Source organism: Microvirga sp. VF16 (assembly GCF_016864375.1).
Classification (GTDB): Bacteria; Pseudomonadota; Alphaproteobacteria; order Rhizobiales; family Beijerinckiaceae; genus Microvirga.
In genome coordinates this window covers 512,676-620,497 of sequence record NZ_CP069357.1, presented here as the reverse complement: position 1 = coordinate 620,497, position 107,822 = coordinate 512,676, and the positions used below count along the sequence as shown (strand labels likewise).

Genomic DNA, 107,822 nt, shown 5'->3' with positions numbered 1-107,822 from the left:
GTGGTTGCGCAACCAGCCTGACAGTGCACTGGCGGCTTGGTTCCGCAGCCGTGTGGGGTCGGCCACTGGGCGGGTCAGACGCATTGCAATTGTGGCGCTCGCCCGCAAGCTGCTGATCCTGTTGTGGCGCTATGTCGAAACAGGCGCCCTGCCAGCCGATGTGGCCGTGAAGCCCTGAACCCGCTTGCGCGCTGGCGCGGGAGTGTCAGCGCGTGATGTCTGAGGGGAGTGCGACCGCGTTGTCCCCCCTGGCTGGAACAATGCCGCGAAAAAGAATGGTCGCGCTCACCCCGGAGCCCGTTCCCGACGCATGCGGGATTATGGTCAGGGCTTGGGCCCAACCGGATATAAGGTGATGCGGACGAGCGGTTCGCATGAGCGCCATCGGGCTCAGCCTCGGACGTCACCGCAAACTGTCGAATCCCGACCGTGATTTGACGGACAGTGTCGGAGCGAGTTGCCCTCGGGCAGTCTCCATGATGGCTTGGACCTTCGGCCGGCCCTCAAGCCCTGCGCCTGCGGCGCACCGCGAAGCGGCTGCGGGACTTGACCGCCCGCCTCGCCCAAGCTGAGAGCCGCCATGCCAGAATGGCAGGCTTTGAACTCGGCTTCCTTTGGTTCGACCCTCTCGGCCAGGTCAAATTCTGACTTCGATCCGGCACACCGCCTGCCAGCGCTTGACGTATTGGCCCATATAAGGGGGAATTACCCGACGTCTGAAGGCGGGCTGGCACAGGGGCGATCGGCTGCTGTGCCTCGACTGGACGCTGCTGCGGCTGTTCCCGCCCCTGCGCGCGACTTGGGCGCTCAAGGGTACCCAGGCGGTGGTGCCGATCACCGGCCGCAATGCCAAGCGGGTGCTGTTTGGGGCGATCGACCTGCGCACCGCTCGCCGCGTGGTGCTGATCCGCACCCGCGCCGGTCAGGCCGACGCGCAGGCGTTCCTGCGCACGTTGCGGCGCCGCTATCACGGCGCCGGCTGGCTCTGGCTGCTGAGTGATCGGGCGAGCGCCCATACCGCCCCGCAAACCCTGGCGCTGGCAGCCCGGTTGCGCATTCGCTTCGTGTGGCTGCCCCGGCAGGCACCCGAACTAAGCCCGATGGATCAGCTCTGGCGCGAACTCAAGCGGCTGATTGCGGCCAACCGACAGGCCGCGTCCATCGAGGCTCTCGCCGCTGATGCCGCGGCCTGGGTTCTGATGCTGACGCCGCAACAGGCGCGTCGCAAGGCTGGCCTGGCATCCAAACACTTCTGGCTCAGAAAGCTGTTGCAGAACTTTTGGCGACCTACTTAGCCTTACGCGGCCTCTTTCATCTCCGTCTGGACGGCCTCGCCCGGAGCGTTCTCACGCGGCGTGCTCAGGCCGATGATGCGGAAGACATCACCCTCGGAGCGATCTTCCGTGGCCGGCATCTTCTCGAAGACACCGAAGACGCGGATCGGCTGGCCTTCCTTGAGCTGCTCGCGGATCGATTCCAGCGATTTGCCCGACGCGGTGTGCAGCATCGTCGAGGGCTTGCTGGCGCCGCGGCGGGTGTACTCGCCGACGAAGCTGACAAACGGCGTACCGTTCTTGTTTGAGCCTTCCTTGATCGCCTTCGGCGTGACCATGCGCGGGTAGGTGCGCTGCTTCTGGGCGTTGTCGTTGGCGACGGTGGCGACGGTGGCGACGGTGGCGACGGCGGAGGTGTTGGCAGCGTTTGCCATCGAACTTTCCTTTCAGGGGATTTGACAAAGAACTCTTGCGCTCTCACCAGAGAGCAACTGATGTCTTTTCCTGCGTGGCGTAAGACACCTGGTGATGTGATCGATCGATGCGTTCAACCCGCCCGATCCGCCCATGAAAAAAGCCGCCCGAAGGCGGCTCTTTCTTGCTTGTGACCGCAGGCCTTACGCCGCCTGCTGCATCTCTTCGGCACCCTGCTCACGCGGCACGCTGCGGCCAATTATCCGGAAAACTTGTTTGGCGCGACGCTCGGCGTCCGCCGGCATCTCGTCGAACACTCCGAAGACACGGATGGATTGGCCTTCTTTCAACTCGTCTCGAATTGCCTGGAGGGCTGCACCGCTCGCGGTGTGGAACATCGTGTAGGTCTTCTCGGAGCCGCGGCGACGGTACTCACCGATGAAGCTGACGAACTCGGTGCCGTTTTTGTTCTTGCCCTCCTTGATGGCCTTGGGCGTCACGACGCGCGGGTAGGTGCGCTGCTGCTGACCGTTATCGTTAGCGGCGACGGTGGCGGCGGAGGTGGCAACGGCTGCGTTTGTCATCGAACTCATCCTATTTTTCGGGGATTTTGACGAAACTCTTCCCGCTTCTTTGAAGCGAAACCTGATCTTTGCTTTCGGGGATTTTCTGAATTTCCCTTAGCGCTCGATTGAGTGAGAACGAGCCAATATCCGAGCAATAAAAAACCCGGCGCCGGGCCGGGTTTTTCGATCATCGTGTGTATCTGCAATAATCTAAGCAGGATGATCCATGCTCAGTCTGAATTCCTTGATTACCACATCGCCGTTATTTTTAAGTGTTCCTGTGACGAAGGCCGGTACGGTCATTGAGCCTTCGACCTCAAAGCCATCAGGATATTTCACCGGAACGTCAACCAGGAGCTGGGCGCGTGTGCTGAACTTCCCGCCTGACTCGATTTCGACCGAGTCGGGCGAGCATTCCGTTACAAACAGGCTCGCCTTGGGGTGATCCTTCTTCACCGCGTTCCACGACGGATGTTTCTGGACATCGAAATCGCGAACGAAGGCAGCCACATGGACAGAGTCCGGTTCCGTCGGCACGGGATTGATCACTTGCTCGCCTCCGTAGAACTGCGCAGGGGTTGCCTTGCCGCCGACAGCCCATGATGCACCTAGCGGCCGCTTCGTGCGAGGCGCAACTTCCAAAGTGACTTCCTTTTTCGGGCGAAGGGTAGCTCTAGCATGGACCTCTACGAAGCCGCCCTTGATCTCTTCAATTGTCCGGAACCCGCCTCCGGCTTTGCCCTCAGAGGCACCTGCGAAGCCCTTCAATGCCTTTTCCGCTCGTTTCTTCATGCCCTGCGATCCAGCGGAACTCCGCTTCTTGACCCCTGTTCCGGCATCTCGAGACTGCATTTTCGACATTTGAGACCTCGCTACAGACGCGTACGATACTTCCAAGAGAGCGTGGCGCATAGCCCATCGAGATCAACCATTAGGCGTCCGCGGTTGACCCCAAAAGCATCAAGTGCCTGCCTGAAAAATGGTTTCTCAGCCCCGGGAATTTCAAGGGTATGATACCTTAGAGCGCGGCCGGGCGTCCACTTGGCCGTTGGGTCAGGGTGTAGGGAGAACAGGCCCTGCTGGGCCGTGATCCGCCCCACGCGCGGCGGGACCTGGACCAGGGCCACGTCCGACAACCGTGGATCGAAGGGTAGAACATCATCCCTTCTGTCCAGCGAGGGCACGTTGATCATGTGGACGAGGCCGTCGTCCGTGTCTTCTTCCTTCTCACAAGCAAACCAGGCCGCAACCAGCGGGTTGGTGGACCAGTCCAGAAGGCGGGTAGGAAGGCCGTGGTGCTGGGCCAAGGCGAGCCATTCGAGTTCGCTGAAGCCGCTTTCGACGTACCGTTTAGCTTCCCGAATGAAGTCCTTGAGAAGGTTGTATTCGTCGGCGCGTCGGTAGCCTGCGCTTCCGACGCACTTGTCGCGTCCGGCCGATGGGCTGAGAGGCCATTTCTTAGCGGCCTGCCCCCGGAAAAGCCAGGTTCCGTTGGTTCGGGTGGAAACGGTCCGAAGGAAGGTATCCCATGTGGGAGTGGGCAGGAGCGTCATGGCACCGGAGCATGTTACTTTGTTGGCGGCAAGCTATCGGATCGGCACGCAATAGCCAAGCTGATTGACGAAGGCGCGGGCTAAGCCGCCGCCTTCATCTGTTTCACCTCCGGGTGCCACTGGAGGTAATAGGGAGCCTTCACCCAGTTGGTTCCGGCGTTGTGGACGAACAGTACCACTGCGTCGTCCACCGGCAGTGCCGAGAGCAGCGAGCGGATCCGACGCTCCTGCTCCGCGTAAGCGCGGTTGGGGCGGTCGGCCATGTCGTAGGTCCAATCCATGGTCCGGATCAGGCCAGCGAGCTCACCGTTCTGAGCCGTCAGGACCTCCGGGTCCTGGCCCTCGGTCCGGGCGAAGGCGTCAGCCTTCCGCTCGATTTTCTCGATCTGGGCGTCATAGGCGTCGAACCTGACGTCGAAGGCGCGCAGATGCTCCATTTTGGCATCCTTGCGCTCAATGACGGACCTTGCGTAGTCCGCCAGCCGAGCGAAAGCCGGGTGCGCGAGGGCAGGGCCCGACACCGGAAGCAGGATCTTCCCGAAGTAGCCGGATTTCACGTCGGCGTGGAACACGCCATCGGTCCATACCTTCCGCTTCTGAGGGTGGTTGGAATAGACCATCCAGTCCGGCCAGAAGGTGGAGTCACGGAACGAGAACTCGTTCACCTCTCCCAGAAATTCATCGCGGGCGACATCCCAGGCGGCGAGCCCGGCGAGGCTCGGGCAGATGTCGATGAGGGTGAAGCGGGTGCGGGCACCGTTGACGATCCCGCCCTCAGGACCGTCGAGGTCGATCAGGAGATAGCGGTTGCCCTCGGCAGCCAAGAACGCGTGCGTGAGGTGCCGCAGGCCCGCGGGAAGGTTCTGGAAGAGGGCACGGATATCGGCCTGAACGGTCTTCCGGGCGTCGCAACGGTCTTTGGACAGGTTGTACTGCGCGGTCTCGATCTCCGAGATAGCAATGCGCTGACCACGAATTTCATTGTAGATGCGAGACATTGGCGAGCCCTTTTCCTTTTGGGGATTTCGAAATCACCCTGGTTCGATCTTCTGGATCGAGAAAAGTGCTTGGGACGAAGTCTTGGGAGTGGTGCAGCCTCCTAAATTGAGGCTTGCTGGAGACCGGCTCTGCGGATCCACTCGCCGATGGCTGCTTCGACGGCGGCTTGGGCGGCCTCTCGCGTCAGTTCCTTGCCCGTGTTGGGGGTGACGAACTCGCTGAAGTAGGTGTCGATGTCCCAGTCCCAGACGCCAAAACCAAGCAGTACGGAGCCGACGTGGAACTCGCCCAGAGAGGCCACATAGCATTCCTCATCTGGATAGTGCTTGGTGTCTCGCTCCCATTGAAGGTTCATGCTGCTTGTCGGCTTAGGCCGGCTCTCCATCGAACGTCGATCTGGGCTTTGTCGCAGCCCACACCCACACTAATCTGCGAGGTGGCTGGGTGAAAGAGTTATAGGTCCATTCCAAATCATGGGCCAAACGGTTGGAGGTCGCCATGGGCAGGCTAAAGGAGATCGTGATTGATGCTGATCGCCCGGCAAAGCTTGCCAGGTTCTGGATCGAGGCGCTCGACGAGTATGATTTGATGCCATACGACGATGCGGAGATCGCCCGTCTCGCAGCATTAGGTTTGTCTCCTGAGACTGATCCAAGCGTCATGGCCGTAGGACCTGGACCAAGACTGTGCTTTCAGTTCCGCAAAGGAGAGCGGCCGCTAAGGAACAGGCTTCATTTCGACATTGCGGCGGCGGACCTGGCTGTTGAGGTCTCCCGATTGGTGGCACTTGGCGCGACCGTCGTCCGGGAGACGGATGGCTATACCGTCCTCAATGATCCTGAAGGCAACAACTTTTGTGTCGTGCAGGAAGCCCCCTAGGCGGGCATCGAACGACGCCAAGGAGATGGATCAGCGGAGGCCGTCTGGGTCGATGAAGTCGACCTCTGACAGGTCGCCGAGGAGCGCGACGGCAGCGATGTTCTGAACTGTCGGCGCGATCTCCTCCCAGTGAGCGTCGAAAGGGGAGCGTGTCTTGAGATGAACGGTCTCCTCATCGTCTCCGACAGTGACCGTCAACGCTCCTGGCCGTCGGCCGTATTCCACCGTCAGCTTTTCGCTGACGGATAGCATCGAGACACGGCCTTCCCAGCGGCTGGGCTGGCTGGGATTGGTTTGCTCAACCCCTTCGAATCGGACGGACTTTCCAAGCACCTCCATCGGATCAGATGCTCTTGCTGAGGGCATAACCCACGGCAGCCAGCGGGAATACGACCCCCAGTGCAAAGCGCATCAACTGTGCAACCATGTTGACCCCCATTCACTCACACCAGCGAGACGGTCCTCGCAGCGCACATGAAAAAAGCCGCCCGAGGGGGCGGCTTCTGATTCCGGCATCGGGTGCCGTTAGGCTGCGGGCAGCGGCTCATCATCGGAGCCGTCCTCTTCAATCTGGTAGTGTCGATCGGCGCGGTGATCGAGATCGTGCGACCGGTCGAGATAGGTCGATGCCTTGCCGGGATCTTTGGTCGAGGCTGCAAGCCAAAGGTAGAACTTTGCCAGGAGATATTTCACCAGAACCTACCTGTCTGGAGCGGAGGTGGCAGGGCCGGCACGTCGCTCGCGCCGTGGCAGGCTAGCGCCTGCGCCGACCCCAGGTGGCGGCAGCCGATTACGCGGCTTCTTCCATCTCGGTCTGGGCGGCTGCCTCCTGCGCCGTCTCACGCGGCGTGCTCAGGCCGATGATGCGGAAGACATCACCCTCGGAGCGATCTTCCGTGGCCGGCATCTTCTCGAAGACACCGAAGACGCGGATCGGCTGGCCTTCCTTGAGCTGCTCGCGGATCGATTCCAGCGATTTGCCCGACGCGGTGTGCAGCATCGTCGAGGGCTTGCTGGCGCCGCGGCGGGTGTACTCGCCGACGAAGCTGACAAACGGCGTACCGTTCTTGTTTGAGCCTTCCTTGATCGCCTTCGGCGTGACCATGCGCGGGTAGGTGCGCTGCTTCTGGGCGTTGTCGTTGGCGACGGTGGCGACGGTGGCGACGGCGGAGGTGTTGGCAGCGTTTGTCATCGAACTCATCCTTTGTTTTGGGGATTGAAACGAGCCTTGCTCATTTTTCATCAGAGGAAATCTGATTTCCCTTTCGGGGATTGAACCTTTTCCTCTTCGCTGATCCTTTCTGAATTCAAAAACGTCCAGATACCCGCTGCGTTAAAGATTTGCTCCGCTGACTGAGTAGAGGTTGACCGGCGTGGTTCTTGGGGTTTGGCTCAACGAACACAAAAGAAGCCGCGAGATTGGTAGGGCCCATGTGGCACTCTCGCGGCTTCTTTCGTTAGGTGATCTTTAAGTTGGAGGTCGGTCCACTCTCGTCCCGCTGGAGATCGGGAGCCCGTCAGTGGTTCTCAATACTACCCAGTGTTTTAGATCCGGGGGTCATGGATCCGCGTCAGCGATGATCAGAGGCTGAGGCAACGGTCGGGTTACATGTCCGCCGTGTACCTGGCCAAAAGGCTACTTTGGTCAAAGAGTTCCTGCAGGACGGCCAATGGGCCAACAGATGAGGCAGGTATATTGTCGACTATCAATGTCGGAAGCAGCTAGCGTATCTAACGTTCCATCTTAACCTCCTCTCAGGTCGATTTTGCGGGGATTTCAACTTCCCCTTCTTCACATTCTCAAATGAATTAAAAATCTGATTGGCAGTGATCCTGGGGTGCCAGCCCACCTTCGACGCCCGAGAGGTAGCGAGCCCTTAAGCGGTTCCTATACTATCCCGTGTTTTAGACCCGTGGATCTTGGGTCCGCGTCAGCGATGATCAGAGGCTGAGGTCCCGTAGCGAGCACCTGGCCAAAAAGGATACTTGTTTTGAAGCCCTGCAGAACGGTCAAAGGGACCAACGGATGAGGCAGGTATATGTCAGAAAGCCACTTTGGGCTGGGACATTGAATTGATCTAAAGCTTCATTGTTGCCTCCTCTCGAAGCGTTTTCTTCTTTTGGGGATTTCAGCTTCCCCTTCTGCGCATTCTCAACTGGAGAAAAGTCTTCACTTCCTATGCTGCGGAAGCCGTGACTTCGCTTTCGTCAATTTGATGGAGGACCTGAAAGAGAGAGCGATGAAACGAATGATAAACCTTCGCCGCTCTCGCCTCTCCGACGAAAGGTGTGATCATCTGTGAAGGGACATAGGCTCCAACGTGGGCTTCCTGTGGCCCAAGATTGGCTCCGACGAGCACACCTGCAAGGCGTCCTTCGTTGTCGACGACTGGGCCGCCCAAGTCGCTCTTCGTCGGATAATCGAAACAGGCGTGCCCTGCGATGGTCCGTTTGCCCGAGAATTCAGGATCTCCACCGTGGCGGAAGTAGGTCAGACAGGGATGAGTGCTGATCCATCCTGCCTTCACAACCTGCGGCGGCTCCGTGCCTAAGGAGTTCAGTTCGAGGCGGTGATCTGCGAATTGGCCGTCCGCATAGCCGATCCGCCAAAGATGATTTTTGCCGTGCATGGCCGCTATTGTCGCGATTTCCGGATCGGGCCAGCGCTCAATGCCTTCGCCACGAACCTGAAGAACAGCAACGGGCATGATCGGAGTTTCGTAAACCCAGTCGACCCAGAACATCGCCCCAGAACCGTCGAGCAGGTGAATTCGAAGGTCGTGATAGGGGCCAGCTCCCTTCCACTCTGTCCAAGGCAGCTTGATTTTGCCGTCTGTGACCGTCGCGAACGCTCCGCCACCGAAGTGGGTGGCAAATCCGACGAATGAGCGTTCGCCATTGTAGGGGTGTCTGCAGATTGCAGCGATGCTCCCTTTCAGGGAAGCGAGGCCTTGTTCGGTGAATACGCCAGGGTTCTTGGGCAACGGAGCCTCCAGGGGCTGAAATAGGCTGGGACGAGACGGACCCGACCATGGATCGGGTCCAAGGGTGCGGTGCCGCTACTGAATGAGCGAAACCTGCCGCGCCTGGGCGGTGAAGTGATGGGCGATCACCGCCTGCGGGATCTCGATGGGGTCGGACAGAAGGAAGTGATGCTCTTCGGCCACCCGCCGCCAAGGTGAGTTCGGACCATGTGCAAGCAGGCTCAGGCTGGCTTCGGGCAGGCCTGCGTGGCGCTCGTCCACCCACTCGATCAGTTCATGGGTGATCGTGTCCTCATCCGGCACGGCTGGGCACCCTTTGACCTGAACCGGCTCCGTGATCGGAGCATCCCCGTAGGATGACAACCGAGCGAACAGGCGGCCGAAGATTGGACCTTCGCTCCAAACCTCCGGGGCTTCGGTAAGGAGCGGCTTTCCCAGGATCGGGATCGACCAGCCATACAGGAGATAGCAGAGCGTCTGGATCCGCTTGTGAGTGATACCGCCAGAAGCGGCGTGGCGAGCGATCAGCGTGTTTGCGACTGCAATCGGGGGGTATGCCATGGTCCGAGATCTCCGTTGAAGGGAAGGCAAACGAAAGCGGCGCGGGAAGACGGATCTCCCCGCGCTGGTGGTCGGCCTGGCCGACGCTAGATCGTGGCTGTGGGGCTAGCTCTTAACCGTCGTCGCGACGGTTCCACTCGGCGTTGATCGCCTCGTGCATAGCGGCACACATGCTGTCCTGAAGATCGTCCTGATTGTCCTTCAACCAGGCCCGGATATCTTCATCAGTGGGAGCCGGATCAATGTCGTCGCTGATCAGGGCGTCCACGTCGTCGACGTCATAGGCTGCCACAGCCCAGCCCCGGCGACGCATTTCCTCGAGGGCGAGGCATAGATCGTGATTGCTGAGTTCCTTCGGGTCGAACGCGACCGGCAGGAGAGCGAGGCGATCGGGTGTGGAGAGCCGCTCGGCCTCCTCTTTGGACGAGTGGGTTACGGCCCGGCCGAGGTAGACGGCGACCCACTGAGGGGCGACAGCGGTTTCAGTCGACATGTTTCAGGCTCTCCGTTGTGGCCATGACCTCAGATTGGAGGTCGTTCCAATCGTCGCGGTGGGCGGACGGGCGTTCGTCCCCGATCCATCACCAGAAGGATCGGACATGTCGCTGTCCTGCTTGGCGGCAAACTTGCGAAGATGGAGGAGAGCGGTCGAGGCGATCCCGTCCGATTGCCTGAGCCTGTCGAGGAGTTCTTGAACTCCGTCCTGGTCGAGGGAGATATCCTCTTTGAGGCCCTCAGCCTCTCCAGAGGCCAGCAGGTGGACTTCGTTGGATCGTTTGAAGGGCTCTCCCAGGCCGTCCTCGTGATAGTGGAGAAGAGCAGCCAGAACCGTGTTCTTCGCCTGGGTGCTGAGCGGATAGAGCGGCAGATCGACAGTCGATCCCTGTGCCTGCGCAGTGAGCCGGCGGATTTCGTGACTGCGGAGGTTTTGAAGCCCGAACTCCTCGGGTGTCTCCTGCGGGGTGTAGATGCCGATGTCTACGCCCCATTGGAGGAGGTCGCCTGCTTCGTTCAGGCCGAGAATTTCACCCTCCTCGAGGGCCTTTACGTCGAGCAACTCTCCCGTCGCGGGGAGGTGAAGCATCAGCTTGGGCAGGTTCATGTCGTAGTTCCTTACAGAAGGCAAGGGCGCAAAGATCGAAAGCCGTATGGCAAGCAATCTCGCGTGCAACGGCCTCGGTCCATTCCGGATCGGTTTTCAGGGTCTTGATCCGCGCTGGCAGCAGCTCTTCTTTGTGCTTTCGAGCAGCCATCAGGGCGTCGTAAGCGACGAGAAGGGTTTCACGGGGGTCTGCCATGATTGCGGAATCCTGCGGCTGTAAGGCTGAAGAGGCTGTGCCCCCCTGAACAGGGGGCTTTGGCCAGTTCTCCAGCCTCCAGGGTAGCAGAGGCGGGTAAACCAATCCCGACACGGTCAGTGGTTCTGATATCGGCCGAGCTCGCTGGGCCGAACCCGCATGAACGACGTGGCCGTGTTGCCGTTTCCATCAAGGATGTCGGCGCCATCGTCGTGGAGCCGAACCCCGAAGTACCCGCGCGTTGCCTTCGGGTTCAGGGAATAGAACAGCCGCAGGAACCCAGGTTTCGTGGAGGCCGTCGACTTGGCAAGCTGGCGAGACTCGATCCGGCGGCTGCCCTCTCGATCAATGACGCGGTAATGATCCGGCATCGTGTTTCCTTTCCGTGAAATGCGACTAAGCGCACAGGAGCCGCTCGGCGGTGGCCGACGCGGAGGCGTAGGAGGTGTGGGGGAGGGAGAAGAAGTCGCCCTGAGCCGTCTCGACTTGGACAACGAAGCCATTTCCGTCCGCGAGGACGGTCGCGTCCTTCACGTCAGAGCCGAAGGCCTGGATGTTGGCAGCTTCCTGAGACGAAAAACGATCGTAACCGGACATCGTGGCTCTCCTTGATTTTGGGGATTTTCAAATCATCCCTTTCATCTCGGACTGAGCCTGGAATTCAGATCCTGGGAGTTGGCACTCCGCTACCCGCGCAACAGAGCGATTGCTGTCTCCGCATCGGTCCATGTGAGCCCGATGCTAGGGTCAACCTGAATGTGGAAATGCTTCTGGTGCGGCAGCATGCCTGGATCATCATCAATGATGACATATCGGGCGGGCTGGTGGCGCTGCAGATGACGATCGATCTCGGAGCCTCGGATTGGAACGTCGGCAATCTCTTCCTCCGGGAGAAGATCCGGCGTGCGCCAATCTATGAAATAGCGATCCTGACCGATCCCAGCCTTAGCGAGCTTATCCCGGCAGTCGGCATCGCGGCGCCAGGTGCTTGCGACAACCAGACGCGCACCTGTTTGGTCGAGGATATCGACAACCATAGCGGCGGATCCAGGCGGTATGTAGTCGGCCCTGAATAATGCGGCTGCACGAGGCGGGCGCTGGATTTCACGCGACCTGAGAAGGATCCGATTGCGCGGATGAACTGATCAGGGCTGCCATGAGCCAGGCGACAAAAAGCCTGAGCCAGTTCAGGATCAGTCTGAGATTGTGCCCGGCCGCCACGAGGAGCGCATTCATCGCATCCCCGGCCGCTCCGAGCAGGTGACTGCGTCCCAGTCGCCCGTCCGCCTTCATGTGCCCGATCATCGGCTCGATCGCGGATCGGCGTCGCAGTTCCCGCTTGATCGTCGGGGTGAGCCCTCGCCGCTGCCGGGTGATGAACACCCGATCCGTCTTGGCATAATCATGCCCACGATAGCCGCTGTCGACGTAAACGCGTGCGGGCTCCACGTCAGTCATGGCCACGACCTGATCGATTGTCGTGGTGAGCGTATGGCCGTCATACGGATTGCCCTCCAATGCCTTGGAGGCGAGCACGAACCCTTCGCGGTTGGTCACCGCCAGTGCGACCTTGCTGCCGAACTCATACGGCCGATGCGCCTTGCCTTTGGCGATGCACACCACCTCGGGCGCATGCAGGCTGTAGAGTTTGTTCTTGCTCGTGCGCTCCTGCATCAGAAGACGCTCCGTCAGGCCAAGCAGAGGAGCAAACCGACGTGAGAGAACCTCATCCCCGGCGACTTTGCGGGCGATATCGCGGTAGACGCGCCCGAGATAGGTCTTCAGCCGCTTCAGTTCGCGGCGCATGCGCCGCATCTGACGGGCATGGGCATAGCGCCCGACCTGCACGGCCGCGCGTTTGGCCAAACGCGTGTGGGCCTGCCGCAGCTTGAGACCGCACTTCTTGGCCTGCCGCACCAGAGCCAGTACTGCCTTCAGGTACAGCTTCGCGTCGGTCGGATGGGTGATCGCCTTCGGCTGCACCGTGGTGTCGACGCTGATCCGTTCCAAACTGGAGGGCCGCACCGCGCCGCTCTCCAGCCCGGCCTGGATCGTTTCAGCCAGCAGCTTCTCCAGTCCGTCGGGTCCGAGCCGCTTGCGCCAGCGGGTGAGCGAGCTGGGATCACAGGGCAGCTCATGCTGGAAGTACTCGCAGCCACAGAACCATTGCCAGTAAGGGTTTTCGATCCAGCGCTGCACCACCGCCTCATCGGAGAGGTTGAAGGTGTGCTGGAGATACGACAGCCCGACCATCAGGCGCGTCGGCTTCGCGGGCCGTCCGAGCGGGCGATAGAAGCGGCCAAACTCGTGATCGAAGCGGTGCCAGTCGATCAGACCGGCGAGCCGGAACAACTCATGGCGGGGATCGAGGATCTGATCGAGACGGCTGCGGTAGAGATCGCCGGAGCTCGGCAGCGTCGGCTTGGGTCCCATGGCAAAACACCAAGTTTAAGCGGGTCAGTCCCCAGATGCTGGCATTCTACAATGCTTCGCGAAGACGAAGAATCCTTCAACCTCAATCAGTTGTGGGTTGTTCAGGGCCGACTAGGTAGCCGGCGCCGCCGAGTTTCGTCGACCGATCTGTGACGATGACGCCATCGATATCGAGATATATGAGCGGGGTCGCGGCCATCTTTATCCTCGGGGATTTCGTCCTTGGGTGTCCGGTTCCTGCTGAGGGGGAGAAACCAAGGAGCTTTGAAATGGTTCGGTGGTTTACAAATTCGTGCAAAAGAAAAGCCACCTTAACCAAGGTGGCTTTTCTCAAGCTGGCCGAGATCCGGGGGCTATGGATCAGGCCGCTGCTTGCTCCTTCGGCGGCAGCGCCTCGCTGATCACGCGGAAGACGTTGCGCTCGAAAGTGCCGTAGAGGGCGACCGGGCCCTCCTGAAAGAGGTGCTGCGTGCTGTCGAAGGCCTTGCCGAAAGCCATCGTCGTGACGGTCACTTCGCGGTTGTCCTTGCGGCGGGTGAAGGTCAGCTTGGCCTTCGCATAGGGCTTGTCGTTCTTGTCCTTAGAGACCTCGACTGCCGACAGGTGGCCGCGCACCGGAAATGCGGGGGAGCGATCCTGAGAAACCTGAGTGCCAGAGACGTTGTTCGAAACCTGGTTGTCGTTCACTGCCGTGTCCATGATTGGCTTTCTCTCTCGTTGTGCCAAAGGCTGGTGATGATGTGGCCCCTGTTCTCAGGTGACCGGTCGATGTCGTCCGGGCGGTTGAGCTCCGCCTCTTTTCGTTTTGGGGATTTTGAAGTCTTCCCTTCCGACCTAGCTGTTCCGATGAAGCTGATCTTTCTGGGGTTTTAATCCTTCTTCCCTCGCCCTACCGTTATGCCTGCAATAGGAAAAGTGATTTAACTTTGTAAAGAGAGAGTTCCGACAAGTTGCTCATTATGAGCAACTTCGAGTGCTCTATGCCGAAAGAATTTAAGCCGCTTTATTACTGAAAGAAACTGTGAGAGTATTTAGCAACTGCTAAAGAGGTCCCTGTGGAACCAAGCATAGGAGCGATGCCATGGTGTATTTGGTTCCTGCTGACTGGAATAAGGCCAAGGTTGAGGCCTCCATCCAGACCCTCTGGCAAGGCGGTATTCAGGAATTCGCGGCTTTCGATCCGACCTGGAGACGCTTTCTAAGGGGCGTCGATCGGCCGCCGGGAAACAAGATAAAGCTGAAGATCGAGTCCCATAGCGGCTATGTAAAATCGAAGGTCGAGGATATCGAAAGCCTTGAGGCTGAAATTCGCAAAGGCCTCCTTCGGCCATGGAGAGTTTCGGATATCGAAACCTACAAGAAGAAGCGGATTTCCCTCGGTGAAGCAGAAGCTAAATCATTGTCACTCGCAATTGTTGAACGATGCTTCAGAGACCCGTTCGAACCTCATCACGAGTGTGTCTGGGATATAACAGACAGTAAGAGTCCAGCGCGGGTCAAAGTCCTACATGCCGGTGGGGAAATGCCGTGGCGGTCGGTCCGGCGTCTTGGGCCTGAGCAAGGCGCGATTATCCGTCTACGATCCGCAGACGGCCTTTATTCGGTTCTCAGAAATCTGCATCATCCCGACTACTTTACGGCATACACAGCCATCGGCGGGATGACAGGGGCGAAATGGGACGCACCCCGCTTCGACTCTCAGCTTCATATCGAGCTCGGACGGAAAAGCACAGATCTCTCAGATTTCGTCCTTGATGAGGAAACAGCGTCGACGTTGTCATCGGCGATAGTCTGGAAGGCGTTTGCCTGCGGAGAGATGTTGGCCCTTGAGACAGGCGAGAGCCCAATTACCGAGAAGGGCGACTATTCAGACGTAAGAGTCATCGATGGTGAAGCGGAATTTCCGTGGCTCGATGTTGGGCTCATTACCCAAGACGAAATGCGCTCGCTCATGAGAGCCTTAGTCAATCGAGTCTACACGATCCTACGAGGACTGCCGAATAGGGAAACGGTGGAGCGCTATAAGGAGTTTGGGTTCAGCCTCCAGCGGGCTTATGGCGCCCCCTTTGCTCTGCGGCATCTCGACGAGTGAATGCGGCATTGCCAATCTATAAGGACTGACCCGCAACGGGTCAGATGTCGCTTCCATTAATGGTGTGAGGGCGAATGCCCTCAGACCTAAAAATGACTGCCGCTTGCCAAACCCTTTTTGCGGCGACGCCTACTCGTCGCCATCAATAAGACGATGGATCTCTTCGAAAATCCTGTGCCGCTCAGGGAACGTCTCATAGGAGAGAGTCTCCTGAAGGAACCCTTCGAGGGCCATTACCGCATGCTCAACCTCGTACCACTTGGCGATTGTGAGCGTGAAAGAGCCCTCCTTGCCGTGGAACATATCGAAGAGCGCGGTGAATGCCTCCTTCTTTGCCTCATCGTCCATGACGTGACGCAAGCAATCAGCCAGGAGGGTGCAATGCTTGTCGGTAAGGGTAACCGTACGGGTTTCAACCTCAAAATCGACGCGCGTCAAATCTTTCATTGGGGATTTCCTGAACCGTGATCTCCTCCTTGTTTCAGGAGATGATCCAAGATCTCCAGGTAGCGAGCGTAATCTTCAGGGCTCGCCTGGTCCTCATACTGTCGTGCGAATTCTTGAGCCGTTCGCGATGGCTCGGATTCGTCGTCACCCAGAGCTTCGAGGTGACCGTCTCGAGCAATGTCTCCATCGTACAGGGTGAGATACCGGCGCGCGGCATCCTCGGGCGAAAGAATGACCATCGAAGTGTCCTTTCAGGAGGAGGAATAAGGCTTTCTGCTTCCAGAATGGCTGACCCGTTTCGGGTCAGACTATCTCCAAGCTATTGGCAGGTGAGGGCGGAACGCCCTCAGGCCAGAATTTGGCGGCCGAAGGCCGAACATCACTGCATGGGATAGCGGGGATAATTCGTTAACCAGAATTGACGGTAGGGAAATCGGGTGTGATCCAGAGCGAGAACAAATAAGGAACATACACCCATGAGCGGGGTATTTAGTCTGGTCCAGAAGCCGGAATTTCATCTCGGACGAACCGCAGCGATAGACCTGGAGTCGTCACCCCGTTCCAGGAAGGGAGGCTCTGCCTCACCTCCCTGCAAGCCGCCGCTTTGTCCTCCGGGATGCAGCAAGTCGGTCGCACCATCGCCTGCGGCTCCGGAGCAACCGCGTTGCGCACCCATCGGCACGCCTCGGACTTCGTCTCGGGCTCTGCACCGGGACTTGCACCCACCCTCCGCTCCTCGCCGGAGAGGCAGGGTTGCAGGAAGGGCCTGCAACCTGCCCCCCACTGAAGAAGAGGAATTCAAAATGAGCGTAGTTTCTGGAGCAATGAACGTCCTGGCCGATGTGAAGGCTGGCTTTGTCTCTCGGACGGATGTCGCCGAGGCGCGGGAGCAACTGACGGCGGCTCTGCTGGCCGACGAGAGCCTGCCGCTGGAAGTCCGGCTCCTCCTGGAGCTACGCGAGGTCGAGGCCGGGTTCGTAGATAACAAGCGGATCGGCCGGCTGATCGGCGAGGCTGGGAAGCGGCACTAATTGAACCGCGATAATCTCGGGGCCAAGGGGTCGGCGTGAACCAGGATCGCCGGCCCTTTCTCTTTTGGGCAATTATTGATCGTCGCCGAGGGCGCTCTTGATCAGAGGCAGAAGGTCGGCAAGGTCCAAGTGCCCTTCAACATATGCTTCGAATATGTGGTCGACTCTTGGATCGTGTTTTGCACCCGCCATTAGATTGTTGTGGGTGGCGAGTTCGACAGCCGACTGGCGGCGGGCCCGTTCCTCAGGAGAGATCGGCGGCTTGGTCTGAGTAGAGGGCGTATGATCAATCATTCGACAGGAAGCCCTAGTGCTTTCTTGATCATCGGTACCATGTCCGACAATTCGATTTCCCCGCGTACGAAGGCGTCAAAGATAGGATCCGTTCGAGGGTCGCGCTTCGCGCCTGCCATGAGGCTGCTATGGGCAGCGGCCTCGACTACCCGGCGACGTTTTTCCATTTCTTCGGAGGTGATGCCTGGGGAAGGGCCCGCTAAAGGAATATCGGTCAAGGGGTTACCCTATGCAGGAGGTTTGCTGGAGAGCAGCTTACCCAAAATGCTCGAGAATTGCACTGACCAGTGCAGGGGCCTTGGCAGCGTAGAGTCCAACCTGGCCCAGCCGCATCGGATTGAGCTCGACGATCCCGACCTCTCCATTGATCATAGCGACATCCAGAACGAAGCTGCCGCCTCCAAGCTTGTCGACTGCCTCTGATGCGAAGGCGAGATATTGGTCGAGCCGGAGGTTGGACATTGCCGGTCCACCCAATTTGGTATCCCCGCGATGTTCAATCATCGCTGGGTCATAAAGAGCGGTGTTGTCGAGAGGGGTCTTCCAAGGCACGCATCCGGCGCCCGTCACGACCTGCCCGCCGACTACAAAGAGGCGGTATTCATAGGTCATCTCGACGTATTCCTGCACTAGCAGGCAGGCGTCCTCGTCTATGAAGGAATAGACCATGGCGTCTAAGGCTTGCCAGAGCGAGGTGCCGACTGGGACGTGCTTGGTGAAATACTTGTCCCGGGCAGCCTTCACGAAGGCATCCTTTCCCTCCAAGTGGAGTCGCTGGACCTCGGCGTCGGCCTGATCGAGGTCGCAGAGTTTGATGGACCGGCCGGCGAGTTCGAGAAAGCCCGGCAATGTCCAATAGGGCAGGGTCTTTTCATTCGGGCCCGGGTACTTCAGACCGTCCCGGAAAAGATCGCTGCGATGGCCGGCCCGTCCAAAGATATGGGTAACGGCCTCCGGGACCTTGCTCACATCGTCATAGGCCTTGATCTGCGATCCGGCGCGATCCTTGAGAGCCTTCCAGAGGATCGCGTTCTCAAGCCGCTCCTCCGGATCCATGCCGCGATCCAGGACGAAGGCATAGGGAGGGACTGGCTCAAGGGTGGCGGCAAGAACCGCCATCCCGATCGAGGCGAGCCGCGGCTTCACGAGCATTTCAGCGAGATCGTCCATTCCCTATTCCTTTCGGGGATTCCTGCGAATTGAATTCCGCCGGTCCTCAGATCCTGGCTTCAATCGGCTCTTGCGGAAAACCGATCCAGGGCGGTGATCCGGCGCACGGGAGGATCGACTGGGCGCAGATAGATTTGCGACTGCAGGAAGGTGATTTCCTCCTGGAGCTTCTCTTCGGGAACGTCGATCCACCACGCTTTCTGTGAGCCGTCCGATCCATCCGACCAGCGGTAGGACCGAGCTTTGAGAAGGTCCTTTCGCTCATAGGGTGTGTTGGGCGCTTTGACGCGGCAGGTTATCGCTCTGGAGGCCTGCAGCAGGTAGGAGATCGGGGAGCGTCCAGACTTCGGGAGAGGCAGCTTGAGGATCTGGAGGGCGGCGAGGCAATCTTGCGCGGCCCGATGTGCCTTGAAGAAGAACCCGCTTTTCATGCCGATGTAGCTGAGGGTCGCGCTCTCAAAGCCTTCCTCTTTCCAAGGGACCTCATAGAGGGAACAGGCCCACGGTTTCGTGGTGAAGATCGGCGACAGCTTTTCCAGCCAGCGGCGATCGAAGGAGGCCTTGTGAGCCACACAGATTTCGGTGGCCGAGACGAGGCCAACGACGGCATCAAGGTCGATGATTTTCCCCTGGACCATGCTGTCGTCGATGCCGGTCAGGTCAGTGATTGCGGCTGGGATGGGCTGGGACGGTTGCTGCAGCTGCTGGAACGGCTGGAAGATCTCAATGATCTCTCCGTCATCCATGAAGGTAAACGGAACCATGGCGAGCTCGATGATGTCTCCGCTCCTGGGATCGAGCGAGGTGGTCTCCGTATCCACATAGAGGCCAAAGTGCTGTCCGACCGGGAGGTCTTTCGGATCGGGAGCGGGGCGGAATGCCTCTGCATCGGTGACCAGTTGGCGCAGGACGCGATAGCGGCCTGAGGCTTCAAGGGCGGCTGCCATATCCTCAAGATGCATGAATCGAACTTTCTGTAGACGGTTAGCTGCTGATGGCGACCGGCTCGGGATTGAGGCCGCACTCTTTGACCTGGTCCCAGAGGAGCGAGGTGGCCCGCGGCTCGCCGTCAGGCGTGCGGCCCTGGGTGTAGTCGCCAACCTTAAGGAGACGGCAGTATCCAAAGCGTTGTTCGGGCCGGTCTTTCCGCCCTTTCCAGTACGGACAGCACTGGGTTTTCAGGGATGGCGCTCCGTCTACCCCTGTGGCGACGCTGGTGATGCGGTAGCAGTAATCCCCGTGTGGGATGACTGTTTCAGCACGGCTGATCCGACGGTCGTGGCGAGACTGACGGCGAAGAGCGGCAGAGGCTTGGACGGGCATCAGCTGTCGGCTCCTTATTGCACGTAAATCGTGACGTCGATCGGGGAGGCTCTGAAGACCTCATCGATAATGGCCCTGATCGTCGGCCAATCGCCGCCGGAAAGTCCGGCACCAATCCGGGGGAGGGCGAGTGACGTCGGGTGGATGACCTCATCAGGACGACGTGAATCCAGGATGATGCCTGCCAGCATCTGATCCCGGGACGAGGTGAGCGAGGAGCGCACGGCGTCGTACTCGACGCGGCGGCGGTCGGTGCCGACCTCCAACTGGATGAACAGGTTGGCGATGGCCGCCAGATTAGGGCGCAACCGCCGGCGGAGCCCCACCTCGGTCACGCCGACGAACTGAACGGTACCAAGCAGAGAGGGAGCAACGGACGTGTTCGGGCGGGTGCCGCGAATGGTCGGCACCGAGCTATGGAGACACTTAAACTCGCGTTTGACGTGCGGCCAGGTTTCGGCAATAGCCTCGGCAAAGCCCTTGCCCATCGCGCCGATGCAGTTTGTGCCGTGACCGATGACCATGGCTTCGGTCTGGAGGGCGTTGCCGCGAATTTCTCGAATCATCGAAGTTCCTGGGGTTTTCCAAAAGATCGAATTCGATCCCTTGCCCTGATCTCCGATTTAGCAATTCGTCTGCAAGAAGTTTAATTCGGAATGATGAATGCCCTAATTCCGGTTCAGGCCCATTTCTCGGCTCTGGAGCTTGCGTTTCCAGAGGTCTTCCATGCCGATGATGTTCTCGACTGTGGCGGCAGAACCGGCGACTTCTAGAATCGAAACTTGGTAGTCGCTGGGGTCTCGGCTCCGGAGGGCGACGTTGCCGCCGTGGCCGCCGTGGACGTAGGCGAGCCAGCGGCCGTAGAACCCACCCTCGCCGTAGGCCGCGCCGACATATTGCTCCTTCGTCTTCGGACAGGTCAGGAGATAGACCCCGCGGGAGTTCGACAGGGCAGTCCGCCAGGAGAGCGGGAGCCCTTCCAAATTTGATAGTGGAGCGATGAACCGTGCAAACCCGGGGAAATCCGGCTCCTGGAACTCCGTTCGGATCTCAATGACAATCTTGTTTTGATTGTCGGCCCGCTGGATCCAGGCGCGTTCTGAGGCGCCCCAGTCGATCACAAGCCGGCCAGCAAGGTCGAGGAGGTCATTTGCCAAGGCGAGATCGTAGATGTCGCAAGTGCCGGCTAGGTCGATCCCGTCGGCGTGCGGCCAAATCCTATCTTCCGTGGAAGGCCCGAGATACCGGCATCGATAGAAGCCGGCGAGGAGCGTCTCTCCAGTCGGGGTGACCACGAAAGACGCCCAATAGTCTGCCTGCAGCTTCGGCCTGCTTTTAAAGCTCTGAGTGCCTTGGTAGAGCTCGAAGGCAGGCCTGTCGTCACGCCAAAGCTCGTAGGGTGTCCGGCCTCTGGCCGACCGAGGGTCTTTGTGCCTCAGAAGACGAATGTCTGAGGGCGGGACATTAGCTTGGGCGAAGAGCGTGTTGAGGTAGAGCGGCATCGATCGCTAGGAGGTTTGCCAAGTCTGAGACCGGGCTTTCTATGAACTAGGTAGCGTGCATGCCTTAAGCAGCGGTTATCCGCTAGGGTTCAAAGCCGCGGCTGATCCGGCTAGCCGAGTTCTTGATGGATGAGGCAAAGACCCACTGCATAACGTCTGCCTCACTGTTATGCGGCTCGTGATCGGATTGGTTAACGAACCGGGCCCGGAGGCCGATATCGTCATCCCTAAGGATGCCCAGGGCATTATCCCAACGAAGGTTCCTTTTTACCTGCGCGGTCCGGGCCTGTTCCATCAGGTCTGGGCTGTACCTATCCGATTTCGGAGTAGGAATATGGCAAAGCTCACTGAGCTTGATGTAGCGTCGCATCGTTCAGCCCTCGGTTACGGGAGAAAGTCGAGAAGGTTGGTCTGGGCCGGCGCATCGACGCGGCGAGCTTCGGCCTGCCAGACTGCGAGGGTCTCATCCGAAACGCCTGGAAGGTGGGAGACGAGATCTGGCTCCACGGAAGCAAGGCGCTTGGCTCGCATATCCTCGTAGAACAGATCGCACCCGGAGAAGCTTCGTCCAGTTTCGCGGCAGGCAACATGCGTTGTGCCGGACCCTGAGAACGGATCGATTACCAGATCCCCTGGCATCGAATAGACGAGGACCGCCCGACGGGCGAGTTCCAGGGGGAACTGAGCGGGATGGCCGGTCCGTTCAGGATGATTGTGGCCGACATTGCCGATATCGTCCCAAACGTTCGACGGCCAAGCACCTAAAGGGTGGCTCGAAAGTTTGCCTTTGCGCGCCCCTTTGAACGCTCTCTTGCTTGGTCCCTTTTGAGGCTTTCGGGCCGGGGTCGGGTTAAAAACAGGGTTCGGACCCTTCGAGAAGACGAGAGCGGTTTCATGACGCTCTGCGAGTCTGCCCTTCGGCGTCAGCCCATGTGGCTGGGTCCAAATTACTCGCGATTGAAATGTAAGGCCTGTTTTCTTTAGCGGTTCGAATAGGAGGGCATCGAGCGGGGCAAGGCCTCCCGTCTCATCGCGGGTCGATCCGACCTGAAGGAAGAGCGTGCCGCCGTCCTTCAGGATGCGAGCGCATTCCGAGATGACCTGCATCGTCCAGCCCATGAAATAGACGAAGGCCATCTGATCGGCGGAGGCACCATCGCCGTATGATTTGCCGACGTTGTAGGGAATGCTAGAGATTATCAGGCGGGCGGAGCCATCCGGCAAAGAATCCAAATAGTCCAGAACGTCAGCTTTAGCTGTCGTATCGATTAACGCCGCGAGGCTCTCGAGTTGACGGGCCTTGCGCTCCGCAGCCCGCTCACGGATACGGGCCTCGGTCTTGCGGGCATTATGCTTCAAGGCAAGGTTGTAAATCTTGCCCCGGCTCCATCCTGAGGCCGCTCGGATCTCGTCATAGGTCATGACCGGCAAGGCTTGGAGGATGTCGGTCTCGGTCACCAGAACGGGCGAATGAGCGTTCATAGGGTACTCCAGCGATGATCTGATGTCGGAGGGGCGATGGGATCAGGCAACGCCGAGCGCGTACGAGAGCTTGCCGTCGATTGCGAAGACTTGAGCGGTTGCGACCGGCTCTAGGGTATCCGCACGGACGAAGGTGTCGAACTTGTGCGGGTTGTATCGGATCTGCACTGCATCAGGATGGTTGCGCACTGCCTCGACGTCCTGATCGCGCACATGGCCCCGAGCATACGCATGGACGTTCCGAACATTCTCCTCGCGGGTGCGGCGGAGACCGGCTTGACTCACTTCAAAGCGAACGTCCTGGAGTACGACCTGCCTTGGCTTGGCAACGACCTTTCCCTTCTTCTCGCCGGTCATAGCCTTAAGGGAGCTGCAACGTCGATGAAGGTCGCAATAGGCGCGGACTTCACCAGTGGGGAGGTCGGTTGAGGCATCCATGGGGTTCTCGCTGGGGATCACGGCCGACGGCTGAACAATCCGGATTTTAGCCCGAGGCAATGGAACCGGATTGTAGATGGGGGCCGTTTAGTGGAGAAAGGGCCTCCGCGACAGCGATGGCCTGACATACAACGGAACGAAACGATGAATTCTAAGCGCCTATTCTTGGCTGCGGTCCTAGGTCTGGCTGGAACACCAGCTTCTGCGCTCACTCTACGCTGCGAATTGACGAGCAATCGTATCGAGGCTGACCGCATGGGCTCGGTCAATCGGTTCGTGATCGATGAGGCGGCCCACGAGGTTCATATGTACTCGCGGTTTACGCCAAATGAGCCTGAATGGAGCTTCCGGACCAAAAAGGGCGATGTCTTCGATCCGAAGGGCGATAGCTTCTTAGTGAGAAAGGACGCCACCGGTGTTTTCGGAGCCGGGGTGAGGGCAGGATTTCCGCACGCCTTTTATTACAACACGGATACGAAGAATCTGACGTGGACCTACATCTGGAAGGACAAAGTCACCATGATGCAATGGTTCTGCCAGGCCTGACCTCGGTGACTTACCGAACCTGAAGGATCGCGTGGTTGGTCTTGCGAAGCTCCTCCAAAGCCATCTCCTGGTGAGGGAATAGCTTCGAAGCTTTGGCCTTTCTCAGGTCCTCCTGTGCAAAGGCGAACTCGTCGATCAGCTTCGAACGGTCAAGGCCAACGAACTCCCAGCACTGGCGCGCAGTGGGCATGACGTTGCCGCAAATCCGCTTGATCTGACCGAGGAGGCCGGATTGCTCACGGGCGAAGCCATACTCCGCTTCCGGGTATTGCCCGGCCATTTGCCGAACGGCGTCCAGGATCTCAGAACGCGCTTTCTGTCGATCAAGCATCGGTGTCATCTCCGTTGATGATCGGGCGCTCGGCCCGGAGATTTGCAATTATTTCGGCGAAGTCGATGTCCCTTGATTTGCAAAGGGTCATCAGGTCGAAGAGAAGAAACTGAACCTGGGCGTCAGGCTTGCCTGCCACATCCTTGGCAAAGGCAATTTGGGCCTGCTGTAGGAGCACATCGAAATGTGATCCCTGGGTTTCGCAGAGGTCCATGAGGGACAGGATTAGGTGCCAGATCTGGATGCCGGTGTTGCCAACCATTCCGGCCGTTCGTTCGTAAGTTTCGATGGCGAGTTCTGCGCGGGATGTTCCTGCGAGGGCCTCGAGGACAACTTCGGCTGAGTGGATCGAGTGCGGACTAATCATAGGAAGGTCCTTTTCGGCGGATGAGCTGTTTATTCAGCGAGGAGGCCAATAATCGCGACCAGCCCTACAGACCCAGCGGCGCAGGCTGGGATGAACAGGAGGAGAGCGAGGAGGAACCTCGTTTCCTCGCGCGTGATCAGTTTCCCGTCGGTCATTGGCCGAAAAGCTCCTTCTTGCGGGAATCGAGCAGGTTGTTGGCGAAAGCCATCGCCGCTGTCCTATTGGGACGCTCCTCTGCCGGACAGGTATCGACCTTGAGGAATTGAGCGATCTTGATCCTAGCCCGTCGGATCTCGGCGATGCTGTCGAGTGAAATATCCAAGAGGTATCGACGAACCTGGTTCACGTACGGATTCTTTTCGTCGGGTACCGTCTCCCGGAGGGTGACCCGATTGAGGCCCCGCCGAAGGTCGATCCTGATCTTTACGGGGTTCAGGTCATTGCGGCTGATCTCGATCTCGGCAATGCCGTCGCGGTGAAACCGGATGGTCGAGGGCACCAAGAATTTGTTCTTGAGCGAGCCTTCCTGGATGAGGCGGTAAACCTCCATCCGCTCCGAGACCTGGCGGGATCGCCGGTCGATCATGAGGAGGAGACCCGCTTTCTGTGCAACGAGGGGTGGCTCGACCGTAATCTCGGCGAGGGACACGAACCTCTGAAAGGAGGAGCTTGCAAGAAACCCCAGGCGCTTCTGAACAGGGCTGGGTCGCAGCCGGTCCGAGACGAAGAAGTAAGCGGCCGGTACCACGATCAGGAGCATGAAGACGAAAGCAAGCGAGGTGTCGAAGATCAGATCGACAAAGGCGAACACGAGAAAGGCCACAACGGCGGCCAGCACGGGCGCGGCGTCGAGTTTAGCCTTCAGAGATTGAAGCGAGCGGGATCGTGCCCAGACCAGAGCCTGGGATGCATACGTCGTCATGACTGTCCTCGGGCGTGAGGTTAGCGGGATTTCAGGTGGTCGAGTGCGGCCTGGGCGGCGTCTCTGAGATCGGTGGGTGAGCCTGTCGCCAGTGCCCGCTCGAGCTGCGTGATGATCTGTTCCTCAGGCGACTTCACCGGGAACTGAATCGTCGGCGGGGAGGGGCGCTGTTGTTCGTCGGCGCCATTCCAATCCGGCTCCAGGACGGAGCCGCGGCCAGCGTTGACGGCCAGTTGATCGGCCATTTCATTGTACTGGTTGCCGTTATGGCCGCGGACCCACTGCCATTTGATCTGCTGCTTGGACGCGAGGCGGTCGAGCTCGTGCCAGAGATCTTGGTTTTCGACCGGCTTCTTCTGGGCGTTGCGCCAGTTGTTGCGCTTCCAATTGACGATCCATTCCGTGATGCCCTTGATCACATACTGGCTGTCGGCATGGATGGTGAAGCTGCACTCCTCCGCCTTAAAGTGATCAAGCAGCGCGATGGCGGCCGAGAGCTCCATCTTGTTGTTCGTGGTCTGCGAGCCGCCGAAACCGGAGAGGGAATGGGCCTTGCCGTGCCTATCCAGGATGACGACTCCGAAGCCGCCAGGACCGGGATTCCCCGAGCAGGCGCCATCGATGTAGGCCTGAACGACCAAGCGGCCGGCAGCATCACGCAGAAAATGATTATCGAACATGCGGGAGATCTCGGATTGGAAATGGCTGCGAAGCAATCTGTGGGCGTCGGAGCGGCCCCTGATGCTATGGCTAGTGCCAGCGCGAGGCGAGGCTGGCAACCGTCGTCTCGCCCGGATCGAAGGAGATTTCAGCGGTCATCTTCCGCGCCTGCCCTGCGGAGGCGAAGCCGAGGACAAGCGTTGCCCGGTTTTCGCTGGAGATGAGATTGAGGCTCATTGACTTGAGAGCGCCGTGGGTCGGCTCATACATGCGGCGATAACGGTCGCGCAGCTGGGCGACGGTGCCATACCGGGAGTTCGTGTCGATCGCGATCATGTACTCTACTCTCGTGTTGGATCAGCTACTCCCGTCTGGCTGCTTTGTCCTGAGCATCCTTCGGGGGTTTTCTCTGATCTTTTGAACCGATTTCGAGGCCATCAAAGAAGAAACAGAACAACAGATTAGCAGGATTTCTCCGACCGATTTGAACGCCTTACGGGGTTTAGAATAGACGCCATTTTTCGCCCTGAAACTGGTCCGTTGACCGCCAATCCAAAACACAGAAGATCCCGATTAGAACACGAACGCCACTGGAACACGCCAATAGCCTTGCTCTACCAGATCAATCCTTCCAGAGCCGCGCTTGAAAAATAGACAATGCGTCTTGGAATAGAGCCAATTGGAAGATAAACGCCTTCTCGGGGTTTAACTGCCCTGCAATTTTAGGTGCCGAACTGGTCCGTTGACCGCAAGTCCAAGAACACAGCAGATCCCGGATAGAACACAAACGCTAATGGAAGATCCCAATAGCCTTTTGCTCCAACCCGAGCATCCCTTTGAAGGTGGTCCAATCTGAACCACCGCTCCTATACCCTCCGGACTGCTTAGAACCGAAGAGAGTATCTCTATGAACACCCCTGAAATCGCCACCACAAAAACGAGCAACGATCTCCTTCAGATGACGGCAGACGTCGTGACTGCCTATGTGGCGAACAATTCCTTGGTCCGGCAGGACATTCCGACGCTGATCGAGAACGTGCACAAGGCGTTTGCCACGATCCAGAGCGGTCCTGCGGAGATCAAGACAGCAGAGCCCCTGCAACCGCGGCTGCCGATCAAAAAGACTATCACGCCGGACTATCTGATCAGCCTGGAGGATGGCCGCCAGTATCGGACCCTGAAGCGGCACCTGAGGGGAGTGGGCCTGACGCCGGAGGAATACCGCGTCAAGTGGGGTCTGCCCCACGACTATCCGATGGTCGCCCCGAACTATTCTCAGCAGCGTTCCCAGATGGCCAAGAGCATGGGCCTTGGCGCCCAGGGGAAGAAGCCCGCAAAGAAGGCCGGCCGTCGCTCCGCTGCAGCCTAGAGAAACGAAAAGGGTCAGGTCCAGCGTTTGGCATGGCCAGCGCGGACAAGGAGATGGCCTAAATCGGAGCCGTCGATTGCGATACGGGCGAGAGTTCGCCCGTATCGATCCTTGCCCCTCCTACGGATCGTGGCGGAGCGAGCCCGCTCGACCCTATCCCGGAGGAACTCAGTCGCGGCAACAGCTTTGTTGAGTTCCCTGCGGGAGCGGGGGCGCCGGAGTTCGGGCGCATTTACGTTCTGGAGCCGGATCTTTTCTGAGACGGATCGATCCGGCCCGAGAATCCATACGGTGTCGCCGTCGATTACGCAGAGATTTCGTGGATTGATGGTCTGCTTTGCAGAGTACCGGATCCAAACCCACAACAAGCAGACGACGACGAGAGCAATCGCAGCGGGGTCAGCAAGGTTCATGGAACTCCTCAGGCGATCGCTTGCGTGGAGAGGGATGAGGCGGGACGGGCGAGGGCCCGTCTGATCCGCTCGATGTGGCGAGCCGCCAGCGCAGCATCCAAATGGCGGATGCCGGTGTAGACTCGGTGGCTCGTGTATCCGGCAGCCTGAGCTGCGAGTTTGCGCCGCTCCTCCTTGCGGACCTTACGTGGGTCGATGGTGCGGATGAGGGAGATCGGCCCGAAGCTCTGCCCACGGCGGGCGAGGATGTCGTGGAGGCATTTTTCGCCGCTCGGCGTGATCACCATGCAGGTGACCCTTTTCCGGCCGCCGGCATGCTGCCTGGTGCGGCGCAGATGTTCGAGTTTCAGAAGATCCTCGACATACGAAGTGACGGCGTAGGCCCATTTGACCTGCACGGCAAAGCCGGCATCTCCGCGGGAGGCCGCGAGGCGGAGGTAGGCTGTGCGAAGCGCAAGGCCCTTATGCTTATCCGCGGACATTCGGACGCTCCTGATTTTGGGGATTGATCGAAAACGATCTCAAGAACCGGTGCCCCACAGGAAACAGGTGGAAATCTGGGGCGGGGAGTACAAAAGAAGAACAGGAAATGCTATTACTAAGGTAATCAGATTGCCTGTATCCATTCGTGGGGACCACGTTGGACATCACCCTCGATCCAGTCATTGCACGCGAGACGCCGAAGGAAGCCGCTCACAACGAGGTGTTCACTGACCGCAAAGTGATACATTGTGACATGGATGCCTTTTACGCGAGTTGTGAGCAGAGAGACAATCCTGAATTGCGAGGAAGGCCTGTTGCGGTGGGCGGCTCAAGAGAGCGGGGCGTCGTAGCGGCTGCTAGTTATGAGGCTCGGCGCTTCGGGGTCCATTCCGCAATGCCATCGGTGACAGCACGCCGTAAGTGCCCCGATCTGATCTTCGTGAAGCCACGCTTTGACGTCTACAAGCAGGTGTCGCTGCAGATCCGCGAGATCTTTCATGAGTATACGCCCCTAGTGGAGCCTCTCTCGCTGGATGAGGCATATCTCGATGTCACCGAGAACCTGAAGGGCATCCCCTACGCTACGCAGGTTGCGAGGGAGCTCAGGGCTAAGATCTTCCAGGAGACGGGTCTGACTGCCTCAGTTGGGGTCAGCTACATGAAATTCCTTGCGAAAATGGCCTCAGACCAGCGCAAGCCGAACGGTATGTTCGTCATCACGCCCGAGATGGGACCAGCGTTCATGGAGCAGCTCCCGATCCAGAAGTTTCACGGGATCGGCCCTGCGACGGCTGCGAAGTTCAACAGGCTCGGCATTTTCACCGGGCTAGACCTGAAGGGGCGGTCGCTGGAGTTTCTGCAGGAGCGGTTCGGCAAGGCGGGGAGCTACTATTACTGGCTTGCCAGAGGGGTCGACCATCGCCCGGTGCGCCCAGACCGGATCCGGAAGTCCGTTGGCGCCGAGAACACATTCTCGAGCGATTTGACTGAGTTGGAGGCTATGAAAACGGCGCTCCAGCCGATCATCGATAAGGTCTGGCGCCATTGCGATCAGACCGGGGTGAGGGGCCGTACGGTGACGCTCAAGGTCAAGTATGCGGACTTCCACCAGATAACCCGTAGCCGAACCCTGCCAGGACTGGTGGAGGGCAGGGCGGAGCTTGAGGCCACCTCATTCGATCTGCTGTCTGGTTTAATCCCCTTCGCGAAGGCGGTTCGTCTCCTGGGGGTGTCCTTGTCCACCCTCAATACGGACGAGGAATCCGAAACCCCACAGCTATCCCTGGCGCTCTGAATTCGGCCGGTTGGCCGCAGGACACGCGTGGGTCCGGCCAAGCTTTGTCCCCGACAAAGTGGCGCAGTTCCCTATTTGTTCTGGTCTTTCGGCACGGTTCCAAGTAGGCTTGTGTCCATCCAAAAAATCTCACGTGCGGAGCCCTTATGAGCTTGGACAAGAAGAAGGCGATCGAAACAGCGGTCGCCCAGATCGAACGCGCCTTCGGCAAGGGCGCGATCATGCGCCTGGGCGGCGATCAGGTTGTCGAGGTTGAGACGATTTCAACCGGCTCGCTGGGCCTGGACATCGCCCTTGGTGTTGGCGGTCTTCCCAAGGGCCGGATCATCGAGATTTATGGGCCGGAATCCTCGGGCAAGACCACGCTCACGCTTCACGCGATTGCCGAGGCCCAGAAGAAGGGTGGCGTTTGCGCCTTCATCGATGCTGAGCACGCCCTTGACCCGGTCTATGCCCGCAAGCTGGGCGTGAATCTCGATGACTTGATCGTGTCGCAGCCGGACAACGGCGAGCAGGCACTGGAGATTGCCGATACGATGGTGCGCTCCGGTGCGATCGACGTCGTGATCATCGACTCCGTCGCGGCCCTCACGCCAAAGGCTGAAATCGAGGGCGAGATGGGCGAGAGCCGTCCCGGCCTTCAGGCTCGTCTCATGAGCCAAGCCCTGCGCAAGCTGACGGGATCGATCCACCGGACGAATACGCTGCTGATCTTCATCAACCAGATCCGCATGAAGATCGGCGTGACCTACGGTAGCCCGGAGACGACGACGGGCGGCAACGCGCTCAAGTTCTACGCCTCCGTGCGCCTCGACATCCGCCGGACCTCGACCCTGAAGGACCGCGACGAGCCGATCGGCAACCAGGTGCGGGTGAAAGTCGTCAAGAACAAGGTCGCTCCGCCCTTCAAGCAGGTCGAGTTCGACATCATGTTCGGCGAGGGCATTTCCAAGATGGGCGAGCTCATTGACCTCGGCGTGAAGGCTGGGGTGGTCGAGAAGTCGGGAGCCTGGTTCTCCTATGACAGCCAGCGTCTGGGGCAGGGTCGGGAGAACTCAAAGACCTTCCTGAAGGAGAACCCGGAGATCGCGGGCCAGATCGAGGCCAAGATCCGCCAGAACGCGGGCCTTCTCATGCACGATCTACAGGCCAATGACACAGGCGACGAAGCTGCCGACGATGCAGCGTAATTGGAAAGGCCGGTCTTATGACCGGCCTTTTTCTTAGGCGACCTTTTGATCGGGGACAGAGACGATGTCGAAGACACGATATCGGCCTCTGCCTTCGGACTTCGCCTGGTACAAGGCTTTGTCGGCGCCTCGCATGATCTCGTCTCGGGTAAGCCCACGTTCCTTGGCCATAAATATCCCGATACTGGTTCCGATCATGACCTCCTGACGATCCAGTCTGATCGGAGCGCTGATGGCGGTAATGATGCGTTGTGAGACGCTTTCCGCAATCTCCACTGAAGCAGGATCCCGGAGCAGTACGGCGAACTCGTCGCCACCAAGCCGGGCGAGTATGTCGCCAGATCTGATTGAATGCTGAAGACGCTTTGCGACGATCCGAAGCACGTCATCGCCAGCAGCGTGTCCCAGCTTGTCATTGACCTGTTTGAAACCGTCCAGATCGAGATACAGAACGGTTAAAGGCTGGCCCTTGCTGCGTAGAGTGTCTAGGTCACCTTCCAGGCTCTGGCGGAAGAGTACGCGGTTGGCCAAGCCTGTCAGGGCGTCATGATGGGCAAGGTGGGCTAGGTTCTTGGCGAGCTCCTGAACCTCGTCATGGGCCCCCTCCAGAAGGTCGTTCTGGCGCTTCATGAACGCAATCAGACCGAACCCGCATGCGATCATTCCGATCATCATGATCGTGAAAGCTCGGTGCAAATTCGTCAGAGATGCATGATTCTGGGTGATGAGATCGGCCACATACTGGTTTGCCATGCCCACAAGCGACGGCAAGAGCGTTGCGACCGGCTCAAGGATTGCCGCAGCCTGATCGGCCGCTCCCGGAGTCTCGATCCGGGATATGAATGGCTCTGCGGCCGTACGGATATGATTCAGGTGTTCGGCCGCTTGCTTCGTCCCTTCTTGACTGGAGATGAAGGCGCCAAAGTCGCCCTCCTGCAACATGTTGAAGCGGCTTTGGATGATTTCGAACCTGAGAACGACATCGTCGGCGGTAATGCCACCCTGACCTGTCCGGTAGGCAAGAAGAGTGTGCTGAAGGCGGAAGAATTCCGACTCGGCCTTATTGGCGACCCATGCCACATCCAATCGCGAAACCCGAGCCAGGTCGTCCTGTTGTTTGGCAATGAGCCAGGACAGGTACGCGGCCGCGACAACAAAGCAGGCTGCGAGCACCACGAGAACGATCTTCAACCGGCTGATAGAGCGTGCTCGGCTGGGAAATGCACGTCCCATCGATTTGGCGGATGTCAACAGCATGGGGATCATTGGACCGCCACCTCGCTGAGAAGCCGAACCCGAGTGGTCGGTAGCGGGATGACATTGTCATAGGCCGACGTGGCGATCTCACTTGCTGGGACTGGAGCGCCGAGGAAGTAGCCTTGAGCGTCAGTGAACCCTTCCTTGATCAGAAAGTTAAGTTCGTCTGCCGTCTCGACTCCTTCGGCGATGACGGGCAGACCCAAGCCGTCGCACAGGAGGCGCACGGCGCGAACGATCGACGCGGCCTGCTTATTGGCGTGAACCGCCTTAATGAACGACCGATCAATTTTGATCTTGTCGAGCGGAAACTCCCGCACGTTCGAAAGGGAGGAGTAGCCGGTTCCGAAATCGTCCATGGCGATAGAGACGCCGAGGGCTTTGAGCCTGTTGAGAGTCTCCAATGCCCGGTTCGGATCGCTGATGAGCGCGGTTTCTGTCACCTCAATCTCAAGCCGGCCGGGCGGGAGATTTGTCTCCGCCAGGACGTTGCTAACCAAATCGGCCAATCCGGTATCGATCAGCTGGCGCGCAGAAACATTGACCGCCACGGTGAGAGGCCGCTTCCAGGTTGCGGCTTCCTGGCAGGCACTGCGTAAAACCCATTCACCGAGAGTGAGGATGAAGCTGCTTTCCTCGGCAATCGGGATGAACAATCCGGGGGAGACATCTCCGCGGATGGGGTGGGTCCAGCGCGACAGAGCCTCGAAGCCCGTGACCTCGCCAGTCCGGATTTTGGCCTGAGGTTGGTAGACGAGATGAAACTGACCATCTTGGATCGCCTTTTGCAACTCCTCTTCGATGGTCCGGCGCTCGCGAAGCTGTTGGCCCATAGCGGGGTCGAAAAACCGGCAGGATCCGCTCTCTTCGTCCTTGGCGCGATGGAGAGCCGTGTCGGCATAGGTCAACAATTCGGCGCGATCGCTGGCATCCGATGGATACATGGCGATGCCGACACTAACGGAAATCGATCCAGGAAGGCCGATTTCGTTGGTGCCGGTGAAGACGTTCCTTTGCAGCCGCTCGACCAGGAGCCTGACCTCCGTCGGGCTCTCAATATTGGGCATCAGGATTGCGAACTCATCGCCACCAAGGCGTGCAAGGGTTTGGCCACGGCTTAGTGTTGCAGAGAGCTTACCTGCAACCTCACGAAGGGCATGATCGCCGGTGGTGTGCCCATAGAGATCGTTGATGTTCTTGAACCCATCGATATCAAGGCAGAGGATTGCCAGTTTCTGGCTCCTGGCCTGGTGGGCGGTGATCTCACGATCAAGCCTGTCGATGAAGTTGGCCCGGTTCTCGAGGCCTGTAACGAGATCCCGTGTGCGATTCCAACGGTCACGGATGCTCATACCGGCACCGATCCCCGTCAGAACGACGCCTGCAATGTAGGTTAACAGGGTCGGGTTGATGCCGAAGCCTTCTGGAGGAGCAGGCAATAACACCCGGTTGCCAACCCAATAGGTTGACCAGATGGCGAACAGACCTGATGAAACGGATATGCCTCCCAGAACAATACGCGAGAGGCCGCGGGCTTTGCGCGCCTGTGTCCATTGGTGAACGCTCGTGAGGCACGCAACGACGAGGGTCGCGAGCCCCATTGCGATCAGGAGAGCGGATCGCTCTGTGAAAACAAATTCATCAATCATTAGCATTTGATGCCCGCATCAACCTTCGAGCTGCAGCTGCCAACAAGCGGCTGAACTCGAAATCGATCAAATATGGCGATGGTGTCCAATATACCGGGTTCGCACCGGTATGGCGGGGCGGCATCATGCCTTTGGATCGGGCTCAAACGAGTGAGCTTCCAATCCGCCATGTGAAACTCAAATCAAGAAGTTTCGCTTGTCTGCTGTTTAATTCGGATTCACTCGACCCACAATCAGCCTAAGGGAAAATCGGCACAAGGGTTAATCCTACGGCCGAACCGAAAACATGTGATCAGGGCTTAGAGCCCTTCAGCTAACGAGGCGACGCAAGTCTACAGTTGCAGACTTGCGTCCTTGGTCAGCTGACGTACACTAACTTGCTGGGATCGAGCTCCGTCTCGCCATCCCACTGGTACGCGGCGAGATGGCCGCCCTTGGCCACGGAGTAGTCCAGGCAGAGCCGGCGCCGGTCGGTCAGGATTGGCTCACCCTGAAGCCAGTAGTGGCCAAAAAGGACCGGAGCTGAGTGGTCGTACGCTAGTCGGTCGGTCGGGCCGAGTTCGATGTCCGGCAGCAGAGCCGTCGTTTCCGGATCCACCAGAGCAGCGGTCTTGTAGGTAGTGGCAGCGTCGTCCCACCAGCGGATGCGCGTGTTGGTCCGCTCATGACCGTCCTTGTCGAAGAACGAAACACCTGGGGGCAGGGCGATCTCGAGCCCCTTGAGGAGAATTTCGACGGCATTGTGCGCCGGATGTCCTTTGGCAAAGGACGCATAGATCCCGTCGTGGGTGAGCGAGGCGTCATCGCGCACGAAATCCCGCATCACGGCAATCTCGCGGGAGTGCCAGCAAGCATGAATGATTCGAAGGCCATCGGTTTCCCACCAGAGTGGGAGCGTCGTGAACCAGTCGACCAGTTCCTTATGGAGGGGAGAGCCTTCGCCGACGGCTTCTAGGAACGCCCGATGCTGGGCTCGGTTCTTGGCACTGTGAGCCCGAAGCGGACGGGAGGGAACATCTGGATCGGTCAGGAACCAACCGATGGCATTGTGCTCATGGTTGCCCATCGTCACCAGAGCAAAGCCTTCGTCTCTCATGCGACGGAGAATGCGAACCGTTTCGATTTGCTCTGGGCCGCGGTCGATCAGGTCGCCGACGCTGATCAGGGTGCGATCCTGATGCTGCCAGGTGCCGTTCTTGAGCTTATAGCCAAGCTTGGACAGGAGGGCCGTAAGCTTGGAGGCGTGTCCATGGATGTCGGCGACAATATCAAAGCGCAATTCGAACTCCTTCCAGGCGCTCTTCGGCACCTAAAGCTTTGCCGTTCGTAGGTTGCGAACGGGCGCTCTTGAACATTTACCTTTTTGGGGATCTTGCTGACCCAAATTGCCAAGCTTCGCGGAGGAATTAAAGACGGATTTTCCGATTTGAATGCTTCGGGTTAACCAAATGTTAACCATACTGGCGATATCAAGGCAGCAACCGGGATGTGGGGCACTCGGCTGACGTGGTTAAGGGGTGGCGCGGATGTACCGTCACCCCTGGCCACTGTCGGAAGATGATTTTTCAATCCCTGCTGTAGGCCAGCGAAATCCCAGGCGGCAGCGGCCCAAGATCCAGTTCGCCGGCGATGTCGACGAGGCGATCATAGTTATTCCCAATTGCATTCATGAGAACGTGCTCGAATTCGGCGACGGTCTCGCGTTCGCTCGGAATGCAATCGTGCCAGCCGCGATCTTCGGCTTCCTTGAGCCGCTTCCGGCGGGCTTCCATTTCAGTGATATATTCTCGAAGGGTCGGCATCGGTTTCGCGAACTCCTAACTTCATCTGCCCGAAACAAAAAAGAGAGGCCTGACTGGCCTCCCTCTTGGGTTAGAGCATGAAGTAGGCGGCTTTCATCGACGTGACGCCTTTTACGCCGATATAGTGATCGGCGGCACCGTCTCCATTGGAATCAATAACGAGCGCGTCCGAGACGGTGTTGTAGTAGAACTGACCGGCCTTATGAGCGTTCAGCTTCCAATCGCCAGAGGAGTTGCCGAGGAAGGTCAGCTTCTGACGGCCCCCGACATCAACGTTGGCATCGAAGCTCCGGAAGTTGATCTTGTCGTCTTTCCGGAAATCATAGACCCGGTCGAACGAGTTCAGGTCGCCAAGGTCTCCGTAGGAGTTGAACTTGAACTGGTCCTTCCCAGATCCGCCGTAGAGCCGGTCGGCTCCGGCGCCACCCCAGATGGTATCGTTGCCGGTGCTGCCCGACAGATAGTCCATGCCGTCGCCGCCGCTAAGGAGATCGTTGCCCGAGTCTCCGTAGAGCCTGTCGTCGCCAGCGCCGCCGTACACCTTGTCATTCCCGGCACCGCCTTTGAGAGAATTGTTCTCTAAGTTGCCGGTGATGGTGTCGTTGTACTTCGAGCCCTTTGCGTTCTCGATGGTGGTCGACTGACCGATCACGGCCTGGCCGTCGGAGATCAGCGAGCTGGACTTCTTGTTGATGTAGCTCCAGCCTCCAGCACCGAGGTTGATGGCCACCTTGTACTTGGCACCCGAGGCATCCAGGGTATCGACTCCGCCGGCATCTAAGATGAGCTTGTCGTTGCCCAGCTTGTAGGTGTTGTTGCCGAGGCGAACCTGTGGGGTCCCATAGATCTCCTGGAGCGCCATGATGTCATAGACGCCCAACTTGTTGTCGGGCCCGGTGTAGGAGTAGCCCATCGCCGACGAGGCAAGCTCCTTGCCCTTCAGCGCGTACGGACCCTCGAAGGGATGCTGAAGTCCAAGAGCATGGCCGACTTCGTGCAGGATAGTATGGATGCCTTGGCCGCCCTTGGTGCTGTATTTGATAAGGCTATCTGCCCAGACCTGGGCTTGTTCGAAGCGGCCTAACGGCTTGTTGTAGTAAATGGCGTCAGCAGCGCCGACAGTATCGCCCTCCATGTCGTACTGACCAAAGGCAATCAGTGAATTCGCTGCGTCGGATTCAACGAAGGTTACGTTCGCGATCGTGGAAATATACCCGAGGGCCGCATAAACAGTGGCTTTCTCTTGAGCCGAGTAGGTCGAAAACGTTGCTTGCTTCCTGCTGCTGGTGCTGCCTTCGGGCAGCGCAGTCATGAAGGAGAAGGTGATGACAGCCCCTTCGCCATCGGCCTTATTGGCATAGTCGCGATAGAGTTCATTGTCTTGGTTGACACCACGAAGGGCGAGGATAGCTCGGGCCGACATATTGTTTCTTTCTTATTCCAGAAGCATGAGCAAGCGGGCGCACTTGTAATGCATCAAACCGAAATAGAATGGCATGATACAAAACCGTTTGGACCGCCTGCGGTCAAGCTATTTCGGTTCCATTTTGGGGATTTAGTTTCCCGTCCTAATAAGGACGTCATCTCGACCTTCCGCTGGCTTGTGCACCACTGGTAACGGGTCATTAAAAATTAATAAGTGTGGCAAACAGGGTTTGCGGACTTGTATAAAAAAGGGGCGCTCTCTAGCGCCCCAAATTTGGTGTTCGAAGTTCAGGCGAAGAGCTCTGCCTGCTCGATTACAGGTTTCGCCGCGGCTGCTTCTAAGGCAAGTTGTCTTTGAACACGCGGACTGTGCATCCCGACTTTTAGGCGCCTTCGCTCCTGTTCGGAGCGATCGATATAGTCCTGGATTGTGCCATCCCGAACGGCCTCACACATCTCGCGGGAGCCGGTGGCGATCAAACGGCTCCCAGAGAACAGATAACTTGGTCCGTTCTCGACGTCGACGATAGTCACGGGCTGCGTCTCCTTAGATATGAGCCCCTCGGATTTTGATCCGAGGTTTAGTCGCCGGCTGGCGACCTGGATGGGATCGATCGGCGACATAGGATCCAGCCGCTCTGGCACTCGAGAATACGCCTTCGAATTTCCCGTCGATGTAGAGCCCAACGTGATCGGAGCCACGGATGGGGGTCAGATCGTATGTTCGCTCGGGTCGAGGCTTCCTAGCTGGCACCGTCCGCACGATCTTGAGAGCTGACGCCTGGGTGAGGGCGGCGCTGGCGTCGTCGAATGACCCGTGGGAGGCGCCATCAATGAATAATTCAACCCGTGAGCCGTCGAGCTGCACCAATTTGATCTGACCGGAAATCGAACAATGCCGGACCTTGCTATTCAGCTTTCGACTGAATGTGGTGCGGTTTCCATAGGAGCCGGTTTTCGAACATTTCCGCATGACTAGGATCGATTTGGATATGGGGCAAATGGTGAGGAAAGCAGATCGGACTTGGGCTCAGCAGCCCCGAGAATAGAAAGTTCCGGTGTGGCTGCCGTTCAGATTGCGGGTTGGAACGAAACCAGACCTTGGCAAGTGTGGGACACCTGAGCCAGGCTCTACCTCGGCCAGATTGACCCGGTAGTAGGTTGCCCTATCCGCTGTTGTCATCCCGGTGACCTCGTAGGCATGGAGATAGCAGCTAAGGAGCTTGTACTGCCCCTCGGCCACCCTCCTTACTTCGGCACGCATATCCTGCTGGACAGGCGTGCAGCTTCCGGGCTGGTCACACCAGCGGTCGAAGTTGTCGACGACATGCACAAGGCTCTCATACGGAATCACTGCTTCCGCCGGAGTGAGGACCCAAAGAGGTCCCATTTCAGAGGAGATCTCTGACCAAAGACCATTCGGGCCTAGTGTGCTCTGGGAGTACGAGACAAGGCCATAGGCGGAATAGCCATATTCCCCCACCTCGACGCTGTACTGAGTTCCGTTAGTGAACTGCAGGACCCACGGGCCGACCTGGTGACAGGCAGGGCTATCCTCAACCCCAGCGCAGTTGGCGTTCGTCATCGTTAGTTCACCAACGCTGGAACCGCCTGGCCTGTCGTAGACGGGAAGTGGACGATAGGCTGTTTTGAACGCGAACCCTTCGATCGGAAAAAGCGTCGGCGGCGAGACAAACGAGATGACGGCTTTGCTTGATCTCGGTTGGGGCACAGTGTCTGGCGCGACCGACCCGAAGCTGGCTCCATTCGCCAAGGCCGCGATCGGATGTGCTACGCTTATGAGGCTAGAAAGGACGAAGTGAGTCAACCAGATGTTCATGGCTCAGTGTCCGGGAGTTATGGGAGCGAAGGCCACTTGCGTTGTGACCTTCACTCGTTTGCGTCATCCGAGGTGAGTTCTCCCTACCCGCAACCGCCGCTTGAGTTACATTCTAGGCACGTCGTACATTTCCCCGTTCTAATAACCCGCAAGCTTCCGCATGAGCCGCATGCCTCACCGATGAACCCTTGGTTCTTAGCGATGCTGAGTTTTGTCGCCATATCATCGTTGGCTTGTGTGTGAACCGGAGGCTGAAACGGCAGACTCTCGACCGGGTGCATCGCCAATGCGGCGTTGCCGTCGACTTGAGGCATCAGCGCCGCTGATGAGATGGCAACGGTTTGAGCAACCGTCTGGACATCGGAGCGAACAAATCCACGGGAGATCGGGAGAACGACACCAGTAGGATCGGACGAAGTGCCATCATTCTTGCCGAGACCGACAGTTGTCGGTGCATTCTCCGGCTCCACGTGAGCGAGGTCGTTGCGGCCGAGATAGGACACGGCGAGCTCGCGGAACACGTAGTCGAGGATCGAGGTCGCGGACTTGATGCGATCGTTGTTCTGGACGAAGCCGGCCGGCTCGAAGCGCGTGAAGGTGAAAGCCTCGACGTATTCCTCCAGCGGCACGCCGTATTGCAGGCCGAGCGAGATCGCGATGGCGAAGTTGTTCATCATCGCCCGGAAGGCGGCGCCTTCCTTGTGCATATCGATGAAGATCTCGCCGAGGCGGCCGTCGTCGTATTCGCCAGTCCGGAGGTAGACGCGATGTCCGCCGACCGTTGCCTTCTGGGTGTAGCCCTTGCGGCGGTCGGGCATGCGCTCACGGTCTCTGACCTTCACGATACGCTCGACAACCTTCTCGACCATGCGCTCGGAGATCTGAGCCACCTTAGCGGCCGCGGGGAGGGCGGCCACCGCTTCGGCGGCATCCTCCGCATCCTCGTCTTCATCGGCGATGAGGGCGGAGTTGAGCGGCTGCGAGAGCTTGGAGCCGTCGCGGTAGAGGGCGTTCGCCTTCAGGCCCAACTTCCAGGACAGCATGTAGGCGTTCTTGCAATCCTCGACCGTGGCGTCGTTGGGCATGTTGATGGTCTTGGAGATCGCGCCCGAGATGAAGGGCTGCGCCGCCGCCATCATGCGGATGTGGCTCTCGACCGAGAGATAGCGCTTGCCGATCTTGCCGCAGGGATTGGCGCAATCGAAGACCGGGTAGTGCTCAGTCTTAAGATGGGGTGCTCCCTCGAGAGTCATCGCTCCACAGATGTGGATGTTCGCGGCCTCGATGTCGGCCTTCGAGAAGCTTAAGTAAGAGAGCAGGTCGAAGGACGGATCGTTGAGCTTGTCCGCCGGGACCTTGAGGATGCCGGTCAGAAAATCCTCGCCGAGCGTCCAGCGGTTGAAGACGAACTTGATGTCGAAGGCGCTCTTCAGGCCCTTCTCCACCGCGTCGATCTTCTCGTCCGAAAAACCCTTGGCGCGCAGGGAGCCGGGGTTGATGGCGGGCGCTTGGCGCATGGAGCCGTGGCCGACCGCATAGGCCTCAATCTCGGCGATCTCGTGCTCGCGGTAGCCGAGCGCGCGGAGCGCATCGGGCACCGCCCGGTTGATGATCTTGAAGTAGCCGCCGCCGGCGAGCTTCTTGAACTTCACCAGGGCGAAGTCGGGCTCGATGCCGGTGGTGTCGCAATCCATCACGAGGCCGATCGTGCCGGTCGGCGCGATCACGGTAGCCTGCGCGTTGCGGTAGCCGTTCTTCTTACCAAGGTCCAGAGCTGTGTCCCACGCTTCTTTGGACTCGGCGGCAAGGTGGCTGCCGAGGGCGTTCCAGGCCTCATTCAGAGGTCCGGGACGGTTCAGGGTATCCACGTCGAGCGGGACCAAGCTGGTGGACAGCCCATCGTACCCGTCCAGAGCGCCGATGGCTGCGCGGCGGTGATTATACATCACCCGCAGCATGTGCTTGGCATTCCTCTCGTATTGCGGGAACGGTCCAAGCTCTCCAGCCATCTCGGCCGAGGTAGCATAGGAGACGCCGGTCATGATCGAGGTGAGGGCGCCTGCAATGGCTCGTCCTTCATTGGAATCGTAAGGCAGGCCCATTGTCATGAGCAGGCCGCCGATGTTCGCGAAGCCGAGGCCCAGCGTGCGGTACTCGTAGGAGAGTTGCGCGATCTTCTTGGATGGAAACTGCGCCATCATGACGGAGATTTCGAGCACCACCGTCCAGAGGCGGCAAGCGTGCTTGAAGTCGGCGATGCTGAAGGTGTTTCCTTGACGGTCGAAGAACTGCAGCAGGTTGGCGGAGGCGAGATTGCACGCCGTGTCGTCCAGGAACATGTATTCCGAGCACGGGTTCGAGGCTCGGATGCGGCCACCCTCAGGGCTGGTGTGCCAGTCGTTCATGGTGGTGTTGAAGTGCAGGCCCGGATCGGCGGACGCCCAGGCGGCATAGCCGATCTGCTCCCACAGGTCGCGAGCCTTCAGGGTTTTCATGACGTGGCCACCACGACGAGCCGTCAGGTGCCAGTCGGCATCGTTCTCGACGGCGCGGAGGAACCCCTCAGTTACGGAGACCGAATTGTTAGAGTTCTGGCCTGAGACGGTCAGGTAGGCTTCCGAGTCCCAGTCGGTGTCGTAGATCGGGAAGTCGATGTCGGTATAGCCCTGCTTGGCGAACTGGATGACGCGCTTGATGTAGTTGTCCGGGATCATGACCCGGCGGGCGAACTTGATCTCCTTCTTCAGGGCCGGGTTCTTCTCCGGATCGAAGCAGGCATCGCCCTCGGCCTCGCAGTTCACGCAGGCCTTCAGGATGGCTTTCAGGTGCTTGGAAGCGAGTTTGGAGCCCGTTACCAACGCGGCTACCTTCTGCTCCTCCTTCACCTTCCAGTCGATGTAAGCCTCAATGTCGGGGTGATCGACATCGATCACCACCATCTTGGCGGCGCGGCGCGTGGTGCCGCCCGACTTGATCGCGCCGGCAGCCCGGTCGCCGATCTTGAGGAAGGACATCAGGCCGGACGAGCGGCCACCGCCGGAGAGCTTCTCGCCCTCGCCTCTCAGGTACGAGAAGTTGGAGCCCGTGCCCGAGCCATACTTGAACAGGCGGGCCTCACGGACCCACAGGTCCATAATGCCGCCCTCGTTCACCAGGTCGTCCTCAACGCTCTGGATGAAGCAGGCATGCGGCTGCGGATGCTCGTAAGACGATTTGGACTTTGTCAGCTTGCCGGTCTTGTAGTCGACATAGAAATGACCCTGGCTCGGACCATCAATGCCGTAGGCCCAGTGCAGGCCGGTGTTGAACCATTGCGGGGAGTTCGGCGCCACCATCTGATTGCCGAGCATGTAACGCAGCTCGTCATAGAAGGCCTGGGCGTTTTCTTCTTCCCAAGCAGCCACTTCTTCAGGGATCAAAGAGCGCTTGAATGGGTCATTTTCCGGAAAACGGAAATAGCCGCCCTTCCAGCCCCAGTAAGTCCAGCAGCCAGCCAGCCGATCGAAGACCTGCTTGGAGGAAATCTCGGAGCCGAAGCGCTGATCCTCGGGGAGAGCGGCGAGCGCGTCCTCATCCGGCACGGAGCGCCAAAGCCAGGAGGGGACATCGTTCTCTTCCACCTTCTTCAGTCGTGCCGGGACCCCGGCCTTGCGAAAGTACTTCTGAGCAAGGACGTCCGCGGCGACCTGGCTCCAGGCCTCTGGCACCTCGATGTTCTCGAGCCTGAAGACGACAGAGCCATCCGGATTGCGGATCTCGCTCGTGGCGAGCCGGAAGGCGAGGGCAGCGTAGGGCGACAGCCCTGCGGTGGTAAAACGGCGCTCGAAATGCATCGTGGGCTAATCCTTACTTCGGAGATCTCAATCTCCGGGCCGCGGGAGCGGCTCATTGATGAGTAGTCTCAGGGTCTTTCGCTTCCCGTTGGAGGGCATACCCGAAGCGACCCAGAGAGCGCTCTGGAACACCGCAAGTATGATTTGCGAAATAAATTGTACTTTAAGTGCGTGATAATTCCAAAGACGATCAAGCCCTGACGAGGATCAAGGCGAAAATGTCCTTAATTTTCGTGACTTTGGTCTCTCAGGAGAGAAGACGGCGGCGATCGATGTGCCTGCACCGGATCGCAAATTGGATCGCCTTCGAGGCGCCGCCGACGTGGCAAATGGCTTCGGCAGCGGCCAGGAAGTCATCTCTGTAAGTCCGGCGAGTATAGATGGCCGAATGCGTCTCGGACTGGCTAAATCCAGCGAGGCTCATGGCCTGCTGCAGACGCGGAAGGGGCCGACTGATCATGGGAGGTCTCCGGATCCAGATTTTGGGGTTTGGTTCTGGTCAGTGGATCTCGAGATCACCTGATCTAAATGGGTCTTGGTCTATCCCTTGTGGGTGGGAAAAGGGCGGTGCACTCCCTTTAGGAAAGCACCGCTGCATCGATTTGAGCCTGGGCATAGTAGCGATAGGCCTCTTCGGTCGGTCCTTTGAGGGTCCTTCGCGCAGCCTCGATTTCGTTTCGGACATGTTTAAGGCTAGCCAGACCGCTCCTCATCTGGCTCTCAAGCCGACGCTTCTCGGTCCTGAGCTCCTGGTCGACCCGGGCCGTGTCTGCGGGATCGATAGGCAGGGTAGGGGCGTAGATGAAATCGCGCTCTATGGACGTCCGCCAAGCGAGGAGGCTTTCGAGCAGGCGGTTGCTCAGGCCGGGGATGGCGTGGAAACGCTTGATATCGATATCGGCAGCGGTTTCGATTCCATAGGAGGCGAGGAAGATCTGCCGTTCCGTGGTCAGAGCCTCTATTCTTGCCTCAGCAATCCGGTAGCCATCGAGGTAGCGGTTCCTTTGCAGCGCCCAATGATTGTCTTTGAGCTCCTCATGACGACGGTTCCGGAGAGCTGGAAGTTGGTCCCAACTGTCGCGAAGCTCTTGAAGGAGAGTCTTCTGACGGGAGAACTCTTCTGAGCTCGCCCTGAGTGTCCACTCGGCCTCCGCAGCCTCCCACTTGAGTTTGCCTCGCTCTAAGCGACGCCTGATGGCAGCCTCATCATCCTCGGTGTCAAACAGACCGTGGGTGACAAAGAATGCGAGGATCCCCGCACCGATGAACCACATCGGGTGAATGGCCTCGATCTTGGTGAAGATGCCTAAGGTGATCAGGCCCAATCCGATGCCCCCCGCCGCCAGATGGGCAAGGTTCCCTTTGCGGCGGACCGCTAAAGCCGCTTCCGAAGGAGCCGAGTCAAGGTCGAGAACATTGGGCGCCTCACCTGGGGGGTCGAGGGCTTCGGCTTCCCGCCAGAGGGTCTCGAAGTCAGCGTGTTCCCCGAAGAGGACTTCCTCGGCCAAGAAACTTGAGGCTGCCCCATCGTCGGAGGACAGACGACACCATGGGCACGAAGTTGCTGTGTGGTGCCAATGGGATGCGTTGGCGCGGCAAGGCTTCAGACTTTGCTCCAGGCGGCTGAGGGCAGCCATCCATTCGCGCGCTGACGGACGTCCCCCCTTGACCGCAGGTTTTCCGAATGCCCGGTCGAACAGGGCGGCAAGCTCCGGCCCCACGATTGAGAGGGAAGGGGTCTTTGGCGGTGGCTCCATCATATGGACGCTACGACGCGAGCCATATGGGAAGCGAAACTCAGCGATCGCTCTTGAGATCGGCATGTCACCGTCCCCGAGGTAGCGTCCTGCGAAGGGATGGCGTCCGGCAAAGAGCAACTGGAATATCAGAACGGCCAGGGCGAAATTGTCATGGTTAACGCTGCGGACTAGCCCACCAAACGGCTTGTCTTGAAGTTCGGGGGCAAGCAGCGTTACCTGCGCGGCTTCTCCGACCACAGAATCGATCATGTCGATTTGGAAGGTGTCGCAGCCTGTGAGAATGACCGATGCATCCTGTCCGACCAGAATATTGGCGGGATTTACGTTTCCAACGATGCATCCGGCTTTGATCACGGCGTTGAATGCCCGGGCGAGATTGGTCGAGACCCGGACGAGAAATCTCCAGTCGGCATTGGGAAAGCGCGCGAGCTGCCCTTTAGGGCTGGAGAGCGTCGAGATGGGGAAGCGCCCTCTGACCAAGGGCATAAGGAAACCGATTGGCTCGTCGCTATCCTTTGGATAGAGCAGGGCGGTGGGCCAGGCCGTGACTTTCCTTAGCTCACTGTTGTTGAGCTGGAGCATCCCCTTTAGCCGGGCAGTCATGTGCGGACTAGGGCCGCCCCGGAGCACTTTGGCGGCAAGCCATCCGTCGGCTGGGACACGATAGATCGCCCCACCGTTAGTGTCGGAGAGCATTTCGCCGAGCGGGAATGGAACTCCAGCCTCGTCGGTCACCTGGGGTGCGTTGAGGTTAACAGCGATGCTTTCTCCTGAAGGGAGCCGCCGGTCCATCGGAAGGGCAGGGCTTAGATGCATCGCGCAAGATCCTCATATGACGCGGCCGACGTACATTCACGTGAATGCGAAGGGCACGATAGAGGATCGACCTGTTAATTGGAATTTACGATTTAAAACAGCGTAAACGCCAGCCGCTCTGCGCTCGACCGGCGGCTAATTTCGCGCAACGAAGCCCTTGCCGCGAGTGGGCTCGATACCCCTACGATTATGAGAGGAGGGATACTTCGTTGCGCGCCTTCTGGTATCGGTCGAATTCCAGGCTCAAGATCTCGGCGCCACGGGAGCGAACCTTCTGGATCCGTGCGAGCGTTTTCTCGAGGTCGGCGATCCCGAGCCTCAGCTGGAGTTCCAGATCCCTTGCTTGAGCTGCGATGTCTGCTTTGACGCCATCGACCTGCGCCGGCAGGAGTGGCTCGGTAGGATCGAATTGGAACCCGCTCTGCAGCGTTCTGCGCCAATCGACTAGAGTTTTCCCGATTGAGGGGCCAATACCCTGAATGCGGGCCAAGTTTTCGACCGTTGTAATGTCGGCTGCCGTCTTGATGTTCGCCTCTCGGAGGGTCTTCAGACGCCCATCGCCAACGTTGAAAATGTCGGCCTCATGGATTGGAAATCCGGATAGAAATTGCTGGCGTTGGGCATCCCATTGGACGTCTTTGAGGGACTCCATCTTCTCCTCTTCGAGGTCAGGAAGACTGTTCCATTCATTCCGGAGGTCCAACAGTTGGAGCTTCTTGGTGTCGAATGATCGCGGGCCAGCGCATTGCTCCCATTCGGTCTCGACACTCTTCCATTCAGCCTCGGCACCGTGGAGCCGCTTCTGGAAGGCACTGGTGTCTGTAGGAATTGCTAGGACACAGCAGAGACAGAGGAGGCCGACCCCTCCAACAGACCATAGCGATACTGGGTCTCCTCCAGCGAGGCTGAGGATCGGGAGAAGGATAAAAGCCGTCCAGGCAAGGGCGAGGGCGACCTGGCGGGTATCGAGAAGGCGCCGAAAGAACCGCGCTTGGCGTGACGGGAGGATCGTGGATGCTTGGGGCTTCGGGGCGGGCCCTGGGTGAGGAATGGCCTCGACCCGTTGCCAGAGGACTTCGAAATCGGCTGTCATGGGGCTCTGGGGAAAAACGTTAAGGTGGCTCCGGCGGCCCGGAGTGCGGCTCTAATGAAGGAACGTCTGCGGCGGCGCAGCATCCTGAACTTCGGCCGCTCCGGCGATGAGCAGCACCTCCGACGTTACAAGCGCACGGAAGCTGACGAGATCCTCATAAAGAGTTCCAGCTTGCAGGAAGGCGCGTTCCCAAGCAGCGTCGTTATTCCCGGCGGTTCTGAGCCGGGAGAACGTAGACGCAATCCCGTCCCGCAATTGTTCGGCGCGCCTTTCTAGCGCGTGCATCTCGGCGCCCATATCCTCGGCGGCCTCAATCTGCTCATCGATCTCGTCGAGGATTCCGATTTGAAGGTTCCAGAGCGTCTCGATCTCTTTCATTAGGATATCGGATGCAAGCGGAGCAATGTGAAGGTCTGTCACGGGAGGGAGGGTATTCATCGATTTTTCCTATTATCCGCGGCAGTTAGTGAAATGAGTTAATCTCAACTGCACTGTCGTGCTGTTGGATCCCAGCAAGCCACTCCTTAAGCGCTTTGGCACGCTCGGGTGCTTGTCGAGAGATTTCCGCTTCTATGCAATCAACGAGCCGAAGGTATTTCCCACCTAGGAGCGTTGCGTGATTCACGACTAATCCAGCAAGAGAGTCTGGATCGCTCGCTGCTTGGAGGCGGGTATTCAATGTTGAGATTTCCTCCCGGGTCCACTCGAAGTCTGACCTGTCGAAGGGAGGTTTAAGGTTCAACTCCTCCAACATGGCGTATAAAGCCTCGTTTCGGGCAAGCATCTCGCTCAAGGTCTGGTTGATCTCAGCTATTGTTGGGTCGAGAGGCCGATTGCTTTCAGGTGAGTTGATCATTCTTTCTCGCTTCGAACTGTGATGAGTTGTGAGACTAAATGCGTCTAGGGAAGTGCCTCGCGGGCTACGGATGCGAAGCACCGCCGCATGCTATTGAGCGTCTTCAGCAGATCTTTTCCGGTCTTGCTCGTATAGCGCTGAAAATGGACTTCGAGGCCATCCATCAATTGGGTGTATAACTGGTTGATTGCGCCAGCCATCTCTTTGCCTGCACCGATGTCTGGATTCGGATTGTCTGCAGCGAGCACGCTTTGTTGGAGGATCAAAAATTCCCGGCGGAGCCGCGTGAGCTTCGAACGTCTGAAGGGACGTTGAATCTTCATCTTCATCATGAGATCAAAACCGTCCTCAGCGATCTCGAGCATTGTCGAAATGACGGTCGTGAGGATGTCGACCTTCTTCCGGACCGAGGCACGCACTTTGGGGGAGGGACTCAATGCATATCTCCTGTGTTGGGCGCAACGTTATAATTTCGCATAAGATTAGTTATGGAACCGGGGGGAAGATTCCGAAAGTGATATCAACGGCTTATGCGGGTCCATCTGCATTACCTACAGGTCGATTTTCACCAGCGAAGCCTTGGACATGACGCGGTAGACGCCGTCAGCCATCTTCTCAGGATCGGCTCGCCACTCGTCGATTGGGATACGACAGAGCTGCCATCCAGCGTTCTTGATGCGTGCAATGTCCGAAGCCTCTTGCAGAGGCGAATAGAGCCCAGTGATGTAGAAACTTATGACGTACCGGTGTGGGTCGTCTTTCTCGAACCCGGCCACGAAGCGTGGGAATTTGTGAACGAAGTACCGTTCGAACTTGAGCCGCTTCTGCATCAGGCGGAACGCTAACTCGAGATCATCTCCCGGGTTAGATTCGTCTAACGGGACGAGGCTTGGTCTGATCTCGGAGCAGTTCTGAACTTCCCTCCAATACTTCCTGAATGACTCCGCGCCATCACTACTGGCGTCAGCAAGCAACTCCATTTCGAAAGAATGATAGACGACTGTCTTCCACTTTGACCGCGTTGCAAGCACATTGACGCGGTTCGCGGCTCCAGGCTGTGAGAGAACGCCCAGATTCGCGATGAAGCGCTGCTTCCGGTCTCGGCCATAAGTTGTCGAAACGAGGATAATATCACGCTCGTCGCCTTGGACATTCTCAAGAGCTTTGACGAAGTGCCTCCCGTGCCCGTTTGTTCCGGCAAGGTCGAGCTCGGATAGGCTCTGTCGTTCCAGCGCCTCGGGGAGCAGAGTAAGGATTAGATCGCGTTGATTTTCATTGAGCGTGATAATTCCCACAGAACGGGGAGTACCTCCGAGTGGATTTCTCCTCCGCGAATTGTTCGCTTTCGCGATTTCTAGTGCATCTGAAATTAGGGCATTGGCTTCAACAACGTTATCCCCGGCTCCACCTCGGTCGTAAACCGCGTCGGACACGAACTTAAAGGCAGTTCCAAGCGATCCGTTGCGCAGCGGGGATGGAATGATGTCGAGCTGTCCGCGATAGTAGTTCTTGTTCGAGAAGAGGATGAGGCTCTCATGCTTAGAGCGGTAATGCTGCTTGAGAAGCCTTGACGGCAAGTTTGAGGCGACAGCGTGATCCAGGAGACTGTGGATCATGGTTGCTGAAACTTGAGTCTGGCCGACCCGTGCGAACAGGTTGCTCGGCGCCATCTGCTGCGAGTCACCAATCACGATGATCTGGTCTGCCAACGCAGCGACGACAGCGGAATGAGCCAGCCTCATCTGAGATGCCTCATCGACGATGAGGGTGTCGAATGAGACTCCAGGAGGGATTTTAAGGGCGGCGACTGCCGGAGTTGCGACTGCGAACTGAGCCTCAGGTCCTAATGGCGCTCCTCCCTCAGTGAGGAGGACTGGGCACGGAATGCCTTGAACGTTCTTCGGCCAGCGATCGGCAATTACTTCCAGTGCAGCGGTTTTCTCCGCCGAGACAAGAACACGCTTTCCATCATTGAGTAGATTGGCGACGACGTTGACGATAGTTTGCGATTTGCCGGTTCCGGGCGGGCCCTGAAGAACGAAGGACTCCCCTGCCCTGGCGGCAGTGACCACCTCGTCCTGGCTTAAGTCGGCATCGACAATATGCAGGTTTGGCGTTTTGAGATGATTTCTCGTGCTCGCCGGACTTAAGCCTGCGAGAATGCGAAGCGCACCAACTTCGGTTAGGTGCGGTCGAGCGGAAATATCCACGGCCCGGTGCATGGCAGCACTTTTGCCAGCATACAGGTTAAGATTGACCCGAGGCTTATAGCCGAGGATTGCGATGCCGCCGGGTTTTACCGGCTCAACAGCATGTGCTTTCACAACCAATGCGCGAGATGGCGGCTTGGTCGGGTCGATCCCGACAGTGCATCCGAATGAATCTGCAAAAAGTGGAAAGGTTTCGTTCGGCTCAAGCGGCCCGGCCTGCGTGATCGTGAGATCATTCGTGACCGTAACCGGTATGGTAAACATTGGAGCTGTCCGGTTTGCGCCGTCGGCGTCCTTCCACTCAATCATGCCGAGAGCAAGCCGGCGGGTCTCGATGCCTTGTTCGCTGGCGATGATCTCCGCATCAGCGATCAACGAGATAATTGAGCGGCGAAGATCTGCGGCCGATCGCTGAGACTCTTGAGCCAGCGGGAGAATGTCAGACCCGATCTTACCTGCGGCGTCTGGTTGAGCGAAGAACTCAACCAAGGCATCAGGGTCGACCGCGAGATCGATCGAACGCCCACGCGAGCTCGCGGCGGGAAGAGAAATCATCTTATTCCGCAGACCCAAATCTGTCAGAGCCCGGTATGCATCCGTAATGAAAGTCATGACGGGATCGGGGCAAGAGGCGATTTCTGCCTGCTGAATCAACGTGGAGGGTCCTGGCATTTGGTTTCTGAAATCGGAAATGATTTGCGTAATTTCTCCCTTTTATAGCAGACCGTTTCCCAGTTGGCACGGTGTCTCCGCGATTTGGTGACCGCTGCGTTAAGGGTAAACAAATCATGGATGATCCCGATTTGTTCACGCTATTCACAGGACTGACTCCGTCTCAAAGGGATCCTATTCCTCGCGTCCGACGTTCGCCTTATGTTCCGCGAAGCTGGAGTGAATCGGCCGCTAGGTGCCGATCCTCCCGTCGGGATTGCTTTGTCTGAAGGTTGGCGCAGGGGGTTTGAATGAGGCGGATGGTGTCCGTGTATCTTCCGACCTGGTCAACGGACCGGGTTAGGCGGCATGGCGGCCCTCCCCCCGATGAGCCTCTGGTCACGGCCCTATCAATCGGATCTGCGCGGCGGATTGGGTGCGCTTGCTCCAAGGCGTTGGAGTTGGGTCTTGGTCCAGGGCTTCCGATTGCCCAGGCACAAGCCCGTGTTCCGAACCTCCATGTGATTGACGCCGCGCCAGAGGAGGACAGGGCTGCTTTGGAGCGGTTGGCGCGGTGGGCCATCGCCTATTCACCCGTCGTCGCCCTCGACCCGCCGGACGGAATTTGGATCGACATCGCGGGTGTGGCCCATCTCTTTGGCAGCGAGGAGAAGCTTCTCGAGCACCTGTTGGGGCGTCTTTCAGGTCAAGGGATCAACGCGAAGGCTGCGATCGCTGATGCTCCGGGTACTGCATGGGCGGTCGCCCGCTATCGTGGCGGGGGCATCGTTCCAGTGGGCCGAAGCGTCGAGGCCGTGGCAACCCTGCCGGTTGCCGCTTTGAGGATCCCTCCTCAGACCGTGGCCACGATGCAAAAGCTTGGGGTCGATCGTGTCGGTCAGCTTGCGGCTATGCCTCGGGCGCCGATGGTTCGGCGCTTCGGGAAAGACGTGGCGCTCAGGCTCGACCAGGCGCTGGGTCATGCCTTTGAACCGATCAACCCGCTGATCCCGCACGAAACGGCAATGGCGAGCCGCGCATTTGCGGAGCCGATCGGCCGGCTGGAGCATCTTCAGCAAGTGGTCAGGCACTTGGCCGAGGACCTGTGCGGCCAGCTTGTCAAACGAGGTCAGGGTGTGCGGCGATTGGATTTGATCCTCCGTCGGGTCGACCAGAAGGGGGCCTCGCTGCGGGTCGGAACGGCCAAAGCGACCCGGGAGCACGCTCACCTCGCAAAACTCTTCGATGAGCGACTGGAGACCGTCGATCCAGGCTTCGGCATTGAGGAGATGGTTCTTGTGGCGAGCAAGGTCGAGCCATTCGCCGAAGCGCAGGTGGAGGCCAGGGGCATCGACGCAGCTGAAACGCAGGATGTGGACCTGAGCCGTCTTGTTGACCGGCTCAGCGCGAAAGTGGGCAGCGCCCGCGTCTATCGCTTGGCCCCTGTTCAGACCTTGGTGCCTGAGCGGATGGTAAAGCGGATCTCACCGCTTGCTCCGCCAACTGGGGAAGTCTGGCCCGAGAACCTGCCGCGGCCGACCCGTCTGCTCGATCCACCGGAGCGCGTGGTGGCGACGGCCCTTGTCCCGGATCACCCCCCTGCCCTCATCGTTTGGCGCAAGATCCGGCATAAGGTGGTCAATGCCGATGGTCCGGAACGGATCGCGCCTGAGTGGTGGGCAGGAGATAAGGATGGCCCCTCTCGGGACTATTACCGAATTGAAACCGATCAGGGTGGCCGGTTCTGGATCTTCCGCGATGCTCCCATGGCTGAGGGCGGTCGGTGGTGGGTGCATGGGTTCTTCGGCTGATGTACGCCGAATTACAGGTCACCACCCACTTCAGCTTCCTGCGAGGAGCTTCCAGTCCGGCCGAACTCTTCGAGCAGGCGAAGCTCCTTGGGATCACGGCACTGGGAATTGTCGATCGGAACTCGCTTGCTGGGATCGTCAGGGCGTATGAGGCCTCACGGGAAACGGGCGTCCGCCTTGTCGTCGGCTGCCGGCTGGATCTGACAGACGGCACCTCGCTGCTGGTGTATCCGACGGATCGCGCCGCCTATTCGCGCCTTTGCAGGCTCCTGAGTGTCGGCAAGAGCCGGGCTGGCAAGGGGCGCTGCCTTCTCACCTGGGAGGATGTTATCGCATGGCAGGAGGGCCTTTTGGCCATTCTCCTCGGCGACAATGCGGATGAGGAGCTTAAGACGAACCTGGCGCGCCTTAAGGCGACCTTTGGCGATCGGGCCTACATGGCTCTCATCCGCCGTTTTGCCCCCAACGAGCACTTGCGCCTTTATCATGTCGAGCAGGCCGCACAGGCGGCGAAGGTGCCGACGGTTGCTATGGGCGACGTCCTCTACCACCAACCATCCCGACGTCGCCTGCAGGATGTGGTGTCGTGCATCCGTCAGCGGTGCACTATCGACGAAGCCGGGTTTCGGCTTGATCGCCATGCCGATCGCTTCCTCAAGGACCCGGCGGAGATGCAGCGCCTGTTCGAGCGTCACCCTGAGGCGTTCTGGCGTGTCGGTGAAATCCTCGACCGGTGCACCTTCTCCCTGGACGAGCTGCGGTACCAATATCCGTCTGAAACGGACCCGGGCGAGACAGCCCAGGAGAAACTCGAGCGCTTGACCTGGGAGGGAGCGGCCAAGCGCTATCCGGACGGCATTCCGGATGTGGTCGCGGCAACCTGCCGTCATGAACTCCATCTGATCGAGGAATTGGAGTATGCGCCCTACTTCCTGACGGTCCATGCGATCGTGAGCTTCGCGAAGTCCCGGGGAATCTTGTGTCAGGGGCGGGGCTCGGCCGCGAACTCCGCCGTCTGCTACGTCCTCGGCATCACCTCCATCAATCCCACCGAACACGATCTGCTCTTTGAGCGCTTCGTGTCCCAGGAGCGCCGGGAGCCGCCGGACATCGACGTGGATTTCGAGCATGAGCGGCGGGAAGAGGTGATCCAGTGGATCTATGACACCTATGGCCGGCACCGTGCCGCTCTGACTGGCGTAGTGATCACCTACCGCGCCCGTGGCGCCGTCCGTGAGGTCGGCAAGGTTCTTGGTGTGCCGGAGGATGTGACGGCAGGCTTGTCCGGTCTGGTCTGGGGCTGGGGCAACGAGGGTGTGACCGACAAGGAGGCGAAGGAGCTCAACCTCAATTTGAGCGACCCGCGTCTTCGGATGACCCTGGAACTCGCCTCCGAGCTGATCGGAGCGCCGCGCCATCTCTCCCAACACCCGGGCGGCTTCGTCCTGACCCAGGAACGCCTCGACGATCTGGTGCCGATTGAACCGGCAGCAATGGAAAATCGCCAGGTGATTGAATGGGACAAGAACGACATCGACACTCTGAAGTTCATGAAGGTCGATGTGCTGGGCCTGGGGATGCTCGGCTGCATGCGTCGTGCCTTCGATCTCCTGCGGGAGCACAAGCAGATCGAGCAGGATCTGGCGTCGATCCCGGTCGACGATCAAAAGACCTATGAGATGATCCAGAAGGCGGACACGGTCGGCGTGTTCCAGATCGAGAGCCGCGCTCAAATGGCGATGCTGCCCCGGATTAAGCCGGCGAACTTCTATGACATCGTCATTCAGGTGGCGATTGTTCGCCCTGGGCCGATCCAGGGCGATATGGTGCACCCCTATTTGCGCCGTCGGGAGGGGCACGAAAAACCGGAATATCCTCGCCCGGAATTGCAGCGCGTTCTGGAGAAAACCCTGGGCGTGCCGCTGTTTCAGGAACAGGCAATGCGGGTTGCCATTGAGTGCGCCGGGTTCACCCCTTCCGAGGCAGATCAGCTTCGGCGGGCTATGGCGACCTTCAAGCTGACGGCCGGCGTGACCAAGTTTCGGGATAAGCTGGTCCATGGAATGATTGCCCGCGGCTATGACGGGGAATTCGCCGAACGAACTTTCAAGCAGCTCGAAGGCTTTGGCTCTTACGGCTTCCCGGAGAGCCATGCAGCGTCGTTTGCCAAGATCGCCTATGCCTCCTCATGGATGAAAAGGCACCATCCGGACGTGTTCTGCTGCGCGATCCTGAATGCGCAGCCAATGGGCTTCTACGCTCCGGCGCAACTGGTCCGGGATGCAAAGGCCCATGGGGTCGAGATCCGGCCCATCGATGTGAATCACTCCCGGTGGGATTGCACCCTGGAGCCGACGCGGAACCGCCACCGATTTGCAGTTCGGTTGGGTCTTCGCCTGGTGCACGGCCTGGCCAACGTCGATGGCGGCATGATCCCGATCGCACGAAGCGACACACCGTATACATCCATCGAAGAGCTGTGGCGCCGGGCGGAAATCCCGGTGATAGCTCTTGAGCGCCTGGCCGAGGCCGATGCCTTCGGCTCTCTTGGCGTCAACCGGCGCGATGCGCTCTGGACGATCCGTGGTCTCTCTGATGAGGTCATGCCGCTGTTCGCGGCTGCCGACGAACGGGACCGGGTTATCCGGTCGGAGAGCATTGAGCCGGCCGTGGAGCTCACGCCAATGACCGAAGGGCGGGAGGTGGTTGAGGATTACCGCTCAAAGGGACTGACGCTGCGTCAGCATCCCCTCGCCTTCCTGCGCGGCGAGTTGCGCGAGCGCCGGATCCATAGTTGCGCGACACTGCGGCGGGTCCGGGACGGGCAGCGCTTGACGATTGCCGGCATGGTGTTGGTACGCCAGAAGCCCGGCTCAGCCAAAGGCGTGATGTTCATGACGATCGAGGATGAAACCGATGTGGCAAACATCATTGTCTGGCCGTCCCTCTTCGGGAAGCAGCGCCGTCTGATCCTCTCATCCGGCATGATCGGCGTGCGCGGGCGTTTCCAGCGAGAGGGCGGCGTGACGCATCTGATCGCTGAGCATCTGATTGACCTGACAGATCTGATGCGCAGCGTCGGCGACCGGAATGACCCCTTCAGCATGCGCCATGGACGTGGTGATGAGGCGAAGATCGGGACCCGTGATCGTCTGCGTGAGGGAACGAGGGAGATCGCCATCCCGCCGGCGGCTGAACTGCCGGAGAAATTAGCCGAGGTGCCGATCATCCGGGTTGCGGCTCGCGATTTCCATTGAAAGAGCGGCTAAGTGTTTGAAAATCGAAACGTTTGGCCGAAAAGCGACTGGACCTGCTCTTTCCGGGGGCACGCCGAAGCGCAACTTCCCATGCGCTCCGGCGTTTGATATATTCCCAGGAAGGGACAGGTGCTGCTAACACCTGCCTCTCCCCCTGTTTTACAGGGTGGACCCCTTACGGGGCGCTTCGGTTACCAGAAGAATGGCGGGACGAGTGTGATTGTGAAGGTCCACTCGTCCTTTCCATTTCTGGTGATCCGCAGGGAAAAGGTTATCACTCTTTCCATCCTGGGAATGCCCCAACCGGCCGCGTGGCGGCAGTCGCGGGGTGCGTGATAAGCGCACCGCTTCGGGGACGAACGAATCCATCCGCAAAGCGCTGCTCTCATCATCTGTGTAGGAGCCAAGGCCCTACAAGTTGGTAAATTCACGTAGAGGGGGAGTAGCGGCAGGACCTATCCCGCCGCTTCCCATAGCCTCGCCGGTCACGACGCCAAAGGCTTAGGCCTTCTTGTCGAGCGCCTCATAGAAGGCCGCGATCTGCTCGGATACCTCCATGTAAAAGGGTCCCTCCCAATCCTGAACCCACTTCGGGGCATTGAAGGTGTAGCGGAGGTCGTCCGTGTTGTGCTGATCGTCCTGAAGCTCAAGTGCCTTCTGGCGCCCCATGGCGATGATCTCTGCGGTGATATCCCAGGTCGTGTCGCCCTGCGGATCAACCACCATGGTTTGATCACCAACCCACACTTGCGGCGTAAATTCCGCCATCACCGCCGGGGCATCCTTCGGCATCATCAGCCGGGCCAGCTTGATCTTCCAGTCGTCGAATTCGACGGCGTTCTGGACGATGTAGTCGAACGGGATCAGGGTCAGCAGCGTGTGACTGGTGTCGGGATCGTCCTCCTCGAGGATGACATGCCCGCCGATGGCTTCAATCCGGGGCCGGATTTGATCGGCATAAGCTTTAAGCTGCCGCAAGACGGTTTCCCGATCGCCCTCATTGTCACGGCCATAGCCGATCTCGATGGACGGGTAGGCAAACTTCCGGCCTTCATAGAGGCAGCTATAGGCCATGTGCGGCCAGAAGCCATTGGGAAGCTCAATGCCATCTTCGCCAATGAACCGGCTCTCCTTTTCCGTCAGCGGATAAAAGAATCCGTGCTCATCGACACTCCACTCCAGCCCGAGCTTGCTGAACAGGCGTGGTCCCGCGTGAGCCACTTCGCAACACCCATTGGTCGTGTAAAGCAAGCCTCCCGCATAGCCGTCAGCATCGTCGGCGCACCATTTCTGAACCGGGGGAAGGTCCGCAGTATCCGCTGTATCCTCGGCTTCGTCGTCCTCGTCCTCAGCCTCTTCGAGTTTGGCCGCAACCCAATCCCAGTATCCCCGGCGAGTGTCGCCGTTCTCGACTTCATACTTCCAGTCTTCGGACGGATAGTCGGGGTGATCGTCCCAGACACTATCGATCCCGGCGATCAGCTGCCGAGCACTAGGGTGCGTGGTATCCGGCAGCGGTTTGGGTTCGGGTTTGGCAGAAGGTCCGGTATTGCGCTTCGGCTGGGACGCTGCGCTTGGCATCACACCAAGGAGCTCACGAAGAAGCGGCAGAGGCACCCTCAGCGTGTCGGTCGACGTGTGGAGATATTCTTCGTGCGGCGCGTCGAAGTACCAGCGAATGATGTCCTTGTCGGAAAGCTTGGTGAGATCCTCACCATCGTCTGCGGGGTTGCCGGGACGAAACGTCCGGTCGTTGAACAGGCTGGACCGGCAGTAATCGGCGACCTCGGCATCGAGAGCTTCTTGTGTCGCCATCACATAGAGGTTGTCTCCATGCTTGTGGCTGACCTGCCCGATGAATAGCGGGATCTCGATGGTCTCTGACGCGCCGATGCCGTCGAGGTTGGCCTGAAGCGGCAGGATCTGATCGTCTAGGAGCCGCGACAGGTTCAGAAGGTGTCCGTAGGGCGTAGGACCGAAGAGCTCCGCCCGCTCCTCGGCGATGACCTGTTCGACGAAGGCCTGGTCAACTGCATAAGCCGAGTTGGCGAGGGGATCGCGAACCACAATGATCGTCTCGCCCGTCGGTAGGGCGACTTCCCCAATGGGCTCGGCCAGCGGCGGATTGAGATCGCCCGCTTTACCGGCAGCGGTGAGTTCGTTCTGGTTGTGATAGCCGAATGCGGCGGCAGCGACTTCCAGGGTTTGGTGACGCTTGCAAGGGATGCCGCGGGCCTTGAGGACCTTCTCAAGGCGATCAAGATGAACGGATAGGGATTTCATAAGCTGTCTCCTTCAGGGCAGCCGGCATGCTCTATCGAGACGGGGGTTCCATTGACCGCGAGCCGGCCGCCGCAGGATGCAGCAGGGGTCAATCGCAAGGTGAGGTTGAGCAGGATTCGCCTGCGGCCGAGAGCAGGCCGCGAGAGACAAAGTCTCTTTGGAACCGGCGGGCTTACCTGTGGCCCTTAAGGAGTCGAAGACCCCTTCGGCACGGTCGCTATGGCCGTGGCGGAGAAGTCATCGGGTATTTTGGGGTTTGAGGAATTCCCAGATCAATAGGATGACAGGTTGGATTGAGGATCTCGTCGGGTTTTCAGGCGCCAAAGCGTGGTGATGCCGATCACCGTGCAAAGACCTGTGATGAGGACGCCATCACTGTAAAGAATGCCTGAGACTGCTTCAGGCATGCCGACTATGCTCTACACTAATCCGTAATTCGTTTTAGTAAGGCTGGACGGCGAGCAGCAATCTGAACTCTGAACTGCCACCACAGCGACGCTGCAAGCATCGTTGCGGTTTCGATTGCTCGCGCACACCGGATCCACGATGTTGACGGGTAGGCATTGCTGAAACACCTATAGAATGCGTCTTCTGATTGTTGAGGAGGTTGCATGCATCGGGCATTCATCTGGATCATCTGCCAGATTAGTACAGTATCAATCATAGGACACCTCTGTTTGCCTGAAGTGCCTTCCTAAATAGTCTGATCGCTGGGATCTCTGAACCACCAGAAACGCAAGGTATGTTTCGGAAATGAAAAACATCGCTTGGGATGGATACCAGGTCTTCCTGACCGTCGCCCAGCAGGGTGGTCTCAGCCCAGCCAGTGCCGTGCTTGGACTGAGCAGTGCCACCATCGGCCGGCGGATGCTCGAGTTCGAGCGGGAAATCGGGGTATCCCTGTTCAACCGAAGCCAATCCGGCTACTCCCTTACTGAGGCCGGGCAACAGCTGTTCGAGCGTCTTCAGCAGATGGACCTCGTGGCGCGCAATGTTGAGGCCTGGCGGGAAGAGGCCAACGGCATCCCGACCGTCCGGATCGCAGCGGGAACCTGGGTGGCTTGGTTGATCAGCAAGAATCTGCCTGCCATCTGCTCCAGTCGCGACCGGTTCCGGGTTGAGCTTCTCATTTCGGAACAGAGGGCGACTTTAGCACATCGCGAAAGTGACATCGGCGTCCGTGCGTTTGAGCCCGTCGAAAGCAACCTGGCGGCCGTAAAAGTTGGCGAGGTCGCATACGCCGTCTACCAAGCAAAGCACCTAACTGCAGATGAGCAGGATCGGTGGGTCGCGATCAGCAAGGAGAGTGCCATTTCCGCCTACCTTCGATGGCCGTACACGCATGTACCCGATAAGATTGCCGTGCTGGTAAACCGCCCGAGGTCTCTGCAGGATCTGATTTGTGCCGGCGCGGGCAAAGGTGTTCTGCCTTGTTTCGTTGGGGATCAAGAGCCTCTCTTGGAGCGGGTCGGGGGAACGCTTGAGGAGCTGCGGCATCGGCAGTGGCTCGTGATGAACGACGAAGATCGGCATAGAGCAGATATCAGAACTGTTATTGATCGGCTGACGGTTCTCATGAGACATCATGCGCGAGCATTCTCGGCTGAGACATCGCCAGTGTCATCAGAAGCGAAGCCGGTCACGGTTCGGTAATCTGGGCAGAGTTGTAACGAGCAAATAAAAGGCATCAGCGAGGGCTATTGCTTCGCTGCCGAGTGAGAAAACCATGGTTCGCTTCTATTTCGCCTGCGCACTCGTCGTGGCCTCGATCTTTTATGTGAATGCCGCGATGGCAGAGACCCCGTGGCAGAAGGATACCCGCCGCCTATGTACTTCGACACAACAGCAGGCTTGTTGGATCAAAGCAGGTGCTGCGCTTTGCGATAAGGACCAAATGCGTTGTGACAAGCTGCCGGATCATGCTCCGGCTCGTATCATCGGCCATAGCGGTGGCCGCTGGAATGTCCAGACCGCTTATGGGGCTGGCTGGGTATCAGAGCGAATGATCATGATGGACTGCCGCTTCATGTCGCCGCCGCATCGTTGCGCAGGAGGCGCGCAGTAGCAAGCAAAAGCTCTTCAACAGCTTCCAACGATTGGCGGCGCAACCATTCTCTTCTTTGCGCCGCCAACCGGTACGGTTCGCTATCGTGGCTATGCGGCTGCGTTGCCCTTCGCTGATTTGCCAGGTCGAGGAGCACTGGCCAAACTCTGCTCAATGAGCTTACGGGCTTCTGTGTCGGTGATTTGGTTTATCGCTGCGACTTCCTTAATCATGAAGTCTAGAGCACTCTCGAAGATCTGTCGCTCGCTATGGGAGGCTTCTTCCTGCTGCGGTCCGCGGTTCAGATCTCGCAGAACCTCTGCGACGGCGATCAGCTGGCCGGTTCCGATCCGTTCCTGAAAGTCTGCCGCACGGCGGTTCCACATGCCGCGCTTGGCGCGGGCCTTTTCACTTAGGATCTCGAGGGCCTGTTTGACGACAGCGGGCTCAGACAGCTTTCTTAACCCACTGCTTTTCGCTTTTGCGATCGGAATACGAACCGTGACTTTTCCCGCTTCCAGGGAAAGCACGAGGAGTTCAAGTTTGAACCCAGCAACCTCTTGCTCTTCGATTCCCGTGATCAGGCCGAGGCCGTGGCCAGGATACACGACCGCTTCGCCAGTCTGGAAGGTCAGAGCGTTATTCTTCGTAGTCATTCAGATCAGATCTCCTTGAGACACAGATCATTTTTCGGTCGAGCCAATCTGTGTCGCAGACGTCGAATTCACTACGCGCTATGGAGCGTAAATGATTTGAACTCGATATCTTTTGTGCGGTTCCCGCATATCGGCCTCCCACCGTGGCTGTGCAAGGGGGACTTTCAACGATGGTTTACGCTGGCTACGCTGGGTCGACTGTGGCGTAGTCTCATCTCTCAATGCCGCTGCATAAAAGCAGTCTGAAAACGATAGGACAGTTTGGTTAACGGGCTGTTTACGAGAGGGGCAATGGCCTCAAGCCAGAATAGGGCGGCTTGAGCCCTGCCCGCTGGCGAGCTCGGCGGCGGAGTTCCTGACAGCCTGCAACGAGACTGGCTCCTGGCGGATTGATATGTTTGTAGTCGTCCCAGAAGGCCTTCCTGCCTTCTGGTGAGCGATCGATTCCGGCAACGATCTCCAGTTGCCCGATCGTGCTGACCGCCCGAAGAATTTGCTCGATGGGATGTTCCGGCGGTGATTTCCTGCGCTTGCCCGGCATGTTGGCCTCCTGATCGGCATTGAAACTACGGAAAATTTGCAGATAATCGCCTCGGTCTCGGAACCGGAGAGAACTGGCGTGCAGAGGATGGCGGAAATCATGAGCGAGGGCACTCCTGGCCCTGTCATGCCCGTCGTGCGCCCGAAATCCACTCGTCTCGCTCGAATAGTGGCGCCGCGCGCCTGGTGAAGCGTCCCCGCTGAAGATTCTCGGGGCGCATGCGCCCTGCCCGCGGCGTCCCGCCCAGCCATGATCCTGTCCGCCCTCTTGTCAGGCGCGGATCAGCGCACCTTCGAGAGAGCGAGCGATGACCATTTTCTACACGAGCGACACCCATTTCCGGCACAAGGCCGTTCTGCACTTTGACCGCCGCCCCTTCATCACCGCCGAGGAGATGGAGGAGGAGATCATCAGGCGCTGGAACCAGCGCGTCCGGCCCACCGACACCGTGTGGCACCTGGGCGATTTCGTGTGGGGCAAAGGCCAGCATGCCGCAGCGATCCTTGCCCGTCTCAACGGCCAGAAGCATTTCGTGTGGGGTAATCACGATCATTCGACCGTGAAGCGCTTGCCGGAGTGGCTTTCGTCGCAGCCGTACGCGGAGATCCGGGACAGTCAGGACTTTGTCGTCCTGAGTCATTACGGGCACCGGGTCTGGAACAAGGCCCACTATGGAGCCTTCCATCTGTACGGTCATTCCCACGGCTCCCTGCCTGCGCAAGGGCGCTCCCATGATGTGGGGACGAATGTCTGGGACTATCGGCCTGTCACGCTGGCGGAGGTGAAGGAGCGCTTGGATGGGCTCGGCCTCCTTGAGAGCTATGGCATCCATCATGGGGAGGAATCGAGGCTCGGTGAGTAACCAGGCCCGGGGCGATTGCCGGCGCACCCCCTTCCCTCCTGGCGCCGCCAACCGAAGCTGTCAGGCAGCCAGAGCCATGTCCGGATGGAAAGTCGCTTCGGCCTCTTCGTCATCGAAGGCAAAGGCCAGCACGCTCTCGTCATGAAGCTGCTGCCAGTCGATCTCTCCTGCCTCCAGGAGTTCGCGCATTTGCTCGCGGGCGTGGTGAAGCCGTGCCTCGAGGGGGCTTAGGGGAGCGGGCATCCTCAGATCGAGGAGGGCTGGGGGATGGCGGTTCTCGCCGGCCGGTGCCTGTAGAGCCTCGACTTGCTTCAGGTACCATTCGGTCATGATCTGGGCGAGGAACCGGTTGGTCTTGCTGATCCCGGCTTCCCGCGCCTCGACGCGCGCCTTGGTGCCATAGGCCTGGGAGTCCACGGTGGCGACACGGGGATGCTGGCGCAGTTCGGCAGCTCCGACCCCTTTGAGGCCGAAGAGGTGGAGCTGGATGGGTGTCCCGCGCAATTCGCGGTCCAGGGTCTCAATCACCTGCAGGATGCCCTGGGGCCCGTGGAGGTGCCGCCGGCACATGGACCCTACTCCGACGATCGGGAAGCCTGAGAGATCCGGCATGCGCTCAAGGCAGCGGACATAGTCTTCCGGCATCCAGCCCTGCAACACAGGCATCAAGCGGTTGAGGATGCCGCGCTCTCTGGCGCCGCGGATGCAGACCCGATTGAGGTCCACCGTCCCGGAGATCCTGTCGAGGACCAGTTCGCGGTTTCGGGCGATTTCGGGTTCCACGCAGAGGTCAGCGGACGAGAACCATTTCCAAGGGTAGGCTGCGCACAAGTCGAGGTATTCATCCACGGACCAAGGCAGTCCGCGGTACCGACTTGCAGCCACGAAACCTGCACTATCAAGATACGCTTCTAAACCGTTGAGATGTTTGAGGTTGCTGGTCCTGAAGCCGCGCCAGACGGGAATATCGCTGGCGTCCTTCTTCCATATGGAAAGCGCATTGGCGCTGATCAGGACGGGCGCGTTCAGGGAACGGGCAGCGTCGATCAGCGGCCCTCGCATCACATGCGGGAGGCCGAGGAGAAACTTGAGCATATCTTTGTCCGGGATAGCGCGGCTTGGAGTTTGTCAGCCGGCGATGGGCAAAGAAAAAGGACCGGCGGGAAATCCTGCCGATCCTTGGAAAATCAGATGTTTACAAGCGAATGCTAAACCGATGGCTTATTGTGGGTGACGCTTGTTGTACCACTCGTTCGCTTTAAGGGCCGCAAAGGCTAGCAGTACGACCATGCCGGGCAGAACGACGGAAACCACCAGTGTTTGTCCGTTCATGATATCAAGCCTCTAAGAGCCTTCCTGGCGATAATATGTAGTAGAACTGCAGCAATTGTCCAACCGGCTGCGACCGGCAGGAGTTCCGCGAGCCGCACCGTGTTGGCGAAATTCCCGATGTTATAAAGATACCCTGCCAGCGGAGTGGCGATGCCGACAGTGAAGCAGGCAGTCGACATTCGGTCAAAGTTGTTCGCGAGCAGCTTTTGCCGCTCGTTGAATATTAAACTCACAGCACCGGACCTCCTTGGAAGCGTGTGGTAGCTTTGAGGAGATCCGGCCTTTTATGGGGTTTGATCTTCCTCAGGTTCACCACCCAGTGGAAGTCATGAGCCTTAAGCGACCTTGCTTCCTGGTTGAGCTGCTCTGGCCTCGGCCGCTGCGGCTGCCTGCTCGCGCTGACGATGCTCGGCCAGTTGCTGGCGAAGGTCCTGGTAGAGCGGGCGGAACGTTGGCCCGTGGTCTTCGACCATGTCAGCGAGGATGTGAACAGCTCGGACCAACTTCTCTTCCGTGATCGGTCCGCGTTCCCGGTGATGCCATTCGCTCATGGTGCCGTCTCCTCATGATGGAGCGGGCACACTGCGCCGAGGATCTTGATAGGAGGTTAAGCTTGCCTGGGGCTGGTGGCGGCGTCCACAAACTGGTGTCCCGGCCGGCGCTGCCTTAACATCGCCGGCAAATCACACCAGGAGCAGATTGCTGAAGCACTGATTTGCTCAAGAAATACTCACGATATTGTACGATGAACCGATTTGACCGACACGTCGTCATCGACGTTGAAACCGCCCAATCCTATGATCACGTCATTGAAATCGCCGCTGTTGAGGTCATTGGCGGAACGATCTCCCCTCGCTCGTTTGTCCGCAGGGTCAAGCCGCGCTCAGCCATGAGTCCGTTCTGCTATGCGGTACATCGCATTTCGCTGGCTGACTTGGAAAATGAGCCGCACTTCGAGGAGGTCGTTCACGACCTCATTGAGTTCGTGGGTGATGATACGATTGTCGCTCACAACTATGCCTACGAGTACAATACGCTCAAACGAGAGTTCGAGCGTGCATCACGGCCGACTTACCCGCGAGAGCGCTTCTTTTGCACCATGGCTCTGGCAAAGCGCTCGGGATTGCCCGGCAAACTCCGCCATGCTTGTTCGCAGGCGGGCATCAGCGTTGCTCACCTGCGTGACGCGCATGATGCGTTGAACGATGCACTCTTGGCGGCCCATCTGTTCCTGAAGCTCAATCCGGCGGAGCGGCTATGACCTCGGGGCTGTTGCGGCAGGCCATAACACCCTCACGCAATCTAGGCCTGGTAATCCTTCTGCAGGGCTTAGGGGGAAGTCATGTGCAAGCGACAGATCGACAGGCGGCCAACACCGCCGGCGCCATCGAATGACAACGAACCGCGCGTGATAACCCGTCTCATGCTGGCGCGGCCGGTGTCCTATCGGACAGGCATTATGGCGGCGGTCCTGGAGCGGGCGGAGCGGGTCAGGTTGGATGTTCTGGCTGCTGGCGTGGTGAAGATCCAAGGGGCACGTCGCTGGTAAGCAGCCCATAATATTGCCACGGTTGAACGGCCAAGGTCAGCTTGTGTGGTTTCAGCCTCCTTGAACCGCATAAGCCCTGGTTGAGGATCCACCCGATTTCCTTGGCCGGGGCTCCAGCCGCCCTCAGCCGGAGGTCTGACAGGACCCCTCGGTGAGGGCGCTTTGCTGTCCTCCCAGCGATAAGGCTCCGTTAACCATACTCGCGGACGATAGATGGCCTGATCAAGACGGGGGAAATGGCATGAATGTCGTGGTTTTTGCGTCCCGCAAGGGCGGTTCTGGAAAGAGCACCCTTGCCGCGCATCTGGGGAGCTATATGGCCGAGAATGCTCGCCCGACGCTCCTGATTGAAGCGGATCCGCAGGGGTCTTTGGCCCTTTGGCACTGGGTCCGGGGCTCACAGGATCTTCCGCTTCATGTTGGCACCAAGCATCTCGCGGCCACCTTAGCGAAGGCGCGGCGCGCCGGGGCTGAATGGGTTCTGATCGACACGCCGCCGAACGCGGAAGCCCCTGTGGCCGAGGCGATCTGGCACGCGGATCTTGTCGTGATCCCCATGCGTCCGGGTCTGTTCGATGTCGACGCTGTTCAGGCCACGATCAAAATGTGCCGTGAGCTCAAGAAGCCTTATGCGGTGGTGATCAACGCCGCGCCGGCCAAGAACGGCTCGGAAGATCCGACGGTAATGGACGCACGGGGCGCGATGCAGGCGCTCGACGTTCCGACGTGGAGTGGTCAGATCACTCATCGCCCTGAATTGTCCCTCTCGCTGGCCCATGGATCTGGTGTCAACGAATTCAGCGCCGGGTCGGCTGGATCGGAGGAGATCGGCAGCCTTTGGCGAGCGCTTACAAGAAGCTTCGAAGCGATGAAGGCGATGTCGGGCACCCAGGCTCAATCGGCCTGACCCGCACGAGCGGGCCAAAATCGTTGGCCATGGGAGCCTCGGCCGGGTGGGCGGGCTTACAGCTTCTCAGGGAACCGGAGGTAGGCGTCGGGGTCGATCCCGTTCTCCTTCATCGCGTCCTTGAACCCGGCGAGGTACATGAGGTCGCCGGCGGTCATCGGCGAGCCGTCCGGCTTCCTGAGCGAGGTCGGCTTGAGGAAGACCGAATCGGGATGCTGCTTGTGCATGTGCCCGAGCTCCGTCTGCAGGCCGCGCCGCATGGCGTGCTCCTGCATCAGCTCCCATTTCAGGTCGGCGATGTGCCGACGCAGGGAGGCGAGGGCCTCCTCGTACTGATCTACCGTCGCCTCCATCCTCTTCGCCGCTCCCCAAGCGAGCGCGTAGGCCATGTTGTCGTCCATCGTTCGTCCTTCAGGTTTGAGAAAATCCATAACGCGCGGTGGGGGAGGCTCAAAATCTAAATCGGTCCTAGTGGTAAATGCGGGCTTGGCACTCGCGTAGAACGCAAAAACTGAGCCGCACAATTTCGCATAACGGGAACTACGGAACGATCCCGGGCAAAAGCTTCAGTTCTCAATGATGGCGGTGGGTGGAGATCGCCTCTTTCACGCTGCGTCGCTCGCTTCTGATCTCAGTCCTGATCGGAGCCGAAAAGATGCTGCCCGTGATCGAATTTGCTTGGCGTATAGCTCATCAGGCTTGAAGCCTGAACGACAGAGGCGACGGTCCCTGCGGCTTCGTCAAAGGTCCGTGTAACCCTTCTCCCGCTGGGTCTCAGCCCAGCCTTCAAGCGCCCGAGCCGCTGCGGCCTCATCCGGGTAGATATCGACCTTCTCCTGGCCCTTGGAGCCGACTGCTCCCCAATTCCGCACCAGCCGGATCGTCCCGAACAGGTCCCGCTCAATCATCAGGCTGAAGAAACGTGCCCTGCCCTGTTCCGGGTCACGCCGGTAGAGCACCAAGTGATGCCGGATCGGGGAGCGCGCATCAGGCATCCCGGAACCTGTCGTCCTGTCAGGTCCGGTTCTTCTGAAGCGTACGTTCCATCTCAGCCATCATGGCCGTCTCGATGTCGTCGAGGTTGACCTGAACGGCTTGGCCGCCCGTTTGGGCGGGACCGGCCTGCGCCTTGGTGGCCGGCACCTGCTTGGCGGCGGCACGGCCAAGGGGCACCCGTGGCTGGACCGGGAAGCGGTTCTCCAGAGTATCGAGGAGGCCGTTGAGCGCAGGATCACTCAAGGGGATCTCCGGAGCCTCATCAAGTCCTCTAAGGGCGAGCGACTGGTTGGTGTAGCGGGCATCCTCCGTCACCTCGGGCCCGAACCACGGCAGAGGATGAAAAGCCCTCGCCTCGGCCTCGTTGCTGAACTCAACGGTGACGAGGTGCAGGGTGCGGGGCCGGATAATCTGGTCAACCAGGACCTGATGATGACCGATGGGCAGCGGTGTCCGGCTATAGTCGACTTCGCCGGCACAGACGTCGAGCAGCGCATGGGCGTGAGCTACAGGCACCTCGGTCTGCTCTTCTGTTTCACCCTGCGGGCCGGCTGTTCTGAGGATGAGCAGTCCCCGGTTCTCCTCGAGGCGGACGGAGGAACTCCGGTCCCGCTGTTCGGGGAAGAAGCCTTCGACCTGGCGCAGGCCGCCCCGCTCCCTTTGGATGAGGCGGGCAAGGGACGAGGCGAGGAGAAAACGGCGGCGAATGGTCATGAAATCCAGGGAATGAAATGAATGCGGGGTCTGGCTTCCTATAGGACGGCCCAAGGCCGTGGCAACCCTGAACCCCGCATCGCGGTCGCTGCCTAGCGGCTGGCCCGGGACCTCTCCTTCTCCTGGATCTGTCGCTCGGACAGGTACTGGCGATCGTAGAGAAGCAGCGGGTCAGCGTCTTTGCCCCGCATATCAGACCATGCCGCAATGCTGGACAGCGGGACGAAATGGTAATGCGAGGAGTCTTTGTTCTGAGGCTCGAAGAGACCAATCTGGTCGTCCGGGCTCTCCGCCATGGCACCGGTGAGCGAGTGGCCTGACGTCAGATAGAGGGTCACCACACGGTCGAGCGACAGTTCCTTGAGGCCGGTGAGAGGATCGCTCTCCTTGGACCTTGAGAGAGGCGCCGGCACTTGGGGCTCGGCCACGGCTTTCAGCTTGTCCTGAAGCTTCTCGACAAGGTCTAGACCAGTGCTGCCGATGTGGGTGATGTCCGTCAGGGAGAGCACGTTGGGCTCCTCAGTATCAGACAGGGAGAGTTGCTCGCAGTTGGCAAACATGGCGAAGTAGGCATGGATCGAGTTCAGGAGTGCCTCGACCGTCTCAGGTTGATCCACGGGCTTTTGTTCGGCTGTGTCCACGAGGCAAATTCCTTGGAATAGGAGTGAAGGGTTTAGGCCGCGATTTGCTGGCCGATCTTGTCGATGAGGTCATTGGCTCGCGCGATGATCCGGGTCCGGATCTCCCGTTCCGCCTCGGCGTACTGGTCCGGGTGGTAGATCAAGGTCACAGCGCGACGCAGCTTCGTGAGCTGGTCCTTGGCTTTGATCGGCTGGGCCCGGATGAAGGTCTCCGTGACCGACCAGAGCCGGTCTTCGTGAAGATCGACCGGTTTCGCTGCAGGCTCAGGTGCCACGGGGCGGGCCGTCTGCGCGGATGCCGGAATGGTAAAGGAGAGATCCAGCGAGGACAGATTGCCGACCGCAATGTCTTCCACTGGCACAGGGACGGTCAGCTTCTCCGACCCATAGTAGACGATCAGGGTCATCGACTTGGCGAAGTTGCGCTCCTTCCCGGCGAAGGCGCTGCCGTAATAGAATTCCCCGTTCTGACCTTTCGCTCGCAGCTTGCGGTAGATGCCGCCGTTGCTTGCCTGAAAGACGGCGTCGGTGAGCAGGATCTCGAGGCGATCAAAACGAATTTCAGCTTCTGAATGAGGATCCTGCCGATTGACGGTCAGGAAACCGAGATGGAAGCGGCTGTTGTCGTTCTGGGCGCGGCGCATCGTCATGGCGGGTCCACCATTCATCGGGAAGACTGGGAAGGAAGGTGTCGGCTGGAGCGCTGGTGCCTGGCCGTCAGGCGAAGAGGGCGTGACTGTGTCCGTCCTCGAAGGCCTCCATCGCAAGGTCGCGATCGTCTTCGATAAGGTCTGCAGCGACTGACGGCTTCTCGAGGGTCTGCCACTGAGGCCCCTCGGCCTGAGCCTCGTACCGGTCGTGCCACCGCTCCACTGCAACCGGGATCGCGGGAACCTCGGAGACCCGATTGTCCCACCGCCCACCGTCACAATCGATGCCACCATAAACGATCGCGACTTTGCCGCTTTCCTGCAGCTGCCCGATCCTCGTTTTGAGATCGGCCCGTCGGGCGAGGAAATCCACCTTGTTGCGATTCAGCTCGCGGACCAGACGACGGATGAGGCTGCGGGACTTGCGCGTGAGCTGCATCGAGATCTCCCTTCCCTTTTGGGGATTTGACGGACTGTCGGGTTCACCCAATGCTCGACTTCGATACCACTTCTTGAACCTCTGGTAGTCCTGTGAGGATATGCTCAAAGGCAGGTTTTCTGAAAGGCGCAGCGCCGCCCCCTTCGCTCCTAGGCGCTGCGCCTCGGGTGGCAGAACGGAACGTCGGGGACATAAAAAGTAAAGGGCGGCCGTTATGACCGCCCTTCTTAGTTCTAAGCCGCTTCTGCCGGGGCCGGCGTATCACGTTCAACAGTTACGACCGGAGAGCCGCCTTTCTTGAGGTTCACGACCACCTTCATGACGATGGTTTCCTCCTCGCCCTCGACGTCGCTCATGAGGGCATAAGCCTTGTCGAGGACAGCGGATTGGACCTCCCTCTGGAAGTGGGAGCGGGACGCGCCAGTGATCCTCGCAATCAGTGTGGCGAATGATGCACTGTGGTTCTCCTCCTGGAGGGAGTAGTCGCCGCCTTCATCATTATACCACGGCACGCCGCGGATGAGGCGGCTATGGACTTCGTCTTCACGCCCTTTGGCGATCAATAGGTAGGGATCGTAAGTATCCCAATCAGGGTTGAAATAGATCGCAGCGATGGGGGCGGACAGCGTCCTCTCGCCCCCGGCCGGGTCCTCGATTTGGAACGTCAGCGCCAGATCTTCCACGACGGCGTTGTAAAGGTCGTCAATATTGGCCTCTGCATCGCGGATGGCCCCTCCCACCTCCTCATAGGACAGGGCGTAGCCAGATTCCCCATCGTCGAGAGGAATCTGGATTTCGTCTCCCTCGGCCTTGATCACAAGGGTGTTGCCGATCACGTGAGGAACGACACCTTTTCCAAGCGCCTGGTCAATTTCCCTGTCCTCGAACATGACCCGCGTGACGGCCGGACAGCCATCATTCCCGACGATGTTCTCCAGCATGGACTCCAGGTAACCGCTTTCCTGGACCCCATAGGATTCAAGAGAGACGCTGACGATCTCATGACGCTCCAGACGGTCGCCATCGGCGCTGATCAGGCCGGCATCCAGCGGGTTCCGGCGAGATTAGAGACAACGCAGGACGGGCGCGGGATCGGATACGGGGACGTTCCCCGCAAGGGGTGATCGGCCGGCAAGCCGTTGACGACGGCCGGGTTGGAGATCATCCGGCAATAGAGATGCTCGACGGTTTTCCAGATCAGGTCCAAGCCCTCGTCCTGGATCAGGACGTCGCGCTCGGGCAGCTTGAGTTTCAGGTGGCTGGTGTCGTGCACATCGATGAGAACAATCGTGCAGAAGCTGGTCTCGAGGAAAGCCTTCTTCTCGGTGTTCAACTCGACCGTCTTCTCCGCGGACGGGATCTGGTGGCGAGCCTGGGTGTCGCTCAGGCTGATGACCTTGCCGAAGAAGTTGATCTTCGTCTTGTCCATCCGCCAGAACTCACCTCGCACCCGGGCAAGCTTGATGGTCACACCATGAATCGTCTCAGAGGCGACGGCGGTGATCTGGCCCGTATGCTGCTCCAGGGCGTGATCGAGGAACGTCCTGGGCACAACCACCTTCGGCACGTCCTGAGGGAAACCCTGGAGGGTGGCAGTCAGTCCCGAATAGCGGCTGCATCGTTCGATGATTTCGCCGAGTTTTCCCCCCTCGTGCTCAACCAAGGCTTTGAGCGGGATGAAGGACCGGATGCGAATGGAGAGGCCATCCTGATGGGCAAAGCCACGGGTCAGCGCAGCGGTGGTGCCACCGGTGAAGGCTTCCTTCGGAATCTGCATCTCCCAATCATGAGAGCGTACGACAACGTCGTATTTAGCTAACGCGTAGAAGCCGAGTCCGGCAGGCGCCTCAAAGGTCTCCGTCGCAACATCGTTGTTGCTGCCACCGGCCATCAGCAGGATGTGGGCGTTGTCAGCCGTCAGGCCATGACCGTCATCGGCGATGATCAGGTCGCAGTCCTCGAGGATGAACCGGACGGTCTTGGCTTTGGCGCGGCGGGAGTTCTGGATCATCTCATCGATGATGCAGTCCTGGGAGTGGCTGAAGAACTGATCCGCCCGGGTGATGAGCTTGCGGCCCAGGGTGGCCTCAACGGCAGTAGTGGTAAACGTGTTCATTGCAAATGCCTTGGAATATCGAGGGAGGATTAGCCGGCGAGGGTGAGGAGAGCGGAAACGGCTGTGTCGTTTCGCTGCTCGTCATCGGCTTTGAGGATCCTGGCGACTGCCGGGAAGATCTTGACGATGTCCTGGTAGGTGACGCAGTCGTTGAAGGCCTGAACGAAAGCCGGCACCTGGGCGAATTCGGCCATCACCGCCGGACAGATATCCTCTTCCAGAACCCGGACGTGTTCCTTGAGGCTGGTTTGATACACTTCAACCCCAGGAGCTTCGGTCGACAGCGCCCACGAGAGCGTCGCTATGGGGAGGAAAGAGGCACTTCCGCCCCGCCCTCCTTCGTGGACGCGCTTGAAGCTCAGAATCTCGCCGGCCATCGGCTGACGGTTCTTGGCTCCTTCCGGCGACTGGAAGGTCAGGAAGCCCGGACGCGAGCAGTGGTCGAGCCAGACACCCCAGACGCTGCGGTAGGTATGGGCGATCTCGACATACCCGAGCAGATGGCTTGCCAGTGCTCCGATCTCGAGTTCGGAGGTGCTTTCAACCAGGCCGCCGACAGTGAACTCCTCGAAAGCTTTGTAGCGCTCGGAGGCGATGGCTCCGATCTGGTAGGCGCAATGAACAATGTCGCTGAGAACACGAGTGCGACGCTCGTACAGGGGTTTTGCAGGCTTGGGCATTGATCAGTGATACCGCGTGCATAAGCGCGCGGGTCCGATGCCCGTTCCTGAGCTTGAAGTCAGTTGTCATGGGATCCTCCGGTCAACTCTGTGCCGGTAAGGGTGGGTTGCGGTTCGATCGACCATGCGTCGAGCCCGCGCTGTCGAGATTCCTCTTTTGGGGTTTGAGGAATGCCGACTGGCAAATGATCAGAACAGAAAAAGAAAAAGGCTGGCCTGAACTCAATCAGGGCCAGCCTCGTGTGGATTGGGATTTGAGGATGGTTAGGCGTCAGGAACCTGGTCGAGAAAGCCGACAACCTGCTTCAGGCGCCCATTGTCCACGGTGACGAAGTCGGTGCCTTTGATCGGGCCATCGGTCCCTTCGGGCCCGAGTTGCCAGGAAAACCGGACGTGATCCGCGTGACCATCGGGCTTTCCGATCAGGGTGAACCGGAAACCGGGAAACCGCTGATGGACAGCGCTGATGAGAGCGTCGATCTGGCTATGGCCGCTTCCCTGCATAAGGGGATCGACATAGGTGCCGTCTTCGTCCCAGAGATCAGCCAACATAGCCCGGCGCCGGTCGGCGTTCGTCTCGTTCCATAGGGCGATGTAGCGGTCGGCGATGGTTGTGGCGTCAGTCATGCCATGTCTCCTGCTGGTGGGCCGGGTCAATTCCGGCGTGAGGACCATGAAGGAGACGGAGAGGTGGGTCGATTACGCGCGAGGTAATGTCTTATGCGGTTGCCATGATGTCGTCAGCCGCCGTTTCGGGCGAGTGTCCGGTCTCATAGTAATCCCGAGCATCGCCGTAGCGGGCCTCTGGCAGGTTTCGCTTGACGAGCTCTCCGTTCAGGGCCAGCCACCAGGGTGAGAACTCAGTATTGGCCTTCGTGGATGCGGTCTCGAGGAGACGAAGGCTGGTGTTGGTGTAGTGAGTCATGGACGGTCCTTCCTAAGGGATCGCTGATGCAAGCGTTAGCGTTGCCAGAGACCGACATCTCTGGAACGAGCCTGTTTCTGAATTTGAGGACGATGAGCGGGCGCGCCGCTGGTCCGAGCGGCGGACATGAGAACGCCTTGGCAGAGGTGCTGTCTTGGAAAACCTCGACCAAGGCGTTCGTGGTTCAATGGAATAAGACCACAACCGGCCAGATAGGATGCGGAGGCGAACGGGTCAACGCTCCCCTAACGAAAACGCCCTGACAGAGTTAGCCGTGCGGAGCTCACTGTCAGGGCGCATTCTGTATGGTGCCGGTTGCAACACCTACCCCACAACAATACTGCAGCCGGGCTGATGGTTCAACATAGGGCTGTGCACAAGTGGAATTGCCCCGGCAGGAGGCTGAGCACCAGACCTCCCACCAGGGCGCATGCGACGTGTTCCGGCATCGCACGTTCTATGTAGATGCACTCGCGGCACATCACTGTGTGGCGCCGCACATCCGCAGGTCCGAGCGCGATCGTCGAACCGGACCGAGCCTGAGACATCACTCGGCTCGGCTGCGGTCGACACCGACATCACGAAGCATATGCGGGCTGAGTTCGTGACGCAGCGCCTGCTGAAGTTCGTGACGAAGCAGGTGATCGAGTTCGGCGGTTGCCACAGGCCGCTTGTGATCGTTCGCGGGCCTGCGCGGCACGCGAAGGAATTCAAAGCGGAAGGCGAACCCTACAAAGGGCAGAGGGAATACGGTCGGTTTCATCGGAGCCACCAGCAGCAACAGTCGTGACGAGGAGAGCGGCGCGTTCGTACGTGCAAATACGCATAGACATGTAACGCCTCCTCTGGCTGTGGCTGTGAACCGGGCGGACAATCCGCGGGGCAGCTTCAATAACAGAATTCGGCTGCGGAAACTAGCCCCGCGATCCAATTTATTGCCGACTGCCGTCTCGATTACTTTAGGCAGACGGCCTAAGGCGATAGTAAGTAGACACGGAAGTATGATGGACCGGCACGATGATACCCTCCCTCCGGAGTTCGTCCATCGTGGCGAAGCCGATGCCACGGACCGTCCCCTGCGTGGCAGTCTTCAGGTGTGTCTTGAACTGCTCGCGCTTTGTGAATCGGCTGGTCTCCAGGGCGTAACGGAACTCCCCGCCCTCTTTCAGTACATCGAGGGCTTTCCTGGCGAGGGTGGAGAGCGCGGGAAGTTCTGTCATGATCGCCTCTGTTCTATGCGGGAATTCCCAGAGCGGCACAGCGTATGCGCCAGAGCTCGGTCGCCTGGCACGCATGGCCGGCCTGACCGAACAGGTCCTGCAGGCCGCTGGCGGATGTTAAAATCGGAACGAGGTGCGGGTTCTCGGCGATGTATTCATCCCAGAGAACCGAATAAAGCGACCTCACCTCGTCGGCATTGACGGCTCGCTTGCCTTTGGCCTCGCGCCAGGTGAGACCCGTCGAGCCGTCTTCGAACCGTTTTGCGGCCTGATAGATTTCCTCAATGGACTTGTTGCCACGGCTCCTAATCCGGGCCGCAAAGGCACTGAAGCGGCGATCTCCCTTGCTGGAGCATTCGAGGAAGGGAGCCGTGCCATGCTGGATCATTTTGGGGGGTCCTTGACTGGTTTCATCAGTTGCAAAGACCGTCACTTGATCCCTCTTCCCGAGCGGCGTCAGGCCGCAGCGGCGGTGTAGACGCCAAGATCGTCCGCGGGAAACTCGAACCTCGAAAGCTTGTTGTGGTTCGTTTTAAGCATTTCGTCGGTGACCTGGAAGTTCAGGACCTTCTCGAAGTCGCTGCGGTTCTTATGGAGACCAGCGACCTTCATTACGCAATCGGGGATCTCCGAGTAATAGGATTCCGCCGACTTGAACCAGCTTGGAGACTCCTGGCCGGCGGCTTCACGGATAGCACTGTCGGTGATCATGAAGCTCCGAAGGCGCTGGACCGCAAGAATGATATTCAGCGTGTCGTAGTTGAGCCTGCGCATCATCATTCCTTTCTGGGGACATGAATGGAATAGTTCATGTATAAACATGACCAGCGTGTTTAGAATTTCAGCCCCGAAATATCTCAGATCTCCGCATCGACTGCGGCCGCCATGGAGGAGCAGGGTGCGGCGACAGGCGAAATCGCCCGCAGCGTGCAGGAAGCCGCCCGTGGCACCGAACATGTCACTGGAAACATCTGCAATGTGCGCCGGGGTGCGGGCGAGACGGGGGCTGCTGCGTCTCAGGTGCTGAGTGCGGTCCAGGAACTGGCTCGCCACTCCAACAGCCTTGGGGACGAGGTTGACCGCTTCCTCCGTGGCGTGAAGGCAGCTTAAGGCAAGCTCCCTGAGCTATATAACAGCTACCGGCGCACAGAAGTTCGCTGGGCGGCTCGCCTCACGGTGATCCGAAAACGGAAGGCGCCCCTACTGGGAGGGGCGCTTTTCTTTTTGGCGGGCAAACCGCCGCTAAACCGGGCCGATAGCGACCACTCCGAATGTAACTCCTCCAAGGGACTTCGGGGTGCCGTTAAGAGGCGGGTAGACCAGGTGACCGATCCCGTAGCAAACGTCGGAGGTATCGACCCCCTCGGCGCCGTAGCACTCACGGGTGATCTGGATCGTGTACCGAGGGCAGCCTTCGTGCACGATCTCGCCGATGGCGATTACCTTCCCTTCGATGAAGTCTACTCTGTTCGATCGCGTGATCCGGGTATCCATCCCGTAGATCCGCCCGTCATTGAGCAGCGTCGCCAGATTGAAGGAGCGGACGGTAGCACCCACCTGGATCGGGTTTCCGAAAATGTCCTGATCCGGCTTGGCGTACTCCGCAATGAGCTCCGGCGTCGAGAAGAGAGAAACTGCGCTCATGATTGACCTCAGGGGTTTGGTTTCAGCCGATGGCCCTGTCGAGGGCGTCTCTCAAGGCGAGGTACTCGGGAGGATCGGAGTCCGCGATGCCGGTACCCTCAATCCAGGGAAGAGCCCGTCGGATCGCATGGACCATCCGGGGAGCGGCCGTCAGCACCTGGGCGTAAGCCGCGCTGTCATCTGTCGGAGCCGTACCCTCCCCTTTACGGTTGGTGACGCTCGCTAGCCCGCTGGACGGTTCAAGGACGAGGCGGAAGTCGATCGCCCGGATTGGGGTCTCGATGATCCTTTGATAGGCGGGTTCACCAAAGCTTGGGATCACGGTCTGCACAGTCGCGGATGGACCTGCCTTCCAGATCGTATGGCCACAAGTCTCTGCGATGTGGGTCAGAGAGGCGATGTGGGTGGCGACGTTTTCGCCGGCATTGTAAGCCGACAGGAAGTTGGCGAGAGCAGCCGTAACGTCGTCCTTGGAATACGGTTCTTGCTCCAGGTGGATGACCGGAATGAGGATCATCGACTTCCGGAGATCGACCAAGTTCCTGAACGAGCAACCTTCGTTGATGGCCACTGCACATTTGCACTGAAACTCGGCGCATTCATCGTCGACTGCATAAACAGCATCGGTCAAGGTCGGAGGCGTCCCGCCGTTCGTGTATTCGCCCTCCACCTTGTAGCGGATGGGCTCCCCTGCCTTCCGGAAGCCCGTGATGCGACGGGTTTCGGCCTCGGCATCGAAAACAGAGTTCAACTCGCGGGCTTTGGCGACCGCCGGGAGGAAGTTATCGATCATCGGACGCCGAGCCAGAACGTCCAATCTGACGTGGACGGGGACATCCTGACCTTCGAAGGAAACGATGTATTCGCGGACGGCAGTATCTTGAGGTGCGGCAGTCATGGAGAGCCTCTAGGCGTTATGAATTCAGGATCGATGCTGGAAGCAGTCAGGCCACGACCGCAGGTGCCGGAGTGTCGGGTGGGATAAATGCGGTCAGGACCGCAAGGTCGTCGATCAGGTCGGACACTGGCGCACCAAGCGTGTGAGCGGCGACGAGGGACTTTACCGCCTCGGCAAGCTCATTGAGGCTCACAGGGTTCTCAACGCAGTGAACGACCGTGACGTGATCCAGGACTTCCGAGAACCTAGCAGAGTCTTTGATCAGCGTTTGCCCGGCGAGACTCCCGGCCTGAAGGGCGATCCCGCATCTCGCGGCGAAATCGGCCTCATCGCCGTCGACGGCCTGGACCGGGCCGGTGTAGAGTTTCTCGTCGTTTTCACCGACGAAGCCCTCGTAGGCGAACCGCCTCAACGGCCCAGGCTTATGGACGGAAAGCAGATGATACCCCACGGCCCGGGTATCGAGATCATTGAGATAGTCGCTGTCCGATTTGTAGTCCTCGTGGACGAGTGTCTTCGCGGCACATCTCTTCTGAGCCGATTGAAGAATCTCATCCAGATCATCGAGCATTGTGTAACCGTGGAGGCTTTCCACCTCTACGGTGACCGTCTGCTCGCTGCCGTCCGGGCCGCTCATGACGGCCACGTATGATTTGAGAATGTAGGGCATAAGGATCCCCAACTTGGGCCGCCGCTTTCGCCGAACGCACCGGGAGGGTACGCCCAGGTGCTGGGGTCGATCAAAACTGGCACGTCATATGTCTCGGAAAGCGCTAAGCGTGCGATCTCAGGTGAGGCGAGAGCCGGACCGTACGGTCTGCCCTTCGCGGCAAGTTCGCGCACGCTCATGCTTCGTTTGATTGTGACGCCGAATTGCTCTTCGTAGTTCGCAACAATCTCGAAGCGTTCAGGCCAGATATACTGAAGCGTGGCCCATTGATCGGCGCCACCGAAGATGCAAAAGGCACATGAAGCTCTCGAGAGTCCCAGCCAGTAGCACGGATGTGGGTTGAGCCCGTGCCGCCTTATGATCGCCCATACTTCTTCCTCAGACCATTGCAGTACTGGACGCCAATGATCGATGTGACGGGCGCGTCGCGTTCCATCACGGGTGTCTGAGCGGTGACGCTCGAGGGGCTTATAGCGGGATCGCGCTGCGCTTTCCTGAGCACGCTCCCCTGTGATAAACAGAGTGCGTTTACCCAGAAATCGATCCTGCCCTCTGAGAGCGGCTGCACCCACGTCGATTTTAGTGGCGGCGAGCAATACCGAGTTTGAAGGTTCGCAGAAACCTGGGGGTAGCGCAACCGTGTACCAATTGGTCCCTCGCCGCCTGCTTTTCCGAGCGTCCCATCTGGCTTTTCGAAGATCACCGGAGCCGTCGGAGTTCCATTGCGGAGCATCTCACGCAGGAAGCCACCTTCGCGCCAGCTCATATATATAGGGACACCGAACGCTTTAGCGACAGCTTCGCAATAAGCCGTTGTTACAGGCCAATCGAAGAATGGATTTTTACCATCTACGTCGTGATGAAATAGCTCGATTCGAGACCGATCAACGCCTGACTCCAGCAAGTGGAGAAATGCCGAACAGCTGTCTTTGCCTCCACTGAACGCGACTACGAAGTAGTCGTACGAGGTAAGGTCCGGCACTTCGACCGGATCCTGAGGCATATCTACGGGCGGCGGAGTCTCCGGAAACGAAAACAGTGCAAGCTGTTCCACGAGATTTACTCCTGGTGTGAAGCGGAGAGAGCGTCTTCGTCAGGGTTGAGGATGTTATCGAAGAAGGTGCCGTCGGTCCCGAGCGCGAGGAGTTCATCGCGAACCTGGCCGTCAGGGATGTTCTCGACCGAGCCGACGATTTCGCAGCCGATCCAGCTGCCCTCGTTGATCTCGCTTAACGCCTTTTCGGCCTTCGAGTGCTGCGCCCAATAAGCGTCGGCAGCGGGCATCAGGGCGACAACCTGATAGACGATCTTTACGACCTTCGTGTCAGGGCCTTCGCTTGCGGTTGCGAAGGTTGAAGGTTGAGGGGATGAGCGCCCCTGTATCACCTCGCCGAGGATATTGGCGTGAGATTCTGCGATCTCGTCCGATCCTTCGTGAAACGTGACGTGAAAGGTGCCGCGAATGGAGGGAGCATCCCGATCGTCCCCGAAGAAGAACATCGGCTTTTCCCAGTGGTTACCGGGAGTGGTCCATTCCCAGCCCGAGGCGTCCTTGACCTCGTAGCCGAAATCGAACGTGCTGCATTCTTCGTCAGCTGCAAGCCGACGCTTCTCATCAAGAGCGCTCATGGAATAGTCCTGGGATGGAGGAAAGATCAGGCAGCCAGTGGCAACGGCGCAGTGCTGCAATTATCGCGATCAATAATCTCGCGTTGAAACGCTTCCTGCATGTCGTCTCTGGCGACGGAGGAGGCAAAGATTGCGCCGGACCGCATAAGAATCTTAGGGTCGACGAACCTGCTGGTGCGGTAGTCCCAGACCTTGAGTTCCCCGCTGGTGGTGCGGGTTGGAATGAAGGCTAGAATTCGATCGCTGCCGTCCAGAACGGTCAGTTCCTTGACGGTCCCGAATGAAGCATGGATCTGGTCAAGAGCATCTCTGACAGAGCGCAACCGGCGGAACTGGCCACGGCAGTTGAGATTGTCGGTGAAGATGCAACTGATCATGGCTCGCTTGCCTTTCCGTGGATCAAAATTCTTGGGGTTTAGCCTTGGACGTTTGACGTCTTCCGGCTCAAAGATCCGATAATGGGAATCCGGCGCAGCAGCCCTGCCCTGATGTCGAGATAACCGTTCTCAAGGGGCGGAGCGTTTCTCGAGACCCAATGCTGGGTTTCATCACTCTGCAGGATGTCCTGAATGGCTTCGAGCGAGTGGTCGGGACCGGCGGAGACCACATAGAGGTTATGATTGATCGGGAGGATGCCTGGCTCCAGCCGGATTGTCCGGATCTTGCGCCCGATGCGCGGGATCAGCAGAGCCGGGCGATCCAAAGCCAGCGTGATCGCCTCAGGAGGCATCCACCAGCGTCCTTTCTGTCCTCGCTTGGGCATCCGGGCTATTGTTGCCTGCAGGTGGTCTCTTACTGCACCGGTCGGCTCTCTGTCCTTGAGGGTGCGGATGGCGTAGCGGGTCGCCGGCCGTAGGGTATAGGAGGCAGGATCGATGTCGTCGCTGTCTACCGCTGGCAGTAGATCCGCATCGGGAAGTCGTCCGGCCTGATGGGCGTCGATGGTGAATATGCCGTGCGGCCCGAGCCATGGGGCCAAGCGGACTGTGGCGATATCAGCAAGGGTAGGCCCATCGTGCTGATCCAGGGCGCCATCGGGCGAAACCGCCTGTTTGCCGAGAGGGATCCTGGCTTGGGCTGAGGGCGTCAGTACGACTTCCACGGGATGGATACGAGGAGGAGTGCCCTTCCGTCGGGACTTCCTTGACCAAATTTAGGTCTTAACGGTTTTGTTTCGAGAGTTTCCGACATCCAGACCAACGAGGCAGTGGTTTCGACGATGGCACGCGAGGTATCATCAAGACCGGCTCCCTCTTGGGCATCCAGTGTGACGAAAAGTGTAAGACGTCGCGTCAGCGGCGGCTCACTTTGAGTTGAACTGGGTGCTAGACGCCGCGTGAGCGGCGGCTCCCAACAACCGTAGTCCTGCCGAGCTTTAGCGCCTCCCGTGCGTCAGACGCAGCTCACAGCATGTATCCGATATCGTATGCCCCGGTCGGGCAGGCGAACATTGTTGTTTTCAGGTCCTCAGCGGTGAGCCCATTCGGTACTGTGAGAAGTTCGGGATGCTGCTCCCGCCGCCGCGCACTGAGGGTGGCTGAAGGCTCTACGACCCGCACGATACCTGGGTACTGACGTTTACCCGGCGTGGGGGCGAACTCGGGGTTTAAGCTGAAGGAAATCAAGGCGCTGCTGGCCTTGGGTAGTCCTGGGCAGGTCCTGTGTGGCGAGGTTCGCGCGATCTCCACAAGGCACCTGGATGCCATCCGTGCGAAGATCGCAGATCTGAGGAAACGTGAGCGTCTGCTTGGGCAGACCATCGACAGATGCGAAGGCGGCACCCCACCCGAGTGTCCAGTGCTCGACATTCTCTCGCCCGAGCCGAGGCAGGTTTCATAATTCATGTGTTCGAGTCTGAATCCGACCGCGTTTATCTGACCAGAAGCAGAAAGGGTATTCGTCATTGAGGCTGTCATCACCAGGAGGTCACCGTTGCGGAACGACTATGCTTCCAGTTGCGGACGTACTTTTGCTCACAGTATACAAACCTTGGTTCTCGTCACATGTGGTCTTGAGAATCGTCACGTTATTGGGTCCGGCAAGTTGCCGCTTTAGAGCAGTATTCTCTGTCTCTAAGGCTTCGCAGCGATGCAGCAACTCGTTGTACTCCAGCTTGAAACGATCATAGTGGGCGACCACTTCCGCCAGCCGCGTTTCTAGCGCCTCAATTTTATTCGCCTTGGCGTCCTGCGCTTGGGGCTTGAGGGTCGGTGCAGTCTTCTTGATGCGGCGGAGCCAGTGATCCAGTGCCTCGGCCGTCTTCTTGTGAGTTGCGTTCTTCAGCGTCTGCGCTGACACCGCTGCGCGGCGTAGGACCTCGAGCTTACTGAGGCGGCCGCTGTTGTGTGGGTAATAGCCGTGTTCCGCGAGCTCAGCTTCGATCGCCCGTTCTGCTGCCTCGATGGCGCCGATTGTGTTCTGCTTCTGATTGGCTTGATAGGCGACTAGCGACTGAATCTTGGTGGTCACGCGACGTTCTCCTGAAAGCTTTCTTTGAGGGCACCCGTCAGGTTGTCCATAGTGGCGGCATCTATCCCAGCAAGGGCGAGTTGGACGCGTTCCTCAGCGAGGTAGCGCTGACGGATCTGCGGGAACCGTTGCAGTTGTCCGGCGAGCTGTGCCTGCCACCATCCCCTCATCATGGTGTTGTCTGGCGGCGGCATCTCGACGAGGATGCGCTCGATCGCCTTGGTGCAGTCGTCAATGGCTGCCGCAAGCTCGAGCCGGTGTTGGCAATTTGTCGAGCAATTGCCGACGTCGGGGAGGCCGGCTTTCTTGGTGCAGGGGCCTCTTTGCCCCAGAGACTTGGTGCATAGGACGCCGGGTCTGACCATTGTGACCTGGCCGTTCATGGACAGGATTTCGGCGGCCTCCGCTAGGGAGCCTACGCCGAGCTCAGCCTCGCCGGATCGCGCTGCAAGCCGTAGCCGGAGATCCTGCACCAGGGACGCGACTCGACCGCCGTTCTCGCTGGACCGCTCGATGGCCTCCCGAGTTAGCACGATATTGGCCTCGGATGCGATCTTGCGGATCTCGTCCTGAAGACCGGGGTCACTCAGGATGTAGTTGAGAGTCATCTCGGGGTCGCGATGGCCGAGGATGTCGAACAGGATCGGGGTGGCGCCGACAATCGAAAGCGCGGCTAGGCGGGCGACCGTCTTGCGGAAGCGATGAGGGTGGACGTTGCCATCGCTCCAGTCTTCAAGGGACCGACCATCCACAATCACGCCCCTCACGAACGATTGCAGGACCGGCCCCAAGACGGCCAGGTCGGGGAATTGGTCGGAGCCGTCGTGGCTCTTGAACGACAGCCACAGGGATGGTCGTCCAGGTGCCAGGATGTCTGCCAGCCGCTGTTGCTGACGGATGGCCGAAACGGCGATCTGCGGCAGCGGCCAGTTTCGGGCCTCGCCGTCAGGCCGATCGGATAGCTTGAATGTGTGGCCAAGCAGGAGGTCCTGGGAAGCGACCGTTCGTAGGCAGTCACGCTGCAGGTGCATGAGCTCGCTATCGCGGGCCGCCGTCGCCAGGGCAACGATAATAAGATGAGCCGTCTGTAAGTGCATCACTATGCGGCGCAGTGCCCTCCAGGTCGGTGGCGGCCACGAGTTCAGGAGGAAAGTGGCGCCGGACTGCGGACGCGCCGTGACCTGGAACTGGATGGGGAAGTGCTTCGGGCCCTGGAAGTGCTCGGCAGTCCACTGCTGCAAGGCGGCGCACCGTCGTTGATTGAGGGAGACGTTGCTGAGTCGCGTCCCGCCCTGCCTGTCCGATGGCACCGCTAGGACGGCCTCCAGGCTGTCGAGGAGGGACGGCCCCAGCTCATCGATGAACCAGACCGACGCCTTCCCGATGAGCGCAACGAAACCGTCGGGGAACGGGTGCCAGCTGGTGTTAGGGGCAAAGGCTGTCACCGGCAAAGCGGCATCGCGGCGTCGGGGCTCCCCTTCGGCACCAAGGTCGAGGTCTGGCCAATCGTCTATGACCCCCATTCGGGCGAGGGCCGCCAGCTTTGGTGCGGTATGTGAGAAGAAGCCGGCCAACCCTCGGGCCTGCCTCATCTGGTTCAGGTCATTCCTGTTGAGACCGCGGAAGATGGGACGCCCGTCCGGGCAGGAGCTCGGTTCCGGGGTCATTTCCTTGTGCAGCGCGATCCATAACACCGTCCGCAGGAGGATGCGGCATTCGTCGATCCAGGTCTGCGGGGCGGACGGCTGACGGATCGTGGCTTCAAAGGCGATTGGCGTCACCAGCAGGATCGCCGCGAGGCGTTTGATCCGCCGGAAGAGATGCTCGGCGAGGGCGATGTTGTGGTCGAGCGCTGTCGTGAGCACGCTTCGCAGGTCGACGGTTCTGTAGGCCTTCTTGCGCTGCCGCTTGGTCGAGACCCAGTCGGGCGGAAGTTCGATGACATCGGCATCCATGGTGAAGCCGGGAATGATCTCCACGTGCTGGATGTCCTCCCATTGGGCCGTCCAGAAGCGGTCGAAGGCGGCAATCTGGGCGAGGGAGGCGCGGTGCGCGCCGAGCGCGACCCTGTGGTCGAGAGACGCGACCATCGTCATCGAGCCGCTCCTATGATTTCGCCGATGCCGATCTGGTCAAACAGGTACGCATCGCCGCGGAGCAATCGTTCTGTATGAGCGACGATGAGTCCCTTGAGTTCGTCGCGGCGGCCTGGGAACACCCGGTCGACAGTTGCCTCTATAGCGATCCACTCCGCTTGGAAGGAGGACCCTTCCCACCGATCCACCGGGGTGCGCCCACGATGACCCGGAGTTCCGCTAGGCGCCGCGCCAGCGGTTCGAAGGAATCTGTGAAAATGACGCCGTGGCGGCAGAGAATGCACCGCTGCACCGCACAGAGCCCACCGACGTGCATCGGTGCGATGGCTGTCGACGGATGTTCGGGATCCAAGCACCCCATGCCCATACGTGTGCGGAGGCGGTGGTCGGCTAGGCGCTGCCGCTGCTCTTCGTTAATGTCGCCGAAGCGGGCACGGATGTAGAGAATAGTTGGGTCCACCCTCTGGAAGCGCTTGATCTCGTCGAAGAGCGCTTCCGACCACGCGGTGTAGTCGGCGAACCGTTGGGCCAGCATCTTCCGTTGCCGCAGATAATGCTTGGTGGCGTTCAAATCACCGTGGCCGAGGGCGCGCTTGATCAGGAGCACGTTGTAGAGGCTGTTGCCGTACAGAAAGCTTGTGAAACCGTCGCGCAAGTCGGATGGAGACAAGGTCCCTTCGATCCCAGCCGAATTGAGCAAGGAACGAAAGCACTCAGCGAATGCGTCTCGGCTTGTGGGCATCGCGCCGATCCGGCCGCCGTGGCGGGCATTCTTTGACAGAAAGAGCCAAGGCGACGAGATCGCTCGGCGGAGCCGAATAATTTCGTCCTGATGGTGGGGTGCCGCATCCTGGTTTTCCAAGGCGGCCAGTCGGCGCCGGAGCGTTTGACGCAATGGCTCGGTGCGTTCGACCATATCCTTGATGGCGCGGAAGGGATGGAATTCTGGCCGGGTGAGGCTGAATGCCACCTGCTCACGGCTGCTGCGCTTCTTCTGGGAGAAGATCGCTACGGTCTCGCCAGCGTCGGAGCTAAGGCGATGCTGATGCCAATCGTCGACGGAGATGTCGAGGTTCATCACGGTCTCGACATTCCATCCGGTGTGCAGCAGTACCAGGACAATGCAGGCCGTTGTGTCCTCGGCGGTCGGAACAAACCAGCGGAAGCGGTCGAACAGGGTGCCGTCAGGATAGGCGGCGGGGAAGACCGGATTCCGATCGGTGCTGCGGAAGCGCTTGTCCAAGAGGGCATCGGTGCTACGCCCCCCTGGGTCGTCGATCAGCACGTCAAGGTAGTGGCGGGTCAGCCAAGCGATGTTCTCGCGCTCGGCCCACACCGGTGTGCGGTTCCGATGGGGGCGCGGATCCCTCCCGCGCGGAAGAAGGTGCTGACCTTCGGCATGGGCGGAGGCGAAGCGCCGCACGACCCCCTTGGCGGCAGTGTATAGCGTCCTGAGCGCCGCTGGCTCGATGTCCTTGTGAGCCGAGCCGCGCTGGTCTTGGATCGTCGGCCAGATCAGGCGATGAGGGACGATACCAAGCCGGGCGCGTGTGAGTTCCACAAGGCGGGCAACGAGCTGAAGGTGGTTTCTGCCGTAGCTGCGTAACTTAAGGTCGTTGAGCAAGTGGAGCTTGTACAGTTGGCCGAGTTCGGGAGTAATCGTAGCGATGTCGGCAACGGGAGGGTGACCTCTGGCCTCAAGGGTCGCCATGAAGCGCCAGAAAACGCGCAGCGCGGAGATGTAGCCTGTTACGGTTCCCTTCGACTTGTTGAGCGACAAGGCGCGAAGCACTTGGGCGAACTGCCCGATGAGCACCGCTAGAGCAGGAAGGCCAAGGCTCTCATCGCCTTTCGCAAACGGTGTCAGATCAACCAGAAACGAGGGTGCACTGTGCTGGGCTGGGACGCGCCAAACCAGAGGATTGGTGTCGAGATCTAAGTGAACGACGTGGGACGACGCAGTTTGGCTTTGAGGTAAGCGTTTAGCTGTTAGCCTAGGCATCATTGCCCTCAAGATAATGAGCCCAAGCGGCGCGATGCTCCGCTACCATGAAGTGGTCAGCAACCCACTCAAGGTAACGGGCGGTAGTCTGCTCGCTGACGTGACCAAGGATAGGGCGAACGTACATTTGAACGAGATCCATGGCCTGGGTGATCATGACCGAGCGCGGCAGAGTGGCCGCCGATTGCCCGATGCGCTCTCCCTCCTCATGGATCAAGCGGAGGAGCAGCAGACAGGCAAAAGCATGACGTCCCGCGTGTGGACTCCATCCGGGGAACGGCAGCTTCTCGGCGCGCGTCCAAGCGTCGTAGATCATTTTCTTGGTTAGCGGCTCGCCTGTACTCTCGGACAGGAAAAGGATGTCTGAGGGGCGCTTGCCCGGATTATTACGCCGGAAAGCAGCTACGGCCTTTGCGCGGCGCAGGCGTCTGTAGTCGTCGAGGGTATGGAGAAAGTCGACTCCGAAGCGGAGCAACCGCTGCTTACCCTTTTTGTCCGGATCACCGACCTGGCGTGAGCCCTTGGTGCCGTAGCAAATGTCCATACGAGCCGGGTAACCGGGCAGGATCGTGCCTGGATCAGGAACTTGGGCCGCGCGCAGCAGCGCGACTTCCTCAAGGCGCATGCCTGTCTCCAGGATCGTTTTACATGCCAGTGCCTTGGTCTTGCCGCGCTTTGCCTCGACCTCGGCGAGCCAGGTGTCGATTTCAGCCACGGTCGGGATCCGGAGCCGCTCAATGCGCTCCCGAACCCGTCCTGCCCGACCGGCGACATCGTGGAAGCGATGAGTCGTGGCGGTTCCCGAACGGTCGCGGACAGTGGAGCGACTCTCCAAGATGAGGAAAGCCGGACGAAGACCACGGTCCCCTGCCCAGGACAAGAACTCACAGACATAGCCAACACGGCGATTGATGGTGGCCGGGGCGAGCGGGACGCCGCGTTCGCTCCAGGAACCGTTGTTCTGGTCAGCCTGATAGGTGCGCAGCACCTGCCGATAGTCCATGGCTCGCCAGTCGAGGCCATTGACCTCCATGTAGGTCAGGAAGTTTTCAAGGTCGCGCGCAATCGCGAAGATGGTATTCTCGGCAGGCGCGCGAACACGGGCTGTCGCTTCGCCATGGCGGTTGTTGGGATGCCAATCCAGCAGCGCTCGCTCGCGCAGGAAGCGATTGACTTCGTCCGCATAGGACATGTCATGGTTGAGCAAGAACGGGACGTGACCTACCGATCCAAAGCCGATCGGGCTGAGGAGGGCTGGGTCCCGACGGAAGAGAAAGGCCATTGGTGACCCACCGAGCGCGCCATACTTTACGCCTATTGTCTCATGCTAGGCTGGGACAAACCTCATGACCATTGGGGGAATGGGTGCCAAACATGTTGTTCACAGCGGTTCCATGAGGAGAATCGTCCAGGAATTCGTGGGACCGGTCAACCGGTCAAGGGTGCAGGTCGAACCTCCTGAGTTAATTTCGTCCCCAGCTTGGTCCCGCCCGCCTCCCAAAACTCCAAGCACAGCACTACGGACTGGCCTCGGCCTCGAACCGAGCAGATCCTTGCAATAAGGTCTTGCATAACCTAGAACATAAAGAGAACGTTTTTCAGGCTCTATGGCCTGCCACCCTCTAGGTATGCCAGGGTTCCCGCATGGCCAACGTCCTATCCCGCATCATCCTTTTCCTGAGCTCTTACATTCCGCTCTGGATTATATTCGCAGTGATGACGCTGAGAGAACGTCCATACCTCGGCAGCATCTTCATCGGATTGGCCATCCTCAGTCTGCTGGGAACCCTCTTGTACATGCGCTTGGTCCAGCGGCTCCAGGGCATTGGGATGCGAATCGGCATCATCCGTCGCAAAGACAGCGATACAATGAGCTACATCGCCAGCTACGTTATCCCATTCGCAGCTACCGCCTTTAACGATATCGAGCAGGTAGTCTCGCTCGTCATCTTTCTGGTCGTCCTATGCGTCGTGTATGTGAACACCGGCATGATTCACATAAACCCCCTCCTTTCAATCTTGGGTTATAACTTGTACGAAGTCGAAGACGATCAGGGGAATTCCTACTTTTTGATGTCTAAGCGCCGGCTTCGAAGAGGTGATGATGTCACCGCTATCGATGTCGCCGAGAGCATCTTCGTGGAGAAGAAGAGTTGACGTATCAAGCGCTCAGGACCGCGCTCACCGGATGCCGCACCATCGACAGTACAAATGCCTCTGTTAATGTCTGCCTTGCTGCACGGGCAGCGAACGGTACGATCCCGACGCTTCACCGGCTGCAACTGACAGATGAGCTTGCGGAGGGATTTCTGACGCTAGCTACGGATACACTGCGCCGTCTGGACTCGGACGTGAGCAATGTAAATGTGGCTCTTGAGACTTATGATGCCGCGACCCCACAAGATAAGCACGAGGTTGAAGTCCACATCCCGTCCGCAGGATCAACTCCGCATGCCGTTGTAGCGGCTTTGGATGATTTCCCGCAGTTGCCGGTTTTTGATGGAACAGGCGCAACAGTCAACAAGCTGATCTTCTATGTCGTCGCGATCCAGCGGCCTGGACAATCCCCGATTTACCTCTTCAGGAAATACTCAAAGACGAAGGAGCTCGGACGCTCCAGGAAGCTCGTCACGCTTTTCTCAGGCGGCACCTTCGACAAGATCACTGAACCGGTTTTCATCTTCGATGAATTGATCGACGCCATGTGGGTTGAAGGTCATATGGTGATCTTCAACAAGGACAACTATCAACGCATATTTCAATTTTTCACCGAAGTGCTCGTGCACGCGCAGTCGACCCTCGATCAGATCAAGGCGGCTATTCCCATTGAGAATGCCGGGCAGTTCGAGCAGGATTGCAAGGGTAATCCTGTCATATTGATCAAGCTCCGCGGCATCGCAAGCCGCAATTATCTGAGTAACCTCACCCTTGCTTCTCTGGAAGCAAAGATCCAAGCGCGATCTCTTCCCATCGCCATCAATGGAACAGGCGCAAACAGAAAGCTGGTCTACGATCCGCAACAAAAGTGGAAATTTTTGCGGTTGATTGATGACGGGTTCCTAAGTTCGGACATGACCGGAACGCATTACGAGGTAACCGGCAAACGGACACAGTAAGTCATACCATCTTGGCACCTGCACTGGGTTAAGCGTCCGCCACTGCCTGACGGCCTCGGCCGCCTCACGGGCACCCTTCCGGTTCGGCCCATCTGGATATCGGTCGCGGTGTCATCGCGTCACGCCGCTGATGCCTGCCATAGCTGTCAGACAGCTATTCTTCCTCAGCAAGTTCCGCATCCTCCGCTGTCTCGCCACCGGATTCGTCCGCTTCTTCGGCGGCGGGCTTCACCTTGTATCCCACCTTCACGAGAAAATCGTCGACCCGGTCGATCAGGCCCGGCGACTGCTCCTTGTGCACCACAACCCACTGGAAGGCGTTCAGCGCAGCGCGCTGCTTTAACGGGTCCCACATGCGCACAATCAACAGGAGATCCTCCGTCGTCAGCGCCAGGAGGCCCTTCGCTTCGATGGCCTCGCGCACGCCCTCCTGGAACCGCTCGGCAATGATCATGCCCAACGCTCCACGCTGGCTCACCTCGTGCGAGAAGTGCTCGAACGTGGCCACGTCGTCTATGGACACCACGAAGTGCTTGACCTCGGCGGAGATGACCAGGCGGTCGCCTTCCCAGGCATCGATGTCGCCGATGCCCTTCAACCTGGCGGACCCCGTCCGGACCTTCCGCGCCTCGACTTGGAGGTGGGGCGCGTCGGCGCGGATGAACCCGAACACCATCGCCTGGAAGGCGGCGCCGGTCGGCTCGCCCCTGGCGCGGTCGCGGAAGTCGAACTCCTGCAGGAGCTGGCGGAAGATCGGCGGCTCGGTCTTGACCGTGCTCGGGTCGAAGACGACCGGCTTGAGCTCGTCGAGGACGAATTCCTTCGTCCGGTCGCGCACCTCCTTCAACTGCTCCCCTGTGAAGGTCACGAGCACGTCGAGCCAGTCGCGGTAGTCGGCCCATTTGCCCGTGGCGTACGGCTCGGAGCGCGGGTAGCCGAGCCTCTTCTGTTCGAAGATGTAGTAGGCATGCATGCGGTTGTAGGCCGGGCGGATCGTCTTCTGCCCGGACCCGTACTGGACCGTAAGGGTGCTGACGCCCTCGGTAATGAGCGGGTAGTCGGCCAGGAAGTCGTTGAAGGACGTGTATCCGGTGCCCGGGGTGCCGATCTCCAGGAGGAAGTCGCAGAACGCCGGCAGGAGGCCGCCGACATACTTGCGTGGGCGCCCACCGCCTTCGCCACGGAACGCGCGCTTCATGCTCTCGATGATGTCGTCTGGTGTCATAGAATCAGCCCCCGCGGGGCGACTCTATGCGAGGTGGAGGCCTCCCGGCCAGGACATCGTTACAACACTTGGTCGGGTTCCTGGACGCGGATCGCCGCGAGCTCCTTCACGGCCTTGGTGGCCATGTCGAAGTAGGCCTGGTCGAGCTCGACGCCGACGCTGTCGTACCCGACGGCGTTCGCGGCCGCCAGGGTGGATCCCGCCCCCATGAACGGGTCCAGGACCTTCCCCTGGCCGAGCGGCAGCACGGCGCGCACGATCTGGCGCATGAAGGCCTGCGGCTTGAGCGAGGGATGCGGGGCGATCTTTCGCTCCGACGCCGGCGTCGGGTGCGACCGGATCAGGTCGCCGAACGGCTTGTCCTGCGAGGGCCGCCGGAACCCGCCCGTTCCGTACTTGCGCAGGGTGTCCTGGACGCGCCCCTCCAGCGGCGCTCGCAGGACCACCCACGGCTCCCATTGCGAGCGCGGCATGACGGACACGCCATCGAATTCGTGGTGGGCGTTCTTCGGCCGGTCCCCGCCGCGCATCGTCATGACCTGGCGCGCGATGTAGCCACGCAACTCCAGCCCGGCCTCAGACATGGCTTGGGCGACGATGTGGGACAGGAGGGGGTTGGAAGCAACGACGACGTTGGCGCCAGGGACGGAGACCCGCGCCAGGAGCACGCCGAGGCGCCGGAAGAACACGTGCAGCTCCTTGCGATCCTCATCCGAGAGGACGGTGAAGCGTGGCAGGGGCGAACGCTGGTGGCCGTCGAACGCCGGCGGGATGCGCCACACGCCGCCGCGGCCCGCGCGCAGCTTCTCCTTCTCCTTCGCAGAGTATTCGATGAGCCCGTAGGGTGGATCCGTCACCACGGCGTGGATCGACCGCGCCGGCTGGTCCGCGAGCCACTCGAAGCAATCACCGAGGTTGAGCCGGGCCTTGCCGACGGCGGCCGACGAGGCCTGCCGTTTCACGGTAGGCTTGGCCTCCTCCCCATTGACGGCGAGCCGATACCGCCCACGCCCGGTCCGGACGAAGGTGCGCGGCGTGTTGAGGTTGAGGTATGACCGGATCGAGGACGGGGCGACCTCTCCCATCTGGCGCCGGATCGCTTCCTGGATCTCGGCGACGCCGACATCGTTGTCGACGGCCTCCAGAAACCCGACGATTGCATCCCGTATGCTGCCCGGCGCGCGCGACATGTTACCATCCCAAAAGATCGCCCGATCTATCACGATTTGACGTCCAGACGTCAATTGAGGATTTGGGGATGCTGCGAGATGTACACAACTCTGGTTAACGGGCGGTGGACGAACTCCCGAGACTCGATCAGAATCGGCCTGACGCTGCGACGTCTTTCCCACCTCATGGAAGACCTCGCTCGCCAACGGGATACGGAGAGGACGATGCATTCAAGAGGGAGCGTCAGAGATGCCATCCTGGACTTCTTCAAATTAAAGCGCGGTGACGCCTCAGTCGACGAGATCCATGAGCATGTCTGCTCCAAGCTCGGGCCGACGGCTCGGTCGTCCGTGCGATCTTATCTTGGCCTCAATGCCGGGAAGCAATTCGAGCGCACGAGCCAAGGCCACTATCGCATAATGCGGTGACGCGGAGGCTCAGTGGGTGCCCTGATGAGCACGGGCGGACCGGTTGGCCTGGCGCGCGGCATCCCCTTCTTGTTGGAGCGGATGCCCTGGGTCAGGATTCCGTCCGGGCCGCGCAGGGTCCTGCGCCAAGAGCCCAGCCTCGGCTTCACGTCGGCCTGGAGGTTACCGGCGATGAGCCGGCGCCACAGGGCTCCGCGGCGCTGCCACCTCACAGGTGGGCCTCCGCCCGAACCCTAGTGTGGTTCTACTACGGCGTAGAGAGCGCTCCTGCCAGCTCCTGACCTTCCCGACTTATGTGCATGGCAGGTCAACAGCCTCTTCATATTACTGCTTCTGAGGTCCGCGACGGATCGAGGCTGGGTCAAAACGCGGACGAGCTGCTCCGTCGAGCAATCTAATTTCTTGCAAGCCTCAATAGACTAAACACTTAAGAAATCTCCGGTACAGGAGTGTGAACTTGCACAAATAGTTCGTCGAGGCGGGGCCTGTACGAGTTTTGACACACGTCGGTCAACAGCCGTTTAAGCACCCGCTCCTGTGAAGATCTGCTAAGGGTGGAAAACCGGATGCGGCATCCAGCAACGAGTGGAACCGCCTCTGATTTGCTGAGGGACGGTGCGCCCAATTACGGCAACTGTTGCCCGAACAGCCTCCAAGACAGACAGGGATTTTCGATGCCTACAATGGCGGCCTGAGGGGGAGAATCGCCTCTCATCCCAGCCAAGGGATCTGCTGAGCACTGATGCGTTTGATCTCAAATCAGTCGTCAATAAGGCCCAAACTTCAGCCTGGGAGATAACGGGTTTTCGGCATGTAGAAGCTGGAGCTCGCATCAAGCCGGGAAATATGGCCGATGCCGACCTTGTGCCCGAGCTGCTTGCGGAGGTTGGCGGCTGTTTCGTTTATCCAGATCCGGTCGGAGGTGACGAATCCAATAATGCCGTCTGGCGGCATATTGTAGACGCATCGGTCGAGAAAGGCATGGAGGAGGTCGCCACGGGCGAAATCCGGCAGGATCGGCCGGTAGAGATCCTTCAGGACCTCAGGCAGATGGCCATAGCGGAGATAAGGGGGATTGCCTGCGCAGAAGCGGAACGTGCCCGGCGCGGGGCCTCCCGTGAGGAAGTCCCCGTGATGAACGATGGCTTGGGCTGCCCTCTGGGCAGCGGCAATGGACCAGCCATTGCTGATCAGGTGGGATTGTACGCGCTCCCGGGCGGATCGCATGGCACCGGGATGAAGCTCCCAGCCCTGAACGCGGGCGACTTCTTGGAAGTCATCCGGCGCGAGGTCGAGGCGGCTCAGGGCCCGGACCATGAACATGCCGTCGCCGGCGCTTGGATCCACGAGTCTGCCGTCGGCGTCCGGCCAGCCGATCCGGTCGAGGAGAACGTCGACCACGGGTTCAGCTGTGTAGAGGGCCGTGGCGGCATGGAGGGCTTCGATAGCGGCCGAGAGATCGCCAGCCGCGTCAAAAAGATCGAGCATGTTCGGGGATTGCCTTGGAATCGAGCCGTGGTATGAGGCTGCAAGCCTGATCGAGGCACTTTCCGGGGTTTTACCTGGACGTGTACTTCTCGGATCAGATGATTGATCCAGTGATGAGGATCACCTTCCGATTCCCAAATTTTAGGGCGAATAGTTTCGGCCTGTCAGAATTGAAGTGATGAAGAGATCAACACCTCATTTTACCTTCGAAGTGAAACGTTCCCGCCTGCCCTCACATAAAACTTCGACGTTTCAGCGGTTTATCGTTGAGCCTAAGCCAACCGAACCCGCTGCCCAGCAAAACCCGCTGGAGAGCGAGAGCAATCCGGGTGCGACTTCAGAGATTGCTTTGTCAGAGCGGCGGGTGTTGCCAAGTATCGTCGAGAGCTTCGCTCCGGAGGAACCGTCAGTCGCAGGTTCAAAAAGGCGGCGGGTCATCAAGCCGAGGCGAGTGGTCGAGCCTGAACCGGCAATGGCGAGCCTGTCCCAGGAGGCAATCGCGGCGACCGTGGTCGAAGAGGATCCGATTGCCCGACCGGCGGCTGTTCTGCCTTTCGTGAAACGGCAGAGGGCGGCACCTAAAACGGTCGCAGATTTGCCGAGAAGCCAGAAATGGAAGCGTCGCCTTCCACGTGTCGCGTGGTGAGAGCGTACGACTTTTTTGCTATTGCCTAGCTTCAACCGGGGATTAGCTTACTGGGCAGAAAAAGGCCGCTCAAGGCGGCCCGAAGTTTAGGGAGGAAACGCCCAAGAAGGGCTGCAACAGAGCAACGCCATTGCTATGTTGCGATGCACAAGATAGTTCGTGCCTAAACGACACGCAAGAACAACGGGCAGCACGGCTGCCCTTCATTTTTTGCAAGCCTCGAGTAGGGCTATAGCGGTGATGCCTCACCCATCGCGGACGGCCGCGATCATTCGTTGGCCGTCGACCGTACTCATCCAGGTCACGGCTTCTGCCCGGCAGGCGAACCGCTCTCGGCATATTTTTGGCGTCAGTTTCCCACGCACCGGGACGATCACGCGCCAGGACCGCTTTAGCTCCATCGCATATGGGGCAGGATGTTCTTTACTCATTGGACATTCCCAACGTGAAACTCGCAGGGACGCAATCAACAGGTCCAAGGTCGCTGGCCGAGGATGACCTGCATGGGAACAATCCATCGGTCGCGATTAGAAAGAGGTTAACAGCGGCAGGAGATGTAATAGGCTCCTCGACGACAGGATCGAAGCCGAGGTTCCGGTTGGGGACCAGAGTGCCGATCATCATGATGGCTATTCGCCAGGCCGCGAGACGATAATGAGCTTCAGTAAGCGTCTTCTATTCGGAAATCTGCCACAGGATGACCCGATCAGAGAGGCAATCGCCCGATCATCGCAGGCTGCTTCTGCGGCATTCACTGTCAGATCTCACCGGCGCCCGAGGAAGCCACAGCGCGACCTGGCTGGCAGCCCGCGGGATGCAGTTTGGGAAGGGGCGCTCCCCGAGGCGATACGGGAACTCGGGGTTGCTTATACAAATCCCAATGGAGTTCCGCACTTCAAGACGGCCGAGGATCGCGACCGGGTTCATGAGCTGGCGGTCGAGAAATGGAAGACGAGATGGGATGAGCTGGAGAGAAAACCCTATCGGCGAATTCCAACCAAGCAGGATTCGGCAATCACTTCGACCAGAACTAAGCCGAGATCGTCAGTGCCCTTCATCCTATCTGCGATCCCGCCAGATCCTGCTCTGACCGATGATCAGTTGAAGCCTTATCTAACCAGCAGTTCCGGCGTCCCAGAACTTGACCGCTTCAATGCCGAAAGGAAGTGGAGAGATGCTCTTACTGCGCGGGACGAAAACGCATTCCTGGTGCCGTTCGTGAACTGGATACGACCGGCCATCAACTACCTTGCCTATCTCAAAACGCCGTTATGGGAGGACATTAAGGAAAAGGTGCTCACGAGAGCAGGCGGCAAGTGTGCTTGCTGCCGACAGCGAGCGACTGAAGTTCACCACCGGGATTACCGGCCCCGCGTTCTTGCGGGGGAAGACCTCTCCCCGCTCGTTCCGGTCTGCAGGTCCTGTCATGACCTGATTGAGGAAGAGAGGGACAAAAGTTGGCAACGCGGCGAGGCCAGGTTGGCTGACCTGGTCAATAGCGAGAACCAGCGCCTCGCTGGCACTGGCCGTCAGTCATAGGCCAGAACCGGCATCTGTGAGGCTGAATCTCCAGCGGTTACGCACCGCCAGCCTTGAGCGACTTGATGGTCTCGATCAACTCACGTTCATGACGCTCGCGCCTAATGCCGGACAGAACCTTCCAGGCATGTAGAATCGATGCCAGCCAGCAGACGAAGGCGACCAATCCCACCACGCCGACGGTAGCGAGGAATCCTCCGAAAAAGAGCAAGCCGAGCAACAGTACGAACGGGAGAAACAGGATCAGCGCGACTGATACGAACAGCATCCCGGCCAAGGAATCCACCAATCCGGAGAACATTCCGATGATGGGAAGAACCAGGAGCCAAGAGGTGCCGTAAAGGAGCGTGTTGCCGAGGGCCGGTCCCCATTTTCGGGCAAGAACGAGCGCCACAGGGGGGACAGAAGAAAGCGACTGCGTGGAGCATAGTTTGTACTCAAACGATTTGAATGCGAGAATTGTAGGATTTTAAATCGCTTTTGTCACAGGTTCCGGTAGGAAAGTCCGAATGCGGTTAATCCGCATTCGCGTAACTCTTCATGCGAACTAGGAGCCGGATTCGAGCTGAGAGGCCTTCTCCTCAAGCTGGGCGATCTGCGCCTGGTGGGTCGCAAGTTCATCTCGAGACTTGGCGAGCTGCTGCTCATAGCTGGCAATCTGCCTCTCGACGTGCTGGATGGATTTCTTCTGGTCCTTGATTTCGTTCCGGACGATCAGCGCCATATTGGCCGGGACCGAAGCCCACCGGGCGACAGCCTTCCGAATGGCATCCTTGACCTTCTTTGGGACCTTCTTTGGCGGAACGACTGTGTCCGAAAAGACGCCGTTCTTCAGAAGGTTGTGGCTCTGGATCTCCTTGAGCCCGCCTTCCTCAAAGGTCGCGAAGGTCATGAACTCATAGTGCTGTCCGTCGACCACAAACTTCCCCTCGATACTCTTCACATTGCCAATGCGAAAGCATCCGCCGATCAGAATGGGCCCGAATGGCGTGTCGACCTGAGATGTCTCCCACTCGAGGGGATCTTTCGGCTTAGGCTCTGCCTCCGGTTCCGGCCAGAGTGGCTTCATGCCAACCGCGAACTCACCTGGGGGCCAGACGGTCCCGTTGTAGGCAACTCGGCCGACGATTTTTCCATTCTCACGGATCTCGCCGCCCGTCCAATTGCCACCGCCGAGGTCATTCTCCTCGATGTAATCCCGGCAAGCTTTTGAGGCGGCGGCGAAATCCGCAATGGAAACCACTTGCCGCACTGTGCCGGGCAGCCGGCGCGATGGATCCTGGCCGCGATCGGGGTTGCCGCAATTGTCCAGGATAACGGTGTAGCGGACGTCAGCCGTGTTTGGTTTCTTAGGCATTGGACTGGTTCACTCCGCGGCGGTGACGAGTTCGGTTTTCAGGAAGGGTGCGGTGTCGCCTGCTTTGGCGGCATCCTCGTCCATCCAGGACAGGCGTTCGCACACGCGCTTGATCGACAGGCCCGCGGCATGGGCTTCCTCGACGGCTTTCAGGACCAGATTGGCTGCGAGCTCCCGGATAGGGCGGGGAAGCCGGGCGTCCAGCTGCATGCAATAGCTGCTGTCGGGCACATCTTCCCATTTCCCATCGTCACCCTTTTGGGAGACATCGAAGCGCAGGATCAGGCGGTCGTTGGGATCGTCCGGACGATAATCTCCGTCCTCGCCCTCGCCGATCCATTCCAAGCTGGCCTGAAATTTCTCCCCCGTCGCGACGATCTCGGTCGCAAGACTGCCCATGTTGGCCGGGACCTCGCCGCTATGGAAATCGGCATCCTCCGGCTCATACCGGATGATCTTGCGCCCCATCAGGCCGACCTCGGCACAGGAGGAGACATAGGTGGCGTCGGCAGCAACGATCATTTTCGCGTCCGGCTCGTCGCCTCTGTAAGATCGAACGACCACGTTGCCCTGATCGATTTCGATGTCGATCATACGGTCAGAGCCGTCAGGCGCTTTGAGAGTGAGGGTGAGGCCGTGATAGGTAGAATGGGAAGCCTCGACGAGCCAGTCTTCCGTCTGGCGGCCGGTGAGATCCTCAATGCTGTCTTCAGCAATGCGCCAGTCCCGAATTTCGGTCTGACAGAGGATGGCGTCATTGTCGGTCATGGCAGTGCTCTTGTTTGGCGATGATCAGATCCAGGTGGCATCAGCCGGAATGGCGGCGGGATCGATCGTGCTGGCCGAGATGCTGCAATCGTCTAGGCACGCGATGCCGATGGTTTTATGGAAGGTATCGAGGGCTTCCTCGGTCGGATCACTGGATCCGTCCCTCACTTCGACGATGTGGCTGCCGGCGATCTCTGGGCTGTCATCGGTATCAAGGGCTTCATCCGGTACCAGTTGGGTGACCGCGACAAGGACGTTCATGTTGGGGAGCCTTTCAGATATGATCAGGCGAACAGGGCGTATTGCCCATTGTCGATCCGCGGGAGGCCGAGTCTGCCGATAGTCTGGCGAATTTTCTCGCGGAAGTGAGGGCTTCCCTTAGCTTTGGGGTGATCCTCAAGCGCTGCGTAAATGTCCTTTAGCTTCGCCATCCCGCCCAGATTCTTGATCGCGTCGCAGACCACCTCGCGCCAGTGGGGCGTCGGCTGCTCAAAGTTGAGTACCATATGCAGCAGCACCGGACGGGTGAGACCGACGAAGGTGCCCTCAAGGCCGCTGTGGATCAGCCGCTCCACATCCTCCTCGCCATAGGCAACAAGAACACTGGGAGCACCGGAGTTGGCTTCGGCCCTCCGGCCATCAGGATAATGGAAGTGCAGGCGGCCCCGGAGGAAGTGGATTCCAGACGCGTAAGGCCAGACAAACTCGTGATATGCCTCCGTCTCCGTACGGGCGAAGATCAGGGCTGTGCCCTTGTTGTGACGGCTCATCTTCTTGAGCCAATCCGTCATGGCACGACCATAGGGCGGGTTGAGCCAAACCCTGCCCTCCCAGGGCAGCCTCAAGCCGTCCTGATCCGGCCAGGTGTAATGGTTCCGGGCCGTGTCCCAGGGGCGCGGCATCGGGGCGGCGCACGGATCCAAGTCGAATGAGGATGACGATCCGAGTGCCTGAATGATGTTCGGCGGGGTCAACCAGCACTCGGTGATCGCTGCCGCCGAGTGGTGACCGCCCATTCCTTTGTGAAGGATTATGTGAAACGATCTTGTGATGAAGGGATGGTCAGGAATGAGATGAATAAGCGGGAGGCACGATCGCTTAGCCCTTGATGATGATGCGATCCGCGTCCAACGCCTCGAGCAAAGTCCGTTCGAGATCCGCATGCTCACCAGTTGAGTTGACGGCGATGCTTATCAGGGTTTTCGCCGCGTCGGCCTGTGCGGGAGTGATCACGGCCTCTTTGCCCGTTACCTGATCTGCCTCAACCATGGCGAGGAGGGAGTTCGCCAGAGTCACGACTGCGGACTTCGGAATCGGGATCCTGACCGCATCTGACTGGCGCCCTCTCGAATCGACACAGCTGATGTGGATCTCGTCGTTTATCATCTGAAGGAGAGTGATGCCTGAGACCTTCATGTAACCGTTCGAGCCCCGTGCATCAAACTTGGGCCTATCGGCGAAGGTGATTTCACGAAAGCTCGGTGAATAGATTGTTTCGATCATGGTGGCCTCAGGCAAAGAAATCGGCCTGCTGGGGCAGAACCGTGATGGCGGGTTGGATCGGGTGGCCGGTCTTGAGGCCTGCGATATGAGATTCTTGAGAATCCGCGTTGTCCTGACGCTCGGCTCGGATTTCCTTGAAATCCGCGCAGACGATCTCAGTGCGGGGCGATGTTCCTCGCCAGAGGTGATCGTAGCCGGAGGTGTCCAGCCCGCAGTTCGGCTGTAGTGAGATCCCGGTCGACTTTACGAACGCCTCGTACTTTTGGGAGGTGGTCGGCCGGAAACCGGAGGTGCCGCTCATCTGGAAGGGCGCCGAGCCCTGCGGGACGATGAAGACGCCGTAATCGGCCAGATCCGAGGCCAGATCGATCACCGCGTATTCGAAGTTGCTGCCCTTATAGCGGGGAGCCTTCGTGTCGGTCCGTATCGCCCCAAACGGCGGATTGCCAATAGCGCAATCGAACTCGCCCAGGTCGAGTTTCGGGAGGTCAAGCACATCCGCGTGGACCCACCGAGCCTCAGGAAGAATCTTGCGCCCGACCTCGACATAATCCTTGTTGATCTCAACACAGGTGAGTTCCAGGGGCTGACGGGAGAAATCGGCCGCGGCCTTAATCAGGTAGGACAGCCGCCCGATGCCAGCACACAGGTCGATGATCCTGCGTCCAGTAACCTCGACAGCAAAGTCGCGGGCGAGCTCCAGGGGCGTGAAGAACGCGCCGGCGACCGAGTTCAGATGGCGGGCGCCTTCATGCCAATGTTCCAGAACGAACTCCCGTTCTGTGACGGTGAGGACGTCCTTTGCGAGGAGCTTTTCCGCTTCCTGGTGGCGTGCGGCTTCTTCCTTAGAGAGCTTGGGCATGGACGGACGCTCCGGTTAAGAATCTGGACGAGCGGAACCGACGCGCGGCGGGGAGCTGCGCGGCCGGCTGTTGATTGCGGAATTGTCGGACTAGGCGAGGAAGAGAGCGGTCTGATCGACTGGCTCGGGACGCTTTTCTTGAAGGGTCGCCCGCTCCTTGGCCTCCGCGATACGGCGCTCTAGCAGGCGACCGCCGACAGTGGCCTCGTAAGTCTTGCGGCTCCCACGGAGGCTGAGGCGCAGAACGATATGGCCGTTGGGACGAATCTCGGCGATCTGGGCGGTCGTGAAGATGCGATGGTCGAACTTGAGGCCGTCGAACTTTTGGTAGAGCGCGAAGCCGTTATCCGCAATGGCCTTGAGGTCACCGGCAATCTCGCGCTCTGCCTCGACGGCGTGACGCATCGTGTAGATTTCATACCCAAGCACGCCACGTTGAGCCTCGGCGAAGGGAAGCTGACGATCATAGGTGTCGTGTGCGACACCAGTCGCGAGCTTTCCTGTCCCGTCGCTGAACATCAGCGTGTAACATCCACCCCCGTCCCATTCCTTGCGGATGATAGCCCAGGATCCGCGAGGAAGAGCGGAGACCCGACCCTCCAGATCCCGAAGTTCCTGAAACGAAGGGTTGGTGAAGGTGCCAATCAGATTCTCGACAGTCTCGTCGAAGGGGAGAATCTGCGGGATGATCCTATCCTGCAGGTCCCGCTTGTAGAAAACGCCGGCGTCGAGGGCCTCCTCGACAAACTGCTTGAGCTTCTCGTTTCGGAGCTGAGATTCAGGCGACATCAGCAGTGATCCTCAGCTGGCGAGCGGTTGAACCGTTGCCTGGGTGTAGCAGGCGGCAATACGCTGGCAGGCCTCTTTGGCGGCCTCCACGTCCGGCCACTCGATTTCCTCGGCCGGATGTCTCCTTTCCCGCTGGGCGTAGCCCTCCACTCTGAAGGTGTTGGCCGCGCCCTTGCGTTTCTTCACTTCGCGATAGGTGGCGTAGATGTGCTGGTTGCTCTGATCGAGCAGGCCCATGCGGCTGGAGTCCTTGCGAATCCAGATCAGTCCCATGGATGTCTCCTGTTCTAAGCTGCAGGCTGGACGGAAAGTTTGTATTCGATGACGTCCTTGAACGACCCGTCCTTGCTGACGTCGATCGTGACGACATCGCCTGAGAAGCGATACTCGGCCGCCTTGCCGAACCAGAGCCAGTTATTGCCGGTGAATTGGACCGCGTTCGTCTGGAGCTTCTTGACCTGGCGGGTGCCATAGGCGTGAGGCCGGGTTTCGGGCGTCTGCCCGTTCCTCGTCATGACATCGTTCCGAAGGGTTTCGATGGTGGCGCCGGGGTGGGCGAGGAAGCGCTTAAAGTCGGCAAGGCTGCGGATATTCACGTCTGTCATTTTGACCTCATGACAAGGAAAAGCGCCGCCTGATGGGGATCGGACGGCGCTACTGCTCTTTCGTCGGGGTTTTTTAGTTACACTGATTCAGTGAGTGGTCTTAGGGCTTAGACCGGGTCTGCTTGAGGACTATCGGCGTTCATCCGCCTGGAACCTTCTGATGGGATATGCTTGTGCGCCGGCAACCGCAGGGAAAGAATCCGGCTCCGAATGATTTTCCACGCTGCGAAGGGTGAATTGACGTATCCCGCGAGGTTCTCTTAGACCCGGCATGAAGCTGCTTGGAGAGACAGGCATAATCGATGTTTGAGCCGTGGATAGGCGAGCTTTGGGCACGTCCGAACAACCCTTTGGGCGGAATGCGTCTCATGGTTCTTGGCGAGTCGCATCACTGCGACAAGCGCCCCATTGGCAGTTTGGCGCCTGAGATGACCCGAGACGTTGTCTCAGGGTATGTGAACGGTTCTCTCGACAGGGGATCAAAGCGCTTCTTCACTAAGGTTGCAAAGCTCGTTGCGCGAAAACCTGTCGAGCAGGTTACCCAAAGTGAGGCACTCGCGATCTGGAACTCGGTCATCTTCTATAACTATGTCCCGCGTATCGCGGCGAATGGCCCGGGCCAACGTCCGCCAAGAGAGCTTTGGTATGGTGAGGCGCCGAACCTCTTCAGGGAGCTCATCAAGAAAAAGGAAGTGGAAGCTGTCCTGGTATGTGGTGATGATCTTTGGAACCATCTTCCGCCAGGTCTTGAAGGTGCACCGTCATATATCCTCAACTCGGCCAACCGGCGGACGAGGATGTATCCGATCACGGGCCCCTACCAAGCAGTGGCGGCACATATGCATCATCCGTCCGCCGGAGGTGGTTGGGCTTATGCACGTTGGAGGCCTGTTGTTGACTTTCTGTTTGCTGAGGTCGCCCGTCAACGAGCCACCCAAGGCACGGCTCCCCCGCTTCCAGCGTCGCTGCTGGCGGGTGGATAGGCTGTGGTATCACTCCCGAGAGGAAGCATGATTTCGAAACCGTCGGTCGGCATTTTTTGGGGGGTGCGGCATGCAGGCGACCTCTCCATGATCAATGACAAGACCGACCTCAGTAACGCTGAGCCCTATGGAGAGTTCTTAACCCACCCGAAGGGACATTATGAGTTCTGGGAAGAGTTGCGGAGGGGAGGCGCTGAGCCTCTCAAAAGGAGAGGATGGCCCACCACTATCTTGGCATATGAATATGAGCAGTGGCCCCGTGGCAGAATAGTTTACAACACCAAAACAAACTTCTTCACGCTCTACGCTGACCGAAAGCTCCAAAGCCCCGCCATCATCAACCAGATCATAAGCGAGTTCGGTTTAGCGTCTGAAAATTGCGCAGTACAATCAGACCCGCACTACCGCAGTACTGAAACTCTCTAGCGGTTGATCTCCACAGAAACGTCTTCGCTTAAAGGCAGACTGGTTTGGCTGGTGCTTCAGCCCGCCCGCGAGTCCGTCATCGAGCGTGGGTAAAATCAACATCCTTGGGGCAGGACTCAGTACCGGGCTTGCCGCAGGCGATCCCGTGCTGTTCAAGCCGCAGGACCATTTTACCACTGACCGGCTTGAAGCTGTACTCTCGGACGGTATCCTCAAACTTGACCACCCACTCACTACGGCTGGTCGAAATGAGCACCTGGAGCGTGCAGCCTCCGCTACCGCAGAACATCGATGTGGAGCCGTCACATTCAAGATTGCCGTAATCGATAATCCAATCGTTAGTGCCGTCTCCGTTGAGATCAAGGTTGTTGCGGGTGAACCCCGGCTTGCCCTTAAATGTATCGCATGTCGCTGTGTTCGAGTTGATCGCGCTGGCGACAGAGGCAGGGTAAGACTGCGCACGCGCTGGCGATCGGATCGGCTGGGCCTCTACCGCTTCGGTCAGGTACCTGGCATTTGCCCAACCTTCGACAGGTCCAAATCGAACCCGGCACCAGAACGGGCCGGTGTTCAAATCGGAGTCCGGGAGGATCATCCCGTCCCGAACGGCCGAGCAACCCAGGTTTCGGAGTTTCTTACCGTTGTATGGAACCTGGCCAAGCTTTGGTGAACTGGCGGTCGGCCGCTCTCGGAGGAACAAAACGTCGTTGGGACTGACGCCGCGCACGTCGAAGAAGTCTGGACTGTCTGCAGTAGCGTAAGCGGTTCCGGCCGATATGAGGAGTGAGGCAGTCGCTAAGACGAGCATACGCATTCGGTTGACCTTGTCGGAAACTCCCCAGTGCATCTAGACCGGGTGCAGGGTTCTCACCCTTTAATAGCAGGCCAAATGGAAAAAGGGACGGAAGAAACCGGCCCTTCAGTTTGAAAGTGAGCCTCGAAGGTGAGCCTCGAAGGTGGGCCTTAGCCCAGGTAGGTATAGCCTTCAAACCGCTTAGATACGACCGGATCATAGCCCAGTCGCATCCGCAGCTTCTTGCGGAGCTTGCTGATGTGACCTTCTACGACGGTTTCGGAAACGTCAGCCTGACAGTCTTGATAGACCGCATTGAAGACCTGGGCTTTGCTGACCGACCGCCCACGGTTCCGGACGAAATATTCCAGGATGTTGAGCTCGCGCCGGGGCAGGGTCAGCGGTAAGCCGTCGATCTCGGCATCCTGCCCATTGAAGAAGACACGGATACGATCGGTAGAGGTCACGGTCTGGCTCTCACGATGGCGGCGCCAGATCGCCTCGGATCGCGCGAGTATCTCTTTGACGTGGATAGGCCTGCGGACGACATCGTCGATACCGGCCGTCAGCAACTCGAGCGTTGTCTCCAAAGAGCGGGTTTCGCTGTAGGCGATGATCGGAGCCGGAGTATGCTTCCGCAGGGTTCGGGCGAAAGCGATGCGCTCGTTGGATTCTTCGATCAAGAAGCCACGTACCCGGTCTAGATGGGCCTTGGAGGGATCGTCGAGCCAGGAGTGGTAATCGTCGGAAAACATCCTGACCGACGGCATTCCCTCACCGATGAACTCAGACACATAGGCAGCCGCAGCCGATTGCTGCGAAGCAACGACGATAAACATTGGATAAATGCCCCAACCCAGAAGTCTGTCCGAACGTCATCGTGTCTATTCTCGGCTCCCAAAGCTTTCGGATAGCTTTGAGTCCGTTGGTCTTTATTATCGAACAGACCGACCTTGTTCGTAGGTGCTGAGTGATTCGACGAATCAACTCAACCTTGTGCGAAGATGTCGCCGCGGAGGGCTGGGGTCAATCAGGAACCGCCCTTGGCTTTATGACTGCTCCTGGAGTGTTGCATATGGATAACAGGAGACGCTGAATTCGTGAACAAAGTTAACGAGTAGTTAACGTCGAGGTTGGCTTTACGATTTGGTTCAAGCGCGACGGGCAATTCAATGGTTGTACTCGACAGCCATCACGTACGGGTTAGCAGGTGGTGGAACTGTTTCATTTCATCGTCGGTGGCGTTTCGCAGGAATTTGAGCCCGCCCTTTGTCGGGCACCTGAGGAAGTTTCCGCGAGTTGCACCGATATATCCGACACTCTGGTTGTCCTTATACAGCCATACATGGGTGTCTCCGGCAGGCATCGTCGCTAGCGGATAGTGCCATCCGTCGAGACGATCGTTTGCGAACTGGATGATTGCGTCAATCTGCTTGAGGTCTGTGATCTCTTGATCCGGACTATCGGGATCAAAGCCATTATAGGTGATTGCTATGCGATCCGCCTTGGGCAAGGGTTCCACTGTCTCGAACCGGGTGCATCCTGCGAGAAGCGGTGCAATGAGCGCTAAGAATGCTCTCTTTGTGATCATGGGAAGTCTCAGCTGACAGCATGCTTCTTGAGTTAGCGGGGTTGATGGCCGCCGATCAGATAGAAGGGGCTTCGGCTCTGACGGCCAACCCGAGCACCGTGCTTACCTTCGCCCTGAGGGTCTCCGCGCTGAATGGTTTCACTATGTAATTGTCAACGCCGGCTTGCTTGGCAGCAATCACGTTTTCAGATCTTGCCTCTGCGGTGACCATGATGAAGGGCAGTTTCTGGAGCATCGGGTGCGCCCGGACCTGCTGCACAAGCTCATATCCTGTCATCGGAGCCATGTTCCAATCGGATATGACTAGGCCGTAGGGTCGTGCCTTGAGCTTCTCCAGTGCCTCTCGACCGTCTCTGGCCTCGTCCACGTCCGTGAACCCGATCCGCTTGAGCAGGTTGCGGACAATTCTTAGCATCGTCTGATAGTCGTCAATGATCAGGACTGGAATGGACGTGTCGAGGGCCATGGTAGTTCTCAGCCGATGAGGGGCGTACCGCCCGCGGGTTCAGTAAGGGCGATCTGTTCAAAGACAGTTGCAATCGGCCACTGCGGTTTTGCGACACTCTGGATATGACCGACGACACCAATCGGACCAAGGGGTGTTCCAATCCAGAAGATGTCGTCCGGATGGTAATCGATATGCCTGAACTTGGTCTCGACGACGGCGACCTTTAGGTCCTGGAGAAGAGGCGATTGGGTCTCGATGCGGCGAACTTCACCCTCCTCCAGTACGGCGAGCGCGTTCAGTTGCGGCAAAGGATGTTCGGTCAGAGAGCAGAGATAGGCTGCCTCACCCGCATCATCCTTTTCCTGATTCAGGTCAGCAAGCTCGTCGCGCCAGTTCTCTGCCGTGACTGTGCGGCTGTCGTCACAGGACTGGACAAAGGCGGCAGCAGCGCGCTCGGCCTCTGCCTTGTCAAAGAACGGTTGGACGGTATCAACGCCTGTGAGGAGCGTCCAGAAGTGGGTGGTCATGGGAGTTGTCCTGATCAGAGAATAGGCAAGCCGTGAGGCTCGCCTTTAGGCCTTGCCCTTCAGCTTCGGGATGTAGTGGAACGGCGTGGTATCGGCCGCGATGTAGAGGGGATGGCCTGCATTGCCGTTTTTCGTCAGCGCAAGGCACCAGAGCCGATGGCCGTCCTCGATGAGAGCCTGGCACACGGCATCCGCATAGTGCTGCAGCGAGGGATGGACGGCGCCGAACCCCATGACGATCATCGAGGCGCGGCTTGCCTGATCGCGAATGGCAGGAAGGTTATGCTCGCTGCAAGGAGTGACGCCAGGATCGCGCAGCCGCTTCTGATCGGTGCTGCAAAAATCCATAATGTTTGCTTTGACATACGACGCGTAGCCCCAACGGCGAGTGAAGTCCTGTTCCCGCGCCACAGTGGGGTCGTCTACGTCAAAGGAACCAACCGAAGGATTCATCCCGATCCAGAGGACGAACGGCGCGTTTGGATCCGGGGACCAGCGGCGGGTCAGGATAGGGCGATAGCGGCGATTATCGTAAAAAACGGCATCGGCGATGACGCCCTCTTTCAGCCGGAGGCGGCTTTTGCCTCCGGCATCGTGGTGTTCATCAAGTGCGTCTGATTGGGCAACCGGCATTTGAATTCTGATTTGAGAATTTAACTGCGGTCTTATACCACCTGCAGGGCCCGGGTGACTACCTATCGATCTGACCTTACCTCCTGGCGGATGCTGTCGGCCAGCTTGTCGGTTGGTTGAATGACCTCCGACATCCCTGAGACGATATTGATCACAACAATCTGCCCGCAGCGCAGGGCATAGGTGTGCACAGATCCCTCGCGCTTCAGGAGGCGCGGGAAGGCGTTCTCGAATCGAGTGCCGATCGCGCTGGTCAGGTGAGCGCCCTCTGGGAGGTCCGGTCCCTGGATGATCAGCGCAGGCTCCTGGGCCCAGCGCTCAAGCGTCCTGTAATCCTTGATCGAGGGCAAATACTCCCGCTCCGCATCGAATGTTGCAACGCATTCGAGCTCGTCGGCCGGGAACGCGGCCATGGCAGTTGTCGGATACTTGGTCACCAGGCGGTCGGCTGCCCTCCGTATGCGCTCATAGAAACTCTCGAGGTCTTTCGAGCCGATGGCGTTCCCCTCGTAGTAGCACAGGATGCGGCCATCCTGCTCACCCTCCCCAACGATGGCACTCGCCGGAAGCACGAGACTGGCAGCGGAAGATCCGGGCTTCGGGACATAGACGTTCAAAATCATGGGGTATCCCTTGGTAGTGGCTGTCATGACAAAGGGCGGCCTGATTGCTCAGACCGCCCTTGGGTGCTCGGCTACCGCCACTGGTGTTTGCGCTGGCTTTTCCTGCTGCGCTGGTTGCTCCGCGAAACATCCGACCAATAGGTGGGAAGCTCGCGCTGTCTCATAATCCGGCCGGGCGGAATGCCAGCCGCGAGAAGATCCTCCTTGTCGGCGTCGTGCCAGGTCATCGCCTGCTTTGTCCGCACAATCCGGATGGAGGAGCCACGATGGCCGCGGGGCCGGCGGATGCCTGGCCAAGGACCGTTACGGTAGGTGCCCTGCGGGCGGGCAGGCCGCGCTCTCAGCTTATGCGCGAGATCCAGGATCTGATCTCGGGTGAGGACATCGCCGAGAGAGGATCGGACGATCAGATGCCCTATGAGAGTATCGCGGCGGATACCGTCAATATCGACCCGAGTTTCGTATGAGAACCGGTCGGCAAGGACCTCAGAGAGAAAGAAGCCTTGCTGGAGAGCCGCTTTATTGAGGGCGAGAACGGCGTCTTCCAGGGTGTCGTAAGTCCAGACCTCCTGAGCACGATTGATGATGCTGTACTGAGGCTGGAACTGAGGAATGGTGTGCACCGGGATGCTCCGTTAGGGGTGAACCTAACGGAAGCCGGGCATATGCTCGTGTCGGATGAAGCCCATTTGGCTTTCCTTATGCTGCGAGGGCGATCGGCGTGGCAATCAAATCGGCCTCAGCCAGAGCCTCCGCCGATCTGAATTCGGCAAGGACTGCGGACGCCTTGGCGCGGGGCACTTCAAAGGAGTTGGCGATTCGGAGGGCAAGGAGAGAAAGCACCTTCGGCGGCTCCTGCCCGTGAGCTGACAGCACGAAGCGTGCGTCCACGATGCCGAAGCAGATCAACTCCTTCTCGTGGTCTGTAATGAGAATGGTGTCGGCATCGGAGGCAGCGCGAGCAAGCGCGCTCTCAAGAGCGTCGATGGCTCCCAAGATATTGATGCCTGCAGTGACGAAGTCTCTGATGCTGAACATGGCTCGCTTAGAATCTTTCGGGGATTTTCCAGATTTGACCTTCGTAAAATGCGATCTCCAGTGATCGGAATGCTCCGGGTGCTGCTTTGGATTTCAGGGATTTGACGGATCTCCTGAGTCATGAAGCTTGTAGGAACCTGACGACATCTCTCGTTCCTCCGTCGAAGGCGGTTTTGTCGCAGACCTCATTTTTCGTGGAATGCAATGAGGGCGAATCCCTCACCGGCACACAACGTAGAAACACTGGGAAAGTGCCATGCGTGTGACGGCTTTTTAGATCTCCGCCGGTCTGTGGATTCGGGGGACAGGTTCTGATTGGTGCCACAATCGTTCGATTCCCCGGAGGAGAATCGGCGCTGCGGCTATGGCCAGCGCGGCGTTTACGGCACCGGCGAGAACGTCGATGACGTAGTGGCTGCCCTGGAGGGGCGTTGCGACAAGCATCAAGCCATTGAGAATCATGCCGGCACTCCTGAGATACGGAACGTGCCAAAGTGCCCAAGCGAGGATAACCGCGTTCGCAGCATGGAAGCTGGGGAAGGTTACAAGACCAGTAGCTGCAAGGCGGGAGACGTTGAGTATCGAACCATCCCGCATGCCAATGATCTCGGCAACGTGGAGGTCCACTGCCCGAATGATGAGGTTCGGGTGATGTGCGGGGGTGATTCCGTAGACGTAATATGGGCCAAGCGCTGGCAGTAACCCGGCGATTAGAAAGGTGATGAT

General features: G+C 59.0%; 128 protein-coding genes and 1 pseudogene (2 of these 129 cut by a window edge). 25 read left to right on the top strand and 104 right to left on the bottom strand.

Annotation, left to right across the window (positions count from 1 at the left end):
- Together JO965_RS42245 and JO965_RS42240 are read left to right on the top strand one after the other, a co-directional pair.
- On the top strand, positions 1–178 hold the 3' end of the coding sequence (locus JO965_RS42245; RefSeq protein WP_203445034.1) for an IS110 family transposase. It extends 974 nt beyond the left edge of the window; the window shows 178 of its 1,152 coding nt (coding positions 975–1,152); its start codon lies off the left edge, out of view; the stop codon is at positions 176–178.
- Positions 179–704: 526 nt separating this feature from the next.
- Positions 705–1,295 carry a transposase gene (locus JO965_RS42240; RefSeq protein WP_371827017.1) on the top strand — a complete coding sequence of 197 codons (591 nt, stop codon included), beginning with the start codon at positions 705–707 and terminating at the stop codon, positions 1,293–1,295.
- 2 nt (positions 1,296–1,297) lie between these two features.
- Here the strand turns inward: JO965_RS42240 and JO965_RS42235 are convergent, their stop codons facing one another.
- From JO965_RS42235 to JO965_RS42210, 6 genes are all read right to left on the bottom strand, one after another.
- Positions 1,298–1,708, bottom strand: coding sequence for a hypothetical protein (locus tag JO965_RS42235; protein WP_203447011.1), 411 nt, complete (start codon positions 1,706–1,708; stop codon positions 1,298–1,300).
- Between the two features lie 183 nt (positions 1,709–1,891).
- The gene (locus JO965_RS42230) at positions 1,892–2,272 is read right to left on the bottom strand and encodes a hypothetical protein (RefSeq protein ID WP_203447010.1); all 381 of its coding nucleotides are present in this window, start codon (positions 2,270–2,272) and stop codon (positions 1,892–1,894) included.
- Between the two features lie 192 nt (positions 2,273–2,464).
- A complete protein-coding gene (locus tag JO965_RS42225; RefSeq protein WP_203447009.1) occupies positions 2,465–3,046 on the bottom strand; it encodes a hypothetical protein in 582 nt (193 codons plus the stop codon).
- Between the two features lie 80 nt (positions 3,047–3,126).
- Entirely contained in the window at positions 3,127–3,807 is a 681-nt protein-coding gene (locus JO965_RS42220; protein WP_203447008.1) for an FRG domain-containing protein, read from the bottom strand.
- 80 nt (positions 3,808–3,887) lie between these two features.
- Positions 3,888–4,805, bottom strand: coding sequence for a hypothetical protein (locus tag JO965_RS42215; RefSeq protein ID WP_203447007.1), 918 nt, complete (start codon positions 4,803–4,805; stop codon positions 3,888–3,890).
- A gap of 101 nt (positions 4,806–4,906) precedes the next feature.
- Positions 4,907–5,161, bottom strand: a complete 255-nt coding sequence (locus JO965_RS42210) for a hypothetical protein (RefSeq protein ID WP_203447006.1) — start codon at positions 5,159–5,161, stop codon at positions 4,907–4,909.
- 143 nt (positions 5,162–5,304) lie between these two features.
- On the opposite strand from JO965_RS42210, the gene JO965_RS42205 reads away from it, so the two are divergent.
- Complete coding sequence (locus JO965_RS42205) at positions 5,305–5,685, top strand: VOC family protein (RefSeq protein WP_203447005.1); 381 nt, start codon at positions 5,305–5,307, stop codon at positions 5,683–5,685.
- A 30-nt stretch (positions 5,686–5,715) separates the two neighbouring features.
- Here the strand turns inward: JO965_RS42205 and JO965_RS42200 are convergent, their stop codons facing one another.
- From JO965_RS42200 to JO965_RS42145, 12 genes are all read right to left on the bottom strand, one after another.
- Positions 5,716–5,937 carry a hypothetical protein gene (locus JO965_RS42200; protein WP_203447004.1) on the bottom strand — a complete coding sequence of 74 codons (222 nt, stop codon included), beginning with the start codon at positions 5,935–5,937 and terminating at the stop codon, positions 5,716–5,718.
- Positions 5,938–6,210: 273 nt separating this feature from the next.
- A complete protein-coding gene (locus JO965_RS42195; protein ID WP_203447003.1) occupies positions 6,211–6,378 on the bottom strand; it encodes a hypothetical protein in 168 nt (55 codons plus the stop codon).
- Between the two features lie 97 nt (positions 6,379–6,475).
- Positions 6,476–6,877: a hypothetical protein gene (locus JO965_RS42190; protein ID WP_203447002.1), complete on the bottom strand. Its 402-nt coding sequence runs from the start codon at positions 6,875–6,877 to the stop codon at positions 6,476–6,478.
- A 985-nt stretch (positions 6,878–7,862) separates the two neighbouring features.
- On the bottom strand, positions 7,863–8,669 hold the full coding sequence (locus JO965_RS42185; protein ID WP_203447001.1) for a hypothetical protein: 807 nt from the start codon (positions 8,667–8,669) through the stop codon (positions 7,863–7,865).
- Between the two features lie 75 nt (positions 8,670–8,744).
- The gene (locus JO965_RS42180; RefSeq protein WP_203447000.1) at positions 8,745–9,230 is read right to left on the bottom strand and encodes a Panacea domain-containing protein; all 486 of its coding nucleotides are present in this window, start codon (positions 9,228–9,230) and stop codon (positions 8,745–8,747) included.
- A gap of 112 nt (positions 9,231–9,342) precedes the next feature.
- Positions 9,343–9,723 (bottom strand): hypothetical protein, encoded by a 381-nt coding sequence (locus tag JO965_RS42175; protein ID WP_203446999.1) that lies wholly within the window; start codon positions 9,721–9,723, stop codon positions 9,343–9,345.
- Between the two features lie 3 nt (positions 9,724–9,726).
- Positions 9,727–10,332, bottom strand: coding sequence for a hypothetical protein (locus JO965_RS42170; protein WP_203446998.1), 606 nt, complete (start codon positions 10,330–10,332; stop codon positions 9,727–9,729).
- A gap of 312 nt (positions 10,333–10,644) precedes the next feature.
- Positions 10,645–10,899, bottom strand: coding sequence for a hypothetical protein (locus tag JO965_RS42165; RefSeq protein ID WP_203446997.1), 255 nt, complete (start codon positions 10,897–10,899; stop codon positions 10,645–10,647).
- A 25-nt stretch (positions 10,900–10,924) separates the two neighbouring features.
- Complete coding sequence (locus JO965_RS42160; RefSeq protein WP_203446996.1) at positions 10,925–11,125, bottom strand: hypothetical protein; 201 nt, start codon at positions 11,123–11,125, stop codon at positions 10,925–10,927.
- A gap of 89 nt (positions 11,126–11,214) precedes the next feature.
- Positions 11,215–11,565, bottom strand: a complete 351-nt coding sequence (locus JO965_RS49895; protein ID WP_203446995.1) for an HAD domain-containing protein — start codon at positions 11,563–11,565, stop codon at positions 11,215–11,217.
- Between the two features lie 67 nt (positions 11,566–11,632).
- A complete protein-coding gene (locus JO965_RS42150; RefSeq protein ID WP_203440456.1) occupies positions 11,633–12,961 on the bottom strand; it encodes an IS5 family transposase in 1,329 nt (442 codons plus the stop codon).
- Between the two features lie 360 nt (positions 12,962–13,321).
- Entirely contained in the window at positions 13,322–13,660 is a 339-nt protein-coding gene (locus JO965_RS42145; RefSeq protein ID WP_203446994.1) for a hypothetical protein, read from the bottom strand.
- A 382-nt stretch (positions 13,661–14,042) separates the two neighbouring features.
- Between JO965_RS42145 and JO965_RS42140 the strand changes: the two genes are divergently transcribed.
- Positions 14,043–15,053: a hypothetical protein gene (locus tag JO965_RS42140; protein WP_203446993.1), complete on the top strand. Its 1,011-nt coding sequence runs from the start codon at positions 14,043–14,045 to the stop codon at positions 15,051–15,053.
- A gap of 129 nt (positions 15,054–15,182) precedes the next feature.
- On the opposite strand, the gene JO965_RS42135 is transcribed toward JO965_RS42140, so the two are convergent.
- Both JO965_RS42135 and JO965_RS42130 read right to left on the bottom strand, forming a co-directional pair.
- Positions 15,183–15,500 carry a hypothetical protein gene (locus JO965_RS42135; protein WP_203446992.1) on the bottom strand — a complete coding sequence of 106 codons (318 nt, stop codon included), beginning with the start codon at positions 15,498–15,500 and terminating at the stop codon, positions 15,183–15,185.
- Positions 15,497–15,739: a hypothetical protein gene (locus JO965_RS42130; RefSeq protein WP_203446991.1), complete on the bottom strand. Its 243-nt coding sequence runs from the start codon at positions 15,737–15,739 to the stop codon at positions 15,497–15,499. Before JO965_RS42130 ends, JO965_RS42135 begins: the two co-directional genes overlap by 4 nt.
- 564 nt (positions 15,740–16,303) lie before the next feature.
- On the opposite strand from JO965_RS42130, the gene JO965_RS42125 reads away from it, so the two are divergent.
- Positions 16,304–16,531, top strand: coding sequence for a hypothetical protein (locus tag JO965_RS42125; protein ID WP_203446990.1), 228 nt, complete (start codon positions 16,304–16,306; stop codon positions 16,529–16,531).
- 290 nt (positions 16,532–16,821) lie between these two features.
- Here the strand turns inward: JO965_RS42125 and JO965_RS42115 are convergent, their stop codons facing one another.
- The 8 genes from JO965_RS42115 to JO965_RS42080 all read right to left on the bottom strand — a co-directional run bounded on the left by JO965_RS42115 (position 16,822) and on the right by JO965_RS42080 (position 22,740).
- Positions 16,822–17,043, bottom strand: coding sequence for an antitoxin VbhA family protein (locus JO965_RS42115; RefSeq protein WP_203446988.1), 222 nt, complete (start codon positions 17,041–17,043; stop codon positions 16,822–16,824).
- 37 nt (positions 17,044–17,080) lie between these two features.
- Positions 17,081–17,995 (bottom strand): ATP-grasp domain-containing protein, encoded by a 915-nt coding sequence (locus JO965_RS42110; RefSeq protein ID WP_203446987.1) that lies wholly within the window; start codon positions 17,993–17,995, stop codon positions 17,081–17,083.
- Positions 17,996–18,054: 59 nt separating this feature from the next.
- A complete protein-coding gene (locus tag JO965_RS42105) occupies positions 18,055–19,095 on the bottom strand; it encodes a 3'-5' exonuclease (protein WP_371827016.1) in 1,041 nt (346 codons plus the stop codon).
- A complete protein-coding gene (locus JO965_RS42100) occupies positions 18,980–19,318 on the bottom strand; it encodes a hypothetical protein (RefSeq protein ID WP_203446985.1) in 339 nt (112 codons plus the stop codon). The genes JO965_RS42105 and JO965_RS42100 overlap by 116 nt, the downstream gene beginning before the upstream one ends.
- A gap of 14 nt (positions 19,319–19,332) precedes the next feature.
- A complete protein-coding gene (locus tag JO965_RS42095; protein WP_203446984.1) occupies positions 19,333–19,884 on the bottom strand; it encodes a hypothetical protein in 552 nt (183 codons plus the stop codon).
- 102 nt (positions 19,885–19,986) lie between these two features.
- A complete protein-coding gene (locus JO965_RS42090) occupies positions 19,987–20,613 on the bottom strand; it encodes a GIY-YIG nuclease family protein (RefSeq protein ID WP_371827006.1) in 627 nt (208 codons plus the stop codon).
- A gap of 591 nt (positions 20,614–21,204) precedes the next feature.
- The gene (locus JO965_RS42085; RefSeq protein WP_203446982.1) at positions 21,205–22,302 is read right to left on the bottom strand and encodes a site-specific DNA-methyltransferase; all 1,098 of its coding nucleotides are present in this window, start codon (positions 22,300–22,302) and stop codon (positions 21,205–21,207) included.
- A 42-nt stretch (positions 22,303–22,344) separates the two neighbouring features.
- Positions 22,345–22,740 carry a hypothetical protein gene (locus JO965_RS42080; RefSeq protein WP_203446981.1) on the bottom strand — a complete coding sequence of 132 codons (396 nt, stop codon included), beginning with the start codon at positions 22,738–22,740 and terminating at the stop codon, positions 22,345–22,347.
- A 255-nt stretch (positions 22,741–22,995) separates the two neighbouring features.
- Between JO965_RS42080 and JO965_RS42075 the strand changes: the two genes are divergently transcribed.
- Positions 22,996–23,286, top strand: coding sequence for a hypothetical protein (locus tag JO965_RS42075; RefSeq protein WP_203446980.1), 291 nt, complete (start codon positions 22,996–22,998; stop codon positions 23,284–23,286).
- A 10-nt stretch (positions 23,287–23,296) separates the two neighbouring features.
- On the opposite strand, the gene JO965_RS42070 is transcribed toward JO965_RS42075, so the two are convergent.
- From JO965_RS42070 to JO965_RS42050, 6 genes are all read right to left on the bottom strand, one after another.
- The gene (locus tag JO965_RS42070) at positions 23,297–23,617 is read right to left on the bottom strand and encodes a hypothetical protein (protein WP_203446979.1); all 321 of its coding nucleotides are present in this window, start codon (positions 23,615–23,617) and stop codon (positions 23,297–23,299) included.
- Positions 23,610–23,984: a hypothetical protein gene (locus tag JO965_RS42065; RefSeq protein ID WP_203446978.1), complete on the bottom strand. Its 375-nt coding sequence runs from the start codon at positions 23,982–23,984 to the stop codon at positions 23,610–23,612. Before JO965_RS42065 ends, JO965_RS42070 begins: the two co-directional genes overlap by 8 nt.
- 29 nt (positions 23,985–24,013) lie before the next feature.
- On the bottom strand, positions 24,014–24,139 hold the full coding sequence (locus tag JO965_RS49100; protein ID WP_256451952.1) for a hypothetical protein: 126 nt from the start codon (positions 24,137–24,139) through the stop codon (positions 24,014–24,016).
- Positions 24,136–24,906 carry a hypothetical protein gene (locus JO965_RS42060; RefSeq protein WP_203446977.1) on the bottom strand — a complete coding sequence of 257 codons (771 nt, stop codon included), beginning with the start codon at positions 24,904–24,906 and terminating at the stop codon, positions 24,136–24,138. Before JO965_RS42060 ends, JO965_RS49100 begins: the two co-directional genes overlap by 4 nt.
- Before the next feature lie 20 nt (positions 24,907–24,926).
- Positions 24,927–25,586 (bottom strand): ribonuclease HI, encoded by a 660-nt coding sequence (gene rnhA / locus JO965_RS42055; RefSeq protein ID WP_203446976.1) that lies wholly within the window; start codon positions 25,584–25,586, stop codon positions 24,927–24,929.
- A gap of 70 nt (positions 25,587–25,656) precedes the next feature.
- Complete coding sequence (locus JO965_RS42050) at positions 25,657–25,902, bottom strand: hypothetical protein (RefSeq protein WP_203446975.1); 246 nt, start codon at positions 25,900–25,902, stop codon at positions 25,657–25,659.
- A gap of 571 nt (positions 25,903–26,473) precedes the next feature.
- Between JO965_RS42050 and JO965_RS42045 the strand changes: the two genes are divergently transcribed.
- Positions 26,474–26,935 carry a MucR family transcriptional regulator gene (locus JO965_RS42045; RefSeq protein ID WP_203446974.1) on the top strand — a complete coding sequence of 154 codons (462 nt, stop codon included), beginning with the start codon at positions 26,474–26,476 and terminating at the stop codon, positions 26,933–26,935.
- 14 nt (positions 26,936–26,949) lie between these two features.
- Here JO965_RS42045 and JO965_RS42040 read toward each other — a convergent pair whose 3' ends face one another.
- On the bottom strand, positions 26,950–27,348 hold the full coding sequence (locus tag JO965_RS42040; protein ID WP_203446973.1) for a thermonuclease family protein: 399 nt from the start codon (positions 27,346–27,348) through the stop codon (positions 26,950–26,952).
- Between the two features lie 8 nt (positions 27,349–27,356).
- Positions 27,357–27,830 (bottom strand): hypothetical protein, encoded by a 474-nt coding sequence (locus tag JO965_RS42035; RefSeq protein WP_203446972.1) that lies wholly within the window; start codon positions 27,828–27,830, stop codon positions 27,357–27,359.
- Positions 27,831–28,012: 182 nt separating this feature from the next.
- Between JO965_RS42035 and dinB the strand changes: the two genes are divergently transcribed.
- Complete coding sequence (dinB, locus tag JO965_RS42030; RefSeq protein ID WP_371827015.1) at positions 28,013–29,125, top strand: DNA polymerase IV; 1,113 nt, start codon at positions 28,013–28,015, stop codon at positions 29,123–29,125.
- Positions 29,126–29,271: 146 nt separating this feature from the next.
- Positions 29,272–30,315, top strand: a complete 1,044-nt coding sequence (recA, locus tag JO965_RS42025) for a recombinase RecA (RefSeq protein ID WP_203446971.1) — start codon at positions 29,272–29,274, stop codon at positions 30,313–30,315.
- Positions 30,316–30,348: 33 nt separating this feature from the next.
- Here the strand turns inward: recA and JO965_RS42020 are convergent, their stop codons facing one another.
- The 14 genes from JO965_RS42020 to JO965_RS41955 form a co-directional block, all read right to left on the bottom strand.
- Positions 30,349–31,572 (bottom strand): GGDEF domain-containing protein, encoded by a 1,224-nt coding sequence (locus JO965_RS42020; protein ID WP_203446970.1) that lies wholly within the window; start codon positions 31,570–31,572, stop codon positions 30,349–30,351.
- A 5-nt stretch (positions 31,573–31,577) separates the two neighbouring features.
- Positions 31,578–33,221: an EAL domain-containing protein gene (locus JO965_RS42015; RefSeq protein WP_246777230.1), complete on the bottom strand. Its 1,644-nt coding sequence runs from the start codon at positions 33,219–33,221 to the stop codon at positions 31,578–31,580.
- 358 nt (positions 33,222–33,579) lie between these two features.
- Positions 33,580–34,500 carry a metallophosphoesterase gene (locus tag JO965_RS42010; protein ID WP_203446968.1) on the bottom strand — a complete coding sequence of 307 codons (921 nt, stop codon included), beginning with the start codon at positions 34,498–34,500 and terminating at the stop codon, positions 33,580–33,582.
- A gap of 286 nt (positions 34,501–34,786) precedes the next feature.
- Positions 34,787–35,023, bottom strand: coding sequence for a hypothetical protein (locus JO965_RS42005; protein ID WP_203446967.1), 237 nt, complete (start codon positions 35,021–35,023; stop codon positions 34,787–34,789).
- Positions 35,024–35,093: 70 nt separating this feature from the next.
- A complete protein-coding gene (locus tag JO965_RS42000) occupies positions 35,094–36,446 on the bottom strand; it encodes a M10 family metallopeptidase C-terminal domain-containing protein (RefSeq protein ID WP_203446966.1) in 1,353 nt (450 codons plus the stop codon).
- Between the two features lie 1,032 nt (positions 36,447–37,478).
- Positions 37,479–38,288: a hypothetical protein gene (locus tag JO965_RS41995; RefSeq protein WP_203446965.1), complete on the bottom strand. Its 810-nt coding sequence runs from the start codon at positions 38,286–38,288 to the stop codon at positions 37,479–37,481.
- Positions 38,289–38,371: 83 nt separating this feature from the next.
- Entirely contained in the window at positions 38,372–42,121 is a 3,750-nt protein-coding gene (locus JO965_RS41990; protein WP_203446964.1) for a vitamin B12-dependent ribonucleotide reductase, read from the bottom strand.
- A 247-nt stretch (positions 42,122–42,368) separates the two neighbouring features.
- The gene (locus JO965_RS41985; RefSeq protein WP_203446963.1) at positions 42,369–42,581 is read right to left on the bottom strand and encodes a hypothetical protein; all 213 of its coding nucleotides are present in this window, start codon (positions 42,579–42,581) and stop codon (positions 42,369–42,371) included.
- Between the two features lie 118 nt (positions 42,582–42,699).
- Entirely contained in the window at positions 42,700–44,697 is a 1,998-nt protein-coding gene (locus JO965_RS41980; RefSeq protein ID WP_203446962.1) for a hypothetical protein, read from the bottom strand.
- A 187-nt stretch (positions 44,698–44,884) separates the two neighbouring features.
- Positions 44,885–45,790 carry a hypothetical protein gene (locus JO965_RS41975; RefSeq protein WP_203446961.1) on the bottom strand — a complete coding sequence of 302 codons (906 nt, stop codon included), beginning with the start codon at positions 45,788–45,790 and terminating at the stop codon, positions 44,885–44,887.
- 51 nt (positions 45,791–45,841) lie between these two features.
- Positions 45,842–46,168 (bottom strand): hypothetical protein, encoded by a 327-nt coding sequence (locus JO965_RS41970; RefSeq protein ID WP_203446960.1) that lies wholly within the window; start codon positions 46,166–46,168, stop codon positions 45,842–45,844.
- Positions 46,169–46,253: 85 nt separating this feature from the next.
- On the bottom strand, positions 46,254–46,646 hold the full coding sequence (locus JO965_RS41965) for a hypothetical protein (protein WP_203446959.1): 393 nt from the start codon (positions 46,644–46,646) through the stop codon (positions 46,254–46,256).
- A gap of 44 nt (positions 46,647–46,690) precedes the next feature.
- On the bottom strand, positions 46,691–47,083 hold the full coding sequence (locus JO965_RS41960; RefSeq protein WP_203446958.1) for a hypothetical protein: 393 nt from the start codon (positions 47,081–47,083) through the stop codon (positions 46,691–46,693).
- Positions 47,084–47,197: 114 nt separating this feature from the next.
- A complete protein-coding gene (locus JO965_RS41955; protein ID WP_203446957.1) occupies positions 47,198–49,510 on the bottom strand; it encodes an AAA domain-containing protein in 2,313 nt (770 codons plus the stop codon).
- 308 nt (positions 49,511–49,818) lie between these two features.
- On the opposite strand from JO965_RS41955, the gene JO965_RS41950 reads away from it, so the two are divergent.
- Together JO965_RS41950 and JO965_RS41945 are read left to right on the top strand one after the other, a co-directional pair.
- The gene (locus JO965_RS41950; protein WP_203446956.1) at positions 49,819–51,318 is read left to right on the top strand and encodes a DNA polymerase Y family protein; all 1,500 of its coding nucleotides are present in this window, start codon (positions 49,819–49,821) and stop codon (positions 51,316–51,318) included.
- Complete coding sequence (locus JO965_RS41945) at positions 51,318–54,575, top strand: error-prone DNA polymerase (RefSeq protein ID WP_203446955.1); 3,258 nt, start codon at positions 51,318–51,320, stop codon at positions 54,573–54,575. Before JO965_RS41950 ends, JO965_RS41945 begins: the two co-directional genes overlap by 1 nt.
- A 501-nt stretch (positions 54,576–55,076) precedes the next feature.
- Here JO965_RS41945 and JO965_RS41940 read toward each other — a convergent pair.
- On the bottom strand, positions 55,077–56,858 hold the full coding sequence (locus JO965_RS41940) for a hypothetical protein (RefSeq protein WP_203446954.1): 1,782 nt from the start codon (positions 56,856–56,858) through the stop codon (positions 55,077–55,079).
- 753 nt (positions 56,859–57,611) lie between these two features.
- On the opposite strand from JO965_RS41940, the gene JO965_RS41935 reads away from it, so the two are divergent.
- Positions 57,612–58,511, top strand: a complete 900-nt coding sequence (locus JO965_RS41935; protein ID WP_203446953.1) for a LysR family transcriptional regulator — start codon at positions 57,612–57,614, stop codon at positions 58,509–58,511.
- A 73-nt stretch (positions 58,512–58,584) separates the two neighbouring features.
- A complete protein-coding gene (locus JO965_RS41930) occupies positions 58,585–58,923 on the top strand; it encodes a hypothetical protein (RefSeq protein WP_203446952.1) in 339 nt (112 codons plus the stop codon).
- Between the two features lie 89 nt (positions 58,924–59,012).
- Here the strand turns inward: JO965_RS41930 and JO965_RS41925 are convergent, their stop codons facing one another.
- Positions 59,013–59,558, bottom strand: a complete 546-nt coding sequence (locus tag JO965_RS41925) for a CarD family transcriptional regulator (RefSeq protein WP_203446951.1) — start codon at positions 59,556–59,558, stop codon at positions 59,013–59,015.
- A 277-nt stretch (positions 59,559–59,835) separates the two neighbouring features.
- Positions 59,836–60,099, bottom strand: a complete 264-nt coding sequence (locus JO965_RS41920) for a hypothetical protein (RefSeq protein ID WP_203446950.1) — start codon at positions 60,097–60,099, stop codon at positions 59,836–59,838.
- 307 nt (positions 60,100–60,406) lie between these two features.
- Here JO965_RS41920 and JO965_RS41915 point away from each other — a divergent pair, with 307 nt between their 5' ends.
- Positions 60,407–60,961, top strand: a complete 555-nt coding sequence (locus JO965_RS41915) for a metallophosphoesterase family protein (RefSeq protein WP_203446949.1) — start codon at positions 60,407–60,409, stop codon at positions 60,959–60,961.
- A 60-nt stretch (positions 60,962–61,021) separates the two neighbouring features.
- Here JO965_RS41915 and JO965_RS41910 read toward each other — a convergent pair whose 3' ends face one another.
- Together JO965_RS41910 and JO965_RS41905 are read right to left on the bottom strand one after the other, a co-directional pair.
- Positions 61,022–62,056, bottom strand: coding sequence for a hypothetical protein (locus JO965_RS41910; protein ID WP_203446948.1), 1,035 nt, complete (start codon positions 62,054–62,056; stop codon positions 61,022–61,024).
- A 572-nt stretch (positions 62,057–62,628) separates the two neighbouring features.
- Positions 62,629–62,844, bottom strand: a complete 216-nt coding sequence (locus JO965_RS41905; RefSeq protein WP_203446947.1) for a hypothetical protein — start codon at positions 62,842–62,844, stop codon at positions 62,629–62,631.
- Between the two features lie 164 nt (positions 62,845–63,008).
- On the opposite strand from JO965_RS41905, the gene JO965_RS41900 reads away from it, so the two are divergent.
- From JO965_RS41900 to JO965_RS41890, 3 genes are all read left to right on the top strand, one after another.
- Positions 63,009–63,554, top strand: a complete 546-nt coding sequence (locus tag JO965_RS41900) for a 3'-5' exonuclease (RefSeq protein WP_246777228.1) — start codon at positions 63,009–63,011, stop codon at positions 63,552–63,554.
- Between the two features lie 81 nt (positions 63,555–63,635).
- Positions 63,636–63,842 (top strand): hypothetical protein, encoded by a 207-nt coding sequence (locus JO965_RS41895; protein ID WP_203446946.1) that lies wholly within the window; start codon positions 63,636–63,638, stop codon positions 63,840–63,842.
- Positions 63,843–64,083: 241 nt separating this feature from the next.
- The gene (locus JO965_RS41890) at positions 64,084–64,749 is read left to right on the top strand and encodes a ParA family protein (RefSeq protein WP_203446945.1); all 666 of its coding nucleotides are present in this window, start codon (positions 64,084–64,086) and stop codon (positions 64,747–64,749) included.
- 56 nt (positions 64,750–64,805) lie between these two features.
- On the opposite strand, the gene JO965_RS41885 is transcribed toward JO965_RS41890, so the two are convergent.
- From JO965_RS41885 to JO965_RS41815, 15 genes are all read right to left on the bottom strand, one after another.
- Positions 64,806–65,150 carry a hypothetical protein gene (locus tag JO965_RS41885; RefSeq protein ID WP_203446944.1) on the bottom strand — a complete coding sequence of 115 codons (345 nt, stop codon included), beginning with the start codon at positions 65,148–65,150 and terminating at the stop codon, positions 64,806–64,808.
- 339 nt (positions 65,151–65,489) lie between these two features.
- Positions 65,490–65,744, bottom strand: a complete 255-nt coding sequence (locus JO965_RS41880) for a WGR domain-containing protein (RefSeq protein WP_203446943.1) — start codon at positions 65,742–65,744, stop codon at positions 65,490–65,492.
- A gap of 19 nt (positions 65,745–65,763) precedes the next feature.
- The gene (locus JO965_RS41875) at positions 65,764–66,459 is read right to left on the bottom strand and encodes a hypothetical protein (protein WP_203446942.1); all 696 of its coding nucleotides are present in this window, start codon (positions 66,457–66,459) and stop codon (positions 65,764–65,766) included.
- Between the two features lie 92 nt (positions 66,460–66,551).
- A complete protein-coding gene (locus JO965_RS41870) occupies positions 66,552–67,100 on the bottom strand; it encodes a hypothetical protein (RefSeq protein WP_203446941.1) in 549 nt (182 codons plus the stop codon).
- Between the two features lie 32 nt (positions 67,101–67,132).
- Positions 67,133–67,750: a hypothetical protein gene (locus JO965_RS41865; RefSeq protein ID WP_203446940.1), complete on the bottom strand. Its 618-nt coding sequence runs from the start codon at positions 67,748–67,750 to the stop codon at positions 67,133–67,135.
- 67 nt (positions 67,751–67,817) lie between these two features.
- Positions 67,818–68,189 (bottom strand): hypothetical protein, encoded by a 372-nt coding sequence (locus JO965_RS41860; protein WP_203446939.1) that lies wholly within the window; start codon positions 68,187–68,189, stop codon positions 67,818–67,820.
- 233 nt (positions 68,190–68,422) lie between these two features.
- Positions 68,423–69,130: a hypothetical protein gene (locus JO965_RS41855; protein WP_203446938.1), complete on the bottom strand. Its 708-nt coding sequence runs from the start codon at positions 69,128–69,130 to the stop codon at positions 68,423–68,425.
- A 92-nt stretch (positions 69,131–69,222) separates the two neighbouring features.
- On the bottom strand, positions 69,223–70,305 hold the full coding sequence (locus JO965_RS41850; RefSeq protein WP_203446937.1) for a hypothetical protein: 1,083 nt from the start codon (positions 70,303–70,305) through the stop codon (positions 69,223–69,225).
- Between the two features lie 29 nt (positions 70,306–70,334).
- Positions 70,335–70,985: a hypothetical protein gene (locus JO965_RS41845; protein ID WP_203446936.1), complete on the bottom strand. Its 651-nt coding sequence runs from the start codon at positions 70,983–70,985 to the stop codon at positions 70,335–70,337.
- A gap of 264 nt (positions 70,986–71,249) precedes the next feature.
- A complete protein-coding gene (locus tag JO965_RS41840) occupies positions 71,250–71,612 on the bottom strand; it encodes a nuclear transport factor 2 family protein (protein ID WP_203446935.1) in 363 nt (120 codons plus the stop codon).
- Positions 71,613–71,703: 91 nt separating this feature from the next.
- Positions 71,704–71,910, bottom strand: a complete 207-nt coding sequence (locus JO965_RS41835; RefSeq protein WP_203446934.1) for a hypothetical protein — start codon at positions 71,908–71,910, stop codon at positions 71,704–71,706.
- Between the two features lie 547 nt (positions 71,911–72,457).
- Positions 72,458–72,673 (bottom strand): hypothetical protein, encoded by a 216-nt coding sequence (locus JO965_RS41830; RefSeq protein ID WP_203446933.1) that lies wholly within the window; start codon positions 72,671–72,673, stop codon positions 72,458–72,460.
- A 196-nt stretch (positions 72,674–72,869) separates the two neighbouring features.
- Positions 72,870–73,130 (bottom strand): hypothetical protein, encoded by a 261-nt coding sequence (locus JO965_RS41825; protein ID WP_203446932.1) that lies wholly within the window; start codon positions 73,128–73,130, stop codon positions 72,870–72,872.
- Positions 73,131–73,143: 13 nt separating this feature from the next.
- Positions 73,144–73,518 carry a hypothetical protein gene (locus tag JO965_RS41820; RefSeq protein WP_203446931.1) on the bottom strand — a complete coding sequence of 125 codons (375 nt, stop codon included), beginning with the start codon at positions 73,516–73,518 and terminating at the stop codon, positions 73,144–73,146.
- A 68-nt stretch (positions 73,519–73,586) separates the two neighbouring features.
- A complete protein-coding gene (locus JO965_RS41815; protein WP_203446930.1) occupies positions 73,587–73,910 on the bottom strand; it encodes a hypothetical protein in 324 nt (107 codons plus the stop codon).
- Between the two features lie 69 nt (positions 73,911–73,979).
- Between JO965_RS41815 and JO965_RS41810 the strand changes: the two are divergent.
- Positions 73,980–74,240: pseudogene (locus JO965_RS41810) on the top strand (methyl-accepting chemotaxis protein); the annotation flags it as partial.
- A 132-nt stretch (positions 74,241–74,372) separates the two neighbouring features.
- On the opposite strand, the gene JO965_RS41805 reads toward JO965_RS41810, so the two are convergent.
- From JO965_RS41805 to JO965_RS41775, 7 genes are all read right to left on the bottom strand, one after another.
- Positions 74,373–74,774 carry a hypothetical protein gene (locus JO965_RS41805; RefSeq protein ID WP_203446929.1) on the bottom strand — a complete coding sequence of 134 codons (402 nt, stop codon included), beginning with the start codon at positions 74,772–74,774 and terminating at the stop codon, positions 74,373–74,375.
- A 22-nt stretch (positions 74,775–74,796) separates the two neighbouring features.
- The gene (locus JO965_RS41800; protein WP_203446928.1) at positions 74,797–75,672 is read right to left on the bottom strand and encodes a hypothetical protein; all 876 of its coding nucleotides are present in this window, start codon (positions 75,670–75,672) and stop codon (positions 74,797–74,799) included.
- Between the two features lie 46 nt (positions 75,673–75,718).
- Positions 75,719–76,342, bottom strand: coding sequence for a hypothetical protein (locus tag JO965_RS41795; protein ID WP_203446927.1), 624 nt, complete (start codon positions 76,340–76,342; stop codon positions 75,719–75,721).
- A complete protein-coding gene (locus JO965_RS48715; RefSeq protein ID WP_246777263.1) occupies positions 76,306–76,914 on the bottom strand; it encodes a phosphoadenosine phosphosulfate reductase family protein in 609 nt (202 codons plus the stop codon). The genes JO965_RS41795 and JO965_RS48715 overlap by 37 nt, the downstream gene beginning before the upstream one ends.
- 487 nt (positions 76,915–77,401) lie before the next feature.
- Positions 77,402–77,971 (bottom strand): hypothetical protein, encoded by a 570-nt coding sequence (locus tag JO965_RS41785; protein ID WP_203446926.1) that lies wholly within the window; start codon positions 77,969–77,971, stop codon positions 77,402–77,404.
- A gap of 26 nt (positions 77,972–77,997) precedes the next feature.
- Positions 77,998–78,348 carry a hypothetical protein gene (locus tag JO965_RS41780; RefSeq protein ID WP_203446925.1) on the bottom strand — a complete coding sequence of 117 codons (351 nt, stop codon included), beginning with the start codon at positions 78,346–78,348 and terminating at the stop codon, positions 77,998–78,000.
- Positions 78,349–78,386: 38 nt separating this feature from the next.
- Positions 78,387–79,073 carry a hypothetical protein gene (locus JO965_RS41775; protein WP_203446924.1) on the bottom strand — a complete coding sequence of 229 codons (687 nt, stop codon included), beginning with the start codon at positions 79,071–79,073 and terminating at the stop codon, positions 78,387–78,389.
- Positions 79,074–79,558: 485 nt separating this feature from the next.
- Here JO965_RS41775 and JO965_RS49890 point away from each other — a divergent pair, with 485 nt between their 5' ends.
- Positions 79,559–79,810, top strand: a complete 252-nt coding sequence (locus tag JO965_RS49890) for a MerR family DNA-binding protein (RefSeq protein WP_203446923.1) — start codon at positions 79,559–79,561, stop codon at positions 79,808–79,810.
- Between the two features lie 87 nt (positions 79,811–79,897).
- Here the strand turns inward: JO965_RS49890 and JO965_RS41765 are convergent, their stop codons facing one another.
- The 4 genes from JO965_RS41765 to JO965_RS41750 form a co-directional block, all read right to left on the bottom strand.
- Complete coding sequence (locus JO965_RS41765) at positions 79,898–80,440, bottom strand: hypothetical protein (protein ID WP_203446922.1); 543 nt, start codon at positions 80,438–80,440, stop codon at positions 79,898–79,900.
- On the bottom strand, positions 80,437–82,536 hold the full coding sequence (locus JO965_RS41760; protein ID WP_203446921.1) for a hypothetical protein: 2,100 nt from the start codon (positions 82,534–82,536) through the stop codon (positions 80,437–80,439). The genes JO965_RS41765 and JO965_RS41760 overlap by 4 nt, the downstream gene beginning before the upstream one ends.
- Positions 82,537–82,675: 139 nt before the next feature.
- Positions 82,676–84,352 carry a tyrosine-type recombinase/integrase gene (locus JO965_RS41755; protein ID WP_203446920.1) on the bottom strand — a complete coding sequence of 559 codons (1,677 nt, stop codon included), beginning with the start codon at positions 84,350–84,352 and terminating at the stop codon, positions 82,676–82,678.
- A gap of 178 nt (positions 84,353–84,530) precedes the next feature.
- Positions 84,531–85,820 carry a hypothetical protein gene (locus JO965_RS41750; protein ID WP_203446919.1) on the bottom strand — a complete coding sequence of 430 codons (1,290 nt, stop codon included), beginning with the start codon at positions 85,818–85,820 and terminating at the stop codon, positions 84,531–84,533.
- Between the two features lie 362 nt (positions 85,821–86,182).
- Here JO965_RS41750 and JO965_RS41745 point away from each other — a divergent pair, with 362 nt between their 5' ends.
- A complete protein-coding gene (locus JO965_RS41745) occupies positions 86,183–86,695 on the top strand; it encodes a hypothetical protein (protein ID WP_203446918.1) in 513 nt (170 codons plus the stop codon).
- Positions 86,692–87,654 carry a Kiwa anti-phage protein KwaB-like domain-containing protein gene (locus JO965_RS41740; protein WP_203446917.1) on the top strand — a complete coding sequence of 321 codons (963 nt, stop codon included), beginning with the start codon at positions 86,692–86,694 and terminating at the stop codon, positions 87,652–87,654. Before JO965_RS41745 ends, JO965_RS41740 begins: the two co-directional genes overlap by 4 nt.
- A gap of 154 nt (positions 87,655–87,808) precedes the next feature.
- Here the strand turns inward: JO965_RS41740 and JO965_RS41735 are convergent, their stop codons facing one another.
- The 3 genes from JO965_RS41735 to JO965_RS41725 form a co-directional block, all read right to left on the bottom strand.
- The gene (locus JO965_RS41735; protein WP_203446916.1) at positions 87,809–88,879 is read right to left on the bottom strand and encodes a hypothetical protein; all 1,071 of its coding nucleotides are present in this window, start codon (positions 88,877–88,879) and stop codon (positions 87,809–87,811) included.
- 59 nt (positions 88,880–88,938) lie between these two features.
- Positions 88,939–90,102, bottom strand: coding sequence for a DNA methyltransferase (locus JO965_RS41730; RefSeq protein ID WP_246777227.1), 1,164 nt, complete (start codon positions 90,100–90,102; stop codon positions 88,939–88,941).
- Positions 90,103–91,260: 1,158 nt separating this feature from the next.
- On the bottom strand, positions 91,261–91,965 hold the full coding sequence (locus tag JO965_RS41725) for an Eco57I restriction-modification methylase domain-containing protein (protein WP_203446915.1): 705 nt from the start codon (positions 91,963–91,965) through the stop codon (positions 91,261–91,263).
- Between the two features lie 178 nt (positions 91,966–92,143).
- Here JO965_RS41725 and JO965_RS41720 point away from each other — a divergent pair, with 178 nt between their 5' ends.
- Together JO965_RS41720 and JO965_RS41715 are read left to right on the top strand one after the other, a co-directional pair.
- Complete coding sequence (locus JO965_RS41720; RefSeq protein WP_203446914.1) at positions 92,144–92,611, top strand: hypothetical protein; 468 nt, start codon at positions 92,144–92,146, stop codon at positions 92,609–92,611.
- Between the two features lie 654 nt (positions 92,612–93,265).
- Positions 93,266–94,150: an HNH endonuclease gene (locus tag JO965_RS41715; protein ID WP_203446913.1), complete on the top strand. Its 885-nt coding sequence runs from the start codon at positions 93,266–93,268 to the stop codon at positions 94,148–94,150.
- A 37-nt stretch (positions 94,151–94,187) separates the two neighbouring features.
- Here JO965_RS41715 and JO965_RS41710 read toward each other — a convergent pair whose 3' ends face one another.
- The 10 genes from JO965_RS41710 to JO965_RS41665 form a co-directional block, all read right to left on the bottom strand.
- Complete coding sequence (locus JO965_RS41710) at positions 94,188–94,544, bottom strand: hypothetical protein (RefSeq protein ID WP_203446912.1); 357 nt, start codon at positions 94,542–94,544, stop codon at positions 94,188–94,190.
- 153 nt (positions 94,545–94,697) lie between these two features.
- Positions 94,698–95,507 (bottom strand): hypothetical protein, encoded by an 810-nt coding sequence (locus JO965_RS41705; protein WP_203446911.1) that lies wholly within the window; start codon positions 95,505–95,507, stop codon positions 94,698–94,700.
- Between the two features lie 9 nt (positions 95,508–95,516).
- On the bottom strand, positions 95,517–96,275 hold the full coding sequence (locus tag JO965_RS41700) for a hypothetical protein (RefSeq protein ID WP_203446910.1): 759 nt from the start codon (positions 96,273–96,275) through the stop codon (positions 95,517–95,519).
- Positions 96,276–96,299: 24 nt separating this feature from the next.
- The gene (locus JO965_RS41695; protein ID WP_203446909.1) at positions 96,300–96,536 is read right to left on the bottom strand and encodes a hypothetical protein; all 237 of its coding nucleotides are present in this window, start codon (positions 96,534–96,536) and stop codon (positions 96,300–96,302) included.
- A gap of 23 nt (positions 96,537–96,559) precedes the next feature.
- Positions 96,560–97,291, bottom strand: coding sequence for a DNA N-6-adenine-methyltransferase (locus tag JO965_RS41690; protein ID WP_203446908.1), 732 nt, complete (start codon positions 97,289–97,291; stop codon positions 96,560–96,562).
- Positions 97,292–97,373: 82 nt separating this feature from the next.
- Positions 97,374–97,778 (bottom strand): hypothetical protein, encoded by a 405-nt coding sequence (locus JO965_RS41685; protein ID WP_203446907.1) that lies wholly within the window; start codon positions 97,776–97,778, stop codon positions 97,374–97,376.
- 7 nt (positions 97,779–97,785) lie between these two features.
- Positions 97,786–98,640, bottom strand: coding sequence for a methyltransferase (locus tag JO965_RS41680; RefSeq protein ID WP_203446906.1), 855 nt, complete (start codon positions 98,638–98,640; stop codon positions 97,786–97,788).
- 90 nt (positions 98,641–98,730) lie between these two features.
- A complete protein-coding gene (locus JO965_RS41675) occupies positions 98,731–99,429 on the bottom strand; it encodes a hypothetical protein (RefSeq protein ID WP_203446905.1) in 699 nt (232 codons plus the stop codon).
- 12 nt (positions 99,430–99,441) lie between these two features.
- Entirely contained in the window at positions 99,442–99,702 is a 261-nt protein-coding gene (locus tag JO965_RS41670) for a hypothetical protein (RefSeq protein ID WP_203446904.1), read from the bottom strand.
- A gap of 14 nt (positions 99,703–99,716) precedes the next feature.
- Positions 99,717–100,034 (bottom strand): hypothetical protein, encoded by a 318-nt coding sequence (locus tag JO965_RS41665; protein WP_203446903.1) that lies wholly within the window; start codon positions 100,032–100,034, stop codon positions 99,717–99,719.
- 302 nt (positions 100,035–100,336) lie between these two features.
- Between JO965_RS41665 and JO965_RS41660 the strand changes: the two genes are divergently transcribed.
- Both JO965_RS41660 and JO965_RS41655 read left to right on the top strand, forming a co-directional pair.
- Positions 100,337–101,017 carry a hypothetical protein gene (locus tag JO965_RS41660; protein WP_203446902.1) on the top strand — a complete coding sequence of 227 codons (681 nt, stop codon included), beginning with the start codon at positions 100,337–100,339 and terminating at the stop codon, positions 101,015–101,017.
- A gap of 87 nt (positions 101,018–101,104) precedes the next feature.
- Entirely contained in the window at positions 101,105–101,443 is a 339-nt protein-coding gene (locus tag JO965_RS41655; RefSeq protein WP_246777226.1) for a hypothetical protein, read from the top strand.
- A 76-nt stretch (positions 101,444–101,519) separates the two neighbouring features.
- On the opposite strand, the gene JO965_RS41650 is transcribed toward JO965_RS41655, so the two are convergent.
- The 10 genes from JO965_RS41650 to JO965_RS41605 form a co-directional block, all read right to left on the bottom strand.
- Complete coding sequence (locus JO965_RS41650; protein WP_203446900.1) at positions 101,520–102,257, bottom strand: SH3 domain-containing protein; 738 nt, start codon at positions 102,255–102,257, stop codon at positions 101,520–101,522.
- Positions 102,258–102,406: 149 nt separating this feature from the next.
- Positions 102,407–103,075 (bottom strand): response regulator transcription factor, encoded by a 669-nt coding sequence (locus JO965_RS41645; protein ID WP_203446899.1) that lies wholly within the window; start codon positions 103,073–103,075, stop codon positions 102,407–102,409.
- Positions 103,076–103,428: 353 nt separating this feature from the next.
- Entirely contained in the window at positions 103,429–103,827 is a 399-nt protein-coding gene (locus JO965_RS41640) for a hypothetical protein (protein ID WP_203446898.1), read from the bottom strand.
- A gap of 55 nt (positions 103,828–103,882) precedes the next feature.
- Positions 103,883–104,293, bottom strand: a complete 411-nt coding sequence (locus tag JO965_RS41635) for a response regulator (RefSeq protein ID WP_203446897.1) — start codon at positions 104,291–104,293, stop codon at positions 103,883–103,885.
- A gap of 8 nt (positions 104,294–104,301) precedes the next feature.
- Positions 104,302–104,802 carry a hypothetical protein gene (locus JO965_RS41630; RefSeq protein WP_203446896.1) on the bottom strand — a complete coding sequence of 167 codons (501 nt, stop codon included), beginning with the start codon at positions 104,800–104,802 and terminating at the stop codon, positions 104,302–104,304.
- Between the two features lie 45 nt (positions 104,803–104,847).
- Positions 104,848–105,435, bottom strand: a complete 588-nt coding sequence (locus JO965_RS41625) for a DUF1643 domain-containing protein (protein ID WP_203446895.1) — start codon at positions 105,433–105,435, stop codon at positions 104,848–104,850.
- A 62-nt stretch (positions 105,436–105,497) separates the two neighbouring features.
- A complete protein-coding gene (locus JO965_RS41620) occupies positions 105,498–106,058 on the bottom strand; it encodes a hypothetical protein (RefSeq protein WP_203446894.1) in 561 nt (186 codons plus the stop codon).
- Between the two features lie 71 nt (positions 106,059–106,129).
- A complete protein-coding gene (locus JO965_RS41615) occupies positions 106,130–106,681 on the bottom strand; it encodes a hypothetical protein (RefSeq protein WP_203446893.1) in 552 nt (183 codons plus the stop codon).
- A 76-nt stretch (positions 106,682–106,757) separates the two neighbouring features.
- Entirely contained in the window at positions 106,758–107,096 is a 339-nt protein-coding gene (locus tag JO965_RS41610; RefSeq protein ID WP_203446892.1) for a hypothetical protein, read from the bottom strand.
- Positions 107,097–107,369: 273 nt separating this feature from the next.
- Positions 107,370–107,822: the final stretch of a phosphatase PAP2 family protein gene (locus JO965_RS41605; protein ID WP_203446891.1), read on the bottom strand. It continues 567 nt past the right edge of the window; only the last 453 of its 1,020 coding nucleotides appear in the window; the start codon falls outside the window, past its right edge; the stop codon is at positions 107,370–107,372.

Excerpts from the sequence above, each read along its gene's own strand:
- JO965_RS42150 (WP_203440456.1), bottom strand. The coding sequence starts at position 12,961 with ATGGGACCCAAGCCGACGCTGCCGAGCTCCGGCGATCTCTACCGCAGC.
- JO965_RS42140 (WP_203446993.1), top strand. The coding sequence starts at position 14,043 with ATGGTGTATTTGGTTCCTGCTGACTGGAATAAGGCCAAGGTTGAGGCC.
- JO965_RS41685 (WP_203446907.1), bottom strand. The coding sequence starts at position 97,778 with ATGATCGAAACAATCTATTCACCGAGCTTTCGTGAAATCACCTTCGCC.
- JO965_RS41655 (WP_246777226.1), top strand. The coding sequence starts at position 101,105 with ATGATCAATGACAAGACCGACCTCAGTAACGCTGAGCCCTATGGAGAG.
- JO965_RS41700 (WP_203446910.1), bottom strand. The coding sequence starts at position 96,275 with ATGACCGACAATGACGCCATCCTCTGTCAGACCGAAATTCGGGACTGG.
- JO965_RS41890 (WP_203446945.1), top strand. The coding sequence starts at position 64,084 with ATGAATGTCGTGGTTTTTGCGTCCCGCAAGGGCGGTTCTGGAAAGAGC.
- JO965_RS41910 (WP_203446948.1), bottom strand. The coding sequence starts at position 62,056 with ATGCTCAAGTTTCTCCTCGGCCTCCCGCATGTGATGCGAGGGCCGCTG.
- JO965_RS42080 (WP_203446981.1), bottom strand. The coding sequence starts at position 22,740 with ATGGATGCCTCAACCGACCTCCCCACTGGTGAAGTCCGCGCCTATTGC.
- JO965_RS41895 (WP_203446946.1), top strand. The coding sequence starts at position 63,636 with ATGTGCAAGCGACAGATCGACAGGCGGCCAACACCGCCGGCGCCATCG.
- JO965_RS42060 (WP_203446977.1), bottom strand. The coding sequence starts at position 24,906 with ATGACGACGTATGCATCCCAGGCTCTGGTCTGGGCACGATCCCGCTCG.
- JO965_RS42210 (WP_203447006.1), bottom strand. The coding sequence starts at position 5,161 with ATGAACCTTCAATGGGAGCGAGACACCAAGCACTATCCAGATGAGGAA.
- JO965_RS42075 (WP_203446980.1), top strand. The coding sequence starts at position 22,996 with ATGGGCTCGGTCAATCGGTTCGTGATCGATGAGGCGGCCCACGAGGTT.
- JO965_RS41970 (WP_203446960.1), bottom strand. The coding sequence starts at position 46,168 with ATGAAAGAGATCGAGACGCTCTGGAACCTTCAAATCGGAATCCTCGAC.
- JO965_RS41985 (WP_203446963.1), bottom strand. The coding sequence starts at position 42,581 with ATGATCAGTCGGCCCCTTCCGCGTCTGCAGCAGGCCATGAGCCTCGCT.
- JO965_RS41760 (WP_203446921.1), bottom strand. The coding sequence starts at position 82,536 with ATGACGATGGTCGCGTCTCTCGACCACAGGGTCGCGCTCGGCGCGCAC.
- JO965_RS42200 (WP_203447004.1), bottom strand. The coding sequence starts at position 5,937 with ATGCTATCCGTCAGCGAAAAGCTGACGGTGGAATACGGCCGACGGCCA.
- JO965_RS41720 (WP_203446914.1), top strand. The coding sequence starts at position 92,144 with ATGAAGAGATCAACACCTCATTTTACCTTCGAAGTGAAACGTTCCCGC.
- JO965_RS41680 (WP_203446906.1), bottom strand. The coding sequence starts at position 98,640 with ATGCCCAAGCTCTCTAAGGAAGAAGCCGCACGCCACCAGGAAGCGGAA.
- JO965_RS41940 (WP_203446954.1), bottom strand. The coding sequence starts at position 56,858 with ATGAAATCCCTATCCGTTCATCTTGATCGCCTTGAGAAGGTCCTCAAG.
- JO965_RS42190 (WP_203447002.1), bottom strand. The coding sequence starts at position 6,877 with ATGACAAACGCTGCCAACACCTCCGCCGTCGCCACCGTCGCCACCGTC.
- JO965_RS42000 (WP_203446966.1), bottom strand. The coding sequence starts at position 36,446 with ATGTCGGCCCGAGCTATCCTCGCCCTTCGTGGTGTCAACCAAGACAAT.
- JO965_RS41705 (WP_203446911.1), bottom strand. The coding sequence starts at position 95,507 with ATGCCTAAGAAACCAAACACGGCTGACGTCCGCTACACCGTTATCCTG.
- JO965_RS42230 (WP_203447010.1), bottom strand. The coding sequence starts at position 2,272 with ATGACAAACGCAGCCGTTGCCACCTCCGCCGCCACCGTCGCCGCTAAC.
- JO965_RS41715 (WP_203446913.1), top strand. The coding sequence starts at position 93,266 with ATGAGCTTCAGTAAGCGTCTTCTATTCGGAAATCTGCCACAGGATGAC.
- JO965_RS41665 (WP_203446903.1), bottom strand. The coding sequence starts at position 100,034 with ATGACAGACGTGAATATCCGCAGCCTTGCCGACTTTAAGCGCTTCCTC.
- JO965_RS42020 (WP_203446970.1), bottom strand. The coding sequence starts at position 31,572 with ATGCTGTTGACATCCGCCAAATCGATGGGACGTGCATTTCCCAGCCGA.
- JO965_RS41975 (WP_203446961.1), bottom strand. The coding sequence starts at position 45,790 with ATGACAGCCGATTTCGAAGTCCTCTGGCAACGGGTCGAGGCCATTCCT.
- JO965_RS41980 (WP_203446962.1), bottom strand. The coding sequence starts at position 44,697 with ATGCATCTAAGCCCTGCCCTTCCGATGGACCGGCGGCTCCCTTCAGGA.
- JO965_RS42095 (WP_203446984.1), bottom strand. The coding sequence starts at position 19,884 with ATGATTCGAGAAATTCGCGGCAACGCCCTCCAGACCGAAGCCATGGTC.
- JO965_RS42035 (WP_203446972.1), bottom strand. The coding sequence starts at position 27,830 with ATGTCCGCGGATAAGCATAAGGGCCTTGCGCTTCGCACAGCCTACCTC.
- JO965_RS41880 (WP_203446943.1), bottom strand. The coding sequence starts at position 65,744 with ATGCCTGATGCGCGCTCCCCGATCCGGCATCACTTGGTGCTCTACCGG.
- JO965_RS42050 (WP_203446975.1), bottom strand. The coding sequence starts at position 25,902 with ATGATCGCGATCGACACGAACTCCCGGTATGGCACCGTCGCCCAGCTG.
- JO965_RS41620 (WP_203446894.1), bottom strand. The coding sequence starts at position 106,058 with ATGATTTTGAACGTCTATGTCCCGAAGCCCGGATCTTCCGCTGCCAGT.
- JO965_RS41950 (WP_203446956.1), top strand. The coding sequence starts at position 49,819 with ATGAGGCGGATGGTGTCCGTGTATCTTCCGACCTGGTCAACGGACCGG.
- JO965_RS42040 (WP_203446973.1), bottom strand. The coding sequence starts at position 27,348 with ATGAACCTTGCTGACCCCGCTGCGATTGCTCTCGTCGTCGTCTGCTTG.
- JO965_RS41930 (WP_203446952.1), top strand. The coding sequence starts at position 58,585 with ATGGTTCGCTTCTATTTCGCCTGCGCACTCGTCGTGGCCTCGATCTTT.
- JO965_RS42225 (WP_203447009.1), bottom strand. The coding sequence starts at position 3,046 with ATGAAGAAACGAGCGGAAAAGGCATTGAAGGGCTTCGCAGGTGCCTCT.
- JO965_RS42170 (WP_203446998.1), bottom strand. The coding sequence starts at position 10,332 with ATGAACCTGCCCAAGCTGATGCTTCACCTCCCCGCGACGGGAGAGTTG.
- JO965_RS41635 (WP_203446897.1), bottom strand. The coding sequence starts at position 104,293 with ATGGCCCTCGACACGTCCATTCCAGTCCTGATCATTGACGACTATCAG.
- JO965_RS41660 (WP_203446902.1), top strand. The coding sequence starts at position 100,337 with ATGTTTGAGCCGTGGATAGGCGAGCTTTGGGCACGTCCGAACAACCCT.
- JO965_RS41835 (WP_203446934.1), bottom strand. The coding sequence starts at position 71,910 with ATGACTCACTACACCAACACCAGCCTTCGTCTCCTCGAGACCGCATCC.
- JO965_RS42160 (WP_203446996.1), bottom strand. The coding sequence starts at position 11,125 with ATGTCCGGTTACGATCGTTTTTCGTCTCAGGAAGCTGCCAACATCCAG.
- JO965_RS41675 (WP_203446905.1), bottom strand. The coding sequence starts at position 99,429 with ATGTCGCCTGAATCTCAGCTCCGAAACGAGAAGCTCAAGCAGTTTGTC.
- JO965_RS42175 (WP_203446999.1), bottom strand. The coding sequence starts at position 9,723 with ATGTCGACTGAAACCGCTGTCGCCCCTCAGTGGGTCGCCGTCTACCTC.
- JO965_RS42015 (WP_246777230.1), bottom strand. The coding sequence starts at position 33,221 with ATGATTGATGAATTTGTTTTCACAGAGCGATCCGCTCTCCTGATCGCA.
- JO965_RS42110 (WP_203446987.1), bottom strand. The coding sequence starts at position 17,995 with ATGGACGATCTCGCTGAAATGCTCGTGAAGCCGCGGCTCGCCTCGATC.
- JO965_RS41825 (WP_203446932.1), bottom strand. The coding sequence starts at position 73,130 with ATGACAGAACTTCCCGCGCTCTCCACCCTCGCCAGGAAAGCCCTCGAT.
- JO965_RS41875 (WP_203446942.1), bottom strand. The coding sequence starts at position 66,459 with ATGACCATTCGCCGCCGTTTTCTCCTCGCCTCGTCCCTTGCCCGCCTC.
- JO965_RS41645 (WP_203446899.1), bottom strand. The coding sequence starts at position 103,075 with ATGTTTATCGTCGTTGCTTCGCAGCAATCGGCTGCGGCTGCCTATGTG.
- recA (WP_203446971.1), top strand. The coding sequence starts at position 29,272 with ATGAGCTTGGACAAGAAGAAGGCGATCGAAACAGCGGTCGCCCAGATC.
- JO965_RS41935 (WP_203446953.1), top strand. The coding sequence starts at position 57,612 with ATGAAAAACATCGCTTGGGATGGATACCAGGTCTTCCTGACCGTCGCC.
- JO965_RS42145 (WP_203446994.1), bottom strand. The coding sequence starts at position 13,660 with ATGGACACGGCAGTGAACGACAACCAGGTTTCGAACAACGTCTCTGGC.
- JO965_RS42130 (WP_203446991.1), bottom strand. The coding sequence starts at position 15,739 with ATGGTCATTCTTTCGCCCGAGGATGCCGCGCGCCGGTATCTCACCCTG.
- JO965_RS41785 (WP_203446926.1), bottom strand. The coding sequence starts at position 77,971 with ATGAGCGCTCTTGATGAGAAGCGTCGGCTTGCAGCTGACGAAGAATGC.
- JO965_RS41750 (WP_203446919.1), bottom strand. The coding sequence starts at position 85,820 with ATGGCCTTTCTCTTCCGTCGGGACCCAGCCCTCCTCAGCCCGATCGGC.
- JO965_RS41965 (WP_203446959.1), bottom strand. The coding sequence starts at position 46,646 with ATGATCAACTCACCTGAAAGCAATCGGCCTCTCGACCCAACAATAGCT.
- JO965_RS41745 (WP_203446918.1), top strand. The coding sequence starts at position 86,183 with ATGGCCAACGTCCTATCCCGCATCATCCTTTTCCTGAGCTCTTACATT.
- JO965_RS41695 (WP_203446909.1), bottom strand. The coding sequence starts at position 96,536 with ATGAACGTCCTTGTCGCGGTCACCCAACTGGTACCGGATGAAGCCCTT.
- JO965_RS41630 (WP_203446896.1), bottom strand. The coding sequence starts at position 104,802 with ATGACCACCCACTTCTGGACGCTCCTCACAGGCGTTGATACCGTCCAA.
- JO965_RS41995 (WP_203446965.1), bottom strand. The coding sequence starts at position 38,288 with ATGAACATCTGGTTGACTCACTTCGTCCTTTCTAGCCTCATAAGCGTA.
- JO965_RS41865 (WP_203446940.1), bottom strand. The coding sequence starts at position 67,750 with ATGACGATGCGCCGCGCCCAGAACGACAACAGCCGCTTCCATCTCGGT.
- JO965_RS42065 (WP_203446978.1), bottom strand. The coding sequence starts at position 23,984 with ATGATTAGTCCGCACTCGATCCACTCAGCCGAAGTTGTCCTCGAGGCC.
- JO965_RS41860 (WP_203446939.1), bottom strand. The coding sequence starts at position 68,189 with ATGCAGCTCACGCGCAAGTCCCGCAGCCTCATCCGTCGTCTGGTCCGC.
- JO965_RS42235 (WP_203447011.1), bottom strand. The coding sequence starts at position 1,708 with ATGGCAAACGCTGCCAACACCTCCGCCGTCGCCACCGTCGCCACCGTC.
- JO965_RS49895 (WP_203446995.1), bottom strand. The coding sequence starts at position 11,565 with ATGGTTGTCGATATCCTCGACCAAACAGGTGCGCGTCTGGTTGTCGCA.
- JO965_RS41840 (WP_203446935.1), bottom strand. The coding sequence starts at position 71,612 with ATGACTGACGCCACAACCATCGCCGACCGCTACATCGCCCTATGGAAC.
- JO965_RS41850 (WP_203446937.1), bottom strand. The coding sequence starts at position 70,305 with ATGAACACGTTTACCACTACTGCCGTTGAGGCCACCCTGGGCCGCAAG.
- JO965_RS41795 (WP_203446927.1), bottom strand. The coding sequence starts at position 76,342 with ATGCCCTACATTCTCAAATCATACGTGGCCGTCATGAGCGGCCCGGAC.
- JO965_RS42070 (WP_203446979.1), bottom strand. The coding sequence starts at position 23,617 with ATGCTTGATCGACAGAAAGCGCGTTCTGAGATCCTGGACGCCGTTCGG.
- JO965_RS42215 (WP_203447007.1), bottom strand. The coding sequence starts at position 4,805 with ATGTCTCGCATCTACAATGAAATTCGTGGTCAGCGCATTGCTATCTCG.
- JO965_RS41945 (WP_203446955.1), top strand. The coding sequence starts at position 51,318 with ATGTACGCCGAATTACAGGTCACCACCCACTTCAGCTTCCTGCGAGGA.
- JO965_RS42135 (WP_203446992.1), bottom strand. The coding sequence starts at position 15,500 with ATGAAAGATTTGACGCGCGTCGATTTTGAGGTTGAAACCCGTACGGTT.
- JO965_RS42085 (WP_203446982.1), bottom strand. The coding sequence starts at position 22,302 with ATGAACGCTCATTCGCCCGTTCTGGTGACCGAGACCGACATCCTCCAA.
- JO965_RS42100 (WP_203446985.1), bottom strand. The coding sequence starts at position 19,318 with ATGCCCGTCCAAGCCTCTGCCGCTCTTCGCCGTCAGTCTCGCCACGAC.
- JO965_RS41915 (WP_203446949.1), top strand. The coding sequence starts at position 60,407 with ATGACCATTTTCTACACGAGCGACACCCATTTCCGGCACAAGGCCGTT.
- JO965_RS41805 (WP_203446929.1), bottom strand. The coding sequence starts at position 74,774 with ATGAGCGCAGTTTCTCTCTTCTCGACGCCGGAGCTCATTGCGGAGTAC.
- JO965_RS41800 (WP_203446928.1), bottom strand. The coding sequence starts at position 75,672 with ATGACTGCCGCACCTCAAGATACTGCCGTCCGCGAATACATCGTTTCC.
- JO965_RS42205 (WP_203447005.1), top strand. The coding sequence starts at position 5,305 with ATGGGCAGGCTAAAGGAGATCGTGATTGATGCTGATCGCCCGGCAAAG.
- JO965_RS41780 (WP_203446925.1), bottom strand. The coding sequence starts at position 78,348 with ATGATCAGTTGCATCTTCACCGACAATCTCAACTGCCGTGGCCAGTTC.
- JO965_RS42180 (WP_203447000.1), bottom strand. The coding sequence starts at position 9,230 with ATGGCATACCCCCCGATTGCAGTCGCAAACACGCTGATCGCTCGCCAC.
- JO965_RS41610 (WP_203446892.1), bottom strand. The coding sequence starts at position 107,096 with ATGTTCAGCATCAGAGACTTCGTCACTGCAGGCATCAATATCTTGGGA.
- JO965_RS42220 (WP_203447008.1), bottom strand. The coding sequence starts at position 3,807 with ATGACGCTCCTGCCCACTCCCACATGGGATACCTTCCTTCGGACCGTT.
- JO965_RS41690 (WP_203446908.1), bottom strand. The coding sequence starts at position 97,291 with ATGGGCGGTCACCACTCGGCGGCAGCGATCACCGAGTGCTGGTTGACC.
- rnhA (WP_203446976.1), bottom strand. The coding sequence starts at position 25,586 with ATGTTCGATAATCATTTTCTGCGTGATGCTGCCGGCCGCTTGGTCGTT.
- JO965_RS41640 (WP_203446898.1), bottom strand. The coding sequence starts at position 103,827 with ATGATCACAAAGAGAGCATTCTTAGCGCTCATTGCACCGCTTCTCGCA.
- JO965_RS42045 (WP_203446974.1), top strand. The coding sequence starts at position 26,474 with ATGAACACCCCTGAAATCGCCACCACAAAAACGAGCAACGATCTCCTT.
- JO965_RS42125 (WP_203446990.1), top strand. The coding sequence starts at position 16,304 with ATGAGCGTAGTTTCTGGAGCAATGAACGTCCTGGCCGATGTGAAGGCT.
- JO965_RS42005 (WP_203446967.1), bottom strand. The coding sequence starts at position 35,023 with ATGCCGACCCTTCGAGAATATATCACTGAAATGGAAGCCCGCCGGAAG.
- JO965_RS41650 (WP_203446900.1), bottom strand. The coding sequence starts at position 102,257 with ATGCGTATGCTCGTCTTAGCGACTGCCTCACTCCTCATATCGGCCGGA.
- JO965_RS41735 (WP_203446916.1), bottom strand. The coding sequence starts at position 88,879 with ATGACACCAGACGACATCATCGAGAGCATGAAGCGCGCGTTCCGTGGC.
- JO965_RS41830 (WP_203446933.1), bottom strand. The coding sequence starts at position 72,673 with ATGAAACCGACCGTATTCCCTCTGCCCTTTGTAGGGTTCGCCTTCCGC.
- JO965_RS41920 (WP_203446950.1), bottom strand. The coding sequence starts at position 60,099 with ATGCCGGGCAAGCGCAGGAAATCACCGCCGGAACATCCCATCGAGCAA.
- JO965_RS41670 (WP_203446904.1), bottom strand. The coding sequence starts at position 99,702 with ATGGGACTGATCTGGATTCGCAAGGACTCCAGCCGCATGGGCCTGCTC.
- JO965_RS42165 (WP_203446997.1), bottom strand. The coding sequence starts at position 10,899 with ATGCCGGATCATTACCGCGTCATTGATCGAGAGGGCAGCCGCCGGATC.
- JO965_RS41625 (WP_203446895.1), bottom strand. The coding sequence starts at position 105,435 with ATGCCGGTTGCCCAATCAGACGCACTTGATGAACACCACGATGCCGGA.
- JO965_RS41820 (WP_203446931.1), bottom strand. The coding sequence starts at position 73,518 with ATGATCCAGCATGGCACGGCTCCCTTCCTCGAATGCTCCAGCAAGGGA.
- JO965_RS41905 (WP_203446947.1), bottom strand. The coding sequence starts at position 62,844 with ATGAGCGAATGGCATCACCGGGAACGCGGACCGATCACGGAAGAGAAG.
- JO965_RS41885 (WP_203446944.1), bottom strand. The coding sequence starts at position 65,150 with ATGGACGACAACATGGCCTACGCGCTCGCTTGGGGAGCGGCGAAGAGG.
- JO965_RS41815 (WP_203446930.1), bottom strand. The coding sequence starts at position 73,910 with ATGATGATGCGCAGGCTCAACTACGACACGCTGAATATCATTCTTGCG.
- JO965_RS41845 (WP_203446936.1), bottom strand. The coding sequence starts at position 70,985 with ATGCCCAAGCCTGCAAAACCCCTGTACGAGCGTCGCACTCGTGTTCTC.
- JO965_RS41855 (WP_203446938.1), bottom strand. The coding sequence starts at position 69,130 with ATGCTGGAGAACATCGTCGGGAATGATGGCTGTCCGGCCGTCACGCGG.
- JO965_RS41725 (WP_203446915.1), bottom strand. The coding sequence starts at position 91,965 with ATGCTCGATCTTTTTGACGCGGCTGGCGATCTCTCGGCCGCTATCGAA.
- JO965_RS41990 (WP_203446964.1), bottom strand. The coding sequence starts at position 42,121 with ATGCATTTCGAGCGCCGTTTTACCACCGCAGGGCTGTCGCCCTACGCT.
- JO965_RS49100 (WP_256451952.1), bottom strand. The coding sequence starts at position 24,139 with ATGACCGACGGGAAACTGATCACGCGCGAGGAAACGAGGTTCCTCCTC.
- JO965_RS41925 (WP_203446951.1), bottom strand. The coding sequence starts at position 59,558 with ATGACTACGAAGAATAACGCTCTGACCTTCCAGACTGGCGAAGCGGTC.